This is a genomic window from Dyella sp. NPDC103356 (genome assembly GCF_055584465.1).
In genome coordinates this window covers 1-115,343 of record NZ_JBVJLZ010000001.1, presented here as the reverse complement: position 1 = coordinate 115,343, position 115,343 = coordinate 1, and the positions used below count along the sequence as shown (strand labels likewise).

Annotated in this window: 96 protein-coding genes, 1 tRNA gene, 1 pseudogene and 2 riboswitches (1 of these 100 running past the window's edge); of the genes and pseudogenes, 54 read left to right on the top strand and 44 right to left on the bottom strand. The window is 62.0% G+C overall.

Going from position 1 to position 115,343, the window contains the following annotated elements:
* From ACZ6WW_RS00490 to ACZ6WW_RS00445, 10 genes are all read left to right on the top strand, one after another.
* A protein-coding gene (locus ACZ6WW_RS00490) for a S46 family peptidase (RefSeq protein WP_465272516.1) crosses the window boundary here: on the top strand, positions 1-1,143 show its 3' portion. Its footprint begins 1,017 nt before the window's first position; 1,143 of the gene's 2,160 nt are visible here — the last part of the coding sequence; the start codon falls outside the window, past its left edge; its stop codon occupies positions 1,141-1,143.
* A gap of 160 nt (positions 1,144-1,303) precedes the next feature.
* Complete coding sequence (locus ACZ6WW_RS00485) at positions 1,304-3,472, top strand: S46 family peptidase (protein WP_281852592.1); 2,169 nt, start codon at positions 1,304-1,306, stop codon at positions 3,470-3,472.
* 287 nt (positions 3,473-3,759) lie between these two features.
* The gene (locus ACZ6WW_RS00480) at positions 3,760-4,929 is read left to right on the top strand and encodes a threonine aldolase family protein (RefSeq protein WP_465272515.1); all 1,170 of its coding nucleotides are present in this window, start codon (positions 3,760-3,762) and stop codon (positions 4,927-4,929) included.
* A 22-nt stretch (positions 4,930-4,951) separates the two neighbouring features.
* A complete protein-coding gene (miaA, locus tag ACZ6WW_RS00475; protein WP_465272514.1) occupies positions 4,952-5,902 on the top strand; it encodes a tRNA (adenosine(37)-N6)-dimethylallyltransferase MiaA in 951 nt (316 codons plus the stop codon).
* A 178-nt stretch (positions 5,903-6,080) separates the two neighbouring features.
* On the top strand, positions 6,081-6,350 hold the full coding sequence (gene hfq / locus ACZ6WW_RS00470) for an RNA chaperone Hfq (protein WP_281852595.1): 270 nt from the start codon (positions 6,081-6,083) through the stop codon (positions 6,348-6,350).
* A gap of 6 nt (positions 6,351-6,356) precedes the next feature.
* Positions 6,357-7,664, top strand: coding sequence for a ribosome rescue GTPase HflX (gene hflX, locus ACZ6WW_RS00465; protein ID WP_281852875.1), 1,308 nt, complete (start codon positions 6,357-6,359; stop codon positions 7,662-7,664).
* Positions 7,665-7,837: 173 nt separating this feature from the next.
* A complete protein-coding gene (hflK, locus tag ACZ6WW_RS00460) occupies positions 7,838-9,007 on the top strand; it encodes an FtsH protease activity modulator HflK (protein WP_281852596.1) in 1,170 nt (389 codons plus the stop codon).
* The gene (gene hflC / locus ACZ6WW_RS00455) at positions 9,004-9,870 is read left to right on the top strand and encodes a protease modulator HflC (protein WP_281852597.1); all 867 of its coding nucleotides are present in this window, start codon (positions 9,004-9,006) and stop codon (positions 9,868-9,870) included. The genes hflK and hflC overlap by 4 nt, the downstream gene beginning before the upstream one ends.
* A 124-nt stretch (positions 9,871-9,994) precedes the next feature.
* Positions 9,995-11,287, top strand: coding sequence for an adenylosuccinate synthase (locus tag ACZ6WW_RS00450; RefSeq protein ID WP_281852598.1), 1,293 nt, complete (start codon positions 9,995-9,997; stop codon positions 11,285-11,287).
* Positions 11,288-11,685: 398 nt separating this feature from the next.
* On the top strand, positions 11,686-13,080 hold the full coding sequence (locus tag ACZ6WW_RS00445; protein ID WP_465272513.1) for a C40 family peptidase: 1,395 nt from the start codon (positions 11,686-11,688) through the stop codon (positions 13,078-13,080).
* On the opposite strand, the gene ACZ6WW_RS00440 is transcribed toward ACZ6WW_RS00445, so the two are convergent.
* The gene (locus ACZ6WW_RS00440; protein WP_465272512.1) at positions 13,070-14,566 is read right to left on the bottom strand and encodes a flavin-containing monooxygenase; all 1,497 of its coding nucleotides are present in this window, start codon (positions 14,564-14,566) and stop codon (positions 13,070-13,072) included. The two genes, ACZ6WW_RS00445 and ACZ6WW_RS00440, sit on opposite strands and share 11 nt — an antisense overlap.
* A 350-nt stretch (positions 14,567-14,916) precedes the next feature.
* Positions 14,917-15,525 carry a TetR/AcrR family transcriptional regulator gene (locus ACZ6WW_RS00435; protein WP_465272511.1) on the bottom strand — a complete coding sequence of 203 codons (609 nt, stop codon included), beginning with the start codon at positions 15,523-15,525 and terminating at the stop codon, positions 14,917-14,919.
* Between the two features lie 130 nt (positions 15,526-15,655).
* On the opposite strand from ACZ6WW_RS00435, the gene ACZ6WW_RS00430 reads away from it, so the two are divergent.
* The 3 genes from ACZ6WW_RS00430 to ACZ6WW_RS00420 are packed head-to-tail and all read left to right on the top strand — an operon-like array spanning position 15,656 to position 21,404.
* On the top strand, positions 15,656-16,786 hold the full coding sequence (locus ACZ6WW_RS00430) for an efflux RND transporter periplasmic adaptor subunit (RefSeq protein WP_465272510.1): 1,131 nt from the start codon (positions 15,656-15,658) through the stop codon (positions 16,784-16,786).
* Positions 16,783-19,953, top strand: coding sequence for an efflux RND transporter permease subunit (locus ACZ6WW_RS00425; protein WP_465272509.1), 3,171 nt, complete (start codon positions 16,783-16,785; stop codon positions 19,951-19,953). The genes ACZ6WW_RS00430 and ACZ6WW_RS00425 overlap by 4 nt, the downstream gene beginning before the upstream one ends.
* Entirely contained in the window at positions 19,950-21,404 is a 1,455-nt protein-coding gene (locus tag ACZ6WW_RS00420; RefSeq protein WP_465272508.1) for an efflux transporter outer membrane subunit, read from the top strand. The genes ACZ6WW_RS00425 and ACZ6WW_RS00420 overlap by 4 nt, the downstream gene beginning before the upstream one ends.
* A 150-nt stretch (positions 21,405-21,554) precedes the next feature.
* Here ACZ6WW_RS00420 and ACZ6WW_RS00415 read toward each other — a convergent pair whose 3' ends face one another.
* Complete coding sequence (locus ACZ6WW_RS00415; protein WP_465272507.1) at positions 21,555-22,373, bottom strand: DoxX family membrane protein; 819 nt, start codon at positions 22,371-22,373, stop codon at positions 21,555-21,557.
* Between the two features lie 230 nt (positions 22,374-22,603).
* On the opposite strand from ACZ6WW_RS00415, the gene ACZ6WW_RS00410 reads away from it, so the two are divergent.
* Positions 22,604-22,957, top strand: a complete 354-nt coding sequence (locus ACZ6WW_RS00410) for a hypothetical protein (RefSeq protein WP_465272506.1) — start codon at positions 22,604-22,606, stop codon at positions 22,955-22,957.
* Positions 22,958-22,964: 7 nt separating this feature from the next.
* On the opposite strand, the gene ACZ6WW_RS00405 is transcribed toward ACZ6WW_RS00410, so the two are convergent.
* The 4 genes from ACZ6WW_RS00405 to ACZ6WW_RS00390 all read right to left on the bottom strand — a co-directional run bounded on the left by ACZ6WW_RS00405 (position 22,965) and on the right by ACZ6WW_RS00390 (position 26,601).
* Positions 22,965-23,321 carry a hypothetical protein gene (locus ACZ6WW_RS00405; protein WP_465272505.1) on the bottom strand — a complete coding sequence of 119 codons (357 nt, stop codon included), beginning with the start codon at positions 23,319-23,321 and terminating at the stop codon, positions 22,965-22,967.
* Between the two features lie 10 nt (positions 23,322-23,331).
* Positions 23,332-24,099, bottom strand: coding sequence for a LytR/AlgR family response regulator transcription factor (locus tag ACZ6WW_RS00400; protein WP_465272504.1), 768 nt, complete (start codon positions 24,097-24,099; stop codon positions 23,332-23,334).
* The gene (locus ACZ6WW_RS00395; RefSeq protein WP_465272503.1) at positions 24,092-25,336 is read right to left on the bottom strand and encodes a sensor histidine kinase; all 1,245 of its coding nucleotides are present in this window, start codon (positions 25,334-25,336) and stop codon (positions 24,092-24,094) included. The genes ACZ6WW_RS00400 and ACZ6WW_RS00395 overlap by 8 nt, the downstream gene beginning before the upstream one ends.
* Positions 25,337-25,467: 131 nt before the next feature.
* On the bottom strand, positions 25,468-26,601 hold the full coding sequence (locus ACZ6WW_RS00390) for an alpha/beta fold hydrolase (RefSeq protein WP_465272502.1): 1,134 nt from the start codon (positions 26,599-26,601) through the stop codon (positions 25,468-25,470).
* A gap of 246 nt (positions 26,602-26,847) precedes the next feature.
* Here ACZ6WW_RS00390 and ACZ6WW_RS00385 point away from each other — a divergent pair, with 246 nt between their 5' ends.
* Positions 26,848-27,561, top strand: coding sequence for a hypothetical protein (locus ACZ6WW_RS00385; protein WP_465272501.1), 714 nt, complete (start codon positions 26,848-26,850; stop codon positions 27,559-27,561).
* Between the two features lie 104 nt (positions 27,562-27,665).
* The gene (locus ACZ6WW_RS00380) at positions 27,666-31,022 is read left to right on the top strand and encodes an autotransporter outer membrane beta-barrel domain-containing protein (protein WP_465272500.1); all 3,357 of its coding nucleotides are present in this window, start codon (positions 27,666-27,668) and stop codon (positions 31,020-31,022) included.
* A 26-nt stretch (positions 31,023-31,048) separates the two neighbouring features.
* On the opposite strand, the gene ACZ6WW_RS00375 is transcribed toward ACZ6WW_RS00380, so the two are convergent.
* The 3 genes from ACZ6WW_RS00375 to ACZ6WW_RS00365 all read right to left on the bottom strand — a co-directional run bounded on the left by ACZ6WW_RS00375 (position 31,049) and on the right by ACZ6WW_RS00365 (position 34,193).
* Positions 31,049-32,815 (bottom strand): GGDEF domain-containing protein, encoded by a 1,767-nt coding sequence (locus ACZ6WW_RS00375; protein ID WP_465272499.1) that lies wholly within the window; start codon positions 32,813-32,815, stop codon positions 31,049-31,051.
* Positions 32,816-32,910: 95 nt separating this feature from the next.
* Positions 32,911-33,216, bottom strand: a complete 306-nt coding sequence (locus ACZ6WW_RS00370) for a hypothetical protein (protein ID WP_281852614.1) — start codon at positions 33,214-33,216, stop codon at positions 32,911-32,913.
* 170 nt (positions 33,217-33,386) lie between these two features.
* Positions 33,387-34,193: an SAM-dependent methyltransferase gene (locus ACZ6WW_RS00365; protein ID WP_465272498.1), complete on the bottom strand. Its 807-nt coding sequence runs from the start codon at positions 34,191-34,193 to the stop codon at positions 33,387-33,389.
* 157 nt (positions 34,194-34,350) lie between these two features.
* Here ACZ6WW_RS00365 and ACZ6WW_RS00360 point away from each other — a divergent pair, with 157 nt between their 5' ends.
* Positions 34,351-37,005, top strand: coding sequence for a M1 family metallopeptidase (locus ACZ6WW_RS00360; RefSeq protein WP_465272497.1), 2,655 nt, complete (start codon positions 34,351-34,353; stop codon positions 37,003-37,005).
* A 100-nt stretch (positions 37,006-37,105) separates the two neighbouring features.
* On the opposite strand, the gene ACZ6WW_RS00355 is transcribed toward ACZ6WW_RS00360, so the two are convergent.
* Together ACZ6WW_RS00355 and gcvP are read right to left on the bottom strand one after the other, a co-directional pair.
* Positions 37,106-38,113, bottom strand: coding sequence for a hypothetical protein (locus tag ACZ6WW_RS00355; RefSeq protein ID WP_465272496.1), 1,008 nt, complete (start codon positions 38,111-38,113; stop codon positions 37,106-37,108).
* Positions 38,114-38,395: 282 nt separating this feature from the next.
* Complete coding sequence (gcvP, locus tag ACZ6WW_RS00350) at positions 38,396-41,266, bottom strand: aminomethyl-transferring glycine dehydrogenase (protein ID WP_465272495.1); 2,871 nt, start codon at positions 41,264-41,266, stop codon at positions 38,396-38,398.
* A gap of 47 nt (positions 41,267-41,313) precedes the next feature.
* A riboswitch (glycine riboswitch) is annotated at positions 41,314-41,395 on the bottom strand.
* Position 41,396: 1 nt separating this feature from the next.
* A riboswitch (glycine riboswitch) is annotated at positions 41,397-41,481 on the bottom strand.
* 132 nt (positions 41,482-41,613) lie between these two features.
* Between gcvP and ACZ6WW_RS00345 the strand changes: the two genes are divergently transcribed.
* The 4 genes from ACZ6WW_RS00345 (at position 41,614) to ACZ6WW_RS00330 (ending at position 46,516) form a co-directional block, all read left to right on the top strand.
* On the top strand, positions 41,614-42,033 hold the full coding sequence (locus ACZ6WW_RS00345; protein WP_465272494.1) for a VOC family protein: 420 nt from the start codon (positions 41,614-41,616) through the stop codon (positions 42,031-42,033).
* Positions 42,034-42,201: 168 nt separating this feature from the next.
* Positions 42,202-43,467, top strand: coding sequence for an HlyD family secretion protein (locus ACZ6WW_RS00340; protein ID WP_465272493.1), 1,266 nt, complete (start codon positions 42,202-42,204; stop codon positions 43,465-43,467).
* A complete protein-coding gene (locus tag ACZ6WW_RS00335; RefSeq protein WP_465272492.1) occupies positions 43,451-45,580 on the top strand; it encodes a peptidase domain-containing ABC transporter in 2,130 nt (709 codons plus the stop codon). Before ACZ6WW_RS00340 ends, ACZ6WW_RS00335 begins: the two co-directional genes overlap by 17 nt.
* Positions 45,581-45,910: 330 nt before the next feature.
* Complete coding sequence (locus ACZ6WW_RS00330; RefSeq protein WP_465272491.1) at positions 45,911-46,516, top strand: hypothetical protein; 606 nt, start codon at positions 45,911-45,913, stop codon at positions 46,514-46,516.
* A gap of 192 nt (positions 46,517-46,708) precedes the next feature.
* On the opposite strand, the gene ACZ6WW_RS00325 is transcribed toward ACZ6WW_RS00330, so the two are convergent.
* Positions 46,709-46,793 (bottom strand) — tRNA-Leu (locus tag ACZ6WW_RS00325).
* Between the two features lie 137 nt (positions 46,794-46,930).
* On the opposite strand from ACZ6WW_RS00325, the gene rnr reads away from it, so the two are divergent.
* The 4 genes from rnr to sugE all read left to right on the top strand — a co-directional run bounded on the left by rnr (position 46,931) and on the right by sugE (position 50,970).
* Positions 46,931-49,468 carry a ribonuclease R gene (gene rnr, locus ACZ6WW_RS00320; protein WP_465272490.1) on the top strand — a complete coding sequence of 846 codons (2,538 nt, stop codon included), beginning with the start codon at positions 46,931-46,933 and terminating at the stop codon, positions 49,466-49,468.
* A complete protein-coding gene (gene rlmB / locus ACZ6WW_RS00315; RefSeq protein WP_281852620.1) occupies positions 49,465-50,211 on the top strand; it encodes a 23S rRNA (guanosine(2251)-2'-O)-methyltransferase RlmB in 747 nt (248 codons plus the stop codon). The genes rnr and rlmB overlap by 4 nt, the downstream gene beginning before the upstream one ends.
* Complete coding sequence (locus ACZ6WW_RS00310) at positions 50,208-50,498, top strand: CBU_0592 family membrane protein (protein ID WP_465272489.1); 291 nt, start codon at positions 50,208-50,210, stop codon at positions 50,496-50,498. The genes rlmB and ACZ6WW_RS00310 overlap by 4 nt, the downstream gene beginning before the upstream one ends.
* A gap of 151 nt (positions 50,499-50,649) precedes the next feature.
* A complete protein-coding gene (sugE, locus tag ACZ6WW_RS00305) occupies positions 50,650-50,970 on the top strand; it encodes a quaternary ammonium compound efflux SMR transporter SugE (protein ID WP_465272488.1) in 321 nt (106 codons plus the stop codon).
* Positions 50,971-51,119: 149 nt separating this feature from the next.
* Here the strand turns inward: sugE and phoU are convergent, their stop codons facing one another.
* The 6 genes from phoU to rnt all read right to left on the bottom strand — a co-directional run bounded on the left by phoU (position 51,120) and on the right by rnt (position 56,675).
* Positions 51,120-51,851: a phosphate signaling complex protein PhoU gene (gene phoU, locus ACZ6WW_RS00300; protein WP_465272487.1), complete on the bottom strand. Its 732-nt coding sequence runs from the start codon at positions 51,849-51,851 to the stop codon at positions 51,120-51,122.
* Between the two features lie 28 nt (positions 51,852-51,879).
* The gene (gene pstB, locus ACZ6WW_RS00295) at positions 51,880-52,695 is read right to left on the bottom strand and encodes a phosphate ABC transporter ATP-binding protein PstB (RefSeq protein WP_281852624.1); all 816 of its coding nucleotides are present in this window, start codon (positions 52,693-52,695) and stop codon (positions 51,880-51,882) included.
* Positions 52,688-53,563, bottom strand: coding sequence for a phosphate ABC transporter permease PstA (pstA, locus tag ACZ6WW_RS00290; protein ID WP_281852625.1), 876 nt, complete (start codon positions 53,561-53,563; stop codon positions 52,688-52,690). Before pstA ends, pstB begins: the two co-directional genes overlap by 8 nt.
* Positions 53,563-54,582 carry a phosphate ABC transporter permease subunit PstC gene (gene pstC / locus ACZ6WW_RS00285; protein ID WP_465272486.1) on the bottom strand — a complete coding sequence of 340 codons (1,020 nt, stop codon included), beginning with the start codon at positions 54,580-54,582 and terminating at the stop codon, positions 53,563-53,565. The genes pstA and pstC overlap by 1 nt, the downstream gene beginning before the upstream one ends.
* A gap of 173 nt (positions 54,583-54,755) precedes the next feature.
* Positions 54,756-55,769: a phosphate ABC transporter substrate-binding protein PstS gene (pstS, locus tag ACZ6WW_RS00280; RefSeq protein WP_465272991.1), complete on the bottom strand. Its 1,014-nt coding sequence runs from the start codon at positions 55,767-55,769 to the stop codon at positions 54,756-54,758.
* A 246-nt stretch (positions 55,770-56,015) separates the two neighbouring features.
* Positions 56,016-56,675 (bottom strand): ribonuclease T, encoded by a 660-nt coding sequence (rnt, locus tag ACZ6WW_RS00275; protein WP_465272485.1) that lies wholly within the window; start codon positions 56,673-56,675, stop codon positions 56,016-56,018.
* Between the two features lie 171 nt (positions 56,676-56,846).
* Here rnt and ACZ6WW_RS00270 point away from each other — a divergent pair, with 171 nt between their 5' ends.
* Positions 56,847-58,442 (top strand): coiled-coil domain-containing protein, encoded by a 1,596-nt coding sequence (locus ACZ6WW_RS00270; RefSeq protein ID WP_465272484.1) that lies wholly within the window; start codon positions 56,847-56,849, stop codon positions 58,440-58,442.
* 86 nt (positions 58,443-58,528) lie between these two features.
* On the opposite strand, the gene ACZ6WW_RS00265 is transcribed toward ACZ6WW_RS00270, so the two are convergent.
* From ACZ6WW_RS00265 to ACZ6WW_RS00230, 8 genes and pseudogenes are all read right to left on the bottom strand, one after another.
* Entirely contained in the window at positions 58,529-59,332 is an 804-nt protein-coding gene (locus ACZ6WW_RS00265; protein WP_465272483.1) for an enoyl-CoA hydratase-related protein, read from the bottom strand.
* Positions 59,332-60,645 carry a hypothetical protein gene (locus ACZ6WW_RS00260; RefSeq protein ID WP_465272482.1) on the bottom strand — a complete coding sequence of 438 codons (1,314 nt, stop codon included), beginning with the start codon at positions 60,643-60,645 and terminating at the stop codon, positions 59,332-59,334. Before ACZ6WW_RS00260 ends, ACZ6WW_RS00265 begins: the two co-directional genes overlap by 1 nt.
* A pseudogene (locus tag ACZ6WW_RS00255) lies at positions 60,642-62,338 on the bottom strand (amino acid adenylation domain-containing protein). Before ACZ6WW_RS00255 ends, ACZ6WW_RS00260 begins: the two are co-directional and overlap by 4 nt.
* Positions 62,339-62,646: 308 nt before the next feature.
* Entirely contained in the window at positions 62,647-64,119 is a 1,473-nt protein-coding gene (locus ACZ6WW_RS00250) for an efflux transporter outer membrane subunit (protein ID WP_465272481.1), read from the bottom strand.
* Positions 64,103-65,287, bottom strand: a complete 1,185-nt coding sequence (locus ACZ6WW_RS00245) for an efflux RND transporter periplasmic adaptor subunit (protein ID WP_281852634.1) — start codon at positions 65,285-65,287, stop codon at positions 64,103-64,105. The genes ACZ6WW_RS00250 and ACZ6WW_RS00245 overlap by 17 nt, the downstream gene beginning before the upstream one ends.
* A complete protein-coding gene (locus tag ACZ6WW_RS00240) occupies positions 65,277-68,516 on the bottom strand; it encodes an efflux RND transporter permease subunit (protein ID WP_465272480.1) in 3,240 nt (1,079 codons plus the stop codon). Before ACZ6WW_RS00240 ends, ACZ6WW_RS00245 begins: the two co-directional genes overlap by 11 nt.
* A gap of 274 nt (positions 68,517-68,790) precedes the next feature.
* Positions 68,791-70,185 carry a sensor histidine kinase gene (locus tag ACZ6WW_RS00235; protein ID WP_465272479.1) on the bottom strand — a complete coding sequence of 465 codons (1,395 nt, stop codon included), beginning with the start codon at positions 70,183-70,185 and terminating at the stop codon, positions 68,791-68,793.
* Positions 70,186-70,195: 10 nt separating this feature from the next.
* Entirely contained in the window at positions 70,196-70,861 is a 666-nt protein-coding gene (locus ACZ6WW_RS00230) for a response regulator (protein ID WP_281852637.1), read from the bottom strand.
* A gap of 753 nt (positions 70,862-71,614) precedes the next feature.
* On the opposite strand from ACZ6WW_RS00230, the gene ACZ6WW_RS00225 reads away from it, so the two are divergent.
* Together ACZ6WW_RS00225 and ACZ6WW_RS00220 are read left to right on the top strand one after the other, a co-directional pair.
* Complete coding sequence (locus ACZ6WW_RS00225) at positions 71,615-72,304, top strand: carbonic anhydrase (RefSeq protein WP_281852639.1); 690 nt, start codon at positions 71,615-71,617, stop codon at positions 72,302-72,304.
* A gap of 9 nt (positions 72,305-72,313) precedes the next feature.
* Positions 72,314-73,831: a SulP family inorganic anion transporter gene (locus tag ACZ6WW_RS00220; RefSeq protein ID WP_465272478.1), complete on the top strand. Its 1,518-nt coding sequence runs from the start codon at positions 72,314-72,316 to the stop codon at positions 73,829-73,831.
* A 243-nt stretch (positions 73,832-74,074) separates the two neighbouring features.
* On the opposite strand, the gene nth is transcribed toward ACZ6WW_RS00220, so the two are convergent.
* From nth to ACZ6WW_RS00195, 5 genes are all read right to left on the bottom strand, one after another.
* The gene (nth, locus tag ACZ6WW_RS00215) at positions 74,075-74,710 is read right to left on the bottom strand and encodes an endonuclease III (protein ID WP_465272477.1); all 636 of its coding nucleotides are present in this window, start codon (positions 74,708-74,710) and stop codon (positions 74,075-74,077) included.
* The gene (locus ACZ6WW_RS00210) at positions 74,707-75,315 is read right to left on the bottom strand and encodes an RnfABCDGE type electron transport complex subunit B (RefSeq protein WP_465272476.1); all 609 of its coding nucleotides are present in this window, start codon (positions 75,313-75,315) and stop codon (positions 74,707-74,709) included. Before ACZ6WW_RS00210 ends, nth begins: the two co-directional genes overlap by 4 nt.
* Positions 75,312-76,106, bottom strand: coding sequence for a PA3715 family protein (locus tag ACZ6WW_RS00205; RefSeq protein ID WP_465272475.1), 795 nt, complete (start codon positions 76,104-76,106; stop codon positions 75,312-75,314). The genes ACZ6WW_RS00210 and ACZ6WW_RS00205 overlap by 4 nt, the downstream gene beginning before the upstream one ends.
* Positions 76,107-76,226: 120 nt before the next feature.
* The gene (gene metG / locus ACZ6WW_RS00200; RefSeq protein WP_465272474.1) at positions 76,227-78,320 is read right to left on the bottom strand and encodes a methionine--tRNA ligase; all 2,094 of its coding nucleotides are present in this window, start codon (positions 78,318-78,320) and stop codon (positions 76,227-76,229) included.
* 28 nt (positions 78,321-78,348) lie between these two features.
* Positions 78,349-78,906: a metal-dependent hydrolase gene (locus ACZ6WW_RS00195; RefSeq protein ID WP_465272473.1), complete on the bottom strand. Its 558-nt coding sequence runs from the start codon at positions 78,904-78,906 to the stop codon at positions 78,349-78,351.
* 124 nt (positions 78,907-79,030) lie between these two features.
* On the opposite strand from ACZ6WW_RS00195, the gene ACZ6WW_RS00190 reads away from it, so the two are divergent.
* Genes ACZ6WW_RS00190 through ACZ6WW_RS00180 form a run of 3 tightly spaced genes read left to right on the top strand, consistent with a single transcriptional unit; the run spans position 79,031 to position 81,625 of the window.
* Positions 79,031-80,191 carry an MFS transporter gene (locus ACZ6WW_RS00190; protein ID WP_465272472.1) on the top strand — a complete coding sequence of 387 codons (1,161 nt, stop codon included), beginning with the start codon at positions 79,031-79,033 and terminating at the stop codon, positions 80,189-80,191.
* A complete protein-coding gene (locus ACZ6WW_RS00185) occupies positions 80,188-80,826 on the top strand; it encodes an HAD family hydrolase (protein ID WP_465272471.1) in 639 nt (212 codons plus the stop codon). Before ACZ6WW_RS00190 ends, ACZ6WW_RS00185 begins: the two co-directional genes overlap by 4 nt.
* Positions 80,819-81,625, top strand: coding sequence for a DeoR/GlpR family DNA-binding transcription regulator (locus ACZ6WW_RS00180; protein WP_465272470.1), 807 nt, complete (start codon positions 80,819-80,821; stop codon positions 81,623-81,625). Before ACZ6WW_RS00185 ends, ACZ6WW_RS00180 begins: the two co-directional genes overlap by 8 nt.
* Positions 81,626-81,638: 13 nt before the next feature.
* On the opposite strand, the gene ACZ6WW_RS00175 is transcribed toward ACZ6WW_RS00180, so the two are convergent.
* Positions 81,639-82,085 (bottom strand): DUF2147 domain-containing protein, encoded by a 447-nt coding sequence (locus ACZ6WW_RS00175; protein WP_281852649.1) that lies wholly within the window; start codon positions 82,083-82,085, stop codon positions 81,639-81,641.
* 130 nt (positions 82,086-82,215) lie between these two features.
* On the opposite strand from ACZ6WW_RS00175, the gene apbC reads away from it, so the two are divergent.
* The 4 genes from apbC to ACZ6WW_RS00155 all read left to right on the top strand — a co-directional run bounded on the left by apbC (position 82,216) and on the right by ACZ6WW_RS00155 (position 85,085).
* Complete coding sequence (gene apbC / locus ACZ6WW_RS00170; RefSeq protein WP_281852650.1) at positions 82,216-83,310, top strand: iron-sulfur cluster carrier protein ApbC; 1,095 nt, start codon at positions 82,216-82,218, stop codon at positions 83,308-83,310.
* Complete coding sequence (locus ACZ6WW_RS00165) at positions 83,307-83,864, top strand: NADPH-dependent FMN reductase (protein WP_281852651.1); 558 nt, start codon at positions 83,307-83,309, stop codon at positions 83,862-83,864. The genes apbC and ACZ6WW_RS00165 overlap by 4 nt, the downstream gene beginning before the upstream one ends.
* Positions 83,865-83,935: 71 nt before the next feature.
* On the top strand, positions 83,936-84,502 hold the full coding sequence (gene dcd, locus ACZ6WW_RS00160) for a dCTP deaminase (protein ID WP_281852653.1): 567 nt from the start codon (positions 83,936-83,938) through the stop codon (positions 84,500-84,502).
* A gap of 100 nt (positions 84,503-84,602) precedes the next feature.
* Positions 84,603-85,085, top strand: a complete 483-nt coding sequence (locus ACZ6WW_RS00155; RefSeq protein WP_281852654.1) for a hypothetical protein — start codon at positions 84,603-84,605, stop codon at positions 85,083-85,085.
* Positions 85,086-85,183: 98 nt separating this feature from the next.
* On the opposite strand, the gene ACZ6WW_RS00150 is transcribed toward ACZ6WW_RS00155, so the two are convergent.
* Together ACZ6WW_RS00150 and ACZ6WW_RS00145 are read right to left on the bottom strand one after the other, a co-directional pair.
* Positions 85,184-85,609, bottom strand: coding sequence for an HIT domain-containing protein (locus tag ACZ6WW_RS00150; RefSeq protein WP_465272469.1), 426 nt, complete (start codon positions 85,607-85,609; stop codon positions 85,184-85,186).
* Positions 85,606-86,271 carry a dienelactone hydrolase family protein gene (locus ACZ6WW_RS00145; protein WP_465272468.1) on the bottom strand — a complete coding sequence of 222 codons (666 nt, stop codon included), beginning with the start codon at positions 86,269-86,271 and terminating at the stop codon, positions 85,606-85,608. Before ACZ6WW_RS00145 ends, ACZ6WW_RS00150 begins: the two co-directional genes overlap by 4 nt.
* 118 nt (positions 86,272-86,389) lie before the next feature.
* Here ACZ6WW_RS00145 and rimO point away from each other — a divergent pair, with 118 nt between their 5' ends.
* The 3 genes from rimO (at position 86,390) to phnD (ending at position 89,660) form a co-directional block, all read left to right on the top strand.
* Complete coding sequence (rimO, locus tag ACZ6WW_RS00140; RefSeq protein ID WP_465272467.1) at positions 86,390-87,709, top strand: 30S ribosomal protein S12 methylthiotransferase RimO; 1,320 nt, start codon at positions 86,390-86,392, stop codon at positions 87,707-87,709.
* A 13-nt stretch (positions 87,710-87,722) separates the two neighbouring features.
* A complete protein-coding gene (locus tag ACZ6WW_RS00135) occupies positions 87,723-88,541 on the top strand; it encodes a DUF3025 domain-containing protein (protein ID WP_465272990.1) in 819 nt (272 codons plus the stop codon).
* 75 nt (positions 88,542-88,616) lie between these two features.
* Complete coding sequence (gene phnD / locus ACZ6WW_RS00130) at positions 88,617-89,660, top strand: phosphate/phosphite/phosphonate ABC transporter substrate-binding protein (RefSeq protein ID WP_465272466.1); 1,044 nt, start codon at positions 88,617-88,619, stop codon at positions 89,658-89,660.
* Between the two features lie 4 nt (positions 89,661-89,664).
* Here phnD and ACZ6WW_RS00125 read toward each other — a convergent pair whose 3' ends face one another.
* Positions 89,665-90,531: a YihY/virulence factor BrkB family protein gene (locus ACZ6WW_RS00125; protein ID WP_465272465.1), complete on the bottom strand. Its 867-nt coding sequence runs from the start codon at positions 90,529-90,531 to the stop codon at positions 89,665-89,667.
* Between the two features lie 217 nt (positions 90,532-90,748).
* Between ACZ6WW_RS00125 and ACZ6WW_RS00120 the strand changes: the two genes are divergently transcribed.
* Positions 90,749-91,264 carry a hypothetical protein gene (locus ACZ6WW_RS00120; RefSeq protein ID WP_465272464.1) on the top strand — a complete coding sequence of 172 codons (516 nt, stop codon included), beginning with the start codon at positions 90,749-90,751 and terminating at the stop codon, positions 91,262-91,264.
* A gap of 223 nt (positions 91,265-91,487) precedes the next feature.
* Here the strand turns inward: ACZ6WW_RS00120 and greB are convergent, their stop codons facing one another.
* From greB to ACZ6WW_RS00105, 3 genes are read right to left on the bottom strand one after another with little or no spacing between them, the layout of a single operon-like run.
* Complete coding sequence (gene greB, locus ACZ6WW_RS00115; RefSeq protein ID WP_465272463.1) at positions 91,488-91,985, bottom strand: transcription elongation factor GreB; 498 nt, start codon at positions 91,983-91,985, stop codon at positions 91,488-91,490.
* Positions 91,986-92,007: 22 nt separating this feature from the next.
* Positions 92,008-92,628, bottom strand: coding sequence for a DUF998 domain-containing protein (locus tag ACZ6WW_RS00110; RefSeq protein WP_465272462.1), 621 nt, complete (start codon positions 92,626-92,628; stop codon positions 92,008-92,010).
* A 10-nt stretch (positions 92,629-92,638) separates the two neighbouring features.
* Positions 92,639-94,138: a helicase HerA-like domain-containing protein gene (locus ACZ6WW_RS00105; RefSeq protein ID WP_465272461.1), complete on the bottom strand. Its 1,500-nt coding sequence runs from the start codon at positions 94,136-94,138 to the stop codon at positions 92,639-92,641.
* 142 nt (positions 94,139-94,280) lie between these two features.
* On the opposite strand from ACZ6WW_RS00105, the gene ACZ6WW_RS00100 reads away from it, so the two are divergent.
* Entirely contained in the window at positions 94,281-95,780 is a 1,500-nt protein-coding gene (locus tag ACZ6WW_RS00100; protein WP_465272460.1) for a transglycosylase SLT domain-containing protein, read from the top strand.
* Positions 95,781-95,819: 39 nt separating this feature from the next.
* On the opposite strand, the gene ACZ6WW_RS00095 is transcribed toward ACZ6WW_RS00100, so the two are convergent.
* Both ACZ6WW_RS00095 and asd read right to left on the bottom strand, forming a co-directional pair.
* Entirely contained in the window at positions 95,820-96,257 is a 438-nt protein-coding gene (locus ACZ6WW_RS00095) for a hypothetical protein (RefSeq protein ID WP_281852668.1), read from the bottom strand.
* A gap of 161 nt (positions 96,258-96,418) precedes the next feature.
* Positions 96,419-97,261 carry an archaetidylserine decarboxylase gene (gene asd / locus ACZ6WW_RS00090; RefSeq protein WP_465272459.1) on the bottom strand — a complete coding sequence of 281 codons (843 nt, stop codon included), beginning with the start codon at positions 97,259-97,261 and terminating at the stop codon, positions 96,419-96,421.
* Between the two features lie 627 nt (positions 97,262-97,888).
* Between asd and prmB the strand changes: the two genes are divergently transcribed.
* The 10 genes from prmB (at position 97,889) to ACZ6WW_RS00040 (ending at position 108,304) form a co-directional block, all read left to right on the top strand.
* On the top strand, positions 97,889-98,812 hold the full coding sequence (prmB, locus tag ACZ6WW_RS00085; protein ID WP_465272458.1) for a 50S ribosomal protein L3 N(5)-glutamine methyltransferase: 924 nt from the start codon (positions 97,889-97,891) through the stop codon (positions 98,810-98,812).
* Between the two features lie 3 nt (positions 98,813-98,815).
* Entirely contained in the window at positions 98,816-99,364 is a 549-nt protein-coding gene (locus ACZ6WW_RS00080) for a GNAT family N-acetyltransferase (RefSeq protein WP_465272457.1), read from the top strand.
* Positions 99,365-99,399: 35 nt separating this feature from the next.
* A complete protein-coding gene (gene aroC / locus ACZ6WW_RS00075) occupies positions 99,400-100,485 on the top strand; it encodes a chorismate synthase (RefSeq protein WP_465272456.1) in 1,086 nt (361 codons plus the stop codon).
* A gap of 31 nt (positions 100,486-100,516) precedes the next feature.
* Positions 100,517-101,527: a 2-hydroxyacid dehydrogenase gene (locus ACZ6WW_RS00070; RefSeq protein WP_465272455.1), complete on the top strand. Its 1,011-nt coding sequence runs from the start codon at positions 100,517-100,519 to the stop codon at positions 101,525-101,527.
* Positions 101,528-101,670: 143 nt separating this feature from the next.
* Positions 101,671-102,699 carry an aspartate-semialdehyde dehydrogenase gene (locus ACZ6WW_RS00065; RefSeq protein WP_281852675.1) on the top strand — a complete coding sequence of 343 codons (1,029 nt, stop codon included), beginning with the start codon at positions 101,671-101,673 and terminating at the stop codon, positions 102,697-102,699.
* On the top strand, positions 102,699-102,980 hold the full coding sequence (locus tag ACZ6WW_RS00060; protein ID WP_465272454.1) for a hypothetical protein: 282 nt from the start codon (positions 102,699-102,701) through the stop codon (positions 102,978-102,980). Before ACZ6WW_RS00065 ends, ACZ6WW_RS00060 begins: the two co-directional genes overlap by 1 nt.
* Before the next feature lie 165 nt (positions 102,981-103,145).
* On the top strand, positions 103,146-105,491 hold the full coding sequence (locus ACZ6WW_RS00055; RefSeq protein ID WP_465272453.1) for a motility hub landmark protein FimV: 2,346 nt from the start codon (positions 103,146-103,148) through the stop codon (positions 105,489-105,491).
* A 364-nt stretch (positions 105,492-105,855) separates the two neighbouring features.
* Complete coding sequence (truA, locus tag ACZ6WW_RS00050; protein ID WP_465272452.1) at positions 105,856-106,626, top strand: tRNA pseudouridine(38-40) synthase TruA; 771 nt, start codon at positions 105,856-105,858, stop codon at positions 106,624-106,626.
* Complete coding sequence (locus ACZ6WW_RS00045; RefSeq protein WP_465272451.1) at positions 106,623-107,246, top strand: phosphoribosylanthranilate isomerase; 624 nt, start codon at positions 106,623-106,625, stop codon at positions 107,244-107,246. Before truA ends, ACZ6WW_RS00045 begins: the two co-directional genes overlap by 4 nt.
* A 56-nt stretch (positions 107,247-107,302) precedes the next feature.
* Positions 107,303-108,304 carry a cupin-like domain-containing protein gene (locus ACZ6WW_RS00040; protein WP_465272450.1) on the top strand — a complete coding sequence of 334 codons (1,002 nt, stop codon included), beginning with the start codon at positions 107,303-107,305 and terminating at the stop codon, positions 108,302-108,304.
* On the opposite strand, the gene ACZ6WW_RS00035 is transcribed toward ACZ6WW_RS00040, so the two are convergent.
* A complete protein-coding gene (locus ACZ6WW_RS00035; RefSeq protein ID WP_465272449.1) occupies positions 108,295-109,188 on the bottom strand; it encodes a LysR family transcriptional regulator in 894 nt (297 codons plus the stop codon). The genes ACZ6WW_RS00040 and ACZ6WW_RS00035 overlap by 10 nt on opposite strands.
* 114 nt (positions 109,189-109,302) lie before the next feature.
* Here ACZ6WW_RS00035 and trpB point away from each other — a divergent pair, with 114 nt between their 5' ends.
* The 3 genes from trpB to accD are packed head-to-tail and all read left to right on the top strand — an operon-like array spanning position 109,303 to position 112,227.
* The gene (trpB, locus tag ACZ6WW_RS00030; protein ID WP_281852682.1) at positions 109,303-110,514 is read left to right on the top strand and encodes a tryptophan synthase subunit beta; all 1,212 of its coding nucleotides are present in this window, start codon (positions 109,303-109,305) and stop codon (positions 110,512-110,514) included.
* Positions 110,511-111,311: a tryptophan synthase subunit alpha gene (gene trpA, locus ACZ6WW_RS00025; protein WP_465272448.1), complete on the top strand. Its 801-nt coding sequence runs from the start codon at positions 110,511-110,513 to the stop codon at positions 111,309-111,311. Before trpB ends, trpA begins: the two co-directional genes overlap by 4 nt.
* Positions 111,312-111,357: 46 nt before the next feature.
* Positions 111,358-112,227, top strand: coding sequence for an acetyl-CoA carboxylase, carboxyltransferase subunit beta (accD, locus tag ACZ6WW_RS00020; protein WP_281852684.1), 870 nt, complete (start codon positions 111,358-111,360; stop codon positions 112,225-112,227).
* A gap of 570 nt (positions 112,228-112,797) precedes the next feature.
* On the opposite strand, the gene ACZ6WW_RS00015 is transcribed toward accD, so the two are convergent.
* Both ACZ6WW_RS00015 and ACZ6WW_RS00010 read right to left on the bottom strand, forming a co-directional pair.
* Positions 112,798-113,349: a phosphatase PAP2 family protein gene (locus ACZ6WW_RS00015; RefSeq protein WP_281852685.1), complete on the bottom strand. Its 552-nt coding sequence runs from the start codon at positions 113,347-113,349 to the stop codon at positions 112,798-112,800.
* Positions 113,321-114,478, bottom strand: a complete 1,158-nt coding sequence (locus tag ACZ6WW_RS00010; RefSeq protein ID WP_465272447.1) for a glycosyltransferase family 4 protein — start codon at positions 114,476-114,478, stop codon at positions 113,321-113,323. Before ACZ6WW_RS00010 ends, ACZ6WW_RS00015 begins: the two co-directional genes overlap by 29 nt.
* A 186-nt stretch (positions 114,479-114,664) precedes the next feature.
* On the opposite strand from ACZ6WW_RS00010, the gene ACZ6WW_RS00005 reads away from it, so the two are divergent.
* The gene (locus ACZ6WW_RS00005) at positions 114,665-115,099 is read left to right on the top strand and encodes a DUF4399 domain-containing protein (RefSeq protein ID WP_465272446.1); all 435 of its coding nucleotides are present in this window, start codon (positions 114,665-114,667) and stop codon (positions 115,097-115,099) included.
* Positions 115,100-115,343 lie beyond the last annotated feature (244 nt).

The following is a 115,343-nucleotide window of genomic DNA, read 5'->3' as shown; positions in this document are numbered from 1 at the left end:
CGCAGCGATGCCGTTACCGTCCGGCGCGGCGATGAAACAGCGATGCTTGCATGGCTGGACAAGCAACACGATGGTGCGGTCGATCGCAAGCAGATCGATCAGGTTGCCAAGCTTATCGACGATGGTAAAAGCGTGCGTGATCGCGATCTGTTGCTTGGCCTGATCGCCACACAGACGCAGCTTATGCGCAGCGCATTGACGATCGAGCGTCTGGCGATCGAGCGCGCCAAGCCCGATGCCGAGCGTGAAAGCGGTTACCAGCAACGCGATGAAGAGCTGTTCGCGGGCCAGTTGCGACAGGTGAGCCGCCGTTACGATCCCACGGTGGAAAAGGCGCTGCTGACCGTGTTGCTCACGCGTTATCAGCAATTACCCGCGACACAGCATGTTCCGGAGTTCGACCAGGTATTTGGACGGACTCCGGCCGAACTCGAGCAGGCATTGAATCGCCTCTACGGCGGCACGCACCTGGGCGACGAGGCTGCGCGCTTGCAGGCATTCCAGGCGACACCTGAAAGCGCACGCGCATCGGAGGATGTCTTGCTGGCGGCAGCTCGCAGCTTGCAGCCGGCGTTGCTGCGCATGGACGACGAACGCAAGACACGAGAAGGCGACTTGCTGCGCCTGCGTCCGTATTACATGAAGGCATTGATTGCATTTCGCCACAGCCAGGGACGCGCGGTGTATCCGGACGCGAACTCCACGTTGCGTGTGAGCTACGGCAAGGTCACGCCGCTGGCAGCGCGTGACGCGGTGACTTACGCACCGCTCACCACCGTCAACGGCATCGTCGAGAAAAACACCGGCAAGCCGCCATTCGATGCACCCAAGCCTTTGCTCGATGCCATTCACAAAGGTGATTTCGCCGGTTATGCCGACCCGGTAACCGGCGCGATGCCGGTCGACTTCCTGAGCAACCTGGATACCACCGGTGGCAATTCGGGCTCGCCGGTCATCAACGCGCGCGGTGAGCTGGTGGGCCTCAACTTCGACAGTAACTGGGAAGCGGTCAGCGCCAGCTGGATGTACGACCCGCGTTACAAGCGCGCCATCCATGTCGACCTGCGCTATATGCGCTGGCTGATGGACAGGGTGTATCCGGCGCCGTGGTTGCTGAAGGAGCTTGGGCAAGTAGGGCGCTGACGGTCGCGTCGCGACTTCAGTCGCGACCATCCCGCCGCAATCCTCCTCGTTTGACCCCGTGACTTGCGGCACATCCCCACAGGCCGCCTCAACGTCCAGACTAAACGTTATATTGTAACAAAATGCCCACGCCCTCGCGGGCACTGATAAGGAGAATCCAGTGCGTCGTCTCGCTCTTGCCGCGGCTTTGTCCGTCGCTTTCTTTTCCCAGGCTCATGCCGTCGAAGGCATGTGGCAGCCCGCGCAGTTGCCGACCATCGCCGCAACGCTGAAGCAGCATGGATTGAAACTCGATCCAAACAGCCTGACCGACCTGACGGCTTATCCGATGGGCGCGATCGTCAGCCTGGGTGGTTGCACGGCTTCGTTCGTTTCGCCCGAAGGCTTGATCGTCACCAATCACCATTGCGGCTACGGTGCCTTGCAGTACAACTCGACGCCGCAGAAGAACCTTATCGTCGATGGCTTCCTCGCCAGGACCAAGGCCGAGGAACTGCCCGGCTCGCCGGATATGCGCGTGTTCGTCACCGAGGAAATTCGCGACGTCACCAAGGAGATCAACGCGAAGCTCAACGATCACATGAGCGGCGCGGAGCGCTATAAGGCGATCGAGCTGGCGATCAAGGAGCAAGTTAAAGCCTGCGAGAGCGAAGGCTATCGTTGCGACGTCTACACCTTCCATGGCGGCTTCAGCTACCAGCTGATCAAGCAGCTGGAAATCAAGGACGTGCGCCTGGTCTACGCGCCGCCGGAATCGATCGGCAAGTTCGGCGGCGATATCGACAACTGGATGTGGCCGCGTCATACCGGCGACTTCAGTTACCTGCGTGCCTATGTCTCCAAGGACGGCAAGTCGGCCACTTATTCGAAAGACAACGTGCCGTATCAGCCCAAGCACGTGCTCAAGATCAATCCGCAGGGCGTGGAGGCGGGAGACTATGTAATGGTGGTGGGCTATCCCGGCCGCACCAATCGTTACCGTCTCGCCGATGAAGTGCAAAGTTCGATCGACTGGGTCTATCCGACACAGATCAAGATTTACCAGGACACGCTCAATATCATCGATACCGCCGCCAAGAGCCGGCCGGATGTCGGCGTGAAATACGCCAGCATGGAAGCGGGCCTCAACAACTATCTCAAGAATTTCGGTGGGCAGCTCGAAGGGCTGCGTCGTGCCGATGCGGTGTCGGTCAAGCGTCAGCAAGAGGCTCAGCTCGAGACCTGGCTGAAGGACAAGGGCGGTGCCGAGAACGAGGCGCTCGCTGCCGATATCGGCAAACTGCGCAAGGCGATCGCCGACGACCAGTCCACGCGCGAGCGTGATCTGGATATCAGCCTGATTCGTCGTACGTCGGTACTGGGTAGTGCGCTTCGTCTGGTACGCCTGTCGCATGAGCGTCAGAAGAGCGATATCGAGCGTGAACCGGGATATCAGCAGCGCGATGAAGTGCGGATCGAAGGTGCGCTCAAGCAGATGGAGCGTCGCTACGATCCGGCCGTCGATCAGCAATTGCTGACCTATGGTCTGCTGCGTTACATCAAGCTGCCCCAGGACCAGCGGCTGCATGCGCTCGACCAGTGGCTGGGTTCGGCAAATACCGAATCGGCCATCAGCGCAAAGGTTGGCGCACTTTATAGCGGCAGCAAGCTGGGCAATACCGACGACCGCATGAAGTGGTTCAAGGCCGATGCCAAGACGATCGATGCAAGCGACGACAGCATGCTGGCGCTTGCACGCGCGCTGTCTCCGGAGCTGAAGGCGATCGAGGACAAGGACGACGCCCGCGCCGGCGAGATGTCAAAGCTGCGTCCGCGCTATATGCAGGCGATGATCGCGTGGAAGGATTCGCAACATCTGCCGGTCTACCCGGATGCCAATAGTTCGTTGCGCGTTACCTTCGGTAATGTCCAAGGTGTCGCGCCGCGCGACGGTGTCAGCTATTCACCGTTCACCACGGTGCAGGGCATTGTGGAGAAGGACACCGGCGTCGAACCATTCAATGCGCCCAAGGCGGAAATCGCCGCCATCAAGGCCAAGCAATTCGACGGCTATGCATCGAAGAAGCTCGGCACCTTGCCGGTCGACTTTCTTGCCGATCTGGACATCACCGGCGGTAACTCCGGTTCGCCAGCCATGGATGCCCAAGGCCGCCTGGTCGGTCTGGCATTCGACGGTAACTGGGAATCGGTCAGCGGCGACTGGTTGTTCAATCCGCAGCTGAATCGGTCGATTCAGGTCGACGTTCGTTACATGTTGTGGGTCATGCATCAGCTCGATCATGCAGACAATCTGTTGCAGGAGATGGGTGTGCCTGCCAGCGGGAAGTAACATTTCCGCTGACTTGCCAACGTTGTAGGAGCGACTTCAGGGATTCTCGAAAAACCTTTCCTACTCGTCATTCCGGCGCAGGCCGGAATCCACTCCTCAGTGCAGACGCTTGCCACGTACTATCTGACAACTTAAGGACTGAGGATTGGATCCCGGCCTGCGCCGGGATGACGACTAGGAGAGTTGTTCGAGCTCCCCGTGCCCCAATGACCTGTGGCCTACAGCTCCCGTCTTCCATCCAGGTATAGCATCCGTGAATCACGGCATGGCTCGGGAAGGGGAAGACAGTGACTCTTACACGGCGTCAGTTTCTAGGTAGCACGCTTCCACTCGGCGCACTCGCGTTGACCGCTTACGCAGGGGCACCGGCGAGCTTGCTCGCGGCAGACAACGCTGCGGTTCCGACGCCCGCACCTGCGGACAACACTGTATTCCTCTACGGCGACAGCATCCTGCTCGAACCGCAACCCTATGCCGATCTGTTGCAGTCGCTCTTGCATAAGCGCGACAAGGTCAACGATTTCTATCTCAAGGGCGGTGCGGTCACCGAGCTGGAGGCAAAGTTCTCCGCGCTGCTGGGCAAAGAAGATACGGTGCTGATGCCCACCGGCACCCTGGCCAACCATATTGCCTTACGGCTGCTGTGCGGCGAGTCGCGCCACGCCCTGGTGCAGCAGGAAAGCCACGTCTATCGCGATGAGGCCGATTCGGTGCCGACCTTGAGCGGGATCAACCTGGTGCCGCTGGCGCCGGGCAAGGCCGCGCCGACGCTGGATGAAGTCAAGGCTGCGATCGATCGCGCAGAGAATGGTCCTTATCCGATCAAGGTCGGTGCGATATCGCTGGAAAGCCCGGTGCGTCGCGCCGACGGTGCCACCGTGCCGATGGCCTTGATCAACCAGATCGCAGGCATCGCGCACGCTCATGGCGTCGGCATGCATCTGGACGGTGCGCGTCTTTTATTGATGAGCGGCATCAGCGGCTTCGATCCGAAGTCGTACTGTGCTCCGTTCGACACGGTCTATGTCTCGCTCTACAAATATTTGAATGCGCCGTTTGGCGGCGTGTTGTCGGGTACCAAGGCGCAGATGACGAAGGCGCGCGAGCTGCGGCACATCTTCGGTGGGACCTTGTTGCATGGCTGGATGGCGGCGTTACCGGCACTGGATACGCTGGTCGGTTTTGTCGACCGTTTCGCCAGCGTGCGACAGGCAGCCGAACGCCTGCTGGCACGTTTGGAGAAAACCTCGGGCTATAAAGTCCACCGCATCGAGAACGGCAGCAATATCGCCTACCTCGATGTATCGGCGAAGCGGGCCGATGGATTGGGCGAGCGCTTGAAGAGTGCGCATATCGAGATGGGCCATCTGCGTGAGGGCAAGCTGGAGCTCATGTTCAACGAAACCTGGCTGCGCCAAAGTACCGATCAATTGATCGCGGCCTTCGCCGGGAAATAGCCGCAGCCCATACAATGGGCGGATGTCGATCGATCAACGTCCGCCCGCCATCTTCCTGATGGGACCTACGGCCTCCGGTAAAACGGCGCTGGCCTGTGCGCTGAGCGAGCGGTTTCCGGTGGAGCTGGTGAGTGTCGACTCGGCGCTGGTTTATCGCGGCCTCGATATCGGCTCGGCCAAACCCGATGCGCCGACCCTGGCGCGCTATCCGCATGCGCTGATCGATATCCGGGAGCCGAGCGAGCCTTATTCGGCGGCGGACTTTCGCGCCGATGCGGTCGCTGCCATGCAGGCGATTACGGCGCGCGGTCATGTGCCGCTGTTGGTGGGTGGTACCGGTTTGTATTTTCGCGCCTTGCAGCGTGGTCTCTCGGCCTTGCCCGAAGCGGACCCGACCATCCGCGAGCGCCTGACCGGGGAGGCGCAACGCCTTGGCTGGCCGGCCATGCACCAGCGGCTGAGCGAACTCGACCCGGTAGCCGCCCAGCGTATCGGGGCAAACGATGCGCAGCGTGTGCAGCGCGCACTGGAAGTCATCGAGCTGACCGGGCGGCCTTTGTCCGAACAGCAGCAGGGCGGCAGCGGAGAGCGCTTCCCCTGGCGGGTGTTGAAACTGGCCCTGTTGCCGGAAGACCGCAGGCTGCTGCACGAACGTATCGCCCGGCGTTTCGACGCCATCATCGCGGCGGGCCTGCTCGACGAGGTGCGCGCGCTGCGAGCACGCGGCGGCCTTCACGCCGACCTGCCGGCGATCCGGGCCGTCGGCTATCGGCAGGCCTGGGAGCACCTGGACGGGCTGGTCGATGCGGCGACATTTCGTGACAAGGGCGTCTTCGCGACGCGTCAGCTGGCCAAGCGGCAGATCACCTGGTTGCGCAGCGAGCTGGACGCCCGGACGCTCGATCCGGATCGCGAAGATCTTGCGGGCAGAGCGAGCGACGCCTTGCGTCTGTTCCTTGGCGGCCCCATGTAAGCATGGCGAGGCGGTTTCTGACCGCTCGGTTACAGAGGTAAGCGCCGCCGCGGTCACACGGTGGAGTTTTTTCCTTTCAAGATCAATTTAAAAGCGGTTAATATTCCTTCGTCTTGGGCCGGGACGTGCTGCACGCGTCTTTTCTCCGGCCTGTTCGTAAGCGAGGGGAGAACAACAAATGTCCAAAGGGCAGTCATTGCAAGATCCGTTTCTTAACGCTTTGCGTCGTGAACGCATCCCGGTCGCCATCTATCTCGTCAACGGTATCAAGTTGCAGGGAACGATCGAGTCGTTTGATCAGTTTGTGGTGCTGCTGCGCAACCAGGTCAGCCAGATGGTCTATAAACACGCCATCTCGACCGTAGTGCCCAGCCGCAATGTACGCGTTGGCAATGGTCACGACGGCCATGGCGACGCCATCGTTGGACCCGCCGAGGCGGAAGGTTGATTCACTCTGTTTGATCGTCAAAAGAAAGGCGACCGTGCTGTCATCGTCCTCCCGCATTCGCGCGGGGAGGGCGACTCGGTACGCCGCGCCGAAGAATTCGCTGAGCTGGTCAAGTCGGCGGGTGCCGAGATCCTGGGCAGCATCCCCGCACGCGTCGAAACCCCCAATCCACGCTATTTCATAGGCACCGGCAAGGCCGAAGAGGTCGCCGAGGCTGTGCGTGCGCTGGAGGCCGACCTGGTGCTGGTCGACCATCTGCTCAGCCCGGTCCAGGAACGCAACCTGGAAAAGCTCCTCAACACGCGCGTGGTCGATCGTGCCGGGCTGATCCTGGACATCTTTGCCCAGCGTGCCCGGTCGCACGAAGGCAAGCTGGAAGTCGAGCTGGCGCAGCTCAAGCACCTGGCTACCCGGCTGGTGCGCGGCTGGACCCATCTGGACAGCCAGCGCGGCGGTGCCATCGGCAACCGCGGCCCGGGCGAAACCCAGCTGGAAACCGACCGCCGCCTGTTGGCCGAGCGCGTGAAGATGCTGACCAAGCGCCTGGAAAAGGTGCAGACGCAGCGTGGTCAGCAGCGCCGCGCGCGGCTACGCAACACGGTGCCGCGGGTGGCCCTGGTGGGCTATACCAACGCGGGCAAGTCGACGCTTTTCAATGCCTTGACCGAAGGCGACGTCTACGCGGCCGATCAGCTTTTCGCCACGCTGGACCCCACGGTCCGCAAGCTGGAAGACCTCACCTGCGGGCCGGCTGTGCTGGCCGATACCGTCGGTTTCGTCCGCGACCTGCCGCATGACCTGGTGGCCGCCTTTCGCGGCACCCTGGCCGAGGCGCGCGACGCGGACCTGCTGCTGCATGTCTGCGATGCCGCCGACGAGGAGCGCGACCGCCTGCGTGACGTGGTCGATCAGGTGCTCGAAGAGATCGACGCCGGCGATCTGCCGCAATTGCGGGTCATGAACAAGATCGACCTCGCTGGCGGCGAGCCGCGCATCGATCGCGACGGCGAAGGCCGCCCGACCCAGGTCTGGGTGTCCGCGGCCCAGGGCATAGGCATGGACCTGCTGCGCCAGGCGCTGGGCGAATTGCTCGGTGGCGAGCGTGTGCGTTCCGAATTGCGCCTGCCGCTATCGGCCGGTCGCCTGCACGCACGGCTGAAGGCAGCCGGTGCCATCGCCGGCGAAGCGGTCGACGAACACGGCTGGCAGCTACATATCGACGCACCCCGCAGTGTCATTGCTCCCCTGACCGGCGGCGGCGGCGCGGATGCGGCCTTGCTGCGCGACATCCTCGGCGAGGAAGCAAGGGGCTAGGAGCCTGCTGCAAAAGCGGTTGTGCCCCTTGTAGCTAACCCCTTATGCCCTCACCCCTGATAGAATGACGGGCGTTTTGCGGCCAACGTACCCGGCGCCCCCATGCAACAGCCCGTTCAACGAGTTTTCCGGCCATCGCTGCCGGCCTCCCTGCGGCCTCAAGGAGACTGACCATGGCCTGGAACGAACCCGGTAACAACGGGCAGCGCGACCCCTGGAACAAGAACAACAACCGTCCCGGCGGCAACAAGTCAGGGCTGGAAGATGTGCTCAAGCAGCTACGCAACCGCTTCGGCAAATTCGGCGGCGGTGCCGGCGGCATCTTTACCGTCCTGCTGGCCGTGGTGCTGGCCTGGCTGCTGCTGAGCAGCTATGTGATCGTCGATGCCCGCCAGGCCGGCGTAGTGCTGCGCTTCGGACAGTACAACCGCACGCTGGGGCCGGGCTTCCATTTCAAGCTCCCGCGTCCGCTCGAGTCGGTGACCAAGGTCGGCACTACGGAAATCCGTTCGGTATCGGACAAGGTGCGCATGTTGACCTCCGACGAGAACATCATCTCGGTGGACTTCAACGTGCAGTACCAGGTGTCCGATGCGCGCCAGTACCTGTTCTCGCTGAGCGGGCAGCCGGAAGACACCTTGCAGCAGGCCGCCGAAGCGGCCGTGCGCACCGTCGTCGGCGCGAACATCATGGACAACATCCTGACCAGCCAGAGCGATCCGGTGGCCGTTGCCGCCGCCGACCCGGCTGCCGCGTCGACCGCCGCCACGCCTGCCACGGCCGCTGCCAAGGCACCGGTACCGGCGCAGACTCGCGATACCCTGCAGCAGCAGACCCGCGACATCCTGCAGGCCACGCTCGATGGCTACCGCTCGGGCATCACGGTGACCGATGTGAGCTTCCAGAACGTGGCCCCGCCGCAGGAAGTGAAGGACGCCTTCGACGACGTCAACGCCGCGCGCGAAGACAAGCAGGCGACCGAAAACAACGCGCGCGCCACCGCCAGCAAGATCGTGCCCGAAGCACGCGGCGATGCATCGCGCATTCTCGCGCAGGCGCTTGGCTATAGCGCCGAGCGCGTGGCCCGCGCCAACGGCGACGCGGCGCAGTTCAACCTGATCCTCAAGGAATACAAGGCCGCGCCCGACGTCACCCGTCGTCGCCTGTGGCTGGAAACGGTTGAAAACGTCATGTCGAACAACCCCAAGGTGCTCGACGGCAGTGGTGGCCGCAATGTCATCTACCTGCCGCTGGAGCGTATGAGCGGCCGGGACGTCCAGGGCGTGGGCACGGTGTTGCAATCGGCCGCGGGCGGCGACATCAGCAAGGAGAAGCAGCCATGAAATTCGTGACCGCGATCCTGGTCGTCCTGATTGTCCTGTTCGGCTACAACAGCATGTATGTGGTCAGGGAAGGCGAGAGCGCCCTGGTCCTGCAGTTCGGTCGCATCGTGCGCACCGACAACGATCCGGGCCTGCATTTCAAGTTGCCGCTGGTGCAGCAGCGCTTGTTGTTCGACAGCCGCATCATGACGCTGGACGCCCAGCCGGAGCGTTACTTCACCTCCGAAAAGAAAAGCGTCAATGTCGACTTCTACGTGAAGTGGCGCATTGCCGACAGCGCCGCGTATTACCGCGCGACCACCGGTTCGGACCTGCAGGCGGCCAACCGCCTTACCCCGCTGGTCAAGAACGCGCTGCGCCAGGAATTCAACGGTCGCACGCTGCAGGAGCTGATCACGGCCGGGCGCAAGGACATCACCGAGCGCGTGCGTGCCGAGACCGATGCCACCTCCAGCAAGAATCTAGGTATCGACGTGGTCGACGTGCGCATCAAGCGCATCGAGCTGCCCGATGAAGTGAGCGAATCGGTCTACAAGCGCATGCGTGCCGAACGACTGGAGCTGGCCAACGAGCTGCGTTCCACCGGCCAGCAGGCGGCGACCACGATCCAGGCCGATGCCGAGCGCCAGGTGCAGGTGATCAAGGCCGATGCCGAGCGCGATGCTTCCAAGACACGTGGCGAAGGCGATGCGCAGGCTGCGGCCATCTACGCGCAGGCCTATGGCCAGGATCCTGAGTTCTTTGCGTTCTACCGTAGCCTGTCCGCGTATCGTGATTCGTTCAAGGATGGCAAGGGCGTGCTGGTGCTCAAGCCTGATTCGGAGTTCCTGCGTTATTTCAATGACGGCGCGGCCAAGCGCTGAGCGTTCGGGTCGCGCCGCATGACCTGTTCGCCGCCGTGTGCCTGGCGTCGGTCATCCGAGGGCAAGATTTCGTTTTTACTATCCTTAAGGGCCTGATCGGCCCTGCCAAATGAGCGAGAAGATCATGGGTAAGTCAGTCGTTATCCTTGGTGCCCAATGGGGCGACGAAGGCAAAGGCAAGATCGTCGATCTGCTGACCGAGCGCGTCGGCGCGGTTGCACGTTTCCAGGGTGGCCATAACGCCGGCCATACGCTGGTGATCAAGGGCAAGAAGACCGTGCTGCACCTGATACCGTCGGGCATCCTGCGCGACGATGCGCTGTGCCTGATTGGTAATGGCGTGGTGTTGTCGCCGACTGCGTTGAAGCAGGAAATCGAAGAGCTCGAAACCGCAGGCGTGAGTGTGCGTCCGCGTCTGAAGATCAGCCCGGCCACGCCGCTGATCATGCCGTACCACATCGCCGTCGATAAGGCGCGCGAGATCGCCGCCGGCGGCAAGGCCATCGGTACCACCGGTCGCGGCATCGGCCCGGCCTATGAAGACAAGGTCGCCCGCCGGGGTGTGCGCGTTGCCGACCTGATGTATCCGCATGAGCTGCCCGATCAGTTGCGCGAAGTGGTCGAGTACCACAACTTCGTGCTGACCCAGTGGCTGAAGGCCGCGCCGGTCGATTACCAGCAGGTGCTCGACGAAGCGCTGAGCTGGGGCGAGTTCCTCAAGCCGATGGTCGACGACGTCGCCACTATCCTGCATGACGTGCGCCGCGAGGGTGGCAACATCCTATTCGAAGGCGCTCAGGGTGCGCTGCTGGATATCGACCACGGTACCTATCCGTACGTTACTTCGTCCAACACCACGGTGGGCGGCGCGCTTGCCGGTACCGGCGTGGGTGCGGGTGACATCGACTACGTGCTCGGCATCTGCAAGGCCTATGCGACGCGCGTCGGTGGCGGTCCGTTCCCGACCGAGTTGAACGACGAAATGGGCGAGCGCCTGCGCAAGGTCGGCAACGAATTCGGTGCCAGCACCGGTCGCCCGCGTCGTTGCGGCTGGATCGACCTGGTGGCGCTCAAGCGCGCCGTGCAGATCAACGGCATCAACGGCCTGGCCATCACCAAGCTGGACGTGCTTGACGGTCTGCCGAGCATCAAGGTTTGCGTGGCCTATGAGTATCGCGGCAAGCGTCGCGAGCTGGCGCCGCTGGACGCGGACGGTTGGGCTGAGTGCAAGCCGGTCTACCTGGAATTCCCGGGTTGGGAAGAGTCCACCGCAGGCATCCGCGACTGGAACAAGCTGCCGGCCGCTGCGCGTGCCTACTTGCGCGCCGTCGAAGAGTTGTCCGGCTGCCGTTTGGCCCTGGTGGCTACCGGTGCGGACCGCGACGACACGATCATTCTGGACGATCCGTTCGCATAAGCGTTCGCATCACGTCGAGATATATGAGAAGGGCTCTCTGACGAGAGCCCTTTTTTATTTGCCCTGTCCAGACGAGACATGGTTGTCCGTTGTCTGCTCGATGTCCGGACACACCGACCGTCCGCGGACAACGGTATCGTCTGCTGTGCTGACATGAGAAATGGCTTCAGGGCGGGGTTTGCGAGCCATCTGAGGGCTTGGCACGACCCTTGCCATCTACTCCGTGAAAGCAACTTTTCTAATCTCACGGAGAACAGTCATGAAATTCGAAACCCTGATGCTGCCGAGCCTGTTTGCGGTTTGTTCGCTGGTTTGCGTGCTGACGTTCGGTGCGATGCTGATCTGACGATCGGTCCGACGCATTCGTTTTCTCTATCCACGGACTCCGAGGTTTTCTTATGCGAATGGCTTCACGCGTGTTGATGGCTGCGACGTTGGCGATGGTATGCGCACCGGCGTTTTGCCGCGACGATGTCCTGCCGATTCCGCCGTCCGGAGTGATCGGCACGCAGGACGCGATGCTTTCGCCGGACTACTGGATCGCCAGGGCGCCCGCGCCGGATCAGTTGATCCTGACGCGTGCGCAGATCGATACGCAGAATGCACGGCTGTTCGCATCCGATCCGAGCATGTACGACTTGCGCAAGATCGGGCCGGTGCTGACGCGCGCACAGGTGTTGGCGTGGATCACCAAGGTGTCCAAGCTTCCGTCCAAGCCGCTCATGGACGTGAAGAACCAGCTCCTTCCGAAGGAAACGATCGATACGATCGTGGCCAGTATCGACCTGGATGCGATTCCCGCCAGCGAACCGGCGCGTTACGGCATGGCGGTGCATCGCGTCTCGCTGCGCAACTTTCCGACGAATATGCGCGCGTTCACGGTAAGGGGCCAACCCGATTTTGAGAGCTTTCAGGAAAGCACGATCTTTCCCGGCGACCCGGTGGTGATTGCGCATACCAGCCGCGATGGCCAGTGGTATTTCATTGTCAGCCCGCGTTATGCCGCATGGGTCGAGAAATCGGCGATCGCCGAGGGCAGTGCGGAACAGGTGTTGTCGTATGCCCAGAAAACACCTTATCGCGTGATTACCGGCGACAAGGTACGCACCGTCTCTACGCCCGAAGCGCCGGAAGTTTCCGAACTGCAGTTGGACATGGGTACACGCATACCTTTGGCGAACCTGCCGCCGGACCAGCCGGTCAATGGGCAGGGCCCGTACGCATCCTGGACATTGGAGTTGCCCACGCGTGCCGACGATGGCTCGCTGCATTTTCAGCCCGCGCTATTGCAGCGTCAGGCCGATAGCGCAGCGGACTACTTGCCGCTCACCCGCGCCAACATTATCCACCAGGCATTCAAGTTTCTCGGCGAACGTTACGGTTGGGGACATCTCTACAACGGTCGCGATTGCAGCGGATTCGTCTCCGATGTCTATCGCAGCCTGGGCGTGCAGATGCCGCGTAATACCGGTGATCAGGCAAATAGCCCGGCTCTGCAACATCGATCGTTTACCGCGAAAGACGACCACGCGACTCGCATGAAGGCCTTGGCCGATGCCCAGGTCGGTGATCTGATCTATATCCCTGGCCATGTGATGATGTTTCTCGGTCGCGTCGACGGAGAGCCCTATGTGATCCAGGACGTCGGCGGCGTAGTCTTTCTCGATGGCACCGGTCACAAGCGTTGGACCCAAACCAACGAAGTCTCGGTGACGCCGCTGCTGCCCTTGCTGATCGACGAGAAGCTGTCCTATGTCGATGCGATGACCAGCCTGGTGCATATCAGGCCGTAGTCGACGTGGTCTGGATGTCTTTTGCAAACACCAGGTCGGTATCGTCGATCGGCGCCTTGAGCAGCATCTCCTGGTCCGATTCGTAATTGTTGGTGACGCGCCAATAGCCCGAACGGCCCTGGCGCGGCATCGCATCCTTGCCACGTTGCACGTATCCGGATTCGAGCTGAGCGAGGATGGTTTCGTCCAGGATTTGTCCGGGTGGCGGTTTCGGTATTGCTGTCGAATAACCATGTTGCTGCATATGGTTCAGAAGACGGCATACGTAGTGCGCGGCGAGATCGACTTTCAATGTCCACGACGCGTTGGCATAGCCGAAGATCACCGCCATGTTCGGTGTGTCCTGCAGGAGCACACCCTTGTATGTCATCAGTGTGTTGGCGGCGCGGGCCTGGCCATCGACCTCCAGCGTCATGCCGCCCAGCGATTGCAACTGAAAGCCCGTCGCCGAGATGACGATGTCCGCGTCAAGTTGCTTGCCCGATGCTAGTCGAATGCCATGATCGGTGAAGGTGTCAATCGCATCGGTCAGCACCGATGCACTACCTGCGCGGATCGCCTTGAACAGGTCGCCATCCGGTACGGCGCAGGGGCGTTGCGCCCACGGTGCATACGCGGGTGAGAAATCGTTCGGCTCGCCATGGCCGTCAAGTTGTTTACGGGCAGCCGATAGCAGCAGGTTCCGTACTTGTCCGGGCCAGCGCCGCGCGGCTTTGTATATCCAGCGCTGCAGCTTGATGTTCCGTTTGCGCGCCATGCGATAGACCATGCGCTCGGGCAGTACGTGTTTGAGCACGGCGGAAATCTTGTCGTGCGCGGGGATGGAAAAAATATAAGTGGGTGAGCGCTGCAGCATGGTGACGTGTGCCGCGTCGTTTGCCAGTGCGGGCACCAGCGTAACCGCGGTAGCGCCGCTGCCAATAACAACGATACGTTTGTTGCGATAGTCCAGATCGTCCGGCCAGTGTTGCGGATGGATAAAGCGACCACCAAATCGCTCGATGCCCGCATAGTCCGGGATATAGCCTTGGTCGTGCCGGTAGTAGCCGGTGCACGCGATCAGAAATCGACAGCGATAGACGACGCTACGTTTGCCGTGTTCCTCGCTGGCGGTAACCGTCCAGCACTGCTGCGCGCTCGACCATGAGGCGTGCCGGGTCTCCACGCCAAAACGTATCCGTTTGTCGATGCCGTACTCGCGCGCGGTGTCTTCGACATAGCGCCGAATAGACGGACCATCGGCTAGCACCTTCAGCTCGTTCCACGGCCGGAACGCATAGCCGAAGGTGAACATGTCCGAATCGGAACGGACGCCAGGATAACGAAACAGATCCCAGGTGCCGCCGATGGCATCACGTCGCTCCAACAAGGTGAAGGTGGTGCCGGGACAGTCCCTCGAAAGATGGCTTGCCATCCCGATACCCGACAAGCCTGCACCGATAATCAGGACGTCGGTATATTCGGGTTCGATATCGTCGTGGTTCATATCCCTTCGTTTTTCGTCGTCGGGCCGGAAGTGCAATCGACAGCATAGCGCGGCGACGCCGTGGCGCAGCGGCTGTCTGGCGTGAGGCCTAGCCCGAAAGGCCGAGTTAACTGGCCTTACTGTAGGAGCGACTTCAGCCGCGACCCACGATGGCGTAATGGCCTGTCGCGAATGAAGGGAGCCTCCAAAACCCTTTCCTATCCGTCGTCCCGGCGAACGCCGGGACCCAGTGACTTACGCTTCGACGTGCTGAAGACGCTAAGCCCCGGCGTTCGCCGGGGCGACGATGAAAACTGAGGTTATTTGAGGTTCCCGGAAGTCGCTCCTACGGAAACTAGGAGGTATTCCCGTTAGTCGAAGAACGTCGCCGCGAAAATCGCACCAAGCATCGTCTGTGCGCTCTCGTCCGGTAGCTCTTTAGGCATGCAGGCGTTGAAGAAGCGGACGCCATCGATCAGTGCCATGGTCCCAAAGGCCAGGTCGCGGCCGGGGACGGGTAGTTCCTTGTCCATGGCCTTGCAGAACTGCTCGATGAAATAGCCGATGGTGTCGCGCTTTTCCAGCAGCAGCGCATTCAGGCGGATGCGGAACTTGGGATCGCGCAGCGCGCAAACGCGTGCCTCGGCCCATAGCGCAAAGCTGGTGTCGCCGCAGTAGGCCTGGATATAGAAGGCCGACAGCTGCGCCTGCATGTCCTGCTTGGACAGGTCGGCGTCGAGGATCTGTTGCAGGGCTTCCTGGATGTCCTTGTGATCGCGCTTGAGCAGCTCGATGAACAAGTCGTTCTTGCTGTCGAAGTTCGAGTAGAACGCGCCCCGGGTGTAGCCGGCATGGGCGGCGATGTCTTCGACGCTGCTGCCGGCCAGCCCTTTCTTGGCAATGATCTGCGCGCCCGCTTCGAGCAGGCGCTCGCGGGTCTGGTCTCGGCTTTCTTCGCGGGTGAGTCGCTTGCGTGGCATGGGTAAATCGTACCACGGCTGGCTTTTGCTGCATTTGAATGCTTACTTGAATTCAAATACAAGTATGTATTAGAGTTCGATGACGTATCCCCGGGCCGCGAGCGCGGCTCCTACGCAGCAGGAGTGGTTTGTGAACAACCGCAATTTCCCGTCCCCAGCGGGTGCCTGGGCGCGCGCGTTCGGGCCGCTTTCGATCGCGATAGCCGCCGCGTTGCTGTCCGCATGCGGCAAACATGCGCCTGAGGCCGAGGCTCCGCGTCCGGTCATCGCCATGCCCGCCAAGGCCGCCGATGCCGCGTTCGTGGCGCAGTTTCCGGGCGAGGTGCATGCCCGTTACGAAATGCCGTTGTCGTTCCGCGTGCCCGGGCAGCTGATCGCCCGCGAGGCTCATCTGGGCGACTCGGTAAAGAAGGGTCAGGTGCTGGCACGGATCGATGATGCCGATGCCGGGCGCAACCAGGCTTCCGCGCAGGCCGCGCTGGAGGCGGCGGAGCATCGGCTCGTTTTTGCCACCCAGCAACGGGATCGCGATGACGCCCAGGCCAAGGCGAACCTGATCAGCCAGCTGCAGCTCGACCAGACCCACGATGCTTACGCGGCAGCTTTGGCCGGGCGCGATCAGGCCAGGCAGCAACTCGCGCTGGCGCAAAACCAGTCGCGCTATACGACGCTGGTAGCCGACCGCGATGGACGCATCACCAGTGAGCAGGCGGAGATAGGGCAGGTCGTTGCCGCCGGTCAGGCTGTCTTCGGTTTTGCCTGGTCGGGCGAGCGCGATGTTTTCTTCGACGTACCGGAAGATCGGATTGCCGGCGTGGTCGTGGGGCAGGGCGCCGCCGTGACCTTGCCGGCGATGCCGGATCGCCAGCTGAAGGGGCGCGTGCGCGATGTGTCGCCCGCGGCCGATCCGCAGGCGCGCACCTATCGCGTCAAGCTGGCGCTCGATGCGGATGCTGCCGACGTGCCGCTCGGCATGACGGCACGGGTCGCATTGTCCACCGGCGCGGCTACCGCCGGTGTGCGCTTGCCGGCGACGGCGCTGTTTCATCAGGGCGAGCATCCCGCGGTCTGGGTCTTGCGCCCGACCGATTCCACGCTCGAACTGCGCCCGGTCACGGTGCTGCGTTACAGCGAGCGCGATGTCCTGATCGATACCGGCTTGCATGCCGGTGAGCAGGTGGTGATGCAGGGTGTGCATACGGTGACAGCCGGCGAGAAGGTCGCGCCGATCGCGCCGCCGCATCCGGAGGACGCGCCGTGAGCGAAGAGGGCCGTTTCAATCTCTCGGCGTGGACGCTGCGCCACCGTTCGCTGGTGTTTTTCGTGATGGTGATGGTCGCGTTGTTCGGCATGTTGTCGTACAGCCGCCTGTCGCAATCGGAAGATCCGCCGTTCACCTTCAAGGTGATGGTGATCCAGACCTTCTGGCCGGGCGCGGATGCGCAGCAAGTGCAGGAGCAGGTGACCGATCGCATTTCCCGAAAACTGCAGGAAACCGCATCGATCGATTTCCTACGCAGCTATTCGCGCCCCGGCGAATCGCTGATCTTTTTCAATGTGAAGGACTCGGCGCCCGCGTCGATCGTGCCCGACACCTGGTATCAGGTGCGCAAGAAAGTGGGCGATATCGCGGCACAGTTGCCGCCGGGCGTGCAGGGGCCGTTCTTCAACGATGAGTTCGGCGACGTCTATACCAATATCTATGCACTGGAAGGCGATGGCTTCACGCCGGCGCAGTTGCACGACTATGCCGACCAGTTGCGCGCCGAATTGCTGCGCGTGCCGGGCGTGGGCAAGGTCGACTATCTGGGAGACCAGAATCAGCACATCTTTATCGAGATTCCCAACGCGCGCCTGTCCAAGCTGGGCATCAGCCCACAGCAGATCGCGACGGCGATCAACCAGCAGAATGCGGTGGCGTCGGCGGGGGTGATCACGACGGCGGACGATCGCGTCTTCGTGCGTCCCAGTGGCCAGTTCGACGATCTGGAAGCGCTTGGCAACACGCTGTTGCGCATCAACGACCGCAGCTTCCGGCTTGGCGATATCGCCACCATCAAGCGCGGCTACGACGATCCGCCGAGCCAGCAGATGCGCTTCATGTCCAAACCGGTGCTGGGCATCGGCGTCACGATGCAGCCGGGCAGCGATGTGATCCATCTGGGCAAGGCGCTCGATCAGGCGACCGCCAATCTGCAAAAGCGACTGCCTGCCGGTCTGACGTTGAACCCCGTGACCAGCATGCCGCATGCGGTGTCGCATTCGGTCGACGACTTTCTCGAGTCCGTTGCCGAAGCGGTAGCGATCGTCCTGCTGGTGAGCCTGCTCAGCCTGGGGTTCCGCACCGGCATGGTAGTGGTGATCTCGATTCCCTTCGTGCTGGCGGCGACCGCGTTGTGCATGGACATCTTCGGTATCGGCCTGCACAAGGTGTCGCTGGGTACTCTGGTGCTTGCCTTGGGCCTGTTGGTGGACGACGCGATCATCGCGGTCGAGATGATGTCGGTGAAGCTGGAGCAGGGCTGGAGCCGTGTGCGTGCGGCAGCATTCGCCTATACGAGTACGGCCTTCCCGATGCTGACCGGCACACTGGTCACCGTGTCGGGCTTCCTGCCGATCGCGCTGGCCAAGTCGGGCACCGGCGAATACACGCGCTCGATCTTCGAGGTGTCGGCCATCGCGTTGCTGGTTTCCTGGCTGGCCGCGGTGATCGTGATCCCCTTGCTCGGCTATCACATGCTGCCCGAGCACCACGCGCGCACCAAACCTGGCGAGGAATGGTGGGCACGCCTGATGCCGCGTCGCTGGAACGAAAAGCGACGGGAGAAGGCCGCTGCCATCGTGCATCACGAAGGCGACATCGAAATCTACGACACGCCGTTCTATCGCCGCTTTCGTGGCTGGCTGGACTTCTGCCTGAAGTATCGCTTCGCCGTGCTGGGGCTGACCGTGTTGATGTTCGTGATCGCGCTGGCCGGTTTCGGTCTGGTGCCCAAGCAGTTTTTCCCGAGTTCGGACCGCTCGGAACTGCTGGTCGATCTGCGCTTGCCGGAGGGCGCTTCGTTCGATGCCACCTTGAGTCAGGTGAAGCGTTTCGAGGCGGCTATCAAAGACCGTCCGGAGATCAGCAATTACGTGAGTTTCGTCGGCAGCGGTGCGCCGCGTTTTTATCTGCCGCTGGATCAGCAACTGGCGCAGCCCAACTTCGCGCAGTTCGTGATCACTGCCAAGGACGTCAAGCAGCGCGAGCAGCTGGCGCAGAATCTCGACACCTTGCTGCAACATGATTTTGCCGCGGTGCGCACCCGCGTCAGCCGGCTCGAGAATGGGCCGCCGGTCGGTTTCCCGGTGCAGTTCCGCGTCAATGGCGACGATATCGCCACCGTGCGCGGTATTGCCGAACAGGTGGCGGCAATCATGCGCAAGGATAGCCGCACGACGCATGTCCAGTTCGATTGGGACGAGCCGGGCGAGCGCTCGGTACGTTTCGAGATCGACCAGGCCAGGGCGCGGCAACTGGGTATCACCTCGCAGGACGTGGCCAATTTTCTGGCGATGTCGCTTTCGGGCACCACGGTGAGCCAGTATCGCGAGCGTGACAAGTTGATCGCCGTGGATCTTCGTGCGCCGAAGAACGAGCGCATTCATCCCGATCAGATCGAGCAACTGGCCATTCCCACGCCAGGCGGTGCGGCCATTCCGTTGTCCCAGCTCGGGCGCGTGCACTACGGCCTGGAGTACGGCGTGATCTGGGAGCGCGATCGTCAGCCGTCGATCAATGTGCAGGCCGATACCCGTGGCGGAGCACAGGGACTGGACGTGACCAACGATATCGACAGGCAGCTCGATGCCGTACGCAGCCATCTTCCGGTGGGCTATCGCATCGAGGTTGGCGGTTCGGTCGAGCAGAACCAGAAGGCGCAAGGCTCGATCAATGCGCAGATGCCGTTGATGGGCATCGCGGTGCTTACATTGCTGATGATCCAGCTGCAAAGCGTTGGGCGTACTTTCATGGTGGTGTTGACGGCACCGCTGGGATTGATCGGTGTGATCGGGTCGTTACTGTTGTTCGGTCAGCCGTTCGGCTTTGTGGCCATGCTGGGCACGATTGCGATGTTCGGCATCATCATGCGCAACTCGGTGATCCTGGTGGACCAGATCGAGCAGGATATCGCCGCTGGCCATCCACGCTGGGAGGCCATCATCGGCGCGACGGTGCGTCGCTTCCGCCCGATTACGCTGACGGCGGCAGCAGCGGTACTTGCGCTGATTCCACTGTTGCGCAGCAACTTCTTCGGGCCGATGGCAACGGCGCTGATGGGTGGCATTACGGTGGCCACGGTGCTGACGCTGTTCTATTTGCCCGCACTCTATGCCGCCTGGTTCCGTGTGCGTGCGGATGAGCCGGCACGGGAGGTCGCACCATGAAGCATCTATCCCTCCGGTCGACAACGCTTGCGATGGCTATCGCGCTGGCAGGCTGCTCGTTTGCACCATCGACGAAACCGCCGACATCTCCTTCGCCCGATCGCTATACGGTCGAGCCGGTGCCGGCGGCCAGTGCGGATGCTAACGGTGTGGCGCAACACTACAACCAGGGCGCGCGTGCCGTGCCGGAGTGGTGGCGCCTGTATGGCTCGGACACGCTCAATGGGTGGGTCGAAGAAGGCCTTAAGAACAACCCATCGCTGGACGCAGCTCGGCATACGCTCGAAGCGGTGCATCAACAGTTTCGCGCGCAGGTCGGCGATACGATGCTTCCCTCGCTCGACGCACAGGGGCAGGCAAGTCGGCAACGCGCTTTGGGATTGCCGGCGCTCGGGCCGCCCACCAATCTCTACAACGTCTATGCCGGCCAGTTGAGTCTCAACTACACCTTCGACCTGTTCGGCGCCGAGCGCTATGGAGTAAAGCAGGCGGCGGCTCAGGTCGATCTGCAGGCGTATCAGCTCGATGCCGCCCGGCGTGCGCTGGCGGCCAATATCGTGATTTCGGCCGTGAACGCATCGGCTTTGGCCGAACAGGTTGCCGCCGCGGAGCGGTTGAGTGTGTTGGCGCACGCGCAGGCCGATCTGGTCGACAAGTCCTATCGGCTTGGCGCGGCCTCGCATGACGATCTGCTGACCGCACAGCAGAATGCCGCGGCGCTGGACGGCTCTTTGCCGCCATTGCGTGCGCAGGCGCAACGCGCCAGGCATGCGCTCGCCACGTTGATGGGGCGTACGCCGGATCAGGCACCCGAGGTATTGCCGTTGTCGCAATGGCAATTGCCGGCAGAGGTGCCGGTCAGCGTGCCATCGGATCTACTGCAGCAGCGGCCGGATGTGCTGGCGGCGGAAGCGTCTTTACGGGCGGCATCGGCGCAGGTCGGTGTAGCGACGGCGAATCTGTTTCCGCGGATTTCGTTGTCCGCATCGATGGGCTCAGGCGCATTCAAGGATTCGGGCTTGTTCGGTAGCGGCTCGGGCATCTGGAGTGCGGGTCTGTCGCTGACACAGCCGATCTTTCATGGCGGTGCGTTGATGGCCGAACGCAAGGCTGCGATCGCCAATTACGATGCGAGCGTGGCGCAATACAAGCAGGCGGTATTGAACGCGTTCCAGAATGTCGCCGACTCGCTGGTTGCGCTGGATCAGGACGCATCGGCGCTGCGTGCGGCGCAAACGGGGTCGGGCGCTGCGAAGCAATCGTTTGCCGAGAATGCGTCGCGCTACAAGCTCGGCGCAGTGTCGTATCCGACCACGATCGTCAGCGAGCAGCGTATGCAGAATGCGCGGCTGACCGAAATCCAGAGTACTGCTGCGCGTCTGGTCGATACGGCGGCGTTGTTTCAGGCGATGGGTGAGCCGCAGGGCAGTGGAGCGGCCAGACGGCGATAACCCGAAGTATTCGCCACTGGATCCCGGCCTGCGCCGGGATGACGATGAGGTGGTGTACCGTTTATCTGGGCACCCGCACTCCCCGTCATCCCGGCGCAGGCTGGGATTCAGTGGCGCTCATGCAGCGATTTTTGCGAGGAGCAGGAAACCTCATTCCCGTCGATACGACCCAGCCACCACCCACGCCGCACCCGCAATCGCCGCAGAGATGACGAAAGCGGTCCATTGCATACGATCGCCAGCGTGGGTAAAAAGCCCCGGCCCCCACACCAGCAAGGTGATGATGCTCAACATCGCCGCCTCGAGAATCGCAGCGAGCCGCGGCCATACGCCAAACAGAATGCCAAGACAGGCGGCGATATTGCCCGCACCCGTCAGATAGGCCCAGCCGGTCGGAAACGGCAGCCATGCAGGTACCAGCTCAAGGGTCTGCGGCAGGTAGATGAAATGCGACAGGCCGATCGTCGGCAGGCTCAAGGCAAACAGCCATCGCGCATGGCGAGTGCCACGCGTTCCCACAAGACCTGACAGGCGTTGGTTCTCCCATCCGTTGGCGTGCGAGGCAAAAAGCACCCACGCGCCGGCCAGGATGACCGTAATCTCGCCCAGGCCCAGCCAGGTGGCTTCCATCTGCGGAACGAAGATAACCGCGGGCAGCTTCAACAGCACGGCCCAGAGCAGGACAAAGATCACCAGCGTACGCGCGGCGGTCGCCCGGGTGCTCGCGATCAGCAGACCTATCCCACCCAGCAGCTCCACGGCAGCACTGAGGTAGGCCAGTACCACGCGCCCAGGAAGCTGCGCGATCGGGATGCGTTGCCACTGCACGGCGAAGTCGCCATAGATCAGGCCGAGGACGCCCAGCGCGATCATCGTGGCGGCAAACAGGACGCGCGCCGTGTTTGCCAGCGAGGAGTGTGCGAGGAGTGGGGCGGACAGGATGGTTTGCGATGAAACGGTGCTGCTCATGGCTTTCCCTGAGATCGCCGGTCAGGCGTCTGGTCTATGGAAAGCGTTCTTCGGCATGAAAAATAGGACCAATTTTCCGTGACCGGGACATGCCAATGCGCTAACCCAATGCTCCGGCCGGGTCCGCTTGCCCGGCGGACCTTTTACATCCGCACAAGCTGTCATGCACATCGTGCTGACTTGCCGGCCGGCAACATGGTTTTCGTCCCCAAACTTCAGGAATGAAGGCGATGCGTAACGCAGATCGACAAGCTGCACCGATCGATACACTGGAACGATTGACGCTGGCGATGCAAGGGCGAGGGGATACCCAGGGGCGTAGCGGAGTAGGGCAGGAAAACCCGCATCATGGTTTCGACAATCGCGACGGCAGCACCTTTACGAGCGAGCTGGTCGACAGCGCAGCCGAGTTTCCCGAGCCCATGATGGGCACGACCTATCAGTGCGGCGGTACCGGGCTCGACCGGGACGTACTCGAAGAAGAGCGCAAGGCAAAGGAGCGCGGTGGTTCGTGGAAGAGTCCGCGTGTGCCACGCGGTGCGCGCGATCCGTCTCCTGGCGTACCGGTGAATCGACGCCGCTGATCGGTTGTCACGATGTTTTCTGCGGCCGCATGCACGCGGCCGTCAGCGGCTTGTCGTCAACGCTGTCGCATACCTGAAACTGCCCGGGCAGGTCGAGGATATCCTGCTCCGTTCCGGCCGCAACCGCGAGCTTGCGCATGGGCGCGTTTTCGCACTGGCCCAGTGCGCAAGCGAACACGGCGTAGTGGCAACTGCCGGTGATGCTGTCCAGGCATTCGAATGTGGCCGTCCCCGCACGCACGTGTACCTTGCTGTAGATCTGGTCCACGCCGTTGACGGTCGTTCGGGTGACGATGCTGCGATCGCCTTCGCTACAGCCGGCGAGCGCGAGCAGGAAATACATGATGGCGCCTAGCTTGAACATGATCGCACCTCTACATGTGGCGAAAAATCGCCATGAAGGGCTGGCTGACAGCCAGCGTTTCCGAGCGGCCTTTGAGGCGTAGCGTGCCCTTGCCGCCATCGTCGCGAACGATCGAGGCAATGGCTTTCAAATTGACGATGGTCGAGCGGTGAATCTGCTTGAACACCTGCGGGTCGAGCATGGCGAGCAGTTCGCGGATCGGTGTTCGCAGCAAGGCTTCGCCTTCCGCGGTCATCGCCACGGTGTATTTGCTGTCGGCACGAAAATAGGCGATGTCGTCGACCATAATCAGTCGCGTTTCACGACCGACACTGGCCGTGACCCAGGTCAACGGTGGTGCGGTGGCGCCGGGGGTATGTCCTGCCAGTTGGCGGATCAGGCTGGAAAGGCTGCCGATATCGACATGTCCGCTGGCCAGGCGCGTTTGCACGCGCTGTATCGTTGCCGCCAGTCGCTCGGGCGCGATGGGCTTGAGCAGATAGTCGATCGCACCACGTTCGAATGCATCAATCGCATATTGATCATAGGCGGTGGTAAAAACGATCTGCGGCGGTGGACGGAGCTCCGCTGCCGCCGTAGCCACTTCAAGGCCGGTCAGGCCGGGCATGCGGATATCCAGAAAAGCTACATCCGGACGATGCTCGGCGATAGCCTCCAGGGCGCTTGCGCCATCCTCGCATTGGGCGACGATATCCAGGGCCGGCCAGGCGGTCTCCAGCAAACGTTGGAGCGCATCGCGCAGCAGCGCTTCGTCTTCGGCAATGACGGCCTTAACCATGGCGGGCGATCCATTGTGCATCGGTAGGCACGCTGATCGTCGCGGCGACACCGGCGGGCATATTGGCCACCACCGCGAGTGAGGCATGTCCGTCGTAGACCAGGCGCAGGCGTTCGCGCAGATTCTTCAGGCCGATACCGGTGCCACCGCCGGCTGTGCTGAAGCCATTACCGTCGTCGGCCACCGTGATTACGGCCAGATCGCCGTCACGCCGCGCATTGATCCACACGGTACCGCCGCCGGGCTTGGGCTCGAGGCCGTGTTTGATCGCATTCTCGACCAGTGTCTGCAACATCATCGGCGGCAGCGGCGTCGGCAGCAGGCTTTCGGGAACATCCAGCTTGAGTTCCAGCCGCGTGCCCATGCGAATCTTCAGGATCTGCAGGTAGGAGCGGGCCCGCTCGAGTTCTTCGCCCAGAGTGGATAGCGTCTGTTCGGTGCGCGGCAGCGAGTGACGCAGGTATTGGATCAGATGGCCCAGCATTTCATCCGCACGTGCCGGCTCGCTGCGCGTCAGATACTGCGCGCTGGCCAGCGTGTTGTAGAGGAAGTGCGGCTCGACCTGTGCGTTGAGCAGATTGAGTTTAGCGACGGCCAGTTCCTTCTCGGTCGAGGTCTGCTCGACGGCGCTGCGTTCGCGTCGCCGCAATTCGGACACGCGGCGGCTGATGGCACGGGTGATGGCTTCGGCATTTTCGAGATTGGTGGCGTCGTCGACGCGGAACCAGTCGCTCCACGCACCACTCTCGGGTTCGCAGATCAAGGTCACGCTGCCGGCGCCATCGATAGGTGTCACGGTGGCGAGGATCTGATTGCGCGTGTTGCCGAAGAAGGGCAGCCGCAGCAACTTCCATTGTCCGTACGGCGCCGGCCGTTTCACCTTGGCACGCACCTGCAGGCTGTCGCGGGCGCTTTCGATCTCTTCGGTGCGCGGCAGTTCGCGAATGGCCGCATCCAGCAGGTCGAACGCTTCGCCGGCTTCGAGCGGAATTTCTATCTGCCGCCGCTGACGATTGCCCACGGTGCCGGCATCGATGCGCCCGGTGATCAGTCGTACCCGGCGCAGGTGCGATACCGCGCCGGCGATGACAAAGACCGCCGTCGCCACCCATAACCAGAAGGCGATCAAGGGAGCATCGTCGCCTCTGTCGGCTGGGGCGATCCACAAAATGGCCAGGGCCAGGTAAGCGACCGACCAGGCGATCAGAATGCGCAGCACGAAGAAAAAGCTTTTCACGGTGGATCCCCGAAACCCGATGTGCTGCCGAGCATAGCCGTCTGTCGCACGGGGTAAACCACCCGAGCGACAGGACCGGCCAGGCGGCGACGAAAGCCGGAAATCGGGGCGCGAATCAGAGACCTGCTGGGTCAGTGCTGCTCGATGTCCTCCGGTGCCGCATCCCCGGCCTGGGCCGCGAACGGGCGCGCGTCGTTAACCAGATGGACGAGAAACCGTCCCGGCTGCTCCTGCATCACCATATGCGCCGAGTCTTCAAACCAGACCAGGCGTTTATACGGCGCGCTGATGGTCGCGAACCATTCGGCGGCCAGCTCATGCGATACGGCATAGTCGTGCCGCCCGGTAAACAACAGCACCGGGCAATCGAAGTGCGTGTCGTGACTGAGGTCGAGCGAGCCCAGCGGCTTGAGCAGATGATTGAGCGACAGCAGGCTGCCGGCGCCGATCGCATCGAGATCCCGGTCGCTGTATTCGGGAGCCAGCTCTTCGGCATTGGAATCGAAAGCGAAGCTGGTGCGTCCATAAGCGAGCCCGCCATAGTAGGAAAGCCAGCGGCGTTGCGTGCCGATGCGCTCGATATCGAGCGAGCCTTCCTTGCCGGGGTAGGGGGCGAGTCGAGTCAGCTCAGCGATCGCCTTGGTGTTGTTGTCGGCCTTGGCTTGATCGAGCGCGAAGCGATAACCGATCGTTTCGTTCTGTTGCACGTTGACTACCTGGCCCACGCCGATATAAGCGTAGAACCAGTCCGGATGCCGCTGCGCAAGGCGAACACCCAGCACCGTGCCCCACGAGTGGCCGAGCAGAAATATCTTTTGCTTGTGATACGTCTGCTGCAGATAGCGAACGACTGCTTCGGCGTCGTCGGTCATCTGATCGATCGTCAGGGTGGGGGCGATGGTTTTCGGATCGTTTGCCGTATAGGTCTTGCCTGCGCCGCGCTGATCCCATTGCACCACGGTGAAATAGTCCTCCCATGGTGTCTGGAAGGTATAGGCCAATGGCATATCGGGCGAAGCGGGGCCGCCATGGAGAAACAACAGGATCGGATTGCGCTTGTCCTTGCCGCGGATCGACAGCCATTGTTCGGTGCCGTTGATCTTTACCTTGATCAACGCGTCGATACCGTTTGGCGTCACGATCTTGCGCGATTCGGCGATGATGTCGCGGGCCTCTTGTTGGGTAAACGCCTTGTTTGCATTGTCGTCGGCCTGCGCGACGCAGGCCGCGGCGCAGAGCGCGATCGAACAAAACAGCGATTTCATGCGAACCATCGATGGCTTCCCGGTGATCGAATACAAACCGGTAGACAGCAATGACCGGGCCAACGGCCTGGCGATGCGATTCTGATGTACGAATAGAGGCCAGCCCACGTGCCCGCGGACAGCATGGAGTGTCCGCGGACGGCGGCGTTGCGACACCCGTGCGCAAATTAATACGCTGAAACGGCGTCATCCGCTGGAGGCCAGCTTCGTTATGATAGGCACCGATGCAAGGGAAGGGGTACGACGATGCGTAGCTATACCGTTACAGCAATCTTGGGACTCGCGCTTTGCGCGCCGCTGACAGGCATGGCGCAAACGCCGGCTGCCGCATCGAGCGCCCAGGGAGTTGCCAGCGACGCGGATCTCGCTAAAACACGGTGCACGGCCGGTGAGGAAAAGTTTCTACCCGCCGATCTCTATTATTGTCTGGCCACGCAGAGCTACGGCCAGCAGCAATACAGCGCGGCGAAGCGCTTCTTCACCACGGCGGCGAGCTGGGCCAGCAAACCTGCTCAATACGTACTTGGGGTGATGGCGCTCAATGGCGATCATCAGCGGCCGGATCGCGCCTTGGCGTTGGCATGGTTTTCGTTGGCCACGGAGCGGCCCGATTCGCATTTTGCCGCGGCGTATAACGCCTTGCTCAAGCAAACGACGCCTGCCGAGCACGAGGCCGCGCAGGCCTTGTTGGTAAAGATGCGGCCGGTCTATGGCGATGCGGTGGCGGCGAAGCGGGCGCAGCAACGGTACGAGAGCGGCATGGCTTCGTTGAAGAATCAGGAGTCGTACTGCATGGCCGGTACGCAGGATGCGTGGAAGGATCCGATCGATCCGCAATCGTGCCCTCCGGTGCAACTGGTAGTGGCTCAGATCGACAAGGCCGCCGAGGTCGTCTTCGATGGATGGCAGGGGCATGTAACGGTCGGTGCATTGCAGCAGGTGCATCAACCCAGTCAATGATGGACGTCCAGCCATCCATGTAAAGTCGTCTTTACCTTGGTTGTAAACGTACTGTCATCACTCCTTTGCCACAGTGCCGGGCTTTGCCACCGCCCGGGACTCGCATGAAAAAGTATGTCGCTCTTCTTGGTCTGCTCGCCTTGCTGGAAGATCACTCCGCCTGGGCGACGACGTTCGAAGTCACCAACGGGCAGACCGATCCCAACGCCAAGACGCTAGCTACAGGCCAGACGGGAACGGTGGATGCCGGCGGTACGCTTTCGGTAGCCGGCGCCACGGATGCGATTTCGGTCACCGGCAATGCAACGCTGACCAACAACGGCACGATCCTGCAAACGGGCACCGGGCGCGGCATTCGCGACAATACCGGCAAGCTCACCCTGACGGTCACCAACAGCGCCGGCGCGACGATCCAGACCGCCGACGCCGACGTGATCCAGATGAACAAGAAGAACAGCAATATCACGTTCAACAACGCCGGCACGCTGATTTCGTTGAATGCTTCGGCGGGCGGCTCGCAAGCGATCGATTTCAATGCCATCACGACGGGTACCAATGTACTCAACAATGCTGCCACGGGTGTGATCGAAGCCAACGAGGCCGACGCGGTTCGTCCCGGCGTCAATGGCGTGGTCAATAACGACGGCATCATTCGCTCGACCAACAACCCCGGCAGCACGGACAGCACCGATGGTGTCGATCTGCAGTCGAACTCGGGCATTACGGTGAACAACGCCACCACGGGAACGCAGACCGTGGCGGGCACCGGTCTGATCGAGGGCGCGCGCCATGGCATTACCGGCGGCAACAAGGACACCACGACCGACGGCACGTTTACGCTGAATGTCACCAATAACCTGGGCGGCACGATTCAGGGCGACAACGGTTCGGGCATCAATATCGATGGCTTCAACGGCAACGAACTGGTCACCATCGTCAATCACGGCACGATCATCGGAAACGGTGTGGCCGGCGATGGCGATGGCGTGGATGTCGACGGCCTGGTCCATCTGACCAACACCGGGACGATTCTTTCCAAGCAGGCATTCAACGATGTCAGCGAAGGTGTGACGGTTGGCGGCGGCACGATCGTCAATTCCGGCACCATCGAGGGCGATAACGTCAACGGCGGTGTGTCCCACGGCATCACGCTGGCTGGTCTGGACAAGGATCCCACGACGGACGCGCCGATTCCGGTGCAGGGCATCTATGGCGACACCACGATCACCAATAGCGGTTTGATCAAGGGGCAGAATGGCGCGGGCATCGCTGCGACGGGAGCGGCGACCAGCTTCAAGCTCAGCATCACCAACCTGGCCAGCGGCACGATCGAGGGCGGCAGTGCAAGCGAGGCGGCGATAACCACCGGCGCCAATAACGTCACGATCGTCAACTACGGCACGATCACCGCCCTGGCCGGCGCCAAGGCGGTGGATCTGGGCAGTGGCAATAGCAGCCTGCAGATTCTCGGCGGCGCGGCGCAGATCAATGGCGATATCTCCGGTGGCACCGGCAGCAGCACACTGAGCATCGCGCCAGGCGCCGGAAATAACTTCAGCTACAGCGGCGTCATCTCGAACTTTGCCGGCGTGGCCATCGGCGACGGTACGGTGACACTGTCCGGCGCCAGTACCTACAGCGGTGACACGACGGTCACGGGCGGCACGCTGGTGCTGGCCAATAGCCAGGCCATCGGCACGGGTCGTTTGATGGCCGTGGCTCCGACCATCGTTTACGCCCAGGGCGTGAACATCGCCAACGCCATGGTGTTGCAAGGCGATACCACGCTCGATGTAGAAGGCAGCGATGCCGCGACGCAGAGCGGAGTGATCAGCGGTAATGCAGGCCTCACCAAGACAGGTTCGGGCAGCTTGCTGCTTACCGGCGTCAATACGTATACAGGTAGCACGTTGGTGCAGGCAGGTACGCTGGCGATCGGCGATGATACGTCGCCCACTGCAGCGGTGGCCGGGGATGTGCAGGTTGCGCAAGGCGCCACCCTGCGCGGGCATGGCTCGATCGGCGGCAGCGTGATCAACGACGGCACCGTCGCGCCGGGTGGTTCGATCGGTACGCTCACCATTGCCGGCAATTACACGCAGAACAAGGACGGCGTGCTGAGTATCGATGCAACGCCGGCAGGTGCAGCCAGTCGCCTTGCCATCGGCGGCAAGGCGTCGCTTGATGGAAGTACAGTGGTACTGGCGCAGGCCGGTAATTGGGCGCCACTGACCAACTACACCATTCTCACGGCCAACCAGGGTGTCAGCGGCCAGTTCGCGGCCGCGACCTCGAGCCTGGCGTTCCTGACGCCGGTACTGACGTATTCGGCCAACAGCGTGAACCTGTCGCTGCAGCGCAACGATATCCAGTTCGTCAGCCTTGCGCGAACCGCCAATGAGCGCGCAACGGCAGCCTCGGCCGATACGCTCGGCTTCGCCAGTCCGGTCTATACCGCACTGACCCAGCTGCAAGCGGCTGCAGCGCCGCAAGCGTTCAACCAACTGAGCGGCGAACTCTATGCCAGCACACGGACGGCGTTGTTCGACGACAGTCGCTATGTTCGCGATGCCGTGAACAATCATCTGCTCGGGCAGGAAAATGCCGCCGATGGCGCGCAGGCCAGCGATGCAAACGGCGTCACTGCGTGGACTGCCGCATGGGGGCATTGGGGTGATCACGATGCCGATGGCGATGCGTCGCGTTTGCAGGCAGACGGCAGCGGGTTGCTGATCGGTGCGGACTTGGGAGTCGGCAGCAACGCCCGCCTCGGTGCCGTTGCCGGATACGGACAGACGTCCATACGCGTGGACGATATCGGCTCGTCGGCGCATGCGACCTCGACTCACCTGGGCTTTTACGGCAGCGTGAACAGCGGCGGTTTTCAACTGCAGGGCGGCGTGGATTACGCCTGGCAGCAAGTGGACAGCACACGCCATATCGCGTTCGGGCCGTTCGTCGCTGCCAATGCCGGACGCTACGATGCCAATACCGCGCAGGCGTATATCGACGGCGGCTATCGCTTCGCGATGGGCGAGAACACCTCGCTTGAGCCTTACCTCAATCTGGCTCACGTGCGGATCAAGTCCGATGCCTTTGCCGAGTCGGGCAGCAGCGCGGCCTTGGCAGTGCAGGGCGATACCAGTCAGCAGACGTTCGCTACCCTTGGCTTGCGTGTGAACTTCGCGCTCGCGCCAGGCGGCTTGCGGGCCTATGCGGGCCTGGGATGGCAGCATGCCTGGGGCGATACGCAAAGCGCCAGCACCGAGCGTTTTGTCAGCGGTGGTGTCAATGCCTTCACTGTCGACGGCGTGCCGGTGGCGCAGAATGCGGCGGCGGCAACCTTCGGCCTGAGCTTTCCGCTCAGCCGCAGCGTGACCGTCGATACGAGTTATCAGGGGCAGTTCGCCAGCCACGCAAAAGACCAGGCGGCCCGGATGAGCTTGACCGTTGCGTTCTAAGACCGCGAGCAATGGGGCCTGCAGGCTTAGCTTGCAGGCTCAGCCAGCGAGGATGCGTTGGACATGTCCGGATCGGCTTTGCGCTTGCTCGCGTCGACAGGCGCGCTGGGCATGATCGAGTCGCCGGCGTTGCCGGACTCCACGCGGTTACGTCCACTGTGTTTAGCGCGATAGAGGGCGTGATCGGCGTCGACCAGCAATCGCTGCAGGTCGTGTCCGGCCCGTTCGGTGGAGGACACGCCGAAGCTGGCCGAGATGGCGACATGGCTATGGGCCGCGTCCACCGGCGTTGCCGCGATCGCCTTGCGAAGGTGCTCGGCGCGATCGAAGGCGGTGGCCGCAACGCAGTCGGGCAGCAGGATGCCGAACTCCTCGCCGCCCAGACGACCGAATACGTCGCCCTGGCGCAAGTTCTGCCTGCACGCTGTCACCGCGTTTTGCAGAACCTGGTCGCCCACCGCATGCCCGTGCGTATCGTTGATCTGCTTGAAATGATCCAGGTCGATCAGAATCAGGCAGGCCGGACGGTGGCCCCGTTCCGAGTGCCGCAAAACGTTGGTGGCTTCTTCGACGAAATGCTGACGATTGAAAATGCCGGTCAGGCCATCCTGTCGGGCCAGGCGCATGAACCGCAGCTGCGAACGCTTGATGCGGTATAGCAGCAGGGCGATCGAGGCCAGGATGGTGATCAGCAAAAGGATGTAGAGCCGACTTGCCTCGACCGCTTTATGATCGAGCGCACGCTGAAGCTGCAGGATCTGATTGCGCTTGTTCAACGCCTCGACTTCGAGCTTGCGCGCCTTGAGCTGCTGATTGACGATCTGATAAGCCAGCGTGCGCGCGGTGACGTCGTTGAGATAGCCCTTGTCCGCTGCCATGTATTTTTCGTGATAATCGAGCGCTGCATGCGAATTGCCGCGCTTGGCTTCGATTTGATAAAGCAGCGAGTAGGCGGCGCTCAGCGGCTCGGTGTACTCGTTCGGGATCGCGCCGGCAATGACGGCATTGGCGTATTTCTCGGTTTCCTCGATATTGCCCGCACGCCAATAGGCCTTGGCGAGCAGCGCATTGAACTGCATGGTCAGGGCGGAATAGTTGTAACCCAGCACATCCTGATAGTGGTCCTTGAGTATCGCGATTGCCTGGACAGGGTGATTGCGCGCGATTTCAAGCGTGGCGACATCGGTGCGTAGGGCATCGGCGAACAGTGGCTCTTTTCCGGCCAGGCAGGCACTTATTCCCTCCTGGAACGGCGGGTCGCCCGATTGCGGCATACCGCCCCGAAATTCGGCATGCAGTTTGAAGTACATCGCTTTGCAGACGTTCTCGCCCGCGGGCAGGTCCTGCAGCATTTCATCGGCGTAACCGATGGCCTGGTCGTACTGTTCGGCGAAGATCAACAGCTGCGCCGCTTCACCCAGGCCTTGATAACGCGCAGCTTTGTCGGTGACCTGCGGCAGGTCGTCCACCAGCTGGTTCAGATGCCGGAACGCGTCCTCGTAACGATGCGTAACCCCCAGGACATTGATGATGGTGGCATTGGCACGAAAACGCATTGTCGTGTCATCGGAGCGCTCGATGATGTCGTTCAACAGCGCGCTCGCTTCCGGATATTGGCCGTTGAACACCACTTGCCAGGCGTGCAAGTAGCGCAGATGCCACTGCTGCTTGGGGGTGAGTTTCGATGCCTGGTTGTCGAGCTGGTAGAGCAGGCGCAGGAATTCGTCGTGCCGCGACGTCTTGACGCTATCCGCTTCGAGCAATTGCTGCGCGAGATCGTTTGGCGTAGGCACAGAACCCTGCGCCGAGCCCGCGACGAGGCACAGCGCCAAGATGATTCCGCGGAATGAACGCCAGGGCATCCTGCCGTGACCTCAGAGTAAGTCGATCAGGTCGAAGCAGCGGCGATCAGGCGTTCGGAACCAGGTGCCAGCACGGACCCGGGTTCCTCTTCATGTTCTTCCTCATCTTCTCCATCCTCTTCTTCCTCTTCTTCGGCCGGCATCAGCACGTAGAGCATCGGGCGCAGGCCCAGCAGGTCCTGCAGTTGGGAGGCATCTTTGGCAAGGATGGCCGAGCAGTACGGGGCTTCCACCTGTGCCTCGGCCAATGCCTCGGCCAGCTCTTCCTGCGGGGCATCGCGCAGCTGCGCGTCCTGGCCCAGTTTTTCCAGAAACTCAATGACATTCGACATGAAACTATCCCCCTGATAGCTGGCTTTTTTAGTGAGCCGCTTGTACTTGCAGCATAGCCGCATTTAGCCGCCTGGTGCCTGGCAAGCCCACATCATATCGCCATACAGCCGGTTATATCGACGATTTCAAAAGTAATAGACCGATTGCTTTTCTGAACGGTATTGTCTGCTTATTCGTTGACCGGCGGATGATCCAATGCCTCCAGTCGGGCACGAATCGCCAGGTCAGGCTGCATCGGGCCGAAGGGAGGGATGGCCAGCGTATCCCCCATGCCGGTGTTCGCCCCTGGAAGGTCGGCCAAGGCCAGCCGTTCGATGCGTGGCTTCTGGATGGGCAGGGTGGCTGCCTGGTAAAGGATGACCTGATGGTCGAGCGGATAGTCCCTTGCCAGCACTTCGACCAGCAATTGCCGGTAGGCCGGCCCGGTGGCAAAGCGTGTGGACGAGCGGTCCCCGGCCAGCCCGATCTGCCATAGCACCAGCCAGGCGCTGGGGTCGATCCGGCGCCGGTAGACCATGAACTGGCTGGCTTCGTAGTGTTGGCAGCCGACGCTGCCCGGGTCGATACCGACGTCGGCATACAGGCAGTCCTCGGACGATATGCCCGGCTCCATGTGCGCCCGATAGCCTTCCTGCAGCGCCAGGGCAATGGCTTTGTGCGGCGCCCAGGCGAACACCCCGGGGTGTCCGTAAAACACGCCGCAGACGCGTTTGCCAAGCCGGACTTCGGCCAGCATGGTTTCCACCATCCGCCGGTAAGTGTCCATGCGCGGTACGCCCTCGCCATAGAGCAGTTGAAGGCTTCGCACGTCCTTATGCATTTCCTGTAGCCACAACTCCACCACGCCATCGGAAACCCCGGTAAAGACCACGTCGGCATGTTGAATATGGTTACGGGCCACGGGGCTGATGTGGGCGCCCAGGGTGATACCGATGCCGACGCAGACCAGGCTGCCGTTCGATGGGGGGGTGTTCAATAGATTCTCCATGTCGATGCAACGAATGTACCCGCGCGGCGACGTATGGAAAAGCCGCGCGAGCAAGCGAATGGCATATGGCTGGCGCGGGCGAATCGGTCATGCTCCGCCAGTTCAGTCCCGTTGTTCGATCGTAAAAAAATTAAGAGGGGTCATCATGCGTCGTAGTTACCTGGTTTCCGCGATAGTCCTGGCGCTTGCGGGCGCACCGTTATTTCCTGCAGTCGCGCAATCGGCGCCGCCAGCCGCCGCCGAGCAGGCCACCACGCAGTTGCCGCGCACCGTACGTCCCACGCACTATGACGTGGCCGTTACGCCGCATGCCGAAGCGTTGAGCTTCGACGGCAAGGTGACGGTGACGGTGGACGTGCTGCAGCCCACGGCCAGCATTACCCTCAACGCGATCGACATGACGTTCTCGTCGGTGACGCTGACGCCGGTCAAGGGCAAGGCATTGGCGGCCCCCAAGGTCAGCATCGACGCTGAAAACCAGACGGCGACCTTCACGTTTGCCAAGCCCGTGGCCAAGGGCGAATACCGGCTGGCGATGAACTACACCGGCAAGATCGGTACGCAGGCCAATGGCCTGTTCGCGCTCGACTATGACAACAAGGATGGCAAGAAGCGCGCGCTCTATACGCAGTTCGAAAATTCCGATGCGCGCCGTTTCATTCCGTCGTGGGATGAGCCCAACTACAAAGCGACCTTTGCGTTGCACGCGACCGTTCCGGCGACGCAGATGGCCGTAAGCAATATGCCGATCGCCAAGAAGACCGATGCGGGTAATGGGCTGGTAACGGTCGATTTCGCACAGTCGCCCAAGATGTCGACCTATCTGCTGTTCTTTGGCCTGGGCGAGTTCGATCGTGCGACTGCCATGGCCGGCAACACCGAAGTCGGGGTCATCACCCAAAAAGGCGCGTCGTCGCAGGCTGGCTTTGCGCTGGACTCGGCCAAGCTGATCCTGGCCGAATACAACGACTATTTCGGCACGCCGTATCCGCTGCCCAAGCTCGACAATATCGCTGCGCCCGGTAGCAGCCAGTTCTTCAGCGCGATGGAAAACTGGGGTGCGATCTTCACCTTTGAATATTCGATGCTGCTCGATCCAACCGTGTCGACCCAGGCGGACAAGCAGGGCGTGTTCTCGGTGGAGGCGCACGAGATGGCGCACCAGTGGTTTGGCGACCTGGTGACCATGCGCTGGTGGGACAACCTGTGGCTCAACGAAGGTTTCGCTTCGTGGATGGAAGGCCGCACCACCGCCAAGCTGCATCCGGAATGGAATACCGCGCTCGAAGCGGTCGGCGTGCGCGAGGCGGCGATGAATCGCGACGCGATCGCCACCACGCACCCGGTGGTGCAGCAGATCGATACCGTCGAGCAAGCCAGCCAGGCATTTGATGCGATCACCTACTCGAAGGGCGAGTCGGTCATCCGCATGCTCGAAGGTTACGTTGGCTCCAATGCCTGGCGCGATGGCGTGCGCCGCTATATCAAGGCGCATGCCTACGGTAATACCGTGTCCGATGATCTGTGGCGCGAAGTCGAGGCGGCCGCACCGGGCAAGCCGGTGACGCAGATCGCGCATGATTTCACCTTGCAGCCGGGCATCCCGATGATCAAGGTCGAGTCGGTGCAATGCAGCGGAGGCAAGACGACGGTGAAGCTCACGCAGACCGAGTTCACTCGCGATCGCCCGGACAAGCAGCCGCTGTCCTGGCACGTGCCGGTGATCGTCAAGACGCTGAACGGCGAGCCTGTGAGTGCCCTGGTCGACGGTCATGCGACGCTGGAAGTGCCCGGTTGTGGGCTGGCGATCGTTAACGCAGGGCAGAGCGGTTATTACCGCACGCTATACGGCACCGGGCAGTTCGATGCGATCAAGCACATGTTTGCCAAGCTCGCACCGATCGACCAGCTCGGCGTGATGGACGACACCTGGGCGCTAGGCATGGCCGGCCTGCAGCCCGCGTCGGATTTCCTCGATCTGGCTCAGGCCGCACCGGCCACCGCCGACCCGCAAATCTGGGAGAACATCGCGGGCGATCTGTCGTCGCTGGACAGCTACTACCAGGGCGACGATGCGCGGCAGCAGACGTTCCGCAAGTTCGCTATCGCGCGCCTGCAACCGGTGTTCGCTCACGTGGGTTGGGAAGCAAAGGCGGGCGAGCCCGATCCGGTCAAAGTGTTGCGTAACGACCTGATCGGTACGCTCGGCTCGCTGGGTGATCCGGCCGTGGTCAAGGAAGCGAATCGCCGCTTCAACGCGATGGACAAGGACCCGTCGGCCATGCCGGCCGCGCTGCGCAGGACCGTTCTTGCGGTGGTTGCCAGGAACGCGGACGCGGCTACCTGGGATCGCTTGCATGCGATGGCCCAGGCCGAGAAGACGCCGCTGGTCAAGGACCAGCTCTACGCGTTGCTGTCGGTTGTGCGTGACAAGGCACTGGCCCAGCGTGCGCTGGATCTGGCACTGACCGACGAACCGGGCGCAACCAACAGCAGCGGCATGATCGGTGCAGTAGCGGGCACGCATCCCGAGATGGCCTTCGATTTTGCCGTCGCGCACAAGGATCAGGTCGACAAGAAGGTCGATTCCACTTCTACGGCACGCTATTACCCTGCGCTCGCCACCCGTTCGCTGGATCCGGCCATGATCGACAAGGTCAAGGCGTTTGCCGACAAGTACATCGCTGCCAGTTCGCGTCGCAGTGCCGATACAACCGTTGCCAATATCCAGTACCGCATCAAGGTGCGCGACGAGCGTCTACCGGCTATCGATGCGTGGTTGAAAAAGCACGGTGCTTAACTTCATGCCTCGGATCACGAAGAAAAACTGAGGTTGTTTTTAGCCGTTGAAAGAGAAATCGCCCCGATTGCTGTCGGGGCGATTTTTTTTGCGATCGTTCTCAGTACGAAAGCGTGGCGGTGGTAGCTGTCGTCTGCAGGCCGTAGTTGCACTGCGGAGTGATACCCGACGTATCCGAACCCTGCCACGGTGGATTCGATACGCGATTGTTGTTGCGGTCATAGACCTGGATATTGCTGAAGGTTATCGGGCCGCCCGGATATTGATTGCATGTGGCGACGCTGTAGACCTCAAGCACGCCGCCGAATACCCAGGTGAGATCGGCATAGGGGTTGGTGGTCAGCGAGCTGGTCTGGCCGGTAGTCGTGTCGCGCGAATCGATGTTCCAGCTGGAGCACGCTACGCCGGGGCTGCAGTTCGAGTAGGTGTCGCCGACGACGACATCGCCTGCGTGAGCCGAAATCGGATCGCTGTGGAAGGTCGTGCCATCCACGCAGCAATTCCAGCTTGCCAGGGTCCAGGCCTTGTCGCCGTAACCGTTCCAGCCTAGCACCGGTTGCAGGATCGACTGCACGTTCGGTAGTTGCTCCAGGCCCGGGAAGAAGTAGATCACCTGGCTGCCGCGATTGGACGGCTGCGAGGGCACGGTCCATGTCGCTACGATGCGGCCGATCGGGGTAGAGCTGGCGTAGTTGGCAGCCTGTACCCAACCGCTTTGCTCGGGCGGTGGCGTACGACGCTTGAGCGAACTCAGCGAGCGCTGCCCGTTGGCTTCGACACGGTCGCCTTGCAGGGTGAAATTGGGCTGCGTACATTGCGCGGGCTTTTCCAACGCACCGGTGGCACGCTGGATCATGCCATTGGCCTGTAGTTGATCGCCCTTGTGTACGGTTACTACACAGCTTGCCGAAAAATAGCCGTTGGGCGTGACGACATAATCGTCAGGTACGCCTTGAGGTTTTTGCGTTGCACTGAGCTGGCCCACCGTCGTCAATTGCGCGGCATCCGCCGCCTGTGCGTGTTCGCCGCCGAACACGGCCGAGCCTATGATGCACAGAGCGGCGAGCAGGTAGCTACCTGCTCTGAATCTCGAACTGAACTTCATCATTGCTACGACTCCTTACAGAAAGGGAAGTCGTCCATGAAGCGCGCCGGCGATATGCGCAGCGCGTTACCCCTGTTCCGCCAGCGCGTGAACGCCGACGCCCCAATGTAGAAGCGGTAACGAATGTGAAAGTGTGACGGGGTATTTCAATCGAAATAAGTCGACGGAATGATGTCGATAATGTGCGCAAGAATGTGAAGTTTAGATTTTCTAATTAGAAATGGAAAATCCATTCGATAAAAAAAAGCCCCGCAATGCGGGGCTTTTCTGACGAGGCCGCTTATATCAAGCCTCGGCTTCTTCCTTATAAGCATCCACCGGAATGCAGGCGCACATGATGTTCTTGTCGCCGTAAACGTTATCTACACGAGCGACGGGCGACCAGTACTTCTGCAGTTTCAGGCTCGGCAGCGGGAAGGCGGCCAGCTCGCGCGGGTATGCATGGGTCCATTCGCTGGCGGTAACCATCGTGGCCGTATGCGGTGCGTTGCGCAGCGGGTTGTCTTCGCGATCCAGGTTGCCGTTTTCGATGGCGCGGATTTCGTCGCGGATCTGGATCATCGCGTCGATGAAGCGGTCGAGCTCGTGCTGCGATTCGCTTTCGGTCGGCTCGACCATCAAGGTGCCGGCCACCGGGAAGCTCAGTGTCGGTGCGTGGAAGCCGAAATCGATCAGGCGCTTGGCAACGTCCTCGGCGCTGATGCCGGTGGCGTCCTTGATCGGACGCAGATCGAGAATGCACTCGTGCGCCACCAGGCCGTTACGACCGGTGTAGAGCGTCTCGAAATGCGCTTCCAGGCGCTTGGCGATGTAGTTGGCGTTGAGCAGCGCGACCTGGGTCGCCTTGCGCAGGCCTTCGGTGCCCATCAGCGTGATGTACATCCAGCTGATCGGCAGGATGCTGGCGCTACCGAAGCTCGCGGCACTGACCATGCCGACATGGCCTTCGCCGCCGAGCGTACGCGGCAGGAACGGCGCCAGATGCGATTTCACTGCGCACGGGCCCACGCCCGGGCCACCGCCGCCATGCGGAATGCAGAAGGTCTTGTGCAGGTTCAGATGCGATACGTCAGAGCCCCACTTGCCGGGCTTGGCCACGCCGACCAGCGCATTCATGTTCGCGCCGTCGGTATAGACCTGACCACCATGCTGGTGAACGATGTCGCAGATCGCGACCACGTCTTCCTCGAATACACCGTGCGTGGACGGGTAGGTGATCATCAACGCGGCGAGGCGGTCGGAATACTTCTCCGCCTTGGCACGAATATCATCGAGATCGACGTTGCCGTTGCTGTCGCACTTGGTCACCACCACCGTCATGCCGCACATCTGCGCGGAAGCCGGGTTGGTGCCGTGTGCCGATTCGGGAATCAGGCAGATATCGCGATGGCCTTCATTGCGCGAGCGATGATAGGCGCGAATCGCCAGCAGCCCGGCGTATTCGCCCTGTGCGCCGGAGTTCGGCTGCAGGCTGACCGCGTCGTAGCCGGTGCATTCGACCAGCATGGCTTCGAGTTCGTCGATCAGCTGCTGGTAACCCTGCGACTGGTTCGCCGGCGCCAGCGGATGGATATTGGCGAACTCCGGCCAGGTCACCGGGATCATCTCGGCGGTGGCGTTGAGTTTCATCGTGCACGAACCGAGCGGAATCATCGTGCGATCCAGGGCCAGGTCCTTGTCGGCCAGCGAGCGCAGGTAGCGCAGCAATTCGTGTTCGCTGTGATGCGTGTTGAACACGGGGTGTTCGAGGAAAGCGTTCTGGCGGCGCAGCGCGGCTGGCAGGGCGTCCGGCGTGGCGGCATCGAGCGCATCGATGTCGTCCAGCTTGGCACCGAAGATACCGGCCAGCGCAACCAGGTCGGCGCGGGTCGCGGTTTCGTCCAGGCTGATGCCCAGGCTGCGCCCATCGATGGCACGCAGATTGATACCGGCCGCCTGAGCCTTGGTGTGAATCGCCAAGGCGTCGACATCGACGATATGCAGCGTATCGAAGAAATCGGGACCGACGGTGATGCCCTGCTTGCGCAACGCGGCGGCGAGGATCGCGCTCATGCGGTGCACGCGGTGCGCAATGCGACGCAGTCCGTCCGGGCCGTGATACACGGCGTACGTGCTGGCCATGACGGCCAGCAGCACCTGCGCGGTACAGATGTTCGAGGTGGCCTTTTCGCGGCGGATGTGCTGTTCGCGAGTCTGCAAGGTGAGGCGGTATGCCGGCTTGCCTTCGGCATCGACCGAGACGCCGATCAGGCGGCCGGGCATCGAGCGCTTGTACGCATCGCGGCAGGCCAGATACGCAGCATGCGGGCCGCCGAAACCGAACGGCACGCCAAAGCGCTGGCTGTTGCCGACCACCATGTCCGCGCCCCAGCTACCCGGCGAGGCGATCAGGGTGAGCGCGAGCAGGTCGGTGGCAACGGCGACCAGGCCGCCGCGTGCGTGCACGGCATCGGTCAGCGCCTTGTAGTCGTTGATCTGGCCGAAGGTATTGGGGTACTGCAGCAGCGCGCCGAAGCTGTCGACGTTGAGCGCATCGCTGTCGTCGCCCACATGCAGCTCGATGCCGATGCCGTCAGCGCGCGTATGCAGCACCTCGAGCGTCTGCGGATGGACGTCCTTGGACACGAAGAACACGTTCGACTTCGACTTGGCCGAGCGCTTGGCCAGGGTCATCGCTTCGGCCGCCGCGGTGGCTTCGTCCAGCAGGGACGCGTTGGCGATGTCCATGCCGGTGAGATCGGCGACCATCGTCTGGAAATTGATCAGCGCTTCCATACGACCCTGCGAGATCTCCGCCTGATACGGCGTATAGGCCGTGTACCACGCCGGGTTCTCGAGGATATTGCGCAGGATGACGTTCGGCGTCAGTGTGCCGTAGTAGCCTTGGCCGATAAAGCTGCGGAACACATGGTTCTTGTCGGCGATCGCGCGAATCTTGGCCAGCGCCTGTTCTTCGGTGACCGACTGCGGCAAGGCCAACGGCGCGGGCGACTTGATCTTGCCCGGCACGATCGCGTCGGTCATCGCATCGAGCGAGTCGTAGCCGACGGTGCGCAGCATCAATGCGATCTCGGCGTCGTTGGGGCCGATATGGCGTTCGATGAACGCGCCGTGGTGCTCGAGCTCACGCAGGGAAGGGGTGGAGTTCTGGCTCATGAGGATTAGGGCATCCGAAAACAGCGCACGTGCCGTACGCGGGGCGCCCCTCTGTCCTTTTGCCTGAGAGTTTGGAAGCTCGCGCTTCGTGCCCCTTCGGCGCCGGATTCAACCGGTCTCTCCAGAGTGTTCGCGCGCGGTGGTATGGGAGCCTGAGCGATTACGGGCGTTGCGCCTTCGGCAGCGGGTCACCCCGCTTCTCCCACCGCGAGCTTGCGAAGAGCGGATTATAAGGCCTTGGGGCGCCGATGAAAACTGAGGTTATTTCAAAGCCTCCCGAAGTCGCGCGACGTTGAGATAAGGCTTTTTGGTAGCCTCCCGGGATTCCCCACCAAGCGGCCCCAACCATGCCCAAACCCCCGTTCAGCATCGAGCACATCGACCACGTGGTTCTACGCGTGCGCGATGTGGCCAAGGTCCAGGCCTTCTACTGCGGGGTGCTAGGTTGCACCGAGGAGCGGCGGCAGGACGAGATCGGCCTGGTGCAGCTGCGCGCCGGTCGTTCCTTGATCGATCTAGTAGCTATCGATAGCAAGCTTGGACGTCTGGGAGGCGCCGGGCCGGAAAGCGAAAAACACAATATGGACCACCTGTGCCTGAGCGTGGACGGCTACGACGAGGCATCGATCGTCGCGCATCTGCTGGCGCACGATGCACGCGTTGGCGATATCGGTTTACGTTATGGCGCGCAGGGCGAAGGACCTTCGATCTACGCCTTCGACCCGGAAGGCAACATGGTCGAACTCAAGGGGCCGCCATTTGCCTGAATGCCCAAACAGGACGTCTCGGATGTGATGCGCGTCATGTGTCATTCCAATATTGATTGTTGCCGAGTAAAAAAGATCGCACAACTTTTCAGAGATTGCTGACTACACTTGGTGCTCTTCTTGTGGCAGCGTTGATCACAGGGAGTGGCTGGTGGCAGGAGTCTTTAGTTGATCTTTAGAAAGGAAGTTGTCGAAGCCCAAAAGGGAGGGGCACTGGGTGAGATCATGATTGCGGCGCCTCCATCGCGCTGGCTGCTGAGCGGTCTTGCTGTTGTATTGGCAATCGTATTGCTTCTGTTCTTATTCCTGGGGCATTACACCCGTCGCGAATCGGTAACGGGACAACTCGTACCAAGTGCAGGCTTGTGGAAAGTTGTTTCACCCAGCGCTGGCACTATTACGCGGCTTCAAGTAAGCGGTGGACAGTCAGTCAAGGCCGGCGATGCATTGTTGGAGCTCTCCTTCGAACTGGATAGCGCCAAGTTTGGCAATACGCATGCCACGGTCAGCAGGCAACTAGAAGCACAAAGTAACCATCTGCGAGCTGAGATGGAAAATCAGAAGATCATCTCGCAACGACAAGCTACATCTTTGAAGGCCAAGTTGACATTACTGCGTTCTCAATTGGCTCACATCCGAGAACAGATTGATTTTCAGCGTCAGCAAATCGTCAGCGCTCAACGATTACTGGATCGGATCAGACCATTGGAGAGTAAGGGGTATGTATCTGTGCTTCAGATACAGCAGCAAGAAAGTAGCGTGTTGGAGGCGCAGACCCAACACAAGACACTGATGAGACAGCAGATCGATGTGCAGAAAGATTTGGAGGCGATCCAGCAGCAGCGGGCTCAACTTCCGTTAGATGAATCCAATAAATACAACGATACACAGCGGCAACTCGCCGACGTGGCGAAGAATCTTGCTCAGAACGAAATGAAGCGCGCGGTTGTCTTGCGTGCGCCTGGTGATGGCGTGGTGTCGGCAGTGCTGTTGAAACAAGGTCAGATGGTTGACGCCAATCAATCGCTTCTTTCTATCCTACCCGCGGGGTCGGAGTTACAAGCGCAACTCCTAGTGCCTAGCCGTGCGGTCGGTTTCATCAAATCGGGCCATGCGGTGGTATTGCGTTATCAAGCCTTCCCTTATCAAAAGTTCGGCCAGTACTACGGTCGTGTGGCGGATATATCGACCAGCGCCCTATCGCCCCATGAGGTAAGTAAGCTGATGGGCCAGCAAGTCAAGGAATCTCTCTATCGCGTGATGGTGACATTGGATCGCCAGCAAATCGCGGTTTATGTCCGTGATGGGGCATTGAAGCCCGGTATGTCACTTGACGCCGACATCCTTATGGACAGGCGAAGATTAATCGAGTGGGTCTTCGAACCCCTCTATGGCATAGGACAACAGTTGATGGGAGGTGTCGAGCGTGGCTAGTGCTCGTCCGATACCGGCCTCTACGTGTGTAGCTCGGCACCAGCTGCAATTTGGTCGGTCGCGTAGACTCCCGATATTTCTGCAGACAGAGGCTGCCGAGTGCGGTCTGGTCTGTCTTGCAATGATCGCCGCCTATCACGGGCATCGTATCGCTCTTGGAAGTTTACGCCGACGTTTTTCCAGTTCGCTGAAAGGAACAACTCTAGCGCGCTTGATGAGTATTGCCGGGCATATGGGCTTTTCCTGTCGTCCCTTGAGGCTCGATATGGAGCATTTGAATTCACTCAAGACACCGTGCGTGCTCCATTGGGACCTCAACCACTTTGTCGTGCTTCAGCGCGTGCGCGGAGATCGCGTGGTTGTCCACGACCCTGCGCAAGGTACTCGCAAACTACGATTGGCTGAGGTCTCCAAACACTTCACCGGCGTAGCCCTTGAACTGACTCCGGTCGCCGATTTTGCGCCAGCGGTAGAGCGTCATGCAGTATCTCTGAGGTCCTTGACTGGACACGTTCATGGTTTGATTCCGGCACTTGTTCAGATCCTGTTGCTCGCATTGGGGTTAGAAGTCCTCACATTGGTCGGCCCGTTCTATCTCCAATGGGTGATGGATCAAGTGTTGGTATCGGCTGATCGCGATTTGCTGAATCTTCTGGGCTTGGGCTTCCTGAGTGTAGCCATCTTCTCGGCGTTAATTGCCGCAGCCCGTTCCTGGGCGATCGCATGGCTTGGAAGCACATTGAATGTCCAATGGGCGAGCAACTTGTTCAGCCATCTGATGCGCTTACCATTGGATTGGTATCAGAAGCGCCACGTGGGTGATGTTGTTTCCAGGTTCGGCTCTTTGCAAACGATCCAACATACCTTCACCACACAATCTATCGGCGCGTTGCTGGACGGCGTGATGTCGTTGGCTACTCTTGTCGTGATGGGCTTCTATAGCATTCGGCTTACGCTGTTGGCTGGTGCGCTATTTTTGGCCTACGGATTCGCGAGGTGGGCTTTCTTCAGTCCGTTGCGAAGTGCCAGCGAAGAGCAAATTGTCTATACGGCGCGTCAGCAAAGTGAATTGTTAACATCCATTCGCGGAGCCATGCCGATCAAGTTAGCAAACAAGGAGGCTGAGCGGTTGGCGCGTTACGCAAACGTCACAGTATCTGCGGCTAATCGTGATATCGGCATCCAGCGACTTACGATTAGCCTTGCACTGGGCAATCAGCTGCTGTTTGGTGTTGGCCGTGTAGCAATGATTTGGATCGCCGCTAGGCTGGCATTGAATAATAGCTTCTCGGCCGGCATGGCGGTGGCGTTCTTGGCATACGCCGATCAATTCACAGGCCGCGCAGCAGGCCTAGTCGATAGGTGGGTGGATTTTCGGATGTTGAGGCTACACGCGGAGCGTGTAGCGGATATTGCGCTTGAGCCTGCAGAGAAGGTGGCCGAAACTGCCTGGGGCGGTCCAGTCCCCGAGGCTAGTATCGAACTGAACAACGTCAGCTTTCGCTATTCGGAAGATGAGCCCTGGGTGATCAAAGATTGTGATCTTCGCATTGAAGCCGGAGAGTCCGTTGCCCTTGTGGGGCCGAGTGGCTGCGGCAAGACCACGTTGGCCAAGATCCTTCTGGGCTTATTGGAACCAACCGAGGGCGAGGTGCTCTTCGGCGGCATCGATATTCGTAAGCTAGGGCTGGACAACTATCGGCGGTGGGTTGGTGCAGTAATGCAGGATGACCAGCTGTTCCCAGGCACTATCGCAGACAATATCAACTTTTTTGATCCAGCCTATTCGCTGGAACGTGTTGATTCGGCTGCGCGCATGGCGGCAGTCCATGACGATATCCTGGCGATGCCAATGGGCTATCACACTCATGTGGGTGATATGGGATCGAGTTTGTCGGGTGGACAAAAGCAACGGGTAATTCTGGCGCGGGCGCTGTATCGGCAGCCCAGGTTGCTTGTGCTGGATGAGGCAACGAGTCATCTGGATACCGAGCGCGAGCGCGTCGTGAATCGTGCCGTCCAACAAATGAAAGTCACCAGATTGGTAATCGCACATCGCGCAGAAACGATCGCGTCTACTGACACCATCGTCGAGCTGAGTCGCCCTGTTTAAAGAATTGATCGGACAGGCCCCAATGGCTTGGCGATCATAGTTGGACGGAGCTACTCCGTCATTTATGTACTAATGGAGCTGGAAATGAAGGAATTGAGTCATTCGGAAGTTGAGCAGGTGGCAGGCGGCTTTGAGTGGTGGAAAGGAGAGCGTTCGAATAACGTGTATTTCCAAGATGGTAATGGTTTTCAATGGCATGCCAACATATGGGGTGGTTGGTCACCCGTATATCTAAAGTGAATTGAACTGCAAAGCGCTTCGTAGCTGCGGAGCGCTTTGTTTATAAAAAAAGCCGGGCATGGCCACCATGAGTATCAATGTTACGTGTTCATGCCGGAAGTTGACGTAGCTACCACTACGTTGGAGAAAAATATGCTGCCACCAAGAAGGAAGGCAACTATTGTCACGATCCTATTTTGCTTTGCGATCCCTTTCGCACTGGTTGCAATTGGCAAAAACAGCGATATCGCTCGCGTTCGTGGTGATGCCTCTCGGCTATCGTCGAATTCAGGTGTATCGCAATTGACTCCAGGAGAGAGTGCCAAACTTCGCTCCGAGCATTTTGTTGAGATCAGCGATGTGGAAGCTTTGCCGTCGGCATGCAAGGATGGCTTTGCTCGGCTGACTGCAGAGCCTTCTTTTTCGCTGGCGGATCCGGGGCGTCCATATCGAGCTACAGATGTCATGGTCTCACAGGCCAGCCTTCCTTGGCGTCGGCTGATCATTGGCGCCGCCTCCAAAGATCGTTGTGTCATTCATTATGAGATGGGGGGCTTTGCAACTCGTTACGCGGTTGTCGTTTTCGATCTATCCAAGGCCGACTCGCCGAGATTTGTCTGGGGCGGTATGGATGTGGGAAACCAGCCAGATCTGCAAGTGCTGATTTCCAAGATGACCCGGGGCGCATTCGAGCCGGGCAAGGGTGGCGGTTGGTAACGCCGGGCAAGCAGTAGCGCGAATAAGCTACGCACCAAATTTGGTGGTACCGAACGAGAGCGTTGTAGCCCGTATCGGCAGGCCGGAGCTTCGGGAGGAGCGGCGGTATCCCCCCCCGATAGCGCCCGGACTGGGGATTCCAAATCGCCCAAAAACAACGAAGCCCGCATCGCTGCGGGCTTCGTTTACAATTGGTGCCCAGGAGAGGACTCGAACCTCCACGGTTTTACCCGCTAGTACCTGAAACTAGTGCGTCTACCAATTCCGCCACCTGGGCAGGTGGTTCACAAGCCTTTCGGGCTGCGTGAGCCGCGTAGATTAGGTAGCGGCCCGGTTCTTGTCAACTATTCTTTCATTCTTTTTTCATTGCATGCTTCGTTTCCTACCGAAGCGTGCCCTATCCAAGGCGGATTAGTGACCAAGAAAACCAAGGAACCCCAGCCGAACCGCGCCAAGCCCAAGGCTTCGTCGCGGCCGGCGGTATCGGCGACGCCCAAAAAAGGCGGCCCTTCCAAGCCGGCGCGCGAGCCGGTCGGTGTCGTCAGCGACCCCCATGCCGAGCGCGAAGCGCAGCGCTACGAGCGCCCCATTCCCAGCCGTGAAGCGATCCTGGCGCTGCTCGAAGAGCGCGGCGAGTTGCTGACCGAGGCGCGCGTGGCCGAAGCGCTGCAACTGGACGACGAGGACTCGCTCAATGCCTTGCGCAAGCGCTTGAATGCCATGGTGCGCGATGGCCAGCTACTGCTCGGACGTCGCGGCGGTTATGCCCCCGTGGTCAAGCTGGACCTGATTCGCGGCGTGGTATTGGCCAATGCCGAAGGCTACGGCTTTCTGCGCCCCGAAGAGGGCGGTGAGGATCTTTATCTCTCGCCGCAGCAGATGCGTACCGTACTGCACGGCGACCGCGTGCTTGCCAGCGTGGTCGGCGTGGATCGGCGCGGGCGCAAACAGGGCGCCATCGTCGAAGTGCTGCAGCGGCGCTCGCCCCGCTTGGTCGGCCGCGTGGTGGTCGACAATGGCGTGACCCTGGTGGCGCCGGACGACCGGCGCTTGCATCAGGACATCATGATTCCGCCAGGCAAGGAGCAGGGCGCGCGGTCGGGGCAGATCGTGGTAGTCGAAATCACCGACCCGCCGACGCCTTATCGCGGGCCGCTCGGCACGATTCTTACAGTGCTGGGAGAGCGGTTGCAGCCGTCGCTATTGGTCGAAATGGCGATCGCCAGCCACGACCTGCCGAATGAATGGCCGGCCGAGGTCTTACGTGATGCGGCACAGGTGGAGCCCCAGGTCACTGCCGCCGAGCGCGAAGGACGCGTCGATCTGCGTAAATTGCCGCTGGTGACCATCGACGGCGCCGACGCGCGCGACTTCGACGATGCGGTTTACGCCGAGCCGCGTCGCGGCGGCGGTTTCCGCCTGATCGTCGCCATCGCGGACGTCTCGCACTATGTGCGTGTCGGCAATGCGCTGGACAAGGAGGCCTACGAGCGCAGCACGTCGACCTACTTCCCGGGCTTCGTCGTGCCGATGTTGCCGGAGACGCTCTCCAACGGCATCTGCTCGTTGAACCCGAACGTCGAGCGCCTGTGCATGGTCTGCGATATGCAGGTCAGCGCCGAAGGCGAAGTGATCAAGTCGAAGTTCTACGACGCCGTCATGCTTTCGCATGCGCGCCTGACTTACGACAAGGTGTGGCAGGTGGTCGGGTTGCAGGATGCCGATGCGCGCCACGAAGTGGCCGATGTCCTGCCACAGCTGGAAAACCTGCACGCGCTCTACAAGGCGATGGCGGCGCAGCGTAAACGCCGTGGCGCGATCGATTTCGAAACGCCGGAAGTGAAGTTCCGCCTCGATCAGACGGGCGATGTGGTTTCCGCCGGTGCGACCGAGCGCAACGATGCGCATAAGCTGATCGAGGAATGCATGATCGCCGCCAATGTGCAGGCGGCATTGTTCCTGGAAAAGAAAAAGATTCCCGCGCTGTTCCGTGCCCACGAACCGCCGCCGGCCGAAAAATACGAAGACCTGCAGCAGTTTCTGCGTGAATTCAAGCTGCGCATGCCGCCGGTCGACCAGGTGACGCCCGGTGACTACGCCGCGGTGCTGCGCAAGGTGCACGACCGGCCCGAGCGCGAGTTGATTCAGTCGGTGTTATTGCGCTCGCAGAGCATGGCGGCCTACCAGCCGGACAACCGCGGCCATTTCGGCCTGGCGCTGGAAGCCTACGCGCATTTCACCTCGCCGATTCGCCGCTATCCCGATCTGCTGGTGCACCGCGCGATCCGTTATGCGCTGACTGGTGGCAAACCGGCCAATTACAGTTACTCGGCCACCGACATGGCGGCGATGGCGGTGCATTGTTCGCAGCGTGAGCGTCGTGCGGAGGAAGCCGAGCGTGACGTGGACGAGCGCTTCAAATGCGCGTGGATGTCCAAGCATGTCGGCAGCGAATTCGACGGTACAGTGACTGGCGTGACCTCGTTCGGTCTGTTCGTCGAGCTGGACGAGTCGAAGGTGTCGGGGCTGGTGCATATCAGTCAGCTATCCAACGACTACTACCATTTCGATCCGGTGCGCCATCTGTTGAAGGGCGAACGCAGCGGCGTGCAGTTCCGCCTGGGCGACCATGTACGGGTGCAGGTGCTGCGCGCGAGCCTGGAGGATCGCAAGATCGATTTCCGTCTGGTGCCGCCGGGTGCGGCCGCCAAGCCAGCCGTAACGACACCCACGCGTGCCTACGACTACGCTGCCGCAGGCGAGCGCTACTCGCTGCCCAAGCCGCGAGGCGCAGGTGCCACGCCGGCGCCGACACGCGATAATGCCGGCCGTTCCGCTCCCAGGAAGGGCAGCAAGTCGAACGCGTCGCGAGGCGCCAAGGCTTCGATCAAACCCCAAACGACCAAGCCCAAGGCGGCCAAGCGCCCGGGCAAACCCAAAGGCAAGCGATGAGCGATAGTTGGATCGCCGGAATCAATCCGGTGGAAGGTGCACTCAACAACGACGCCGAGCGCGTGCGTGAAGTGCTGGTGGAAAACGGCCAGCGCAATCCGCGCGTGCAGGAGCTGGTCGAGCGTGCGCGCTCGTTGCAGATCGTCGTGCATCATCGTCCGCGTGAGCAACTGGACAAGCTGGCCGGCGAAGCGCGCCATCAAGGTGTGATCGCCCGTTACGAAGCGCCGCCGATGGCGGCCGAATCGGATTTGCCGGATCTGCTCGAGCAGGCCGGCAACGAGGCGTTGGTGCTGGTGCTCGATGGCGTTACCGACCCGCACAATCTTGGTGCCTGCCTGCGCAGTGCGGCCGCGGCCCGCGTCACCGCGGTGATCGTGCCGAAAGATCGCGCCGTGGGTTTGACGCCGGTCGTGCGTCGCGCCTCGGCCGGCGGTGCCGATCGTGTGCCGTTGATTGCTGCGACCAATCTTGCGCGCACGTTGCGCACCTTGAAGGACGCTGGCGTGTGGCTTACCGGCCTGGCCGGCGATACGGATACGTCGATCTACAGCATCGACCTGAAAGGGCCGGTGGCGTTGGTGTTGGGCAGCGAAGGCGAGGGCATGCGTCGTCTGACGCGCGAGACCTGCGATTTCGTCGCCAAGATCCCGATGCCCGGCAGCATGGAAAGCCTCAACGTGTCGGTGGCCACCGGTGTCGTGCTGTTCGAGGCATTGCGTCAACGCGGAGGACTTCGATGAGCAATATCATGTGGCACGACTGGGTCGGTTACGTCGGCGTCTTGCTGGTACTGCTGGCTTATCTGCTGTTGCAGGCCCACAAGATCCACGGCAACGGACTGATCTATCAGTTGATGAATGCCCTGGGCGCAGGTGGCGTCATCGTTTCGCTGATTTTCGGCAGCTTCAACACGTCCGCATTCATCATGGAGCTGGCCTGGGTACTGATCAGCGTCTACGGTATCGCGCGTGGCATGCGGATTCGCCGCGAGGCGCGCGCCGCAGGGCATAACCCGCAAGGCTGGTAAGGCGCATGGCGACGTCTTGCCGCACCTGGCGGGACGTCGCTGCTGTTAAAATAAGCACTTCGACAGCACTCGCTGTCTGCGCCGGGGACGACCCCGGTTGTCGTGATTTTCCACGGGGACGACCCTGTATTCGATACAGAGGTTCTCCATCATGTCGTGGATACTCTTGATTGCCGCCGCCCTGTTTGAAATCGTCTGGGCGATGGGCCTCAAATACACCGAAGGTTTCACGCGTCTTTGGCCGACCGTAGGAACGGTGGCTGCGATGATCGTGAGCGTCGTCCTGCTGGCGATGGCGTCGAAGCAGCTGCCTATCGGTACCGCTTATGCGGTGTGGACCGGTATTGGCGCCGCGGGCGCGGTGATTTTCGGCATCGTGCTGTTCAAGGATCCGGCTACGCCGATGCGTCTGGCGTGTGTGGGGATGATCTTGATGGGTGTGGTGGGGTTGAAGTTGGCGGGCGCTGAGTAGTCGAGAGCGCCCCCTCACCCCAGCCCTCTCCCCCGGCGGAGCCAGGGGAGAGGGAGCCGACAGAGGCAGCTTCAGTACTTCGAACTTGCGTAAACCTAGCTCCCTCTCCCCTGGCTTTGCCGGGGGAGAGGGTTGGGGTGAGGGGGCTCTTACTCCCGGTCACCCAGCTTGGTCATTTCCGGATTCGACGTGAAATCGCGCTTGCTGCGCTGCGCGGTGAGCGGCTCGCCGTGCACCTGGAACCACACGTTCTCGGCGATATTGGTGGCGTGGTCGCCGATGCGCTCGATGTTCTTGGCCATGAACAGCAGATGCGTGCACGGCGTGATATTGCGCGGGTCTTCCATCATGTAGGTGAGCAGCTGGCGGAAGTAGCCGGTATAGGCCTCGTCCAGCAGCGCATCGTCCTTCCACACCTGGTAAGCGCGCTCGGCGTCGCGGTCGCGATAGGCCAGCAACACTTCACGCACTTCGCCGGCCGCCAGTTCCGCCAGGTAGCCCAGCCCGGTGGTCGGGGCGATCGGCGCGACCAGCGACAGCGGGATCGAGCGCTTGGCCACGTTGGCGGCGTAGTCGCCGATGCGCTCGATGTCGGCGGCGATGCGCAGCGCGGCAAACACATTGCGCAGGTCGCTGGCGATCGGCGCGCGCAGCGCGAGCAGGCGCACGACGTCGTGGCTGATTTCCTGTTCCAGCAGGTCGATCGCGTCGTCGTTGTTGACCACATGCTGGGCGGCGCGCTCGTCACGGCGCTCGATCACATCGATGGCCGCTTCCAGCTGGCTGACGGCCAGTTCGCCCATGCGCACGATTTCGCCGGTGAGACGGGTCAGTTCGTCGTCGTAGCTCTTGATGATGTGTTCTTTGCTGCTGCCGCTCATGGTGTGGTCTCTTTATGTATGGGGCGCATCAACCGAAACGGCCGGTAATATAGTCTTCGGTCTGTTTCTTGCTCGGCTTGGTGAAGATCTTTTCCGTACGATCGAACTCGATCAGCTCGCCCAGGTACATGAACGCGGTCAGGTCCGAACAACGCGCTGCCTGCTGCATGTTATGCGTGACGATGACGATCGTGTACTCGTTCTTCAGTTCTTCGACCAATTGCTCGATGCGGCCGGTGGCGATCGGGTCCAGCGCCGAAGTCGGCTCGTCGAGCAGGAGCACTTCGGGCTTGAGCGCGATACCACGCGCGATGCACAGGCGCTGCTGCTGACCGCCGGAGAGGCCTAGCGCGTTCTGCTTGAGCTTGTCCTTCACCTCGTCCCACAACGCCGCACTGCGCAGCGCCTGCTCGACGCGGATATCCATGTCGGCGCGCGAAAGCTTTTCGTGGTGACGGATACCGTAGGCGACGTTCTCGAAAATCGTCATCGGGAACGGCACCGGCTTCTGGAACACCATGCCGACCTTGCTGCGCAGACGGTTCATCGAATAGCGCGGGTCGAGAATGTTCTCGTTGTCCAGCACGATCTCGCCCTTGGCTTCGAGCTTGGGGTAGATCGCGTAGATGCGGTTGAAGATGCGCAGCAGGGTCGACTTGCCGCAGCCCGAGGGCCCGATGATCGCGGTGACCTTCTTCTCCGGGATCTCCATGTTGATGCCCTTGAGCGCATGGAAACCCTGGTAGTAGAAGTGCAGGTCCTTGACGGCGATTTTCGTCGGCGCCAGCGGGGCGGACGCTACCGTGGACTGCGGTTGGATGCCGGCGGCGGCGGGCTCAGTCATGGGACACCTTGTTGCGTGAAAGGACCAGACGGGAAGCAAGGCTCAGCAGCAGCACGAACATGGTGACCACGAACGCGCCGGCCCAGGCAATGGCGTGCATCGCCTCGCCCGGGTCGTTGGCATACTGGTAGATCACCTGCGGCAGGCTGGACATCTTGTCCATCGGGTTGAAGGTCATGTAGTTGTTGCCGAACGCGGTAAACAGCAGCGGGGCGGTCTCGCCGCTGATACGTGCTAGCGCCAACAATACGCCGGTGATGATGCCCGAGCGTGCGGCACGCATCAGGATGTTCATCGTCAGTTTCCATTGCGGCACGCCCAGCGACAGGGCCGCCTCGCGCAGGGTCGACGGCACCAGGCGCAGCATTTCGTCGGTGGTGCGCACGATCACTGGCAGGGCAATCAGCGCCAGTGCGACGCCACCGGCAAAGCCCGAGAAGGTGGTCGAGCCACCGGTGAGCGCGGTGGTCGGCAGCACTACGATGGTATAGACGAACAGGCCAAGCACGATCGACGGCGCCGACAACAGGATGTCGTTGAGGAAGCGGATCGATTCACCCAATTTGGTGCGGTTGGCATATTCGGCCAGCCATGCGCCGGCCAGCACGCCGATCGGCGTAGCGATGGCGATACCGATGAAGTCGATGATCAGGCTGCCGATCATCGCATTGGCCAGGCCACCGTCTTCGCCGTAGGCGGTGATCTTGGTGAACAGCTTGAAGTCGATCGCGCTGATGCCCTGGCGTAGTGTTTCCCAGAGAATCCACGCCAGGAAGAACAGGCCGATCAGCGTGGCGACCATGCTCAGTGTCAGCGCCAGGATGTTCTTGATGCGGCGGCGCAGGTACAGCGATTCGTTGGTAGCCATCAGCGACCCTCCTTGAGCGCCAGGCGGCGCAGCATCAGACGTGCGATGAGCAGCACGATGAAGGTCACCACGAACAGCAGGAACGCGAGCGCCATCAGGCTGGACTTCTGCAGGCCCGCCGCTTCGCTGAACTGGTTGGCGATGGTCGAGGCAATCGATGCGCCCGGATCGAGCAGGGACGCCGACAACTGCATGGCGTTACCCAGCACGAAGGTCACCGCCATCGTTTCGCCAAGTGCGCGACCGAGGCCGAGGAAGATGCCGCCGATCACCGCCGAGCGCGTATAGGGCAGCACGATGTCCCAGGACACTTCCCAGGTGCTCGAGCCCAGGGCGTATGCCGATTCCTTCAGGCGCGTGGGCACCGTCTGGAACACTTCGCGCATCACCGAGGAAATAAACGGGATGATCATGATCGCCAGTACGATGCCGGCGGTCAGTACGCTCGCGCCGAACGGGTAATCGCTGCCGAACAGCTTGCCGACGAAGGTGTGCTCGGCGATCCAGGTCGGGTGGCCGCTCTCCGGCTTGTTGCCCAGATAGTTGGTCAGGAAGGGCTTGATATGGTCGGCGAAAAAGGGCGCGAAAATGAAAAGGCCCCACATGCCGTAGATGATCGAGGGAATGCCCGCGAGCAGTTCGATGGCCGACCCGACCGGCGTACGCAGCCACGGCGGCGCGACTTCCGACAGGTACAGCGCGATGCCGAAGCTCACCGGTACGGCGATCAACAAGGCGATAAACGAGGTGGCGATGGTGCCGTAGACCGGCACGAGGGCGCCGTAGCGGTCGTTGCCCGGGTCCCAGGTGGCGTCGCCGAGGAAGTGCCAGCCGAAGGTGCCGAAGGCGTGACGCCCGCCCCATAGCGTGGCACCGGCAGCGCCGAGCAGGGAAGCGAGCACGATCAGCGCGCAAGCCTTGAGCAGCCAACCGAACAGTCGATCGTTGCGAGCGTCGCGCAGGGCGCGCTCAGTGGGTGGAGCAATCACGGGAGCGACTGCGCTCTGTTCCGCTTGCATGAGATAGCCATCCCTCAATGCTTTTGTAGCTTTCAAAGTCCGGACGGCACAGGGCAGCCTGGCGAGTGGGCGGACATCCTCATGTCCTCTTTCAGCAACAAGCCGCCCGGTCCTGATAGGGCGGGCGGCTGCTTTGCCTGCTGCCGGGCATCATGCCCGGCAGCACGTGTTGATTACTTCTTGAAGTCCGACGCCCAGTAGGCTTCGATCTGCTTGACCAGGCTGTCCGGCAGCGCGACGTAGTCGAGCGAAGCGGCTTCCTGCTGGCCATTTTCCAGCGACCACTTGAAGAAGTCGAAGGCCACCTTGGCGTGCTCGGCGTTCTTCGCGGTCTTGTACATGACCACCCAGGTCGTCGCCGTGATCGGCCATGCCTTGGCGCCCGGCGCGTTGGTCATGATCACGTTGAAGTCCTTGGCCGAGGTCCAGTCCGCGGTGGCGGCGGCAGCGGCGAAGGCGTCGGCGTTCGGTGCAACGAACTGGCCGGCGGCGTTCTTCAGGTTCACCCAGGTGATCTTGTTCTTCACGGCATAGGCGTATTCGACGTAGCCGATCGAACCCTTGATCTGCTTGACGTACTGCGACACGCCTTCGTTACCCTTGCCGCCCACGCCGGTCGGCCAATCGACGGCGGTGCCGAACTTCACCTTGGTTGCCCACTCGGTGCTGACCTTGGACAGGTAGTTGGTGAAGTTGAACGAGGTGCCCGAACCGTCCGAGCGATGCACGACGGTGATCTTGCCTTCCGGCAGCTTCACGCCCGAGTTCAGCGCGGCGATCTTCGGATCGTTCCAGCTAGTGATCTTGCCGAGGAAGATGTCGGCGAGGGTGGTGCCGTCCAGCTTGATCTGGCCGGCATCGACACCGGTGATGTTGACGACCGGCACGATGCCGCCGACCACGACCGGGAACTGGCCCAGCTTGAACTGTGCGAGGTCTTCGGCCTTCAGCGGCGCATCGGTCGCACCGAAATCGATCGTGCCTTCCTTGATCTGCGCCACGCCGGCGCCCGAACCCACCGACTGGTAGTTCAGTTTGTTACCGGTCTTTTCGGCATAAGTGGCGGACCACTTCGACAGCACGGGGTAGACGAAGCTCGAGCCGGCACCGGTGATATCGGTGGCTTGAGCCGTCATGCCGAACATCGAGGCAGCGGCGATCGCAGCGGCAACGCCGATACGAGTCATGGATGAGGTAGTGATCAACACGGTCGCTCCTGGTATTAGAGGGCCACGGGGGATTCCCGCCCGCCCTCTATTTCATGCGGGGTGTGTTGCAATGAGATGAGTTGAATGTTTCAGCTTTATGACAACCGGCTATGTGTTGTCATCTTGCGACCGTGAAAGCCTTGTAAAGGAACGAGTTGCGAGAAACGAGAAATAAGTGCCCGCAAGGTCTTGCGGAGCCTTTTTGACCCACTTCTCACTCCTGTATTACAGGACGCCCAGCCCGATTTGCTCGCGCTCGAAGATTTCGAGCCGGCGCCAGCGGTTGACGATGGTGCAGAACAGCTCGGCCGTGCGCTCGGCGTCGTAGACCGCCGAGTGCGCCTCGCGCGTATCGAATATGTGTCCGGCCGCCTGCACCGATTTGCTGAGCACCGTCTGCCCGTAAGCCAGGCCGCTCAAGGTCACCGTATCGAAGGTGCTGAAGGGGTGGAACGGGTTGCGCTTGTGACCGGTGCGACGCACGGCCTCGTTCAGGAAGCCCAGGTCGAACGATGCGTTATGACCGACCAGGATGGCGCGCTGGCAGTCGTTCTCGCGCATCGATTCGCGCACCGCCTTGAAGATATGGTCCAGCGCCGAGCGCTCGTTGAGCGCGCCACGCAGGGGGTTGTCCGGGTCGATGCCGGTGATCTCCAGCGAGCGCGGGTCGATGTTGGCGCCGGGAAAGGGCTCCACGTGCGCGAACACCGCCGGATGCGGCCGTACGAAGCCGTCCTGGTCCATGCTCAAGGTCACCGCGGCGACTTCCAGCAGCGCATCGCGCTGCGCGTCGAAGCCGCCGGTTTCCACGTCCACGATGACCGGCAGGAAGCCGCGGAAGCGCTCGGCCATGCGGCCAGACATGCTGTTGCTTTGAATCTCCATCAGATAAGCATATCAGCCGAAAGGGTCGTCACGCTGTCTTGGACTTGTCACATAAGTTGCATTGAAACGTAAACACATAACTTCATCCTAACGACCGTTCGAGATCTGGGCGGCCAAGCGATCGTAGGGGGCGGTCCAGCGTAGTTACTTCCTAAATAGTGGAGATATTCCATGCGTTCTAAGTTGCTCGCGGTGGCGATTGCTGCCGGTTTGGGCGTTGCCAGTTTCCACGTCGCCGCGGATCCGGCGCCGGCGAAGAAGACCCACAGTACGAGCCAGGACTCTCAAGCTGCATCCAAGAACGCTGAAATCGAGGCGCTGAAAGCGCAGCTCGAAGCCTTGCAGGCCAAGGTCGCCGAGCTGGAGCAGCGCACCGACGCGCAGTCCGATATCAACGTTTCCACCGGCCAGAACATCGAAGCGGTGCAGAAGCAGGTAGTCGCGACCGACGCACAGGTCAAGAAGTCCAGCGACAAGCTTTCCTATAAGGGCGTGAACATCACGCTGGGTGGCTTCCTCGCCGCCGAAACGATCTATCGCTCGCATTCTGAAGGCGCCGATATCGCGTCGAGCTTCAGCGCGATTCCGTACAAGAACTCTTCGGTCGGCCGCACCGCCGAAACGCGCTTCAGCGCCCGTCAGAGCCGTATCTCGCTGCTCGCCCAGGGTGACGTGAGCCCGGATACGCATGTCGCCGGTTATATCGAGGCCGACTTCATCGGTGGCGCGCAGACCGCCAACTCGAACGAGAGCAACTCGTTCAACCCGCGCGAGCGCAACGTCTACATGACGGTGGACTGGGACAACCCGGGCCTGCACCTGCTGGCCGGTCAGAACTGGTCGCTGCTCACGCTCAACAGCAAGGGCATCACTCCGCGTACCGAGCTGACCCCGCCGCAGATCGACGCGCAGTACCTGCCGGGCTTCACCTGGGCTCGCCAGACGCAGATTCGCCTGGTCAAGGATTTCGACAAGACCTGGTGGCTGGGTATCTCGCTGGAAAACCCGCAGACCACGTTCGGCGTGAGCCCGAACCAGGCCAAGGCGCCGGTGCAGCCGATCTACAACATGCCGGCAGGTTCGGGTTTCGACTCGGCCAACACGCTGTCGCTTAACCACATCCCCGATGTGGTCATCAAGCTGGCTGCCGATCCGGGCTACGGTCATTACGAGCTGTTCGCTTTGGGCCGCGCGTTCTACAACCGCTATAACGATGGCACGGGCAACAGCAACCACGACGTCTACGGTGGCGGCTACGGTATCGGCCTCGTCCTCCCGTTGGTCGAGAAGGTGTTGGACTTCCAGTTCTCCGGTATGCAGGGCCGCGGTATCGGTCGTTACGGCAGCGCGCAGATGCCTGACGTGACCTTCCGTCCGAATGGCTCGATCGCTCCGATCAAGGAAAACATGTTGCTGGCGGGTCTGACCCTGCACGCTACTCCGGATTTCGACATCTACGGCTTTGCCGGTCGCGAGCGTCAGAGCAAGGAAGCGTTCAACTACAACGGCATCGCACTCGGCCTGGGCAACCCGCTGTACAGCAATGCCGGTTGCGATATCGAAGGCGGCAGCTGCGTCGGTCAGAGCAAGCAAATCTGGCAGGGTACGGCAGGTTTCTGGTGGAAGTTCTACCAGGGCAAGTTCGGCCGCGCCCAGTTCGGTGCGCAGTACTCGCACACCGAGCGCGAAGCGTTCGAAGGTATCGGTGGCGCGCCGAAGGCGAAGGAAGACATGTTCTTCACCAGCTTCCGCTACTACCCGTTCTAAGCTTTACGATTATCAGAAGGGAGTTCGACCCATGGATGGAAAACGGCGGGCTTTGCCCGCCGTTTGCTTTTTTGCGGGAGCGCCGCTCAGGCGGCCAGGATGCTGGCCGCTTCTGACGGGGCGTTGCCGAAGCGCGGCTCGCGTTTTTCCAGAAATGCGGACATGCCTTCGCGTTGCGCCGGATGTCCGTAGAGCGCGTAATACATCTGCCGCTCGAAGCGCATGCCTGGCTCAAGGCCGACCTGCTCGGCCATGTTTACGCTGGCCCTGGCCATCTGCACGATGTCCCGCGGGTATCCTGCCACCTGCCGAGCGACGGCCCGGGCGGTCTTGGCCAGATCGCCGGCTGGCATGACGCGACTGACCAAACCGATGCGCAAAGCCTCCTGCGCATCGATCAGGCGGCCGGTGAGTATCATGTCCATGGCCTGCGCACGACCGACCAGACGGGTGAGGCGCTGCGAGCCACCGATCCCGGGTATGCAGCCGATCTTGACTTCCGGTTGCCCGAAGCGTGCGGTGTCGGCGGCAAGAATCAGGTCGCACATCATGGCCAGTTCGCAACCGCCGCCCAACGCATCGCCGGACACGGCAGCCAGCTTGGGCAATCGAAGCGCGGCGAACCGGTCCCAATCGCCGAAAAAATCGGCGGCCTGCATCGAGAAGTAGGATTGATCGGCCAGTTCGCCGATATCCGCGCCAGCGGAGAAGATCCGCTCGTTACCCGTGATGATCAGGCAGCCGATGCGCGGATCGGCATCGAATGCGGTTGCCGCGGCCAGCAATTCCTTCATCAACTGCGTGTTCAGTGCATTGAGCCGACGAGGGCGGTTGAGGACGATGGTGGCAACGCCGGCATTTACTTCGGTTTCTATGGTTTCGTATCGCATTAGCTGTCCCAGATGGCTCCAAACGCGGGGATGCCGAGGCTTTCGAGATCGTGCACAACCCGGCGTGTCAGTTTCTGATTGGAAATCACGATGACGGCTTCGGCCGATGTTTCGCGCACTGCCTGCAGAGCCAGCGTCGTGAGATCCGGTTTGCCTCTCTCATCGGTATCCCAGATCAGCGGGCTGTCCGTGTGTGCGAGGATTTCATCGACCAATGCATTGCCATATGTCTTGCGTGGCGAGCGCGTTGACCAGATCAGACGGCACGGCACACGCCCTTCGAATAGATGAGGAAGGATGGGGCCAATGCCGGAGCCCGTTCCAACGTAGACCACACGGCGAAACAGCACTTCGATCCTGGCTACCCCCGAGGTGGTGATGCCCTTGACCCAGACCTTGTCAGGCGGGTTGTCGATGAACCTGCCGGTCCAGTCGCCGGCTCGGCTGATCACCAGTCGATAACCGGTCTGGCCGGGAGTCGGGACATTGGCAAATGCGTGATATTGGCCAAAGGGCGTCAGGCTGATAGCGTTGGAGCTCCCGCAAAATGGCGTGTCGCCGTAGTCGAAGCGGGTCAACGCCACATGCTGCGATGGCCTGACGATGTTCACATCGACTTTTTTCAGGGTGAGCCATGGCGATGCAATGGACAGCGTGAGCAGGCACAGCATCCAGAACGCGGGACTATGCAGCAGATCGCCATGGAAGTCGCTCACGATGGAGACGGTTTGGATCCAGAACAGAATGAGCACGGACCAGCCTGCGATGCGATGCACCTGTTCAAATACATCGTGAAAACGTTGGCGCATCGGCGCCATGGCCGAAACAATCATGGCCACCATCAGGCCCAGCATCAATGCACTGGACGCCAAAGTCAGATTCGATGGCGCGCTGGCGCCATTGAGCCGATTTGCGACCATGGCCCAAAGCAGGAATCCGAACCAGGCGCTTCCTGCTACGGCGGAAGCCGAGTGCAGACCGCCAAAATGGAAGACCTTGCCCGCCCCCCAGCGGATCCATAGAGGCCACGTCGTAGGGATGCGTGTGGCAAGCCAGAACAATGCGTTGATGACGCGTTGCTGACGAATCAATATGGCGATACTGAGATTGATCAGCGCCATGTCCGCAATGGATTGTAAGGCGTAGCCCTGGTTTGCAGTCGAAGCCTGATCGAGCCAGCCGTTCACGAATACGGCGATATTGACGATGGCGACCAGAAAGTTCAGTCGGCGATATTCCATCAATGCGGGATGTCGCGTGACGCGTCGCCAATGTTTGGCGCCCATGGAAAGCTCGGATGCCTGCGCGTTCATCCGGCGGCTCTCGCATCGTGGGCTTGCAGATGTTTGTTCGCCATGGCCAGCAGCAGGCGCTTGTCCAGCTTGCCGCGTGAGGTGTGCGGCAAGGCATCGAGCGGAAGCAGCATGACGGGTACGTAATAGTAAGGCAGCGCGGTAGCGACGCTGTGCAGCGCTCCGTTGACGTCGATCGAAGCGGGTGTGGCGAAGCTGACCAAGTGACGATCGTTGAGCTTGAGCGTGACGGCCTGTTTGCAGCCGGCGCTTTCGAGCACGGAGGTGACGGCCTGCAATTCGACACGGAAGCCCCGGATTTTCACGACATCGTCGGTTCTGCCCAAATGCTCCAGTTCGCCGTCAATCGTCCAGCGCCCCAGATCACGTGTGCGAAACATCATGTGGCCGGGCCGGAAGGGGTCGGGGCGATAGCGCTCTGTAGTCAGCGATGAGTTGTCCAGGTAACCGGCGGTAACGCAATCGCCACCCGCCCACATTTCGCCCGTTGTGCCCATGGGCAGCGCATTGAGATCGTCATCCAGTATGTAAACGGTATTGTTTGGTGTCGGACGGCCAATGGAGAGAACCGGCTTGGCCGGATGATGTTTCTCCATGGTATTGACGATGGTGGTCTCGGTCGGGCCGCAGGAGTTGTAGAAATGGCAGAACGACGACCACGCATCCGCCAGCGGGCGAGGGCACGCCTCTCCTGCAACGGCGACGCTCTCGATGTGGCGGCATCGTTCGATATCCAGCGATGCGAGAATGGACGGTGTCGCAATGAGTATGTCGACCTTTTCCGCGGTGTCCTGAATGGACTTGTCGCGGATCACCAGCGACGCTCCATTGGACAAGGCTCCCAACGTCTCCCACGCCGCCATATCGAAGGCGATGGACAGGACCTGGCCGACTTTCACGCCAGGACGCATGCCAAGATCGCCGGGTGACGTCTGCAGGATATTGCACAGATTCCGATGGGTCACTCGCACCCCATTGGGGACGCCGGTGGTTCCTGAGGTAAAGAGAATGATCGCCACATCATCAGGATGCGCCACGTCTTTCCTATCGTCCGGCAACGGCGTGGAGCTTGCCTCGGCCATGACATCTTCGATGCAGATGATCTGTCGCTGGGCATCGGCCGGAAGGTTCGCGCTCAGCTCGCGCATGGTCAGAATAACCTTTGCATTTACGGTCGCGGAGATGTGCTTGAGCATGTCCGGGGGCGCGACGCCGACGTGCTGCGGCACATAGGCGGCGCCAAGACGCAGTGTCGCGACGATACCGACCAGCATGGGCAACGAGCGCTTCAAAAAAAGCAAACCGCGTCGCCTCTCCGCACGCCGCTGTCGTACAGACGTGTTGCCAGTCTGTCCGCGGCAGCGTCGAGCTGCGCGTATGTCAGGCTTTTTCCAAGATATGTCGCCGCGATGGCGTGCGGCTGGGTTCTGGCTTGATAAGCAATGGCCTCGGAAATCGTGGAGAAGCGCGGCTGCACGCTTGCACCCCAGCCGAAGGCGTGGAATTGCTCGCGATCCCACGGAGAAAGTTCGCGGAAGGGATCTGCTGATCGGCCTAATGGGAAGAAAGCGACATTGGGATGGCCGACATGGTCAGCTCGTCGGTCGCCGGCCGTTTCGACGGTGGTGGCCGCATGAACATGCTTGTCGGATAGGCGCAAAGGCTGCGCGAGTTGCGCACGTCGAGTGCTCATTTTGTGGACTCCTGTCTCGTTGATGGACTGCTTGACAGGTTTTCGGTCCGGCCGCCGAGTCGGTTACGCTTATGGCATGTAGGCGCTGGCGAAGCGTCTTTGTAAGAAAGCGACTACTTCTCGCGGAGACGTGCATAGGCTCCGGCGGTTTCGCTTATGTTGGAGCGTGGCCTCTCGAGATCGAGGCCGCGGTGAAGGAAAAGGCCGCGTTTTTCAGCCTGAAAGACAAGTCTTCATCGGTATTTTTCCGCCGGGCAACCGCGGCTTTGCGACGCTTTTTTCACTGGGCACCGCACGCATGCGAAGCGTCAAGGCGTGGGCGCCGGTCCTTCCGCAAGCGCTGTGACGTTCCATCCACCGCCCAATGCCCGGATCAGGTCCACGCTTGCCTGCAGTCTCCGTGTGCGTACCAGCTCTGCCGTGCGTTCCGCCTGCAATGCGCTGGTTTGAGCGCTGGTCACGTCGAGATAACTCACCACGCCTTCCTTGTAGCGGTTGGTGGCAAGTGTCTGCGATTCCTTGGCGGCGGCGGCGGCGGTGTCTTCCTGCATCGCTTCGCGGCCGAGCTCCTGCAATAGCGACAGGTCGTCTTCGACCTGCTGGAATGCATGCAGTACGACAGCGCGATACTGGCCCGACGATGCGTCGAGCTCTGCCCGCGCCTGGGCCAGACGTGCGCGCCGTAGACCACCGTCGAAAAGATTCAGCGAAGCGATGGGCCCCAACGCCCAGAAACGGTTACCCACGCTCAACAGGTTGCCATGGCCGGTATCCTGCCAGCCGAACGCCGCGCTGAGGCTGAGTGTGGGGAAGAAAGCCGCTCGCGCTACGCCGATATTGGCGTTGGCCGCGAACGTTCGTCGTTCCGCCGAGGCGATATCGGGGCGTCGCTGCAGCAGCGTCGAAGGAACGCCAAGAGGGATAGCGGGAATGGCGAGGGATTCGGCTTGCTCGGGGAGCGAAAAATTCGACGCCGGTTCGCCGATCAACGCCGCGATCGCGTGCACGGTGAGCGCGCGCTGTGCGCGCAGCTCGGAGGTTTGCGCCTGCGCGTCGGCGTACTGCGCATTCGCGCGCGCAACATCCAGGCCCGATGACACGCCGCCCTCCATGCGCTGCTCTGTCATATCCTGGCTTTGCCGGTAGGCATCGAGCGAGTCGCGCAGGATTCGCGCCTGCATGTCGTAGCCGCGCAGCTTGATGTACAGGTCGGCCAGTTGCGCCTGCAGACTGAGCTGTGCCGATGCAAGGTCCGCCGCTGCAGCATCGCTCTGCGCGTGTCCTGCGGCGATTTCGTTGCGGATGCGTCCCCACAGATCCAGTTCGTAGTCGGCGGAAAACTGCAGCGTATCGCCGTCGTATTCGTTGGGCTGGTTGGCACCGCGTGTCGGGCGGTTATCGGACTGGCGGTTGTTGGTCGGGCTGGCCGATACGCCGGCATGCGGTACGGCGCTGGCATGTAATTGCTGCTCGAAGGCACGCGAGGCTTCGTAGCGGGCCAGCGCGACGGCGATGTTCGGATTGTTCTTGTTGAGCCGGTCCTCCAGTGTGTTCAGGCCCGGATCGCCATAGACCGTCCACCAGTCGCCACGCGAGGCGGTATCGCCCGGCGCTGCGATAGCCCAGCCATCGGGCGTGGCTGCACCCTGGTACGCATCAGGCAGCTTGCCCATGTCCGGACGCTGATAGGTCGGGGCGAGCGAGCAGCCGCCCAGCGTCAACAGCGTGGCTAGCGACAAGGCGCGCCATGGCAAGCCTGCCGATTCAGTTCGCCTTGGCATGACCTTGCTCCTGGGGCTGGGATGCTTCCTGCACTTGATCGCCCTGCATCAGCGAATCGGAGGGGTGGTCGATGATGCGATCGCCGCGCACAAGACCGTGATCGATCTGCAGGCGATCGCCCAAATCCATGGCAATGTGCACATCGCGAAGCTCTACGCGATGGTTTTTGCCGATAACCGCGATCTGTGGGCCTGCGGCGCGGAACAGCAAGGTGGTGGCCGGCACGGTAACGGTGCGCGGGTCGCTGCTGAGCGGCAGATGCACTTCGGCGAAATCGCCGGGGAGGAGATCGTTGCGCGGATTGTCTACGCGAAACTGCGCCAGCAGTGTGCCGGAAGATTGATTGATCGCGCTGGAGTTGCCTATCAGTGTGCCGGTGACGGTTTCGCCGCCGTGGCCCAGGACGGTGAGCTCCACCTGCATGCCCGGTTTGATCGATGACGCGTAGCCTTGTGGCACTTCCGCATACAGTCGCATCTTGCTGGTATCGGCCACGGTGAAAAGCGGCTGTCCGTTTTCGTTGTTTGCGGAGATCAGGTCGCCGATATCCGTATGCCGGGTAGTCACCGTGCCGTCGAACGGCGCGGTAATTCGCTTGAACGATTCCAGCGCCGCGATGCGATCGACATCCGCCTTGGCGGCGAGCACGTTGGCGCGTGCGCTCTCGGCCTCACTGGCTTTTTCGTCGGACTCCTGTTTGGACACCGAGCGCGATTGCAGCAAGTTTTGCCAGCGCGTTGCCGTGGTCTCGGCAAGACGCACGTTCGCCTGCGCGCGAACGAGCCCGGCCTTGGCCTGTTCATATTGCTGATCCAGTTCGGGCGTATCGATCACGCCCAGCACATCGCCGGCCTTGACCTTGTCGCCGATATCGGCGTTCCAGCTTTTCAGGTAGCCGCCGACACGCGCATGGATCGGTGCGCTGATCCATGCGTCGAGATGGCCGGGCAGGGTCATGCTTTGCGCGCCGCCGCTGGTGGCCGCCTCGATCGTCTGCACGGTCGGCACCAGTTGCGCGTCGGTCCATTTGACCAGGTTGCGCGATTCGACGCTGCGCAGGGAAAGCCCGATTACCACCGCGGCAACGGCCAGGCCCAACCCGATGGTGATGGCCAGGCGAAGGCGTGGCGGGCGCGTGGGTGTCGCGGCGATGGCGTCATGCGACATGGGGAGTATCTCCGAGTAGACGAGGTGTGGCAGGCGCCGGCGCGGTGCGGCCATGCACGATCGAGAAGATCACCGGTACGAACAGCAGCGTGGCAAACGTGGCGAACAGCAGGCCGCCGATGACCGCTCGTCCCAGAGGCGAGTTCTGTTCCTGGCTGAGCGCCATCGGCAACATGCCGATGACCATCGCCAGCGCCGTCATGCATACCGGACGGAATCGCGTGAAGCCGGCTTCCAATGCGGCCTTGAGCGGATCGCCGTGTTCGGCAAGCCGTTCGCGGCAGAAGCTCACTACGAGAATCGAGTTGGCGGTAGCGACACCCATGCACATGATCGCCCCGGTCAATGCTGGCACCGACAGGCTGGTATGGCTGAGGAACAACATCCATACGATGCCGGCGAGCGCCGCGGGCAATGCGGTAATGATGACGAACGGGTCGAGCCACGATTGGAAATTGACCACAATCAGCAGATAGATCAGCACGATTGCGCCGACGAGGCCGAAGATAAGGCCGCCGAAGGCTTCGTTCATGGTGCCGACCTGGCCGTGCAGGCTCACCAGCGTACCTTTGGGCCGGGTCTGGGCGAAATCGTTCAGCACCTTCTGCACGTCGTGCGCGACGCCGCCGAGATCGCGCCCCTGAATCGCTGCGTAGATATCGTAGGAAGGCATGATGTTGTAGTGCGAGACCACCGCTTCGCTGGGGCCGCGCGTGAACGACGCCAGGCCGCCGAGAATCTGTGTCGCGTGATCATTGGCCGAGGTCACCGGCAAGCCGGTCAGATCGGCCATCGAGTCCATCAGGTATTGCGGCGTCGCCGCGACGATCGCGTACGACACGCCATTCTTGGGGTTCAGCCAGAACGCCGGCGCCACCTGCGAACTGCCGGCCAACGAAGCGACCATGCTGTTGGTGACATCGCGTTCGGTAATGCCCAGACTGTCGGCACGGATACGATCTACTTTCACGTTCAACTGTGGGTAGCTCGAACTCTGTTGCAGGCGCACGTCGGCGATGCCGGGAATCGCGCGCATCTTCTTCATGATCTCCATCGCGTAGTCTTCGTTGGCGATCCGATCGCGGCCGGCAATGGACACGTCCAGCGGGGCGGGCGCGCCAAAGTTGAGAATCTGGCTGGTCATGTCCGCGGGAAGGAACGCAAATTGCGTACCCGGGAACTGGCGCGGCAGTGTCTCGCGCAGCGTCTTGACGAAATCGGCGCTGGGCTGGTGATCGCTCTTGAGGACGATCTGAATGTCGCCATCCTGCGGTCCGATGGTGCCACTGCTGTTGTAAACCAGGTTGGTGCCGCTCAACGGCAGGCCGATGTTGTCGATCACGGTGTCGAGCTGATCGGGCGGAATCACCTGCCGCACGGCGCGCTCGATGCGATCGAACTCCGCCGCGGTCTCTTCGACGCGTGTGCCCATCGGTGCGCGCACGTGCATCGCAATCGAGTCCGAATCGATTGCAGGGAAGAAATCGCGCCCCAGTGTGGGTACCAGTGCGAACGACACCAGCACGAAAGCCAGGAAGCCCATGATGAAGCGTTTGCGGTTATCCAATGCCACCGTCAGCGTGGCGTAGTAGACGTCGCGTATGCGCGTGAAGCGTTGTTCGAAGCCGTGTTGAAAGCGCACCAGGGCATGCACGAATGCATTGCGCTTGCGCGGTGGGTGTTGATCGCCCTCGTGGTGGTTGATGTAAGGATCTTCCGGATGGTCGCCTGGGCCGTTTTCGGTGCGATGCGGCTTGAGCAGGAACATCGCCAGCGTCGGTACCAGGGTGCGCGACAGCACGAACGAGGAGGCCATGGCGAAGATCACCGCCAGCGCCATCGGCCGGAACAGGAAGCCGGCGATGCCGTTTAGCATGAACATCGGCACGAAGACGATGCAGATACACAGCAGCGAAACGAAGGCGGGCGTCACGATCTGCTTGGCGCCATCCATGATGGCCGTCATCACGTCCTTGCCCTGTTCGAGATGCCAGTTGATGTTCTCGATCGTCACCGTCGCGTCGTCGACGAGAATGCCTACCGCCAACGCCAGGCCGCCGAGCGTCATCACATTGAGGGTCTGGCCGAAGGTGGCGAGCAGAGCGATAGCCGACAGGATCGATAATGGAATCGACAGCGCGATGATGACGGTCGAACGCCAGCTGCCCAGGAACAACAGGATCATCACCGACGTCAGCAGGGCCGCGATGATGCCTTCGCGAGCCACCGAGCTGATCGCCGCCTTGACGAACAGCGACTGGTCGGCAAGCAGGTTCATCTTCAGTGATTTCGGTTGCGTCTCCTGGATCAATGGCAACAGTTTCTTGATGCCGGCCACCACGTCGAGCGTCGAGGCATTGCCATTCTTCAACGCAGGCATCAGTACGGCGCGTTTACCGTCCACGCGTACGATGTTGTTCTGCGGCGGCGCGCCGTCGCGAACATGGGCCACATCGCCGATGGTGATGGTCGCGCCGTTGACGGTCTTGATCGGCAGGCGATTAAGTTCGTCGATCAACGTAGGGCTGTTGTTGAGCTGGACGTGATATTCGTAGGTGCCGATCTTGGCGGTGCCGACCGGAATGATCTGGTTCTGCGCGTTGAGCGCATTGCCGACGTCCTGTGCGGAGAGGCCTTTGGCAGCCAGTGCTTGTGGATTGAGATCCAGCGTGACCTGCTTCTGCTTGCCGCCGTAAGGTGTAGGAATCGCCACGCCGGGGACGGAGATCAGCGTGGGACGCATGAAGTTCTGCGCGATATCGCGAATAGTGGCTTCGGACAGTTCAGAACTGGAAAGCGCCATCTGCAGAACAGGTACGGTCGAAGCGTTGTAGTTGAGAATCTGCGGTGGCGTGATGCCTGGCGGCATCTGCTTGACCACCGTCTGCGAGATCGAGGTCACCTGCGCGGTGGCGGTGCGAATGTCCACGCCCGGCTGGAAAAAGATCTTCACGATGCCTACGCCGGGAAGCGACTGCGATTCGATATGTTCGATATCGTTGACGGCCGTGGTCAGCTGGCGCTCGTAGTAATAGATCACACGGCCGGACATCTGGTCTGGCGGCAGGCCGTTATAGCTCCACACCACGCTGATGACCGGAATGCCGATGTTTGGAAAAATGTCGGTTGGCGTGCGCAACGCCGCCAACGGGCCGGCGATCAGGATGACCAAGGCCAGCACGATGAAGGTGTACGGCTTGGAAAGGGCGATGCGGACGAGCGCTAGCATGTGCGGCGCTTCGAAGCGAGCGTGTGTGACGCGGACGTGACAACCGATGGGTTATCCGTGCGGGTGAACCATGAGCGGGTCATCAGCTTTATGTCTGGCGTGCTTCGGGCGGAAGTACCCAGGGCCATGATGGGCGCCGATGCTTGTGGAAACCTTTTGGGTAGGGGCGACTTCGTTCGAGGTTCACTGCAGGGGCGATTTTCCGTCGCGACCCACGGTTGCTTCACGGCTTGTCGCGACTAAAGTCGCTCCTGCAAAGACAACAAGCCGCCAATCAACCAGGCAAGGCCTGCATCCGAATCCGCACCAACAACCCATGCCCGGCCGGCGATTCGAGCAATTCGATCTGCGCGTCATGCAATTGCACTGCGCGCTGCACGATGCTGAGGCCCAGGCCAAACCCCTGTGATGCACTCTCGGTCTCCCGATGAAACGGCTGGAATACCGCTTGCCGCCGTTCGGCCGGAATGCCCGGGCCGTCGTCGCAGATATCGATCACCGCCAGCGTATCGGCGCGCGTCACGGCAATATCGACCTGGCCGCCCTGCGGCGCATAGCGCAGGGCGTTCTCGATCAGGTTGCGGAACATGGCCGTCAGCGCCACCTCGTGGCCGGATACCCGCAGTTCGCCTTCGTCGTGATTCAGACTAAGGGCGATGTCCTTCTCGGCAATTGTCGGGGCGAGTTCCTCGACCGCTTCGGTAGCAATCGTAATCAGGTCCAATGGCATGCGGCGCTGCGACGCGGCGCCGGCTTCCAGACGAGCGATAGCCAGAATCTGTTCGATGCGCCGGCCGAGCCTGGCCAGGCTGCGCTGCGCATTCTTCAAGGTGAATTCGACTTCGCTGGCATTGTCCGCGATGAGCGCGCTTTCCAGATGGATCATGGTCGCCGCCAGCGGCGTGCGCAGCTCGTGCGCTACATCGCTGGCAAAGCGATGCTCGCGTTCGATCGTGTCTTCCAGTCGTTCCAGTTGCTGGTTGAGCGTCAGGATCAGCGGCTTGATCTCTTGCGGCGTACGTTCGAGCGAGATCGGTTGACGACTGCCTGGCGTTCGCCTGGCCAGCAGGCGTGTCAACAGATCGAGCGGGCGCAGGCCGCGCTTCACCGCCAGGCTCACCAGGATCGCGAGCAACGGTAGCCCGATCAGCAGGGGCAGGCTGTGCTCAAGGATCAGACCGCGGGTGATATCGCGCCGGTTGTCGTAACGCTCACCGATGCGGATCACCAGCCCGAAGCGGTTCTTGAGCGTAAAAATGCGCCAGCGATGATCGCCATGGTAAAGGTCGCTAAAGCCGCGCTCAGCCTCGGACGGCGGAGCCAGGTCGGCCAGGTTCGCCGTGGCGGCAATCAGTTTGCCGCGCGGGTCGTAGGCCTGGAAACCGACTTCGGGTTCGTAGTTGCGTGGATGCACCGAAACGACCACGCTGCCGCGTTGTACATCGCTGGGCAGCGTGAAGCCGGACGACGAAGGCGCGGGAAAGGAGGTTTGGCTGCTTGCGATCAGGCTGCCCAGCGTGCGGCCTGCCTGTGCCAGGCGACCATCGAGCAGCTGATTCATCTCGCGCTGTTCGCGCCGATAGCTGATGGTCCCCAGCGGAATCAGCACGACCACCAGGACGGCGATGATCAGCCAGGTCAGGCGCGTGCGCAGGCTGGCGGTTTTCATGGCGTGTCGTTCATTTGGGGTCTCGCGGGATCATATAGCCGATACCTCGGACCGTATGGATCACATCGGCGCTCAGCTTGCGTCGCAGCCAGTGCACCTGCACTTCGATGGCGTTGCGATCGACCACGGTATCGAAGCCGTAGACGGAATTCTCCAGCGCTTCGCGGCGCACGATGCGGCCTGCACGCTCCATCAGGATACGCAGCACCGCAAACTCGCGGCGAGTGAGGGTGACACTCTTGCCACGGAAGGCGACTTCCATGGTCGCCAGATCCAGTCGCAGGCCGCCAACTTCCACGAGGTTGTCAGCAAGGCCTTGTGCGCGCCGTGTCAGCGAGCGGATGCGCGCCGCCAGTTCGCCAAGATGGAACGGCTTGACCAGATAGTCGTCCGCACCCAGGTCGAGTCCGCGGATGCGCGTTTCCAACGCGTCGCGCGCGGTCATGACAAGGATGGGGGTCTTCACGCCATCGCGCCGTGCTTCGGCCAACACGTCCAGGCCATCCTTGCCGGGCAGGCCAAGATCCAGCAGCACCAGGTCGATCGAGCCGTCGCTCATCGCTGCCATCGCCTGTCGGCCGTCTTTGAGCCAGGTCACCGCATACGACTGATGCTCAAGCGCGTGCTTGATCGCTTCCCCCAGTTCGATGTCGTCTTCCACCAAAAGTATGTGCATGCCTGGTTGTACCGTGGTGTCGGGACGGTTGAGGGAATGGTTGGCGATGTTTTATACCCTGGGCATCATCGCCGTGTTTGCTTTTGCGTAGCTTATGTATTTTCCGAAAGCCAGCGGCCATGCGGATTTTGCGACTTTCGTTCCGGAACTTTTCAGGTAGGGGGTTGCCTAACTCCCGCCCTTTAGATAGCTTTCTTGCTATGCAGCATATCCGTCGCCACACATTCTTTTGCCTCACATGCCTTCTGGGCATGCTTTTGGCTGTGGCGTCGTCCGTGTTTGCGTCATCGAGCCAGTTTGAGCGAATGTTCAATCAGGTGACGTCATCGGTACATGTCGACCAGGTCGACAGCCAAGGTCAGGATCACGGTGATCTCAGCAAGTTTGGCGTCGTCTATGACAATAGCGACGTCGACGAGAGTGTCATTGTTCCCGACATGTTTGTTGTGGTGTTACTGCCCCGTGCGGCGGATGCGCCACACCCTGCCCATTGCGCAGGCTTCAGTCATTGCGGAGCCCTGACTCCGCGCCCTCCATCGGTCTAATCCCCAGGCAGGGTTTGGTGCGCCCGCCCGGCGTACCACGTTTGCGAGCAAGTCCCTAGACGCCTTTCAGGCGTAGTGCCAGCTTGCCTTGCCCTCGGCCTTTATCTCGATCCCCCACGTTCCTCTTTCGCTGTCGCCGAATGATCGGCGCGTCGCGTCGTGGACCGTGTTCGACATCCCACTGCCGTACCCCAACGAGATCATGACCATGAAACGATTGATTGAAGGTTTCGACCTTTTCCGCCGCGAAGTCTTTCCCGAGCAGCGTGAGCTGTTCAAGCGCCTGGCCGACAAGCAGAGCCCGCACACCTTGTTCATTACGTGTGCCGATTCGCGCGTCATGCCCGAGATGATTTTCTCGGCCCAGCCGGGCGAGCTGTTCGTCTACCGCAATATCGGCAATATTGTTCCGCCCTATGCCCAGCATGTGAGCGGTGTCGTCGCGGCGATCGAATACGCCGTGAAGGTGCTGGAGGTGCAGCACATCGTCATTTGCGGCCACTCCGATTGTGGCGCGATGAAGGCATTGATGAACCCGGCTTCGCTGCACAACAAGCCTTCCGTGCAGGCCTGGCTCAAGCACGCCGACGTAGCTCGTTACGTCGTTGCCGAGTTCGGCGCGACCATGACCGATGCCGAGACGTTGCGTCGCCTTACCGAGGAAAACGTGGTCGGTCAGCTGGAGCATCTGCGCACCCTGCCTGCCGTCGCTGCCGCTATTGCCACGGGGAGCCTGAGCATCCACGGCTGGATCTACGACATCGAGCATGCGGAGATCACGGCATTCGATGCGCAGGGCGGTCGCTTCGTCAGGCTCGACCCGACCTCGGGCGAGGTGCCGGAGGCGACGCCGCATGCGCGTTTTCTGACGCCTGTCTCGACGGCAAACGCTGCCTAAGGAATTCTCATGCGTGCTTATTTTTCAAATGGATTTTTTGGACGCGACCTGTTGGGATCGGTCGTCGTCTTTTTGGTGGCGCTGCCTTTGTGCATGGGTATCGCCATCGCTTCGGGCATGCCGCCGGCAACCGGGCTGATTACCGGCATTATCGGTGGCGTAGTGGTTGGCATCTTTGCCGGCTCGCCGATGCAGGTCAGCGGCCCAGCGGCCGGTCTGGCGGTTTTGGTGTTCGAGCTGGTGCGTGAGCATGGCATGGCTGCGCTCGGCCCGGTTGTCCTATTGGCCGGCGTCATTCAGGTCGTCGCGGGCCTGTGCCGCGCCGGCGTATGGTTCCGCATGACGTCGCCGGCGGTGATCGCCGGCATGTTGTCGGGCATCGGCATTCTGATCGTCGCATCGCAGTTGCACGTGTTGATCGATGCCATGCCCAAGGCGCGCGGACTTGAAAACTTTGCCGCATGGCCACCCGCCATGATGAACGCGATTCGTGGCCTCGAAGGCGGTGGCAATCTGGCGGCGCTCGGCGTGGGTGTCGGCACGATCGCGATCATGCTGGCCTGGGAAAAACTGCGTCCGGCCAAGTTGCGCTTCGTACCGGGTGCCTTGCTGGCAGTAGTTGCGTTGACGGCGATCGTGCAGTTCTTTGCGGTCGACGTGAACAAGGTCGACGTGCCGTCGAATCTGTTCGCCGCCATCAGCCTGCCGGGGTTGAGCGATTTCGCTAACGTGTTGCAGCCGTCGATGCTGATTGCAGCGGCCACGTTCGCCTTCATCGCCAGTGCGGAGACGCTGTTGTCTGCCGCGGCCGTGGATCGCATGCATGACGGCCCACGTACCAAGTACGACCGTGAGTTGACTGCGCAAGGCGTAGGCAATGTGCTTTGCGGTTTCCTGGGTGCGTTGCCGATGACCGGCGTGATCGTACGCAGTGCCGCCAACGTACAGGCCGGTTCGGCGACGCGCATGGCGACCATCCTGCACGGTGCGTGGATGCTGGTGTTTGCGTTGTTGTTGCCGTGGCTGCTGCGTATGACCCCGGTGGCCTGTCTGGCCGGCATCCTGGTCTTCACCGGTGTGAAGATGATCAACCTGAAGCAGATGAAGTCGCTCGCGGCTTACGGTAAAGGCACGGCCGTGGTTTATCTGGCGACCACGCTGGCGATCGTCGCCACCGATCTGCTGACCGGCGTGATCATCGGTTTTGCCGCGTCGCTGTTCCGTCTGGCGTTGCTGTCGTCCAAGCTCAAGATCGGTCTGAATCATCACGACGAACCGGGCAATGCCTCGTTGCATCTGGAAGGTTCGGCTACGTTCCTGAAGGTGCCGAGCATGGCGCGCACGCTGGAGCAGGTGCCGCCCAATACCAGCCTGAAACTGGTGCTCGATCGTCTGCATCACGTGGATCAGGCCTGTCTCGAGCTACTGCGCGATTGGAGTCGCAGCGCGTCGTCGCGCGGCTGTGAACTGGTGGTCGATTGGGATGAGCTCAATCGCAGGGTCGAAGGGCAGAAGAAAGCTGCCTGACGAGTGCCTGCTCCGGCCACCGCCTCCCTCTCGTATTGGTCGGAGCGGGCACGTTTCTTAGGAATTTGTAGGAGCGACTTCAGGGAATCTCGAATGACCTCAGTTTTCATCGTCGCCCCGGCGAACGCCGGGGCCCAGCGACTTCAACACGGTGAAGCGTAAGGCACTGGGTCCCGGCGTTCGCCGGGACGACGGATAGGATGGGTTATCAGGTTCTCTGATATCGCTACTACAGAATTGGCGCTACTCGACAGTCTTCTGTTTGTAAGCGCACAAGTCACGAATCACGCAACGCGGACATTCCGGCTTGCGCGCCTTGCACACGTACCGGCCATGCAGAATCAACCAGTGATGAGCGTCCTGTTTGAATTCGGCCGGTACGTTTTTTTCGAGCTTGTCTTCAACCGCGCGGACGTCCTTGCCGGGTGCGAGCCCGGTCCGGTTGGAGACGCGGAAGATATGCGTGTCCACCGCAATGGTGGGATGGCCGAATGCGGTATTGAGCACTACGTTGGCGGTCTTGCGGCCCACGCCGGGTAATGCTTCCAGCGCTTCGCGCGTATCGGGGACTTCGCCGTCGTATTGCTCGACCAGGATGCGCGACAGCGCAATCACGTTCTTGGCCTTGCCGTTGAACAACCCGATCGTGCTGATGTATTTCTTCAGCTTTTCTTCGCCGAGCTTGAGGATGGCTTGCGGCGTATTGGCGACCGGGTAGAGCTTCTTGGTGGCCTTGTTGACGCCGACGTCCGTCGCCTGCGCCGACAGCACGACGGCGACCAGCAATTCGAACGGCGTGGTGTAGGTCAGCTCGGTGGTCGGATGCGGGTCGAGTTCGCGCAGGCGCGAGAACATGTCGACGATATCAGCGCGCTTCACGATTTGGGATCCTGCTGTTTGGCCTTGGCGCGAGCCAGCGCGGCCAGGACGGGATTGACTGGGCCGGCCTGCGCGCCGACTTCGACCTTGCGTGCCGCAAGTTCCGCTTCACGGTGTTCGCGTTGTCGCGCCACGCGCGTCTCGCGGCGCTTGAAATGCTGGCGCGCTTGATCAGCATGTGCCTGATCGATCTGCGCCAACGGCATCGGCTCCAGCACGATGCAGTCGACCGGGCAGGCCGGGACGCAGAGCTCGCAGCCGGTGCAGTCGTCGGCCACTACCGTGTGCATCCATTTTGCCGCGCCCACGATCGCATCGACCGGACAAACCTGGATACATTTGGTACAGCCGATGCAGTCGGCTTCGACGATGCGTGCCAAGGTTCGCGGCTTCTCGATCCCGTGCTCGGGATCCAATGGCAGCACGGGTTTATCCAACAAGGCCGCGAGCTTGGCGATACCGGCTTCGCCGCCTGGCGGGCAATAGTTGATCGGCGCATCGCCATGGGCGATCGCCTCTGCATAGGGCCGGCAGCCGTGATACCCGCATTGCTCGCATTGCGTCTGCGGTAGCAAGGCATCGATGCGGTCGACCAGTTCGCTCATCCCAGCGGCCTCAGTGCCTTGGGTACCAGGTAGCTCTTTCCGTCGTAACTGAGGCGATAGGTTTGTTCGTCGTTGTCCGTCTTGCTGTCGCACTGGCCATCTTTGCCGGCGACCGAGACGTCCGATGAGGATTTTTCCGTAACCCGAATGTCGGCATAGCCGTTGTGGGTGGCCGAATCCATCGCCAGTGTACGGTCGGCGCCCTCGAAGGTTCCGGCGCAATTGGTGTCCCATTCGCCGCCGTTCCTATGGGTGACGATGCCGTCCAGCACCGGGCGAAGCTGGTCACGATCGATCACGTACAACCACAGGTTCGCTTCCTCGAAAGGATTCGCGCGCGAATTGTTTGCCTGAGTAAGACGTAAGCCAAAGGCGATGGTGCCGGGGGCCAATTGGTAGCGGGCGGTATCCAGCTCGACACTGTGAATCTGGATCGCATCATCGGACATGCGGCCGGCCAGCTTCAGTCTTTGCTGCACTTTCAAGGTAGCTTTGTCGAGCACCAACAATTCGAGGTCACCTTCATTTTCATCGCCACCCGTTTTGGTTATCAAGGGGACAGCGACCAGCAGCGACTGAGGCTGTGCCGGCCAGGTCTTGCAGACCAGTGCATGGGGATCGGAGCCGATGCTGTCTGACGACGGCAGGGTGATGACCGCGCCGTCCACGGTAAAGCTGTCCTTCGCTGTCGACTTCGCCTTGGGATAGGCCTGCTGAACGATAGCTGCAGCGCGCTCGATGCAGTCGTCGGTGGCGGCATAGGCCAGATGCGCGACAAACAGCAGGCTCATGGCGAACAAAAGACGATGTGTCAGCGGCATGCGAAAAGAAATCCCTGTGCAGTAATGAAAACGACGCGCAGATCACTCGGCGCGTCGCGGTGTCCCTGCTGGCAAACGACAGCGCCGTGTTTAGCGTACCGTCGCGCCCGGCTGCGCGCCCTGATCCGCATCGAGCAGGAACAGGTCGCTACCGCCGTCGCCGGCCGACAGAATCATGCCTTCGGACACGCCAAAGCGCATCTTGCGCGCAGCCAGGTTGGCGATAAATACCACGTTACGGCCGATCAGCTTCTCCGGCTCGCCGTAGGCTGCCCGGATGCCCGAAAAAATCTGGCGTGTGCCCAGCGAGCCGGCGTCGAGCTCGAAACGGAGCAGCTTGTCCGAACCGTCGACAAACTCGCAGGCCACAACCTTGCCGATGCGCAGGTCGAGCTTGGCGAAATCGTCGATGCCGATGGTGGTGGTTGCTACGGGCTCGGAGACAGTGTTGGTGCTCATGCTCTTGCTTGAATCCTTCGGTTTCTTTTTGACCGGTTCGGCCGGTGCTTCGGCGCCAAGCGATTCCTTGGATGCCTCGACCATCGCCTCGACCTGTTTCGGGTCGATGCGGCCGAGCAGCGGCTCGAACGGGTTGACGGTGTGGTTATGCAGCTCGGCGCGCGCATCGTCGAACGTGACGATCGGTGCGTCGAGGAATTGCTCGGCGGCGGCGACCGTTGCCGGCAGTATCGGTTTGAGCAGGCCGGCCAGCATGCGGAAAGCGGCCAGCGCGAACGAACACACGTGGTGCAGTTCTTCGCGACGGCTTTCGTCCTTGGCCAGCACCCAGGGCGCCTTGGCCGCGATATGGCCGTTGACGAGGTCGGCCATGGTGACAAAGCGACGCGTGACTTCGGCGAATTCGCCGCTGCGATAAAGCGCGTCGATGTCGCCGTAGTGCATCAGCAGCGTCTGCCACAGTTCGGCTTCTTCGGGGCCGAAGTCGGCGGCCAGGCGGCCGTCGAAAAACTTCTGCACGAAGCCGGCAGTGCGGCTAGCGATGTTGACCCATTTGCCGACCAGGTGCGAATTGACGCGCTCCTCGAAGGCTTTCAGATCGAGGTCGGCATCGACCGGGGTGTCGCCCAGCACGCTGGCGAAGTAGTAGCGCAGGAAATCGGCGTTGAGCCCGGACTCGAGATAAGTGCGCGCCTTGATGAAGGTGCCGCGCGACTTGGACATCTTCGCGCCGTTGACCGACAGGTAGCCGTTGACGTGCAGCGCCGTCGGCGTACGGAAACCCGCACCATGCAACATGGCCGGCCAGAACAGGCCGTGGAAATTGATGATGTCCTTGCCGAGAAAATGATGCAGCTCGGTGTCGCTGTCGGGTGACAGGAAATCGTCGAAACGCAGGCCGGTGCGATTGCACAGGTTCTTGAAACTGGCGAGATAACCGACCGGCGCGTCCAGCCACACATAGAAGAACTTGCCCGGTGCATCGGGAATCGGGAACCCGAAGTAGGGCGCGTCGCGCGAAATGTCCCAGTCTTTCAGGCCGCCGTCGAGCCACTCGCTCAGCTTGGCGGCTACGCCGCTGTTCATCACCGGCGAGCCTCCGGTGAACTTGCCGGCGAACCAGTCGCGCAGCAGCGTTTCAAACTTGCTCAGCTCGAAGAAGTAGTGCTCCGAATCGCGCAGGACCGGCGTGGCGCCCGACATGACCGAATAGGGATTGATCAGGTCGGTGGGCGCGTAGGTCGCGCCGCAGTTCTCGCAGTTGTCGCCATATTGATCGGGCGTGCCGCAATTGGGACAGGTGCCCTTGATGTAGCGGTCCGGCAGAAACATTTCTTTCTGCGGATCGTACAACTGCTGGATCATGCGGCGCGCGATGTAACCGCCATCGCGCAGACGGGTATAGATCAACGACGCCAGCTCGCCGTTCTCCGGCGAGTGCGTGGTGTAGTAGTTGTCGTAGCTGAAATGAAAATCGGCGAAATCCGCTTCGTGGCTGGTGCGGATTTCGGCGATAAAATCCTCGGCTGTTTTCCCGGCCTTTTCGGCGGCCAGCATGATCGGCGTGCCGTGTGCATCGTCCGCGGCGACAAAGATCACCTCGTTACCCATCATTCGCTGTGCGCGGACCCAGATATCGGTCTGGATATAGCCAAGCATGTGGCCCAGATGCAGCGGGCCGTTGGCATAGGGCAGGGCATGGGTGACGAGGAGTCGGCGGGACATATCGAGTCGCTGTGTGGCTAGTTTTTTATTATGGCATGTGGCGCTGCGGCATTTCCCGGCGTCCGTCGCATCGGCGCCGCCATGCCCACAGTGCCACGGCCAGAATGGCGGTTGGCAGCACCACCCAGAACAACTCCGAGCCGATCACGGCCAGGCCGCGCGCGCTGAAAAAACCGGCGCCGATAGGCGAGACTTCGATCGGCCGCCAGGGAAAGAAAAAGCGCTTGTCTTCGAACGGCCAAGCCAGTGCGACACCCAACCCGCCATCGGTCAAGGCGTCGAGCAAGGGGTGCGAAAGCGTCGCCAGGCCGACAAAGCCAAAGGCACGCCAGGGCGATGTGCGCAGCCATCGCGATGAAGCGGCGGCGACAAGCGCCATGGCCAGGGCGAAGACCGTCGAGTGCGTGGCACCGCGATGACCAAAGTCACTGCTGTAGGCGATGCCGAGCCCGAAGCCCACGGTGTCGGCATCGGGCAGCATCGCCGCGATGGCGCCGGCGCCCAGGAGGCGTCGGCTGATCCGACGCGGGCCGGCTGCCGCGCCCAGCAAGAGAGGTACGGCGGCGTGGGTAAAGATGGTCGGCATGTGTACGTTCCTTCGTCGTGAGGTAACGAGCATGCTCATGGCGGGCAAATCGGCAAAGTGTTTGCACGTTTGTGCATGTTTGTGTACATTTACACCTATTCGAGCTGAGGAATACGGAGTCAGCGTGCGAGCCCCCATCGAAGTGGCCCTGGCCGGCCGCGTCCCCCTCAGTGCCGCTCGTCGTGCGACGAGGCTGATCTTTCTGCTTTCCGGTATCGCCATGTCGAGCTGGGCGCCGATGGTTCCGTATGCCAAATCGCGTCTGGGGCTGGACGATGCGCAACTGGGATTGATCCTGCTCGCTTTCGGTGGCGGCTCGATGATCTCGATGCCTTTCATGGGGTGGCTGACCCATCGGCTCGGCAATCGCAAGGTCATCATTGCGTCGGGTCTGGCGCTTTGCGTCGTGCTGCCCGTCCTTGCCTGGGCACCGAGCGCCATGGCGCTGACGGCCGGGCTGCTCTACTTCGGCGTGACGCTCGGCGCGGTGAATGTGGCGATGAATGCGCATGCGGTCGAAGTCGAGCGCCATGACGGCCGCGTTCTCATGTCGGGCTTCCACGGCCTGTTCAGTCTGGGTGGTTTGACGGGTGCTGCCGTGGTCAGTGGCTTGCTCGCGCTCGGTGTGTCCCTGCTGGCGTGCGGTTTCATCATGTCCGCCTTGCTTGCGGCGATCGTATGGACCCAGCGCAACAGTCTGCTCGACGAAGTGCACGAAGAAGGTACGCGTCCGCCGCTGCGCATGCCCGGCGTCATGGCTTTGCTGCTCGGCCTGCTGTGTTTTGCCAGCTTTATGGCGGAAGGTTCGATGCTCGACTGGAGCGCTGTGTTCCTGCGAGATTTCCGCGGCGTCAGCGCCACCGCGGCCGGCATCGGCTATGCGTGCTTTTCGATTGCGATGGCCTCGGGCCGTCTCACTGGCGATCGCATGATCCAGACACTGGGTCCGGTATGGGCGGTACGTGCGGGGGCGGGGCTGGCGGCGCTCGGGTTCACGCTGGTTGCGGCGCTGCCCTGGCCCGCAGTCTCGATGCTGGGCTTTGTATTGATCGGACTGGGGGCGTCCAACATCGTGCCGGTGATGTTCAGTGCCGCAGGGCGCTTACCCGGAACGCCGCCGGCGATCTCCATCGCGGCCGTGACCGTGCTCGGCTATGCCGGCCTGCTTACCGGCCCTGCGTTGATCGGTTTTATCTCTCATGCGAGCAACCTGGCCTGGGCGATGGCATGCCTCGCCGGCGTGCTGGTGGTTGTCGCAGCTTCCGCGAGGATTGTGCGTCGATGAATGCATCTGCTGTTGATACCGTAGTGTTCGATCTGGGCGGCGTGCTGATCGATTGGAATCCGCGCCATCTCTATCGTCAGTTGTTCGACGACGAGGCGGAGATGGAACATTTTCTGACTCACGTCTGCAGCGGTCCTTGGAACGAGCAGCAGGATGCGGGACGCCCCTGGCATGAGGCCGTGGCGACATTGAGCCGCGAGCATCCGCAGCACGCGTCATTGATCGAAGCCTATTGGCATCGCTGGGAAGAAACGCTGGGCGATGCGCTTCACGACACGGTCGCATTGCTGGCCGCCTTGAAACACCGTGGTGTTCGCTTGTATGCGTTGACCAACTGGTCGGGCGAAACCTTCCATGTGGCTCGACGACGTTTCGATTTTCTCAAGTGGTTCGAAGGGATTGTGGTATCGGGCGACGAACGCCTGATCAAGCCGGACCCGGCGATTTTTCAGCGTTTGCTTGAGCGGTACGCGATCGATCCGACACGTGCGCTATATATCGACGATGCCAAGCGCAATGTCGACGCTGCGGAAAACGTGGGCATGCGCGCGTTCTGGTTTCGCGACGCAGCCGCCTTGCGCGAGCATCTGATAGGCCTGCATTTGATCGACCGCGACGAGGTGTCGCATGGCTAAGTCACGCACTGCCGATGGCATGGTTGCCGGCGGGGAAGCGCTGCCGCAGGAGCGCCAACAGTGGATCATGCAGCGCCTGCGCAGCCATGGCCGTGTCGTTGCCGCCGAACTCGCCGCGGAGTTCGAGGTATCGGAAGATTCGATTCGCCGCGATCTGCGTGAACTGGCTGCGCAGGGCTTGTGCAAGCGCGTCTACGGTGGTGCCTTGCCTCTGCCGGCAGGCGGTACGACGCTGAAGCAGCGTCGCAACGAAGATACCGGGCGCAAGCAGGCGTTGGCACGCAAGGCGGTGACGCTGGTACGCCGGGGGCAGATTTTGTTGATCGATGCCGGCAGTACCAATACCGCGATCGCGGCCGCATTGCCGGAGCGTTTCGGTCTGACGGTGGTTACCAACGCGCCGGACATCGCGCAGGTGCTGATGGAACGCGAGGGCTTTGAAATTCTTCTGATCGGTGGCCGTGTCGATCCACACACGGGCGCGACCATGGGCGCGCAAGTGGTGCTGGAAATTCAGCGCGTACGTGCGGATCTGTGTTTCCCCGGCGCCTGCGCGATCGATCCGGAAAGTGGCCTGTGGGCCTTCGATAGCGAAGAGGTGCAGCTCAAGCGCGCGATGATCGAATCCAGCGGAGAAACCGTGGTCGTGGTCACCGACGGCAAACTTGGCACGGTGGCGACGCATCGCGCCGCCGGCGTGAACGATGTGCAGCATCTGGTGGTGGAGCACGATGCCGACGACACGATGGTCGCGGCATTCGCGACGCACGGCGTAACCGTGCATCGCGCGGACGCTTAAATAAAAGCGGCAGTTATTCCTGCCGCTCCCAGATCTGGCTGCGCCCGATCAGCGAGAAACCGATGTAGCCGTGCACGTCGAGCTTGCTGCCGCCATCGGTGGTCTGCAGCTTCACCTTGTAGACCTTGCCGTTCTTCGGGTCGAGGATCTTGCCGCCGTCCCACACGTCGCCATCCTGTTTGACGCCCCACAGGATCACCATGCCTTCGACGGGTTTGTCCTTGCGGTCGCCGTCGCACTCCTTGCAGACCGGATGCGGACCCTCGTCGGACTGCAGCACTTGCAGCACCTTGCCCTGCAACTCGCCATTGACCTCCGAGATCTGCACGATCGACTTGGGCTGATGGGTCTTGTCGTCGATGGTCTTCCAGGTGCCCACGGGGGTGTTGTTGGCGGCGTAGCTGGCACCGGCGGCGAGCAGCAGTCCGGCGGCAATGGCAAAGCGAAGCGGTGCTTTCATGAATGTCCTTTTGAGTCCCGTACCAAGGCGTACGGTCCGAGCCTGCCCAGGGCCGCCGGGAGGGTCAAGCTGCAATGCGCCATGCGCGGCACTGGCATAATGGGTGACCCACCTTTTGATATCGCGACTCATGACTCAGGCCAGTGAAGCCCTGGTCCGCCGCCTGCTTGGCGAGCTGATCGATCCCCATACCGGTAGCCCCGTCGGCGAGGATGTCCGCGCGGTCGGTATCGATGGCGGCCGTGTGTCGGTGGACATCCAGCTCGGTTATCCCGCCATCGGCTCGGCCAAGGCATTGACCGAGCTCGTCAAAACGCATCTGGAGGCCGACCCGGGCATCGAGTCGGCGGCCATTTCGATCGGCAGCCGGATTTACTCGCACAAGGTGCAGGGCACGCTGGCGCCGCTGCCGAACGTGAAGAACATCATCGTGGTCGCCTCGGGCAAGGGCGGTGTGGGCAAGTCCACCGTCTCGGCCAACCTGGCGCTGGCGCTGGTGGCCGAAGGCGCCAAGGTCGGCATCCTCGACGCGGATATCTACGGCCCCAGCCAGCCGCGCATGCTGGGCATCAGCGGCAAGCCCGAATCGCCCGATGGCAAGACGATCATTCCTATGAGCGCGCATGGGGTGCAGGCGATGTCGGTCGGTTTCCTGGTCGACGAGGAAACGCCGATGATCTGGCGCGGCCCGATGGTCACCCAGGCGATGATGCAGTTGCTGAACGACTCGCGCTGGGAGCAGCTCGACTATCTGATCGTCGACTTGCCGCCGGGTACGGGCGACATCCAGCTGACGCTGTCGCAGAAGGTGCCGGTCGCCGGTGCGGTCATTGTCACCACGCCGCAGGACATCGCCCTGCTGGACGCGCGCAAGGCGCTGAAGATGTTCGAAAAGGTCGAGGTGCCGGTATTGGGCGTGGTGGAGAACATGGCCACGCACATCTGCACGAATTGCGGCCATGAGGAACATATTTTCGGTACCGGCGGCGGTGAGCGCATGGCTGAGCAGTACGCGGTGGCCTATCTCGGATCGTTGCCGCTGGACATCCGGATCCGCGAGCAGGCCGACGGCGGCACGCCGACCGTGGCGGCGATTCCCGATTCGGACCTGGCGGCGCGCTATCGCGAGATTGCCCGCAATGCCGCAGGCCGTCTGTCGCGTCAGCCGCGCAACAAATCCCTGGGACTGGGCAAGATCGTGGTGCAGGGCGCGCCGTCGCCGTGACGGGTGGCAGACCGTACCGGGTGCTCTGTCTTTGCGGCAGCCTGCGTGGAGTATCGTCCAACCGTGCGCTGCTGGAGGCAGCTCGCCAGTTGGCGCCGGTCGACATGCTGCTTGACCTGTACGACGGCCTGGCGCAGTTGCCGTTGTTCAACCCGGATGCCGAGATCGAGCCGCTGCCGCCGCCCGTACAGGCGTTGCGGACAGCGGTTGGCACCAGCGATGCCTTGCTGATCGCCTGCCCGGAGTATGCCCACGGCATCCCCGGCGCGTTCAAGAACCTGCTGGACTGGCTGGTCGGGAGTCTCGAATTTCCCGATAAGCCGGTGTTGCAGGTCAATGCCTCCGGTCGCGACTCCCATCACGCACAGGCCGCCTTGCGCGAAGTGCTGGTGACCATGTCGGCACGGATGTTGACCGACGAGCCGCTGGGAGTGCCCTTGCCGGGGGCGGGTTGCGAGGTTGATTTCATCCTGGATGAGCCCGTCCGGCGGGGCGCCGTCCAGGCGATGCTTGCGGTTCTTTCGACCCGGTTGGCCGCCGTAGCTGGCGGATGATCGGCTGTTTCCGCTATTTTTGTTCCTTTGCGCCGGCTTCTCGCGGCGTCATGCCCATTGATGGAGTGCGTGTGAGCATCAAATCCGACAAGTGGATCCGGCGTATGGCCGAGCAGCAGGGCATGATCGAGCCGTTCGAGCCCGGCCAGGTCAAGGTTCGCGACAATCAGCGCCTGGTGTCCTACGGCACGTCGAGCTACGGCTACGACGTACGTTGCGCGCGCGAGTTCAAGATCTTCACCAATATCAATTCCACGATCGTGGATCCGAAGTCGTTCGATCCGACCAGCTTTGTCGATATCGAGGCAGACGTCTGCATTATCCCGCCCAACTCGTTTGCCCTGGCTCGCACGGTGGAATATTTCCGCATTCCGCGCAAAGTGCTGACGATCTGCCTGGGCAAGAGCACGTATGCGCGTTGCGGCATCATCGTCAACGTGACGCCGCTCGAGCCCGAATGGGAAGGGCACGTCACGCTGGAGTTCTCCAACACCACGCCGTTGCCCGCAAAAATTTACGCCAACGAGGGCGTCGCGCAGATGCTGTTTCTGGAGTCGGACGAAGAGTGCGAAACCAGCTACAAGGATCGCGGCGGAAAATATCAGGGGCAGCAGGGCGTTACGCTACCGCGCACCTGAGCTGAACGCGGCCCGTCCGACCCAACGGCGCCGCCGCGCAGCGGCGCTACACTTCTCACGTTCGTTCCAACGCTTACCGCATTGAATGCAGGAGATCCGCATGACTCGTTTTTCCACGCTGCTGACCCGCGCCGCCGGTGCGATCCTGCTGGCCAGCATGCTGGTCCTGGCCGGTTGCCATCGCGGCGACACCAAGGTTTCCACCGATCAGATGAAGGGTCAGTTCGACATGACCATCCAGGCCTACAAGAGCGGCCAGTTCCTGGTCGATGGTGCCGCGCTGTCCGCGCTCGATACCGGTAGCCACTTCGCTTACCTCAAAGACCAGGGCCGCTTGCCCAAGACCGTGCTGCTGACCCGCAGCGACGACTCGAAGATCCGCAAGCAGCATCTGGAATTCATGGCCCGCATGCAGCTCGACTACGGCTTCACGGTGTACTACGACGACAAGGGCACCTTGAAGCGTATGAATGCCGTGGAGACCAAGGCCCGCGATCTCGAGGACTACCATGCACCGGTGCAGTCCAACGATGAAATGAAGGGCAAGGAAGCGAGCAGCCCGGCGACGGGACGTGGTTACTGATTGACCACTCAGGTTGCCTGATGGAAAAAAGCCCGCGGAGTGATTCGCGGGCTTTTTCTTTTCCAGGTGGCGGTCGCGACGGAGGTCGCAAACCGCCTTCAACGCACTCCGTGCGCCAATCGCACGCGCAGGCGCTCGATTCGTTCGCTCAGCGCATCGGCAGCATAAGGCTCGGCCTTGCCGCTACCCCACACCGGTCCAGGCCACGCGGCATCGCCTTCGCGGCGCGCAACGACATGTACATGCAGCTGACGCACGATGTTGCCGAGCGCGCCGATATTGAGTTTGTCGCAAGGCGCGACCGCCTGTAGCGCCTGCGATGCGACATGCACTTCGCGCCATAGCATGGCCTGTGCATCCAGCGACAGGTCGGCGATCTCGCTGAGCTGCGCACGCCGCGGTACCAGCACCAGCCAGGCGAAACGCGCGTCGTTCATCAGCAACACATCGCAAAGGCTCAGCGACTGCACGTGTTGCGTGTCGTTTTTCAATCGGGAGTCCAGCTCGAAAGCATGCATGCTCATGCGGCGAGATGCTTGTCGAAGAAAGCCATCGTGCGTTGCAGTGCCAGCTTGGCGCTGGCTTCGTCGTAGTGGTCACCGACATCGCGATTGAAAGCATGGTCGGCGGGGTAGGTGAACAACGCCATCTGCGGTTGCATCTGGCGATGCTTTTCCACCATCTCCGGCGGAATGCTCTGGTCCTTCTCGCCGAAGTGGAACATCACCGGCGCTTTGGCTGTTTCTCCCAGGAACGGCACATTGCGCGCGCCGTAATAGCTCACCGACGGCAACCCCAAACGTAGCGCGGCAAGGAAAGCCACCGTGCCGCCCCAGCAATAACCGACCGTACCGATCTTGCCTGCCGACGCGATCGCCTCGGCTGCGCTGGCGACATCTTCCAATGCGCGCTCGAGGCCGAGTTCGGCCACCAGTTTCTTGCCTTCGGCCATGCCGACCTGGTCGTAGCCCAGCTCCAACCCGGTTTCGAGGTGGTCGAAGAACGCCGGCGCGATGGCGGTATACCCCAGCGCCGCAAAATGGTCGGCCACGCTGCGGATATGTGCGTTCACGCCAAAGATTTCCTGGATCACCACCAGGCCGCCCCTGGGCTTGCCGGCCGGTTCGGCCAGATAGGCGCCGATGCATTGGGTACGGGTGGTATTGAGGCTGATCTGCTTGCCCATGCGCTGTTCTCCGGGAAGGCTGAGACGGCAAATTCTAGTGGCACAGGGGTGAAGTAGGGATGGATGCACGCGATCCCGTATAATCGCCTGTTCTCCAACGCCTACCCAGCCAGCGGCCATGTCCCAGCCATCGCAGAAAATCGGTTTCGTCAGCCTCGGCTGCCCCAAGGCCTTGGTCGATTCCGAGCGCATCCTCACCCAGCTGAAGGTCGAGGGCTATGAGATCGTGCCCAGTTATGGCGCAGCCGATGCGGTGGTGGTCAACACCTGCGGCTTTATCGATGCGGCGGTGCAGGAGTCGCTCGATGCGATCGGCGAAGCGCTGCATGAAAACGGCAAGGTGATCGTCACCGGTTGCCTGGGCAAGCGTTCGGAGCTGATTCGCGAAGCCTATCCAGACGTGCTGGCGATCACCGGTCCGCAGGACTACGCCAGCGTGATGAGCGCGGTGCATTCGGCGTTGCCGCCCAAGCGCAATCCGCTGCTCGATATCATTCCGGACACGGGCGTCAAGCTGACGCCGAAACACTATGCGTATCTGAAGATTTCCGAAGGCTGCAATCATCGCTGCAGTTTCTGCATCATCCCCTCGATGCGCGGCGACCTGGTGTCGCGGCCGGTCGACGAAGTGCTGCTCGAAGCCGAACGCCTGGTCAAGGGCGGCGTCAAGGAACTGCTGGTGATTTCGCAGGACACCAGCGCCTATGGCGTGGACGTCAAGTATGCCGAGCGCACGTGGCGCGAAAAGCATTACCGCACCCGCATGACCGAGTTGTGCGAAGGCTTGTCGGAGCTGGGTGTGTGGACGCGTCTGCACTACGTCTACCCGTATCCGCACGTCGACGAGGTGATGCCGTTGATGGCCGAGGGCAAGATTCTTCCGTATCTGGATATCCCGTTCCAGCACGCCAGCCCGCGCATCCTCAAGCTGATGAAGCGCCCGGGCAATATCGACAAGACGCTGGAACGCATTCGCAATTGGCGCAAGGCGGTGCCGGATCTGACGATTCGCAGCACCTTTATCGTCGGTTTCCCTGGCGAGACGGATGCCGAGTTCGAAGAGCTGCTCGACTTTCTGCGTGAAGCGGAGCTCGACCGCGTTGGTGCATTTGCCTACTCGCCGGTCGACGGCGCCAAGGCCAACGAGTTGCCGAACCCGGTGTCCGAAGAATTGAAAGAAGATCGCCTGGAGCAGTTCATGGCGGTGCAAGCGGAAATTTCCGCCGCCAAGCTGCAGCGGAAAATCGGCCGCACCATCAAGGTGCTGATCGACGAGGCTGGGGCGAACGGCGCGATTGCTCGCTCGGCCGCCGATGCCCCGGAAATCGACGGTGTCGTGCATATCGCCGACGGCCAGTCGCTGAAGGCCGGTCAGTTTGTCGATGTGGTCGTGCATGATGCCGACGACCACGATCTGCACGCGCGTCTCGCCGGCTGAGTACCCGCGCGTCATGCGCTATCGTGCACCCGCGCGCGATGCAGTCGAAACGGCGGTATTCGCGCAACCGCCGTTGTCGTTCTGGCAGACCTATCTCCCTTGGCTGAAAGACGCTGCGTGGCCATCGGTCGAACAGCTCAATACCGCGTGGCCCGAAGCGGCGCCGGAACGTTTCGCCGCGCAGACACGCGAACTGCTTGACGATGGTCTGCATTACGAGCGGCGTATTGCCGAGCGCGGCCTGATAGCCACGCGCGAGGCTAACTGGCACGATCTCTTCAATGCGCTTATCTGGCTGCGTTATCCGGCGATCAAGCGCGCACTCAATGCGCAACAGGTGACCGAGATCGCCGTGATGGGTGCCAAGCAGCGCTCTCGACCCCAGTGCGCGTTGACGCATTTCGATGAAGCGGGCGTTGTTGTGATGATTCGCGATCCCGCCTTGCTGGCCGACTGGGATGCGCACGACTGGCATGGCCTGTTCTGGCGACAGCGCGATGCATGGAAGGATGGCCGGATCGAGGCCATCGTGTTCGGGCACGCGTTGCTGGAGCACGCGCTTACGCCAGACAAGCTGTTGGTGGGGAAAGCCCTGGTGTTCACCGCTGCATCAGGTCACACGCTGAAGGACGTGGTGGCCGCCTGCGCTGAAGGCATCGCGGCAGGAGAACTGTTGCGTGACCCTCTGGAATTGCGCCCGTTGCCGCTTTCCGGCATCCCCGGCTGGCACTCCGATAACGCAGATGAGGCGTTCCATCGCACGGCTGACTGTTATCAGCCCAAGCGGGAAGGGCGGCACTATCCCCGGCCCGTGCGCGTAAACCTGTCCTAGGACATTGCCACGCCCCGTTCGATAGGGCTATATAGCGGTTACCGAGGCGGGGGCCGTCGGGGGAAACGGGGATTCATGAGCAAGGCGATGTCGTGGCTGCGTCGATCGCGCGTGCTTGTCGGCGCGTATGGTGTGATTTATGCCTGCGTTCTTGCGCTCATGCCATGCCCTGGATTTGCTTTCGATGCGCAGCGCTCGCAAGCCGACCAGGTTGTTCACTTCGGCATTTTGCCGATTGGCAGCGCCGCCGAGTCGCGCAAGCAGTGGCAGCCGCTCCTGGATGACCTAGCGACGCAGCTGGGGCATCCCGTCAGTGCCATTTCAGTCAGCAGCTATGCCGGGCTTTCTTCGGCGATAGGCGATCAGCGCGTCGATATCGCGTTCCTTTCCGGCCGTCTGGCGATCGAGGCCGTGCTCAAGCAACGCATGGGTGTGGTGGCGCAATTCGTGCGTACCGACGGAGCCCGGGGCAATGTTGGCATGCTGGTCGTGCGCAGCGATGGGCCTATACGAAGTGTGGCCGATCTGCTTGCATCACCCGCACGCTGGCGTTACGCACGCGGCGAACCGTTGTCGGTCACCGGTTATGTCGCGCCCGAGGCGGAGGTCTTCGCGCCGCGTGGACTCAACTCCGATACGTTTTTTGCGAGCGTGCATATCGGCAACCATCAAAACAATATGCTCGCCGTGGTCAACAAGGAAGTGGACATCGCAACCACCAACAATCCCGATCTCGATCTATTCGCGCGCAACTTTCCGCGCGAAGCCTCGCAGCTGAAAGTCATCTGGCGATCCACCTCCATTCCTTGCGGCGTGCTGGTCATTCGCGAGGGCCTGCCCGAACCCTTGCGTTCGCAGCTGATTACTTTCATGCGCGAGTACGGCAAAGGCAGCGACGCCGCCGCGGCAAGCGAGCGAGCCAAACTTGCCCTGGTTCCGGACCTGGCCGGGTTCGACGCGGCAGACAGCCGCGTGCTCAAACCCTTCGTCGACATGGAATACACCTTGTTGCGCCTGCAGGCGAAGAACGGACGCTGGGTCAGCGAGCAGGCACGCGATACGCGCCTGCACCAGATAGAAAGCCAGTATCAGCAGACGCTCGCCGCCTTGCAGCCGTGAACCCTCAGGATGCCTGCTGGGTACTGCGGGCATAGGGCCGCGGAAGGATCGGACATCCCCGTTCTTCGGCAACCGCCTGGGTCAGCTCCGCGCCGAGCAGCAGAATCAGCGCGGAGTAGTACACCCAGACCAGCAGCACTACAACACTGCCTGCGGGGCCATACGGGCCGCCGACATTCGAGTGGGCCAGGTAAACCCCGATACCGAACTTGCCAATGGCGAACAGTACGGCCGTGAGGGCGGCACCCAATAGCGCGTCGCGCCACGCAATGATCGCATCCGGTAACACTTTGAAGATCGCGGCGAAAACAAAAGTGAAAATCAGCAGCGAAATGAGCAGGTCCACGCCTTGCCACGCGACAGTGCCGCTATGCACGAAGGCTGCGATCATGGCGCTGGCGCTGAAGGAAATCACCAACAGAAACGCCAGCGAAAGCAGCAGGCCGACCGCGTGCAGACGGGAGCGCAGATACCCCATCACGGCCTTGCCCGGATGGGGGCGCAGGTTCCATACGTGATTGATGGCGCCTTGCAACTGCGCGAACACCGCCGAGGCGCCGATCAGTGTGACGGCCAGTCCGACCAGTCCCGCCCAACTGCCCACGCCCGGCTTTTGCTTGGCGTTTTCGATCACCAGGCTGACCGCATCGGCGGCGCGTGGGCCCACCATGCCGGTCATGTTGTTGATGAGCGAGGTCTGCCATTCGGGCCGTAGCGAGGCGAGTATCCATAGCAGCAGCACCAGCAAGGGCGCGAAAGAAAGTGCGGAATAAAACGCCAGCGCGGCGGCTCGCGTCATCAGTTCGTCGTCACTGAACCCCGAGGCGGTACGGCGAACCACTTTCAGGCCCATCGACCAGGCGGCATGCATGGCAGGCTCCCAGGAACGTTCAACTTACAAAAAATAAACGTACGTCGCGCACCATGCTTGGCGCGGTGCCATAATTTTGTGAAATCCGTGCCGCAGAGGCCCGGAAAGCGCCCCATGTCGACGGTTCGCAGCATGGTTGCTGTTCAAACTTCGGATGCTACGGTACGTTGCCACCAAGGGCGGAATAACGCATCCGCCAATTTCGGGAGATGACACGATGAAGTTTTTTGCAAACGGAGCGCGTTCGCTCCGCTACGGTTTTTCGGCACTGTTGATGGCCGCTGCCATGTTGGCCTCCACGGGTGCATTCGCACAGCAGGGGCCTGCCAATTCCCTGCCGGATGCGGACAAGCAGGCGATCAAGAATTACAACCTCAACGACGACGTGTTCAATCGTCTGCTCGCTGCGACCAAGGAAGCAAAGGCCGAGGGCATTCACCCCCAGTCCGCCCCGAATCCGGCGCAGATTCATAACCTGGACGATCTGACCCAGCAGGCGATGAAGGCCGACAGTCGCATCGAGCCGCTGGTCAAGAAATATGGCTTCACGCCGCGCGAATTCATGCTGGCGAATCTGGCCTTGATGAATGCAGCGATTGCCTCGCAGGCCAAGACCGATCCGGAAGCGGCCAAGTATGTCGACCAGAACAAGGTCAACCAGGCCAATGTGGCGTTCTACGAATCGCATCAGGCGCAGCTCAATGCGTTGATGTCGCCGCCGCAGGGTCAGTAACCACTCAGGCGTTACAGCGCGCCATCCCGATCGGCGAATCCGAATCGGGATGGCGCGACTTCATGGGGCTCCAGTAACCTTTCCTACTGGTCATTCCGGCGAAGGCCGGAATCGATTCCTCAACGCAGATGCTCGCCATGCGCTGCTGACAAGCGATAACTGAGGAATGGGTCCCGGCCTCCGCCGGGATGACGTTGAGAACTGAGGTTTTTCGAGGTTCTCTTCAATATTCCACGCCGATCACGACGAATCGCGTACGCCCGCCGGGCAATTCCGCCTCGAACTCGTCGTCGAGCCTTTTCTTCATCACGGCGCGTGCCATCGGCGAATCCACACTGATCCAGCCAAGCTTGGCATCGGTCTCGTCCGGTCCGACGATGCGGTAGCGCAGCGTTTCGCCGCTGACGGCGTTTTCCAGTTCGATCACGGCGCCGAAGAATACCGCTTCGCGATCGGATGGCGCGCCCTCGGCCACCTTGAGTATCGGGATGCGCTTGCTCAGATAGCGCACGCGGCGGTCGATCTCGCCCAGCTGCTTCTTGCGATAGGTGTACTCGGCATTCTCCGAACGATCGCCTTCGGCCGCGGCCGCGGCCAGTGCCTTGACCACCTCGGGGCGCAGCGTATGCCATAGGTGATCGAGCTCGGCCTTGAGCTTCTCGAAACCATCGCGGGTGATGATCGCGGTGGAACTGGGGGAGGGCGGGCGCCAACGGCTCATGGGAAGTACTGCAGTGCTTTCATCAACGGGAATGCATGCTATCGGGACCACGGCGTAAGCGATAGGCGGCCAGCATCAGCCATGTCGCGATCAGCACGATCAGTAGCTTCTGACTGGCACCTCGCGGGAGCTCGCGCCAGAACGCCTGTACCCACATCGACACGAAGCAGATAGCTGCATAGAGGAAGGCCGGTTTGAACCATCGCCGCCAGCGTGCATCACTGCGCAAACGCCATGCCTGCAGGAGCATCGCGACCGTGGTGCACAAGAACGCGGTCTGCGCCACGACGCCATGGACATAGCCTTCGAATGCGGGTGGGTGTCCCGGTACATCGGTATGCATGGCCGCCGTGGCGGTCAGTGCGATACCGCCGACAACGAACAGCAAGGCCGGCGCCGCGCTACGCGCCGGCACGGATAGCGCGACATAGCCACCGACAGCGAGCAGGATCAGCGAGACCGACATCGCGGCATAGCCGGCTTGTACCAGCCAGCCGTATGGGCCGATCAGATAGAAGCTATTGGGCACCCGCACCCAGTCCAGGTCCGGGCGCAGAAACTGCGCGAGCAGGGACGTAAGCACGAACGTGGCGATACCTGTCAACGCGACCGTTCCCAGGCGCGACACCCTGCCTGCATGCATCGTGGTCCCTTTAGCGTTTGCCGCCGAAAATGCTACCCAACACGCCGCGGACGATCTGCTGACCGATCCGCGTGCCGACGGTGCGGCTGGCGGATTTGGCCATCGCTTCGATCATGCCCTGACGGCGACCGTTGCCGAGCAGGGCATCGCGAATTGCGCCGCCCCAGCCGGCATTTTCGTCGGCACCCGCTGGCGCTTTCTTGACGGCGACCTGCGCTTCATCGGCTTTTTCGCTGGCGCGCTTGGCGAGCATTTCTGCCGCCGACTCGCGATTGATCGGCGTGTCGTATTTGCCGCCGACAGGTGAGCGTTGCCGGATGGTGCTGCGCTCGGCCTCGGTAATGGCGCCGATGCGTGCGGTCGGCGAGGTCACCAGTACTTGTTCGACCGGCGTCGGCACACCGCCTTCGCGCAAGGTCGATGCCAGGGCTTCGCCCACGGCAAGCTGGGTGATCGCCTTGGTGACGTCGATCTTCGGATTGGCAACAAAGGTTTCCGCGGCCGCTTTTACCGCTTTTTGATCGCGCGGCGTAAAGGCGCGCAGCGCGTGCTGCACGCGGTTGCCGAGCTGGCCGAGGATGTTGCCGGGCACGTCATCGGGATTCTGCGAGCAGAAATACACGCCCACACCCTTGGAGCGGATCAGCCGCACAACCTGCTCCACGCGCTGCATCAGCGCAGGCGGCGCGTCGTCGAACAGCAGGTGCGCCTCGTCGAAGAAGAACACCATCTTGGGCTGGTCGAGGTCGCCCACTTCCGGGAGCTGCTCAAACAGTTCCGACAGCAGCCACAGCAGGAAGGTGGAATAAAGACGTGGCTTGAGAATCAGTTGATCGGCCGCGAGCACATTGATCACGCCGCGGCCGCTCATGTCCTGGCGCATCAGGTCGGCGAGCTCGAGTGCGGGCTCGCCAAAGAATTGATCGGCGCCATCCTGTTCCAGCTTCAGCACGGAACGCTGGATGGCCGCGATGCTCTGCGTGCTGATCAGGCCGTAGTTGGTGGAAATGTCCTTGGCGTTCTCCGCGGCGAAGCCGAGCAGGGCGCGCAGGTCGGACAGATCGAGCAGGAGCCAGCCCTGATCGTCGGCGACCTTGAAGATCACCTCGAGCACACCTTCCTGGGTGTCGTTCAATTCCAGCACGCGGCCCAACAGCGTGGGGCCCATCTCGCTGATGGTCGCGCGTACGGGGTGGCCAAGCTTGCCGTAGATATCCCAGAAGATCACCGGATTGGCCTGCGGATGCCAGTCGGTGATGCCGAGCTTGTCGAGCCGGGCCTTGAGCTTGTCGCCGGCAGGGCTGGCCGGCATCGACAGGCCGGCCAGATCGCCCTTCGCGTCGGCCAGAAAACAGGGCACGCCAAGTTTGGAAAAGCCCTCGGCCAGCACCATCAGCGACACCGACTTACCGGTTCCGGTAGCGCCTGCAATCATGCCGTGGCGGTTGCCGTAGCGCGCATCCAGATTGACGCTGGCTTGGTCGTTACGGCCGATCAAAATATCAGTCATGGCATTCCATCCTTACGAAGGCCGCACGATTGTAGTCGTACTGACGAATCGCCGCGTGCGCGAGCGACGACGTCTACGGTTCGTTGAGTCCTGACGAAGCGGCGGGTATGGTGAGCGCTTTGATCGCCTGAAGAAGTCTCCGATGCCGGCAGCCACCGCCCCCCGTTTCTTTCGCATGATGCCGCTCGCCGCGGCGATCACCCTGTTGGCGGCCTGCGCCAGCGGCGGTACGCCCAAGCCCGTACAGGCGCCTGAGCTCAACACGCTTTATGCCCACCTCGATCAGGCCAGCAAGGGCTACGAGACTGCCTTGCAGCAGGCGCGCGAGGGCAATACCGAGGCGTCGGAGAAATCGCTGAACGACGCACTCGACCAGATGAAGGACGTCTCGGCGCATTGCGGCAGCACGCCCGGCTGCGATACGCAGCGCGTGTTTTCGGTGTACGACCGCCTGTTGCGTCTGAAGGACGGCAGCTTCTTCGCCGGTGACGACAACGACACTCTTGGCGACCAGGCACCGGAAGGCGGCATCGACGGCAAGACTGGCGCGGCCAGCCTGCCCGAAGCACAGCGCAGCGTGACCTTGCTGCGCGGCCAGAAGCTGTCCGAGTTGATTGCGATCAACGGCCCGGTCAAGGCAGCGATGGAGATGTGGCTGACCCAATGGCGTCCGCAGCTGATGGATGCATACGTCAACTACCAGTTCATGCGCTATCGCATGTGGCCGCAGTATGAGCGGGCCGATCTGCCCGAGGCTTTGCTGTTCGGCATCATGGCCAAGGAATCGGGCGGCAAGGTGCACGCGGTCTCACGCTCGGGCGCGGCCGGCCCGCTGCAGTTCATGTATGCCACAGGCATGCGTTTCGGCCTGGGCAACCAGGACGGTTTCGATACCCGCTTCGATCCGGCCGAGGCGGCGCGCGCGAACGCCCAGTACATGGACGAGCAGCTCAAGCAGTTCAACAACAATCTGGAAATGACCCTGGCGGCCTACAACGGCGGTGAAGGGCGCATGCGACGCATGGTTGGCGACGACCCGTCGGTCAGCTTCTACGATCCCAAGATCTACAACCAGCTGTCACAGGAAACCCGCGAGTACGTGCCGGCTGTGCTGGCTGCCGCCTGGTTGTTCCTGCACCCGGAAAGCTACAACCTGCGTTTCCCGAAGGTGGACGGTGCCGCGGGCAGCATCGTGCTGAAGCGGCCCGCTTCGCTGACCGAACTCACCGTCTGTCTGGGTTCGGCCGGCGGCATGAACGACGGCTGGTTCCGCACCTTGCGCAACTTGAACCCGCGCCTGGATCCCCAGGTGTCGCAGCCGAGCGGCGTGCGTCTGGAGGTGCCCAAAGTGCTGGAGAAGGCGTACACGGCCCGCTGCGCCGACGGCCCCTGGCCGATCCTGGCCAACGACCTGCACACTGCGGTGATTCCGGTGGTTACGCCGGTTGCATCCTCGCCCAGCGTCTCTCGTCCGTCGACCTCGTCCCGGACGCGTAGCTACACGGTGAAGCGGGGCGACACCTTGTCGAGCATCGCGCGCAAGTTCGACTGCGCGGACGTGGAAGACATCGCGCGTGGCAACGACCTGAAGCACCACCATTTGAAGGTGGGGCAGACGCTCAAAGTACCGATGTGTAAGTAACAGGAAAAGGCCGGCGCGGCCGCCGGCCCGGTAGCCTTATCAGGCAACCGCCGTCGACGTCATCCACTCTTCGGTGGCGTCGGTGCGGCTATGAGCCTCTTTGAGCTCACGCAAGACCCGCATCAGTTGACGGTGCTGCGCCTGCAGGTTCGCATGAGGCGAATCCTTGGTCTCGTGGTAAGCCACCGCGAGCCAGAGGGCGACCCCGCGCATGGAGACTTCGGCATTGTCCGAGCGGGCGCGCGAATAACCGATATCGGTACCCTGGCCCCAGGGCAGGTAACGCTCTTCGGGTGCGGTGCCATACAGATGGGGAAAGTCGTTTCGCGATGCCTGTCCGATCTCACGCAACGCCATGGTGCCCAGACGGCCGCGACTGCGGGCCGGGAGCGCACGAATGCTGCGCTCGATATCTCGAAACTGTCGTCCAAGCTGACGCGCGCGACTCATCGCAATGAAGCGGGTAACGATACGCATGAAGTGTCCTCGCAGTGACCTGTGCGTGAGACCCTCGATCCCCTGTGTCCCCCGGGGCCTCCGAGGGCGGAGCTTAACGGGCTTTGCTGCCCCGGTGCGCCAAAAAGGTCACAAAACGACGAAACGCGTCACTTTTCCGTGAAGGGCACGGCAAGAGGACATCAAGAGCTCAGCTGGCCCAGCCGCTGGCCGACGCGCAGGGCTTGCTGTGACGCCCAGGCATCCAGTCGTACGGCCCCTTCCGGAAACAGCACGATCACCGTCGAACCCATATTGAAGCGTGCCATCTCGGCGAAGCGTTCGAGCGTAATGTTCTGACCTTCAAAGGATTTGCGTCGGATATGCGAGGCGTAGGGCGGGATCACCAGGCCGTCCCATACGGTGGCCACGCTGGATACCAGGATCGCGCCGACCATCACCACCACGAACGGGCCATGCTCGCCCTCGAAATGGCAGACCAGGCGTTCGTTGCGGGCGAACAGGCGCGGGATGGCCTCGACCGCGAAGGGGGCCACGCTGAAGATGCGTCCCGGCACATGCACGGTTTCCTTCAGTCGGCCGGCCAACGGCATGTGCACGCGGTGGTAGTCGCGCGGCGACAGGTAGATGGTGGCAAAGCTGCCATTGCGATACGGCGTTGCCGCGTTCTCGTCGCCGAGCAATTCGGCGGCGGTGTATTCCTGCCCTTTGGCCTGGAAGATCCGTCCGTCGACGATGGCGCCGGACTGGCTGATCTTGCCGTCTGCCGGGGAGAGCACGCTGTGGGCCGAATCGTCGGCCTTGCGTGCGTCCGGGCGCAGCTTGCGGGTGAAGAACGCATTGAAGTGCTGGTAGGCCAGAGGGTCGGGCTGCGCCGCTTCGGCCATCTCGACGTTGTAGCTGCTCACGATCTTGGTGATCAGGAAATTCTTCCAGGGCTTGAATGTCCAGCGGGTCGCCCAGTAGACGATGCGTGACAGGAAGCGGTGGGGGAGGATGTATTGCAGGAGTACGTTGAAGGTCATCCGGCCAGTATAAGGAAGTGGGGTGTTGTTGCGCTCGCTCGCACTGCTTTCGAGTTACCTCACCTCCCTACACGCGTCATCCCCACGCAGGCGGCCACGACTTGCCCCATTCCCCATTCTCGTCATCCCCGCGAAGGCGGGGATCCAGTGACTTCGGTGTTGGGTTGTCGCGAGAGCCTGCATCGCTCTGGCTTAGCGTTCGTGCGAGAAAGTCGCCTGCGGCGTGTTTCGCCGACCTGCCGGCCGCCGAGTTACTTTCTTTGCTTGTCCAAAGAAAGATAACCAAAGAAACGACACCCCTAGTCCGCCGTCCCTCCGCGCCTTCGGCGCTCTAGGACCGTGAGGTTTGGCCGGGCTTTAGGACGGGACATCCGTGTCCCGTCCTAAAGGCATCGACGTCCTGTCGATGCCCCCTTCGGGGCCTTATCGTCCAAACCTCACTCGGCTCCCGAGGGGCCCCGAGAGCTGACTGCTCGCTTCGCATCGCTTGCGAAAGGCAGAGAGCAAGGCGGAGTCTTTTCCGTTCCCCGTTCCCCGTTCCCCGTTCCCCGTTCCCCGTTCCCCGTTCCCCGTTCCCCGTTCCCCCACCCGCTATACTTGCCCACCCTCCATCAACTCCAAGCCCCCGTGACCGCCGAACTCGCCTCCATCATCGACTTCATCCGCTATGGCGCGAGCCGTTTCTCCGCGGCCGGGCTGACCTTTGGGCACAGTCACGACAATCCGATCGACGAGGCGACGCATCTGGTGCTGGCCAGTCTGCATCTGCCGCCGGATATTCCGCCGGCGTATGGCGCGGGCAAGCTCACCGCCGAGGAACGCAAGCGTGTGCTCGACCTGATCGAGCGGCGTGTCAGCGAGCGTCTGCCGGTGGCGTATCTGGTGGGGGAAACCTGGTTTGCGGGGTTGAAGTTCAAGAGCGATCGCCGGGCGTTGGTGCCGCGTTCGCCGATCGCCGAGTTGATCGAGTCGGGATTTCAGCCGTGGCTGGATCATCGCCATGTCGAGCGCGCGCTGGATCTGTGCACGGGGTCGGGCTGCATCGGTATCGCGATGGCCGAATACAACCCCGATTGGCAGGTCGATATCGTCGATATCAGCGACGACGCGTTGTCGCTGGCGCGCGAGAACATCGTGTTTCAGCATGTGGAAAAACGCGTCGAGGCGGTCAAGTCGGATCTGTTCGATGGCCTCAAGGGGCGTCGCTACGATCTGATCGTCTCCAATCCGCCTTACGTCACCGAGGACGAGTACGCCGCGCTGCCGGGCGAGTACAGCCATGAGCCGAAGCTCGGCTTGACCTCGGGCGAGGACGGCCTGGACATCTGCGTGCGCATGCTCGATCAGGCAGCGGACTACCTCAGCGACGACGGCTTGCTGATCGTCGAAGTGGGCGAGAGCGAGCACGCTCTGGCGGCACTGCTGCCCGAGGTGCCGTTCGTGTGGATCGAGTTCAAGGTCGGCGCGATGGGTGTGTTTGCGCTGGAGCGTCGTGACCTGATCGAGCACGCCGACGCGATCCGCGCGGCCGCGCAAGCCAGGGGCGTCTGAGGGATGCAGTTCGATACTTCTCGACTGCGCATCGACGCGCTGCGCGCCGACGATGCCGAGGCTTTTTTTGCCTATCGTGCCGATCCGGCGGTGATGCGCTATCAAGGCTGGTATCCGGCGACATTGGATGCGGCACGGACGTTTATCGATACGCAGGCGCAGTTGACGCCGGGTACGCCGGGCTGGACGCAGCGGGCGATACGCCTGCGGGACGGCACGCTGATCGGCGATCTGGGCGTCCATCTGCCGGAAGATCCGGATGCTACGGCGGAGTTCGGCATCAGCCTGGCACCCGCCCGGCAGGGCCAGGGCTTTGCCATCGAAGCCATGCGGGCGCTGTTCGACTGGCTGTTTGGCGAGCGGGACATGCGGCGCATCGTCGCTTCGGTCGATCCGCGCAATGAAGGCAGCATGGCCTTGCTGGGCCGGCTCGGGATGCGTCAGGAAGCGCATTTCCGCGAGGCTTACCTGCTGCGTGGCGAGTGGGTCGACGATGTGGTTTTTGCGATGCTGGCCCGTGAATGGGCGGCGGCGAGTGGCGATTCGCGCTAAGCTCGGACAGGTTTTTCTTTGGCCGTCCAGCTCTCGTGTCCAGCAACTCTTTCGGCAAGCTCTTTACTGTTACTACCTTCGGCGAAAGTCACGGCCCGGCGATCGGCTGTGTGATCGACGGTTGCCCGCCTGGTCTGGCGCTCGCCCCCGAGATGTTTCGCGGCGATCTCGATCGCCGCGCCACGGGGCGTAGCCGGCATACCTCGCAGCGGCGCGAGGCCGACGATATCGAAATCCTTTCCGGGGTCTACGAGGGCCGCACCACCGGTACGCCGATCGGCCTGCTGATCCGCAATACCGACCAGCGCAGCAAGGACTATGGCGACATCGCCCAGACCTTCCGCCCCGGCCACGCCGATTACACCTACTGGCACAAGTACGGCATCCGCGACCCGCGCGGCGGTGGGCGTTCGTCCGCGCGCGAAACCACCATGCGCGTGGCGGCGGGCGTAGTGGCCAAGGCCTGGTTGGCCGAGCGGGGCATCGTGGTGCGTGGCTACCTGGCGCAGTTGGGCGAGATCGTGCCGGCTGCGTTCGACTGGGCCGCGGTCGAGGACAACCCGTTCTTCTGGCCTGATGCGCAACAGGTGCCGACGCTCGAAAAATACATGGACGCCCTGCGCAAGTCGGGTGATTCGGTCGGTGCACGCGTCAACGTGGTGGCCGAAGGCGTGCCGCCGGGTTGGGGCGAGCCGATCTACGGCAAGCTCGATGGCGATCTCGCCTCCGCCCTGATGTCGATCAATGCGGTCAAGGGCGTCGAAATCGGCGACGGCTTTGCCGCGGTCACCCAGCACGGCAGCGAGCACCGCGATGAAATGACCCCCGACGGTTTCGCTTCCAACCATGCCGGCGGGATTCTCGGCGGTATCAGCACGGGGCAGGCCGTGACCGCGTCGATGGTGCTCAAGCCGACCTCGAGCATCCTGGTGCCGGGTCGCAGCGTGAACCTGGCTGGCGAGCCTGTTGAAGTCGTGACCAAGGGGCGCCACGATCCTTGCGTGGGCATTCGCGCCACGCCGATCGCCGAGGCGATGATGGCGCTGGTGCTGATCGATCACGCCTTGCGCCATCGGGCACAGTGCGGCGACGTGGGCGATATGTCGCCCCGCTTGAGCTGAGCAACACCTCATACAAAAGAAAGCCGGAACGATGAGTACAAAACGCAAGGTCTGGGTGTCGCGCCCGCTGTTTCCCGATGTGTTGGCGCACTTGGCCGAATATGTTGACCTCGAAGCGGAAACCGTCGAAGGCACACGCACCCCGGCACAGCTGAAAGCAAAACTCGCCGATGTCGATGGGGCCATATTGGGCCTGTCCGAGCGCGTCGATGCTGGCGTGCTCGAAGGCAATACGCGCCTGAAGGTGATCGCCAACCTCGGCGTGGGCTTCAATAATTTCGATGTCGAGGCGATGACCGCGGCCGGTGTGCTCGCCAGCAACACGCCCGATGTGCTGAACGAAAGCGTGGCCGACTACGCCTGGGCGTTGATGCTGGCGGCGGCGCGCCGGGTCAGTGCGAGCGAGCGTTGGCTGCGGGCGGGGCATTGGCCCGGCAGCGCCACGCGCTTCGACGACTGGCTGGGCGTCGACGTGCACGGCAAGACGCTGGGTATCCTGGGCATGGGCCGGATCGGGCAGGCGATCGCGCGGCGCGCGTCCGGCTTCGATATGCGCGTGCTCTACCACAACCGCTCTCACCTGCCCGAACAGACCGAGCGCGAATGCCGCGCCAGCTGGGTCGAGAAGGCCCAGCTACTGCGTGAGTCGGATCACCTGATCCTGGTGCTGCCGTTCACCCCGGCCAACCGGCACGCCATCGGTGCGCCCGAGCTGGCCCAGATGAAGCCCTCGGCGGTGCTGGTCAATATCGCGCGTGGCGGTATCGTCGACGACGCGGAGCTTGCCGTGGCCTTGCGCGAGAAGCGGCTGGCTGCCGCGGGCCTGGACGTCTTCGAGGGCGAGCCCTCGGTGCATCCGGGGCTGCTGGATTTGGACAATGTCGTGCTGAGCCCGCATATTGCCAGCGCCAGCGAAGATACGCGCCACGCCATGGCCCGGCTGGCAGCGGACAATGTGCTGGCCGCCCTGGGTCTGGGCGAGTCGGCCGGGCATCCGCCGACCGCGCTTAATCCAGAGGTCATGGCGAACTGGTCAGATTAACGACCCGGAATAGTTGCAAAGCGTGACGACATTCACGCGCAGGCGTGTTGTCGGTTGTTTTACCCGCTATCCCAGCTAGATTTCCGCAGTTGCGGACGTCGGCGTCGTGATGGCGGCCTCCGAACCCCTATCGATAACGGAACATGAGCAAGAAGAGCAGCTACAAGGTGGCGATGGTCGGCGCGACAGGCGCCGTGGGCGAGACGTTGCTGGCGATTCTCGCCGAGCGCGACTTTCCGATCAGCGAACTGGTGCCGTTGGCGAGCGAGCGCTCGGCCGGCGAACGAATCACCTTTGGCGGCAAATCGATCGTGGTGAAAAACCTGGCCGATTACGATTTCGACGGCGTCGATATCGCCTTCTTCTCGGCCGGCGGCTCGGTCAGCCGCGAGCATGCGCCACGCGCCGCCGCGGCCGGCGCGGTGGTGATCGACAACACCTCCGAGTTCCGCTATCAGGACGATATCCCGCTGGTGGTCAGCGAGGTGAACCCGCATGCGATCGCGCAGTACACCACGCGCGGCATCATCGCCAACCCCAATTGCTCGACCATGCAGATGCTGGTCGCGCTGGCGCCGATCCATCGCAGCGTCGGCATCGAGCGCATCAATGTGGCGACCTACCAGTCCGTGTCCGGCGCGGGCCGTTCAGGCATGGAAGAACTCGGCAAGCAGACCGCTGCCTTGCTGGCCTTCCAGGAGGTGGAGACGAGCAAGTTTCCCAAGCAGATCGCCTTCAACGTGATCCCGCAGATCGACGACTTCCAGGACAACGGCTACACCAAGGAAGAAATGAAGATGGTGTGGGAGACGCGCAAGATCCTCGAAGACGAGTCGATCCAGGTGAACCCGACGGCGGTGCGCGTGCCGGTGTTCTATGGACATGCCGAGGCCGTGCATATCGAGACGCGCGACAAGATCACCGCCGAGCAGGCGCGTGCGCTGCTGGAGCAGGCCGAAGGCGTGGTCGTGCAGGACGAGCGCAAGCCCGGCGGCTATCCGACACCGGTCGGCGACGCGGCCGGGCAGGACCCGGTTTTCGTCGGGCGCATCCGCGAGGACATTTCGCATGAGCATGGCCTCAACCTGTGGGTCGTTGCCGACAATGTCCGCAAAGGCGCGGCGCTCAATGCCGTGCAGGTCGCCGAAATTCTGATCCAGGACTACCTGTAATGATCGTTCGCCGTGCCATCGCCCTCTCTATCGGCTGCCTGATCGCCGCTGCGGCGATGGCCGGCGACAACCCGCCGGCCCAGGCGGGCAAGCAAAAAGCCAAGCTCGACCGCCAGCTCGACCAGCAAAGCGCCCAGGTCCAGCAGCTGCAGCAGGACGTGGCCCAGCAAGAGGCCAAAAGCCGTGCCGCGGCCCAGCGCGGACAGCAGCAGGACCAGGCGATCGAGGACCTGCAGCGGCAGTTGAAAGAGGTCCAGGCGACCAAGGGGCAGGGGCACTAAAGTCCCCCGGCAGTGAGAACCGACCGCAGCAATGCGTTGTAAACATTGGCCACAGCTATTGTTGATTGGCTTATATCTAACTAAAGTGGCGCCACATTCGTCATGCCACCGTCTTGGGTGGTTGGCTATAAAAAAGGTCACGGGGCCGTTCGGGGGAACCAAACGATGAATCGTTCGTTGAAGCTGTCGATGTTGCTGGCGCTGGCACTTGGCAGCAGCCAGGCGGCAGCGCTGGAACTGGGACAGATCCAGATCAAGTCTGCACTTGGCCAGCCCCTGGTGGCGGACATTCCGATCAAGCCGGACCATGCCGGTGAGCTCGATCACCTGACCGCCCAATTGGCCTCCGCCGAGGACTTTTCTCGTGCTGGCGTGGTAGCGCCGCAGGTGCTGCTGCAATTTGCCGTCGTGGACGGTAGCGGTGGTCAGAAGCTGATCCGCGTGACCAGCAGCGCGCCGGTCAATGACCCCTACCTGGACATTCTGGTCGAGCTCAATACGGGCAGCAGCAAGAGCGTGCGTGAGTTCGCCGTGCTGCTGGACCCGCCGGCCGGCGCCGTCACCCAGGCTCCGGCGGCCAGTGCGCCCAGCTCTCGCCATGCCGCCGCGCCCACGCGCAGCACGCGTGCCGCGGCTGCCCCGGCCGCAGCTCCCGCACCTGCACCCGCCCAGCCCAAGCATGCAGCCGCCAGCGCCGCCAGTACGGCCGCCGAGGGCGGCAAGGTCACGGTCGAGCGTGGCCAGACCTTGTCCGGTATCGCCAAGCAGTCGCTGACGGGCGGTGTCGATATCAACCAGTTGCTGATGGCCTACAAGCAGGCCAACCCGGATGCGTTCTATCGCGACAATATCAACGCGCTCAAGACCGGCGCGGTGTTGCGCGTGCCGACCAAGGACGAAGCCAATGCCGTAGCCGCTGCCGCTGCCCTGGCCGAGGTTCAGCGCCAGAACAGCGATTGGCGCTCCGGTGCTGCCCGCAACCCGACCAGCGTGGCCGATGCCGGCACGCGCGCAAATGCGACGACCTCGCCGACCAAGAGCGCGAGCGGCGATCGCCTGGCCCTGGTCCCGGCCAAGGACGGAGGTCAGGGTGGCAAGACCAGCAAGGCCGACGTCAGTGCATTGCATCAGGATTTGCAGCGTAGCCAGGAACAGCTCACTTCCCTCGCACAGCAGGGCAACGAGCTCAAGTCGCGCCTGAAAGACCTCGAAGACATCAACAGCAAGAACGAGCGTCTGCTCGCACTGAAGGACAACCAGATCGCCGAGCTGCAGCAAAAGCTCGCCGATGCGCGCAAGGCGGCCGGCATGCCCGCGGCCGCGCCGGTCAAGGCGCCGGTCGAGGAAAACAAGACCATCGTGACGGCCGCTTCGCAGCAGCCTGCCAAGCCGGCCACGACGCCCGCGGCCATCACGCCGCCGGCACCGGCCGCCGCCGCCACGACGCACACGGCGGCCGTGACGCCGGCAGTGAACACGCCGGCCCATGCAGCCACCACGCAACCGGTGGCCAGTCAGCCGGCCGCGCCGGTCAAGCCGGCCGTCAAGCCGACGCCGAAGCCGGTAACGCCGCCTCCGGTCGAAGAAGAGCCTTGGTTCATGCAGACCTGGGCGTGGGCAGCAGGCGCGGGCCTGGTCGTGCTGCTCGCCTTGCTCGCGCTGTTGCGCCGTCGCAAGGCTGCGCCTGCGGTCGCTGCCGTCGGCGGCGGTTCGTCGCTGGCCGATCGCTTCGGCGCGGCGCCGCCGTTTGGCGAAGAAGATATCGATCAGGAAGAGCTGCTCGACCAGTTGGCCGAGCACCCGGACGACATCGGCCTGCACCTGGAGCTGGTGAGCCTGTACTACAGCCGCCGCGACGTGGAGCATTTCGAGGCCGCCGCCGAAGCGATGCACGCGCACATCACCGACTCGCAGCAGCCGGAGTGGCAGGACGTCGTGCACATGGGCGAAGACCTGGTGCCGAACCATCCGCTGTTCGCCAACGGCCACGCCGGCCAGGTGCTGGGCGATGACGAGCGCGCCGCGCTGCACCACTTCGATCTGGACAAGTACGCCTCGGGCAACACGCCGGCCGCACCGGTGATGCCGCCGCCGATTCCGAGCCAGAAGGTGAGCGAGTACCACTTCGACTTCAACCTGACGCCGCACCCGATCGCGCCGCCTGTTGCGCACGAACCGCGTGATATTCCACAGCACGAAACGGCACCGTTGGTCGATACGGCGCAGTCGCATTCGAGCTGGGAATTTGCCGAGGACGATGCCTTGCAGGCGGAGCCGGCGAGCACCGGCCATCATGCGCACGATAACGACGAGCTTTCGCACGACAGTTATCCGTCGCACGAGATCGGCAGCTTCAGCGACGATCCGATCGACACCAAGCTCGATCTGGCGCGTGCCTACCTCGACATGGGCGATCCCGATGGCGCCCGTGCGATGCTCGAAGAAGTGCTGCACGAAGGTACGCAGATGCAGAAGGATACGGCGCAGCGGTTGCTTGACGACCTGCATTGATCTGATGCGTTGAACGCAAAAGGCCGGCTTTAAGCCGGCCTTTTGCTTTTCTGTGAAAGCGACTTCAGGCAAACTCGAATAGCCTCAGTTTTTCCTATCGTCATCCCGGCGAAGGCCGGGATCCAGTGGCTTCGGTTGTCGGTTTTCGCATACGTATTCAGGGCTTTTCGCGAAAACCCCATGATGACGCCACTGGATTCCGGCCTACGCCGGAATGACGGGTAGGAGGTTATTCGAGGCTCCCTTCAGTCGTGACAGGGAGTGCCTCGGTCAATGCTACTCACGGACGCTGCGACGTGCGCAGGCCTTCGGTGTACGCCGGCCTGTTAATCTAGGCACCCTCAAGTTCTCAAGCGTAGTTCCCATGCGTATCGCCCTGGGCGTCGAATACGACGGCACCGACTTCTCCGGCTGGCAGCGCCTGAGCCATGGCGCGACCGTGCAAGGGGCGCTGGAGCGGGCGCTGAGCTTCGTTGCCGCGCATCCGGTCGAAGTCACTTGCGCCGGTCGTACCGACGCAGGCGTGCACGGCCGTTGCCAGGTAGTGCATTTCGACACCGAGGTGACGCGCGACCCGCGCGGCTGGGTGCTTGGCGCGTGTTCGAACCTGCCGTCCACCGTCGCTGTGCTGTGGGCGCAGGTCGTGCCGGACGATTTTCATGCACGCTTTTCCGCACGCAGCCGTCGCTATCGTTATCGCATCCTCAATCGCCCGGTGCGTGCCGCACTCGATGCGCGCTATGTCACCTGGGAGCGGCACCCGCTCGATGCGCAACGGATGCATCAGGCAGCGCAGGCGTTGATTGGCGAGCACGACTTCACGGCTTTTCGCGCAGTGTCCTGCCAGGCTGCACATGCGCGCCGCGAATTGATCTCGGTCGGCCTGCATAGGGACGGCGAGCAGGTGATCATGGATATCGAGGCCAACGCGTTCCTGCATCACATGGTGCGCAATATCGTCGGTTCGTTGTTACCGATCGGACGTGGCGAGCAGCCGGTCGAATGGATGGCCGAGCTGCTGGCCGGGCGCGATCGCGAAGTGGCCGGTCCCACGGCGCCATCGTCGGGATTGACCTTTTTAGGCCCGCGCTACGAAGCGCATTGGGCATTGCCCAAGGAGGTAAGTCAGTCATGAGGACTCGAATCAAATGCTGTGGCATGACCCGGCCTGAAGACGCGTTGCTCGCGGCCAGGCTTGGAGCCGATGCGATAGGTGTGGTCTTTACCGCGCGCAGCAAGCGCCGGGTCACGCTCGGGCAGGCGCAGGCGATTCGCGAAGTGCTGCCCCCGTTCGTGCACGTGGTGGCGCTATTCATGGACGACAACGCCGCGGACGTCGACGCAGTCAACGACAGCCTGCGACCGGACTACCTGCAGTTCCACGGCAGCGAAACGGAAGCCTGGTGTGCCCAGTTCGGACGACCCTATCTCAAGGCGATCGCCATGGGCGGCGCCACTGGCGTACCCGAAAGCCTCGGTGACTATCCGCGCGCGGCAGCCTTGCTGCTCGACGGGCATGGCCTGGGCGAGGCCGGCGGCAGCGGCAAGACCTTCGACTGGTCGTCGATGCCGCGCAATCTCACACAGCCCCTGATACTCGCCGGCGGCCTGACGCCGGGCAATGTCGCCGAAGCCGTGCGTATTGCGCGACCGTGGGCGGTGGATGTGTCCAGCGGCGTCGAATCGGCGCCCGGGATCAAGGACGCGCATAAGCTTGAAAGCTTTATCCAGGCCGTACGCAACGCGGATGGCTGAGCCATCGCGGGCACGCTAGCATGCGTGCTCGTGCCGCTGCGTAGCCCAGGTAGCCCATGCCCTCAGCGATGGAAGAGTTCCGCTTCACCGGCCAGGACGATGCGCTGGACCGTATCGTCGCGCGCGAACGTCCGCTGGTCATTCGTGGCCTGGTGAAGGATTGGCCGATTGTCGCGGCGGCTGCGCAGTCGGACGTCGCCTTTGCCAGGATGCTGGCCGGTTTCGACAACGGCACGCCGGTCGATGCCCTGGTCATGCCGGCCAGTGAAGAGGGCGCCATCGGTTACAGCGCCGACGGTGCCGGCTTCAATTTCGAGCACCATCGCGCTTCCGTATCGCAGGGCTTGAACAAGCTGCTGACATTGGACGACCACGATGCGCCCGGTGTGGCGATGCAGAGCGCCCCCATTGCCGGCTGCCTGCCGGGGTTTCTCGATCAGCACGCCGTGCCTTTCCTGGGTGAGCAGATCAAGCCTCGCATCTGGATCGGCAATCGCGTGACCACGCCGGCGCATTTCGACGAGTATCACAACATCGCCTGCGTCGTATGCGGCGTACGGCGTTTCACGCTGTTCGCGCCGGAGCAGATCGGCAATCTCTATATCGGCCCGCTCGACTACGCGCCCACCGGTGCGGCCATCAGCATGGCGCGACTGGATCGTCCCGACGATCCGCGTTATCCGCGACTCAAGCTGGCGCTTCAGAACGCTGTCGTCGCCGATCTCGAGCCGGGTGACGCGATCTATATCCCGCCGATATGGTGGCACCACGTGGCGTCGCTGAAAAAGCTCAACGCGCTGGTCAATTACTGGTGGAAGCGCGAGAGTGGCAACGGGCTGGTTCCGCAGACGCGTCTGGGCGGCCTGCTGCACGCGATCCTGTTGTACAAGTCGCTGCCACCGAGCGAGCGCGAAGCATGGCGCGTGCTGTTCGATCACTATGTCTTCGGCGACGAAGATCCTGCCGGGCATATCCCGCAAGCGCGCCGTGGCGCGCTGGGTGACCTGGATGCCGATCAGTCGGCCAAGTTGCTCGAAACCATTCGCCGTTATTTGTGAGTTTCCAGCTCGCGCCGCAACCAGGCGACAAGCGCCGCGCTGCGCGCATCGCTCGCGCGTTGCGGTAACGCCAGGATCCAACGGGCGGATGTTTGCGCGAATCCCCACGGAGCAACGAGGCGGCCGGCGGCAAGATCGTCGGCGACCAGCGGCTCGGGCGCGATCGCCACGCCCAGTCCGGCAATCGCCGCTTCAAGCAGGTAGTAAAGGTGCTCGAAGCCCGCGCCAAAATGCAGCCGCTCTACCGCCAGTCCGGCATTGCCTGCCCATTCGGGCCAGGCCTGCGGCCGCGAAGCGGTATGCAGCAAGGGTTCGTTCTGCAGACATGCGGCAGGCTGATCTTTCAGCGCGGCATAGCCGGCATAGCGCGGACTCAGTACCGGGCCGATACGCTCGGGCGCCAGCTCATGGATGCGCCAGCCGGGCGGGAACGGTGCGCCGGCAAGCATCAATGCAGCATCGAGGCCGGCAAGCGTCGGCGAAAACGGCTCTTCCTGGGCGGACAGGTGCAGCGTGAAGCCGGGCAGGTCGCGGCCCAGGCGATCCAGTCGTGGGATCACCCAGCGCGCCAGCAGGCTGCTGGGGCAACCGAGTACAAAGGGCCGTGCATCGTCCTGCCGCAGTGCCGCCCAGTCCTCGCGCAGCTGCCCGAATACGGCGACGGCACTGTCGCGCAATTGCTGACCCGCCGCGGTCAAGGCGATCCCGCGGCCCTGGCGCACCAGCAAGGGCCTGCCGAGCGCTTCTTCCAGTGCGTGCAACTGCCGGCTGACCGCGCCGTGGGTCACGTGCAGTTCCTGTGCGGCCCGGCTTACGCTCTCCAGCCGGGCCGTCGCCTCGAAGGCACGCAGCGCGTTCAGCGGGGGCAGGTTGCGATCGGTCATTGGTGAGTTTTTCTGACAGATTGCGGAGATCTTATCGCTTTTCATCGAGCTGGGATAAGCATCTAATATGCAGATCGATGTAGTTAACGACAGTTTTTTGCACAGGAAAGGCCGATGCCCAAGATCGAAGATTTCCATCACTGGCCCGACGAACACGGCCGTTTCGGCGATTTTGGCGGGCAGTACGTCGCCGAGACGCTGATGGCGCCGCTGGCCGAGTTGACCGAGGCCTATCTGCGCTTGCGCGACGACCCGGAATTCATTGCCGAGCTCGACCGCGACCTGAAGCACTACGTTGGCCGACCCAGCCCGATCTATCACGCCGAGCGTTTGTCCAGTCACGTCGGCGGCGCGCGCATCCTGCTCAAGCGCGAAGACCTCAATCATACCGGCGCGCACAAGATCAACAACACCGTCGGCCAGGCCCTGGTCGCCAAGCGCATGGGCAAGCCGCGCATCATCGCCGAGACCGGCGCGGGGCAGCATGGTGTGGCCAGCGCGACGGTGGCGGCGCGGCTGGGTTTGAAATGCGTGGTCTACATGGGCGCCGTGGATATCGAGCGACAGAAGATCAACGTCTATCGCATGAAGCTGCTGGGCGCCGAAGTGGTGCCAGTGACTTCAGGCTCTAAGACGCTCAAGGATGCACTGAACGAAGCCATGCGCGACTGGGTGACGAATGTTGCCGATACCTTCTACATCATCGGCACGGTGGCGGGGCCGCATCCGTATCCGCTGATGGTGCGTGATTTCAACGCCATCGTCGGGCGTGAAGCGCGTGCGCAGATGCTCGAACAATACGGGCGCTTGCCTGACGTACTCACTGCCTGCGTCGGCGGCGGCTCGAATGCGATCGGTCTGTTCCACGCGTTCTTGAACGATAAGGACGTGCGTATCGTCGGTGCCGAAGCGGCGGGCGAGGGCATTGCCAGCGGTCATCACGCGGCATCGCTGGCCGCGGGCCGTCCCGGTGTGCTGCACGGCAATCGCACCTATGTGCTGTGCGACGACGACGGTCAGATCATCGAGACGCATTCGGTGTCCGCCGGCCTGGATTATCCGGGCGTCGGGCCCGAGCACGCTTTTCTGAAAGATGCCGGTCGTGCGGAGTATGTCGGCGTCACCGACGACGAAGCCTTGGAGGCCTTCCATCTGCTGGCGCGCACCGAAGGTATCCTGGCTGCACTCGAATCCAGTCATGCCGTAGCGCAGGCGATCAAGCTGGCGCGCGGCATGAGCAAGGACCAGATCGTGCTGTGCAATTTGTCCGGCCGTGGCGACAAGGACGTGCACACGATTGCTGCGCGTGAAGGAGTTGAGGTATGAGCCGTATCGACCGCCGCTTTGCCGCGCTCAAGCAAGCCGGCCGCACCGGGCTGATTCCCTTCGTCACGGCGGGCGATCCGTCGCCCGAGCACGCCGTCGCGTTGATGCATGCGCTGGTCGAAGCCGGTGCCGACGTGATCGAGCTGGGCGTACCGTTTTCCGACCCGATGGCCGATGGCCCGGTGATCCAGCATGCCAGCGAGCGGGCCATCGCCAAGGGCGTAGGGCTGGCGCAGGTGCTTGGCTGGGTCAGCGAATTCCGCCAGCGCGATGCCGATACGCCGATCGTGTTGATGGGGTATCTGAACCCGGTCGAGATTCACGGCTACGGGCGTTTTGCCGCCGAAGCCACGGCCGCCGGTGTCGACGGCGTGCTGCTGGTGGATTGCCCGCTGGAAGAGTCCGCTGTGCTCCAGCCCTTGCGCGACGCCGGCTTGCAGCAGATCCTGCTGGCCGCACCGACCACCGCACCCGCGCGTATGGCGCAGCTATGCGGGGCCGCGGAGGGTTTCCTGTATTATGTCTCGTTTGCCGGCATCACCGGCGCGGGCCATTTGAGCACCCGCGATATCGCTGCCCGCGTGGCCGATATCCGGAGCCGCGCCAAGACGCCGGTGGCGGTAGGCTTTGGCGTGCGCGATGCGCAAAGCGCCAAGGAGATCGCTAGCTTTGCCGATGCGGTGGTGATCGGCAGTGCGTTGGTCGACCGGCTCTCAGGGGCGGCGACGGCTCACGAGGTCGCCACGCGAGCGCGGGAGTTCCTGCACCCGATCCGCACGGCGCTGGATGCACACTGAAACGACTTCCGGGTCGTTTCGGCCCGGGAACGTTTGAGGTGTTGCGATGAACTGGCTGCAAAAAATCATGACTCCGCGCGAGCGCGCGCAGAACTCCGCCGCTGGCAAGGGCAAGGTGCCCGAAGGCGTGTGGGAGAAATGCGGCGGTTGTGGTGCGGTGCTGTATCGGCCGGAGCTGGAACGTAACCTGATGGTCTGCCCCAAGTGCGGGCATCACCATGCCATCGAGGCGCGTGCGCGCCTTAATGCCTTTCTCGATGAAGGCAGTGCGCAGGAGTTGTGGGCCAGCATGGAGCCCACCGATCCGCTGAAATTCCGCGACTCGAAAAAATACCGCGACCGTATTGTCGCCGCGCAGAAGTCCACCGGCGAGAAAGACGCGCTGCTTGCGATGAGCGGCAAGCTCAAGGGCCGGCCGCTGATGGCGGTGGCGTTCGAGTTCAACTACATGGGCGGTTCGATGGGCTCGGTCGTGGGCGAGAAATTCACTCGTGCCGCCGAACGTGCGCTTGCCGATCGCAGTGCGTTGGTGTGCTTCTCCGCCACCGGCGGTGCACGCATGCAGGAAGCGTTGTTCTCGCTGATGCAGATGGCCAAGACCTCTGCGGCGCTCGCGCGCATGCGCGATGCCGGTGTGCCCTATATCAGCGTGCTGACGCATCCGACCACCGGTGGCGTTTCGGCCAGCCTGGGCATGTTGGGCGATCTCAACGTGGCCGAACCGAAGGCGCTGATCGGCTTTGCCGGCCCGCGTGTGATCGAGCAGACCGTCCGCGAAACGCTGCCCGAAGGCTTTCAGCGTTCGGAGTTCCTGGTCGAGCACGGTGCCATCGACATGATCGTTGATCGTCGCGAAATGCGTGACAAGCTGGCCGATGTGCTGGGCTTGTTGATGAAGGCGCCGCGCGCTGCCTGATCGACCACATCATCGTGGTGGTATCGACGCCTTCGCCGTTCGCGGCGAGGGCGTTTTCATAGGCGCAGTTGTCCACAGGTGCTGTGGATGTCGTGGGCGTAAGCCTGTGGACAAACGCAATTCGTGGCTTTGCCAACAACGACTTGCTACACGCTGATCACTGCGTGAGCACCACAGGTCATTTGTAGGAGCGCCTTCAGTCGCGACCGACACCTCGCATGTCGTGACTGAGTGGAATCCCAAATGACCTCGATTTTTCCTATCGTCATCCCGGCCTTCGCCGGGATGACGAGTAGGTGGGTTTTTCGAGACTCCCCGAAGTCGTTGCAAGTTGTCCACAGCATGTGTGGATGATGCTTGGGTAAGCCTGTGGACAAGCACGATTCATGGCTTTACCAACAACGACTTGCTACACGCTGATCACTGCGTGAGCACATCGCGCTACGCGCAGCAGCGATTTGTCCACAGCGTTTGTGGATGTCACACGGGTAAACCTGTGGAAAAGTGGTCTATCTCGTTGACGTCGCTCGCAACACCGACGCGCTGCGCAAACTTTGCACAGCGCGCGAATTACATCAGCGAGGAGACATACAACGACAAGCTGCCCAGGCCGCTGCCGATCGCGATGGCGGCCAGCACGTCGCTCGGATAATGCAGGCCGAGAATCACGCGCGATGCGGCGACCAGCACCGTAAAGCTCAGCAGCAACGGCGCAAGCACCGGATACCAGGCGAGCGCGACGACGGTGAACGCGACGGCTTGCAGCGTGTGGCCGGAGGGAAAGCTGAACTCATCGAGCGGCGGCACGTGGGCAATGACGCCCGGGCAATTGCGGAAGGGGCGCGGGCGCCGGGTCCAGCGTTTCAGCAAGCGATACAGCATCAACGCGGTCAGCCCGGTCGCGGCCATCTGCAAGGCGGCGAGTCGGCCATGACGGCCGTCGACCAGGGCGAGCAGCAACATCAGCGAATACCAGAACACCCCATCGCCCAGGCGGCTGATGATGCCGAAGAACACGCCGACGGCCCGGCGGGCACCCCAGTGATTCGCGGCGACGCAAAGCCGCCGGTCGATGGCGAACCGCGGTAGTGCGTCAGACGGCGGCAGCGGCGTGGTGCTCATGAGCGTTCTCCTCACCGAGTCGGCGCAGCAATGTTTCGAATTCGCGGATGACTGCTTCCGGAGAAAGATTGATCACGCTTTCGCGTGCGGTCTTGCCAAGCATGTGCAACTGTTGCGACTGAGCGGCCAGCGTGGCTGCTGCTTCGATAAAGGCGGTTTCGTCGCCGCTGGCGATGCAGTGACCGTTGACACCGCTGAACAGGTGCTCGCGGGCGGCACCCTCTTCATAGGCCACCACCGGCAGGCCGGCGGAAAGCGCTTCGAGAATCACGTTGCCGAAGGTTTCGCTGAGCGAGGGGAAGACGAACATGTCAGCGCTGGCGTAATGCCGCGCCAGGGCTTCGCCGCGCAGCATGCCGGCAAAAATAAAGTCGGGATGATTGCGCTGCAGGGCTTCGCGCGCCGGACCGTCGCCGACCCACACGTAGCGCGCTTGCGGCACACGCTGCTGGATCGCGCGGAAGCTGCGCACGGCGAGATCCAGGTTCTTTTCAGCGGCGATACGTCCGACGTACAGCACCACTGGTGTTGTTTCGTCGACCTCCCAGCTGGCCCGCAGGGAAGCATCGCGATACTCAGGATTGAACATCTGCGTGTCGACCGCGCGGCGCAGCAAGCGCGCGGTCGATACGCCCAGCGCAGTCAGCTCGTTGGCGAGTGCGTCGGTCGGCACGAGGGTGGCCGATGCGCGATTGTGGAAGTTGCGCAGGTAGTTGCGCACCATCGGCGTGAGGAAGCCGACGCCGTAGTGATCGGCATAGGTGTCGAAGCGGGTATGAAAGCCGGTGGCGACGGGAATGCCCATGCTCTTGGCGGCGCGTACGGCCGACCAGCCAAGCGGGCCTTCGGTGGCCACATAGATCGCGTCCGGACGCTGTCGACTCCAGCGCTGGCGAAGATGTCGGCCGGCTGGTAGCCCAAAACGCAGGCCCGGGTAGCGTGGCAGGGCCGCGCCGCGGACTTCCAGCGTATCGATGCCGGGTTCGTCGTCGAAAGACGTCGACTGGCGGGGACGAATCAGGTCGACGCTGTGTCCGTGCGCGGCAAGGCCGGCAGCGAGACTATGCACGGTCAGTGCAACGCCGTTGATTTCGGGTGGATAAGTCTCGCTGACAATGCCGATGCGCATAGTGAGTTTCGGTCGCTGGCCCGGCGTAGATTCGTCGCAGGGCATTGCGCAGGCATGGCGTCCCGGTTACATAGCGGTGACGGCTGTCACGGCAGTTACAAATAAGCGGGCGTATAGGCCGGTTTTGCCATGGCAGGGTCATTACACTCCATAGCGTCTCCCCCCAACATCATCTGGAGTCCCTCGATGAAACGCATCCTGCTTGCCCTGGCGCTGACCACGCTTACCGCGACGACCTTTGCCGCTGATGCTCCTGGCCTTCCGGTCACCAAAGCGCCGGCCGGTGCAGAGGTCTATATTGTCTCGCCCAAGGACGGTGCCACCGTCGGCCAGTCGGTGACCGTCGTCTTTGGCCTCAAGGGCATGGGCGTGGCACCCGCGGGCGTCAAGAAGGAAGGGACCGGCCATCACCACCTGCTGGTCGACGTGAAGGAGCTGCCGACCGCCGGCCAGCCGATTCCCAAAGACGACACGCACCTGCACTTCGGCAACGGCCAGACCGAAACCACGATCAAGCTGGCGCCCGGCACGCATACGCTGCAGCTGGAGCTGGCCGACGAGAACCATATCCCGTTTGACCCGGCGATCGTTTCGAAGAAGATCACGGTGCATGTGAAGTAACGTTGCGGTCTTCTGTGGGAGAGGTCTTGGCGAGCACCCGGCCCCCTCACCCCAACCCTCTCCCCCGGCGAAGCCAGGGGAGAGGGGGCTGATTGAGGACGCCTCTGCGTTTCTTCACTTGCGAAACCTGCTCCCTCTCCCCTGGCTTCGTGTATGGACCGGAGACATAGGTAACAGGTGTTCGGGGACATGGGTTACACCTCGCCGAGGTCGAAGCGAGGTGTCCCATGCCCTGGAACGCGAG

Excerpts from the sequence above, each read along its gene's own strand:
- ACZ6WW_RS00400 (WP_465272504.1), bottom strand. The coding sequence starts at position 24,099 with ATGGTTAAGGCCGTCATTGCCGAAGACGAAGCGCTGCTGCGCGATGCG.
- ACZ6WW_RS00040 (WP_465272450.1), top strand. The coding sequence starts at position 107,303 with ATGCCCTCAGCGATGGAAGAGTTCCGCTTCACCGGCCAGGACGATGCG.
- ACZ6WW_RS00240 (WP_465272480.1), bottom strand. The coding sequence starts at position 68,516 with ATGCTAGCGCTCGTCCGCATCGCCCTTTCCAAGCCGTACACCTTCATC.
- asd (WP_465272459.1), bottom strand. The coding sequence starts at position 97,261 with ATGACCTTCAACGTACTCCTGCAATACATCCTCCCCCACCGCTTCCTG.
- ACZ6WW_RS00260 (WP_465272482.1), bottom strand. The coding sequence starts at position 60,645 with ATGAACGCGCAGGCATCCGAGCTTTCCATGGGCGCCAAACATTGGCGA.
- sugE (WP_465272488.1), top strand. The coding sequence starts at position 50,650 with ATGTCGTGGATACTCTTGATTGCCGCCGCCCTGTTTGAAATCGTCTGG.
- accD (WP_281852684.1), top strand. The coding sequence starts at position 111,358 with ATGAACTGGCTGCAAAAAATCATGACTCCGCGCGAGCGCGCGCAGAAC.
- ACZ6WW_RS00360 (WP_465272497.1), top strand. The coding sequence starts at position 34,351 with ATGCGTCGTAGTTACCTGGTTTCCGCGATAGTCCTGGCGCTTGCGGGC.
- rlmB (WP_281852620.1), top strand. The coding sequence starts at position 49,465 with ATGAGCGATAGTTGGATCGCCGGAATCAATCCGGTGGAAGGTGCACTC.
- truA (WP_465272452.1), top strand. The coding sequence starts at position 105,856 with ATGCGTATCGCCCTGGGCGTCGAATACGACGGCACCGACTTCTCCGGC.
- trpA (WP_465272448.1), top strand. The coding sequence starts at position 110,511 with ATGAGCCGTATCGACCGCCGCTTTGCCGCGCTCAAGCAAGCCGGCCGC.
- ACZ6WW_RS00120 (WP_465272464.1), top strand. The coding sequence starts at position 90,749 with ATGAAGTTTTTTGCAAACGGAGCGCGTTCGCTCCGCTACGGTTTTTCG.
- phoU (WP_465272487.1), bottom strand. The coding sequence starts at position 51,851 with ATGAGCGGCAGCAGCAAAGAACACATCATCAAGAGCTACGACGACGAA.
- ACZ6WW_RS00035 (WP_465272449.1), bottom strand. The coding sequence starts at position 109,188 with ATGACCGATCGCAACCTGCCCCCGCTGAACGCGCTGCGTGCCTTCGAG.
- ACZ6WW_RS00230 (WP_281852637.1), bottom strand. The coding sequence starts at position 70,861 with ATGCACATACTTTTGGTGGAAGACGACATCGAACTGGGGGAAGCGATC.
- ACZ6WW_RS00010 (WP_465272447.1), bottom strand. The coding sequence starts at position 114,478 with ATGCGCATCGGCATTGTCAGCGAGACTTATCCACCCGAAATCAACGGC.
- ACZ6WW_RS00390 (WP_465272502.1), bottom strand. The coding sequence starts at position 26,601 with ATGAAATCGCTGTTTTGTTCGATCGCGCTCTGCGCCGCGGCCTGCGTC.
- ACZ6WW_RS00385 (WP_465272501.1), top strand. The coding sequence starts at position 26,848 with ATGCGTAGCTATACCGTTACAGCAATCTTGGGACTCGCGCTTTGCGCG.
- ACZ6WW_RS00045 (WP_465272451.1), top strand. The coding sequence starts at position 106,623 with ATGAGGACTCGAATCAAATGCTGTGGCATGACCCGGCCTGAAGACGCG.
- pstA (WP_281852625.1), bottom strand. The coding sequence starts at position 53,563 with ATGGCTACCAACGAATCGCTGTACCTGCGCCGCCGCATCAAGAACATC.
- ACZ6WW_RS00105 (WP_465272461.1), bottom strand. The coding sequence starts at position 94,138 with ATGACTGATATTTTGATCGGCCGTAACGACCAAGCCAGCGTCAATCTG.
- pstB (WP_281852624.1), bottom strand. The coding sequence starts at position 52,695 with ATGACTGAGCCCGCCGCCGCCGGCATCCAACCGCAGTCCACGGTAGCG.
- miaA (WP_465272514.1), top strand. The coding sequence starts at position 4,952 with ATGTCGATCGATCAACGTCCGCCCGCCATCTTCCTGATGGGACCTACG.
- ACZ6WW_RS00065 (WP_281852675.1), top strand. The coding sequence starts at position 101,671 with ATGAGCAAGAAGAGCAGCTACAAGGTGGCGATGGTCGGCGCGACAGGC.
- ACZ6WW_RS00175 (WP_281852649.1), bottom strand. The coding sequence starts at position 82,085 with ATGAAAGCACCGCTTCGCTTTGCCATTGCCGCCGGACTGCTGCTCGCC.
- rimO (WP_465272467.1), top strand. The coding sequence starts at position 86,390 with ATGTCCCAGCCATCGCAGAAAATCGGTTTCGTCAGCCTCGGCTGCCCC.
- ACZ6WW_RS00310 (WP_465272489.1), top strand. The coding sequence starts at position 50,208 with ATGAGCAATATCATGTGGCACGACTGGGTCGGTTACGTCGGCGTCTTG.
- ACZ6WW_RS00380 (WP_465272500.1), top strand. The coding sequence starts at position 27,666 with ATGAAAAAGTATGTCGCTCTTCTTGGTCTGCTCGCCTTGCTGGAAGAT.
- ACZ6WW_RS00450 (WP_281852598.1), top strand. The coding sequence starts at position 9,995 with ATGGGTAAGTCAGTCGTTATCCTTGGTGCCCAATGGGGCGACGAAGGC.
- ACZ6WW_RS00080 (WP_465272457.1), top strand. The coding sequence starts at position 98,816 with ATGCAGTTCGATACTTCTCGACTGCGCATCGACGCGCTGCGCGCCGAC.
- ACZ6WW_RS00210 (WP_465272476.1), bottom strand. The coding sequence starts at position 75,315 with ATGAGCGAACTGGTCGACCGCATCGATGCCTTGCTACCGCAGACGCAA.
- ACZ6WW_RS00345 (WP_465272494.1), top strand. The coding sequence starts at position 41,614 with ATGCCCAAACCCCCGTTCAGCATCGAGCACATCGACCACGTGGTTCTA.
- hflC (WP_281852597.1), top strand. The coding sequence starts at position 9,004 with ATGAAATTCGTGACCGCGATCCTGGTCGTCCTGATTGTCCTGTTCGGC.
- ACZ6WW_RS00265 (WP_465272483.1), bottom strand. The coding sequence starts at position 59,332 with ATGCGATACGAAACCATAGAAACCGAAGTAAATGCCGGCGTTGCCACC.
- ACZ6WW_RS00440 (WP_465272512.1), bottom strand. The coding sequence starts at position 14,566 with ATGAACCACGACGATATCGAACCCGAATATACCGACGTCCTGATTATC.
- ACZ6WW_RS00410 (WP_465272506.1), top strand. The coding sequence starts at position 22,604 with ATGCGTAACGCAGATCGACAAGCTGCACCGATCGATACACTGGAACGA.
- ACZ6WW_RS00205 (WP_465272475.1), bottom strand. The coding sequence starts at position 76,106 with ATGAGCCTGCTGTTTGTCGCGCATCTGGCCTATGCCGCCACCGACGAC.
- rnt (WP_465272485.1), bottom strand. The coding sequence starts at position 56,675 with ATGGAGATTCAAAGCAACAGCATGTCTGGCCGCATGGCCGAGCGCTTC.
- phnD (WP_465272466.1), top strand. The coding sequence starts at position 88,617 with ATGAGCAAGGCGATGTCGTGGCTGCGTCGATCGCGCGTGCTTGTCGGC.
- ACZ6WW_RS00060 (WP_465272454.1), top strand. The coding sequence starts at position 102,699 with ATGATCGTTCGCCGTGCCATCGCCCTCTCTATCGGCTGCCTGATCGCC.
- pstS (WP_465272991.1), bottom strand. The coding sequence starts at position 55,769 with ATGACTCGTATCGGCGTTGCCGCTGCGATCGCCGCTGCCTCGATGTTC.
- ACZ6WW_RS00220 (WP_465272478.1), top strand. The coding sequence starts at position 72,314 with ATGCGTGCTTATTTTTCAAATGGATTTTTTGGACGCGACCTGTTGGGA.
- greB (WP_465272463.1), bottom strand. The coding sequence starts at position 91,985 with ATGAGCCGTTGGCGCCCGCCCTCCCCCAGTTCCACCGCGATCATCACC.
- ACZ6WW_RS00055 (WP_465272453.1), top strand. The coding sequence starts at position 103,146 with ATGAATCGTTCGTTGAAGCTGTCGATGTTGCTGGCGCTGGCACTTGGC.
- hflK (WP_281852596.1), top strand. The coding sequence starts at position 7,838 with ATGGCCTGGAACGAACCCGGTAACAACGGGCAGCGCGACCCCTGGAAC.
- apbC (WP_281852650.1), top strand. The coding sequence starts at position 82,216 with ATGACTCAGGCCAGTGAAGCCCTGGTCCGCCGCCTGCTTGGCGAGCTG.
- ACZ6WW_RS00225 (WP_281852639.1), top strand. The coding sequence starts at position 71,615 with ATGAAACGATTGATTGAAGGTTTCGACCTTTTCCGCCGCGAAGTCTTT.
- ACZ6WW_RS00135 (WP_465272990.1), top strand. The coding sequence starts at position 87,723 with ATGCGCTATCGTGCACCCGCGCGCGATGCAGTCGAAACGGCGGTATTC.
- ACZ6WW_RS00270 (WP_465272484.1), top strand. The coding sequence starts at position 56,847 with ATGCGTTCTAAGTTGCTCGCGGTGGCGATTGCTGCCGGTTTGGGCGTT.
- ACZ6WW_RS00125 (WP_465272465.1), bottom strand. The coding sequence starts at position 90,531 with ATGCATGCCGCCTGGTCGATGGGCCTGAAAGTGGTTCGCCGTACCGCC.
- ACZ6WW_RS00110 (WP_465272462.1), bottom strand. The coding sequence starts at position 92,628 with ATGCATGCAGGCAGGGTGTCGCGCCTGGGAACGGTCGCGTTGACAGGT.
- ACZ6WW_RS00185 (WP_465272471.1), top strand. The coding sequence starts at position 80,188 with ATGAATGCATCTGCTGTTGATACCGTAGTGTTCGATCTGGGCGGCGTG.
- ACZ6WW_RS00095 (WP_281852668.1), bottom strand. The coding sequence starts at position 96,257 with ATGCGTATCGTTACCCGCTTCATTGCGATGAGTCGCGCGCGTCAGCTT.
- ACZ6WW_RS00180 (WP_465272470.1), top strand. The coding sequence starts at position 80,819 with ATGGCTAAGTCACGCACTGCCGATGGCATGGTTGCCGGCGGGGAAGCG.
- hfq (WP_281852595.1), top strand. The coding sequence starts at position 6,081 with ATGTCCAAAGGGCAGTCATTGCAAGATCCGTTTCTTAACGCTTTGCGT.
- ACZ6WW_RS00015 (WP_281852685.1), bottom strand. The coding sequence starts at position 113,349 with ATGAGCACCACGCCGCTGCCGCCGTCTGACGCACTACCGCGGTTCGCC.
- ACZ6WW_RS00235 (WP_465272479.1), bottom strand. The coding sequence starts at position 70,185 with ATGAAAACCGCCAGCCTGCGCACGCGCCTGACCTGGCTGATCATCGCC.
- ACZ6WW_RS00100 (WP_465272460.1), top strand. The coding sequence starts at position 94,281 with ATGCCGGCAGCCACCGCCCCCCGTTTCTTTCGCATGATGCCGCTCGCC.
- pstC (WP_465272486.1), bottom strand. The coding sequence starts at position 54,582 with ATGCAAGCGGAACAGAGCGCAGTCGCTCCCGTGATTGCTCCACCCACT.
- ACZ6WW_RS00070 (WP_465272455.1), top strand. The coding sequence starts at position 100,517 with ATGAGTACAAAACGCAAGGTCTGGGTGTCGCGCCCGCTGTTTCCCGAT.
- trpB (WP_281852682.1), top strand. The coding sequence starts at position 109,303 with ATGCCCAAGATCGAAGATTTCCATCACTGGCCCGACGAACACGGCCGT.
- ACZ6WW_RS00145 (WP_465272468.1), bottom strand. The coding sequence starts at position 86,271 with ATGGGCAAGCAGATCAGCCTCAATACCACCCGTACCCAATGCATCGGC.
- metG (WP_465272474.1), bottom strand. The coding sequence starts at position 78,320 with ATGTCCCGCCGACTCCTCGTCACCCATGCCCTGCCCTATGCCAACGGC.
- ACZ6WW_RS00420 (WP_465272508.1), top strand. The coding sequence starts at position 19,950 with ATGAAGCATCTATCCCTCCGGTCGACAACGCTTGCGATGGCTATCGCG.
- ACZ6WW_RS00150 (WP_465272469.1), bottom strand. The coding sequence starts at position 85,609 with ATGAGCATGCATGCTTTCGAGCTGGACTCCCGATTGAAAAACGACACG.
- ACZ6WW_RS00405 (WP_465272505.1), bottom strand. The coding sequence starts at position 23,321 with ATGTTCAAGCTAGGCGCCATCATGTATTTCCTGCTCGCGCTCGCCGGC.
- gcvP (WP_465272495.1), bottom strand. The coding sequence starts at position 41,266 with ATGAGCCAGAACTCCACCCCTTCCCTGCGTGAGCTCGAGCACCACGGC.
- ACZ6WW_RS00370 (WP_281852614.1), bottom strand. The coding sequence starts at position 33,216 with ATGTCGAATGTCATTGAGTTTCTGGAAAAACTGGGCCAGGACGCGCAG.
- ACZ6WW_RS00330 (WP_465272491.1), top strand. The coding sequence starts at position 45,911 with ATGCCGGAAGTTGACGTAGCTACCACTACGTTGGAGAAAAATATGCTG.
- ACZ6WW_RS00195 (WP_465272473.1), bottom strand. The coding sequence starts at position 78,906 with ATGCCGACCATCTTTACCCACGCCGCCGTACCTCTCTTGCTGGGCGCG.
- ACZ6WW_RS00155 (WP_281852654.1), top strand. The coding sequence starts at position 84,603 with ATGACTCGTTTTTCCACGCTGCTGACCCGCGCCGCCGGTGCGATCCTG.
- ACZ6WW_RS00415 (WP_465272507.1), bottom strand. The coding sequence starts at position 22,373 with ATGAGCAGCACCGTTTCATCGCAAACCATCCTGTCCGCCCCACTCCTC.
- ACZ6WW_RS00245 (WP_281852634.1), bottom strand. The coding sequence starts at position 65,287 with ATGTCGCATGACGCCATCGCCGCGACACCCACGCGCCCGCCACGCCTT.
- ACZ6WW_RS00355 (WP_465272496.1), bottom strand. The coding sequence starts at position 38,113 with ATGATGAAGTTCAGTTCGAGATTCAGAGCAGGTAGCTACCTGCTCGCC.
- ACZ6WW_RS00445 (WP_465272513.1), top strand. The coding sequence starts at position 11,686 with ATGCGAATGGCTTCACGCGTGTTGATGGCTGCGACGTTGGCGATGGTA.
- ACZ6WW_RS00250 (WP_465272481.1), bottom strand. The coding sequence starts at position 64,119 with ATGCCAAGGCGAACTGAATCGGCAGGCTTGCCATGGCGCGCCTTGTCG.
- ACZ6WW_RS00435 (WP_465272511.1), bottom strand. The coding sequence starts at position 15,525 with ATGCCACGCAAGCGACTCACCCGCGAAGAAAGCCGAGACCAGACCCGC.
- ACZ6WW_RS00005 (WP_465272446.1), top strand. The coding sequence starts at position 114,665 with ATGAAACGCATCCTGCTTGCCCTGGCGCTGACCACGCTTACCGCGACG.